The following is a 113,147-nucleotide window of genomic DNA, read 5'->3' as shown; positions in this document are numbered from 1 at the left end:
CATGCCCCTCGGATGCGGTTAACGAACTCTTAACCGCATCCTGATGTAAGCGCTGCCAAATGTCACGAATTTGATTGGCTTTTTCCGGCCTTATCGTTAACGGCGGGATGTCTCCGGCAGACCGGAAAATGCCGCTTTTCGTCTAATCGATTTTATTTATTTTGCACTGCAAACATACTTGTCGTTAAGCAATATGGTGATTAAAGGTCCGAATGACTGAATTGCGCACAATCGGGTGCGATACCGGATTATAAGTCTAGTTAAAGGGCGAGAAATCCGGTCATTTCGTGAGGTTCCGATGACGGATGTCACAAGAAGCCGGCCGCTCTCGCCGCATCTTCAAATCTACAAACCAATTCCCACCATGGTCATGTCGATCATGCACCGCATCACCGGCGGCGCACTGTATTTCGGCACGGTCCTAGTGGCCTGGTGGTTGATCGCCGCCGCCTCGGGTGCGGCCTATTACGATTGGGTGAACTGGCTGTTCGGCACGCTGATCGGCAAGCTCGTGCTGTTCGGCTACACCTGGGCGCTGATGCACCACATGCTGGGCGGCCTGCGCCATCTCGTCTGGGACCTCGGCTACGGCTACGAAAAGCACTTCGCGACGAAGATGGCCAAGGCGACGCTCGCCGGATCGGTGACGCTGACGCTCGTCATCTGGATCATCGCTTCTCTGCTTCGCTGACAGGGGAAACACCATGGATATGCGCACACCCCTCGGCAAGGTTCGCGGCCTCGGCTCGGCCAAGGAAGGCACGGACCACTTCTGGCGCCAGCGCCTGACGGCCGTTTCCAACATTCCGCTGTTGATCTTCTTCGTTTTCTTCGTCGCCCGCTACGCCGGCGCGCCGCATGCAGAGCTCCTCGCGGCGCTCTCCAATCCCTTCGTCGCGGTGATCCTAGGTCTCGTCGTGACCTCGGCGCTCATCCACATGCGGATCGGCATGCAGGTCATTATCGAGGATTATGTTCATGCGGAGGGCGTCAAGATTGCGCTTCTCATGCTCAATACATTCTTTGCGATCCTGATCGGCGGGCTCTGTCTTTTCGCCATCCTGAAGATCGCTTTCGCAGGATAACTCGCCATGGCATCGATCAGTTCACCGGCTGCAAGCGGCAAAGCCTATCAATATGTCGATCACGCCTTCGACGTCGTCGTCGTCGGCGCCGGCGGGGCGGGCCTGCGCGCCACCCTCGGCATGGCCGAACAGGGCCTCAAGACCGCCTGCATCACCAAGGTCTTCCCGACGCGCTCCCACACGGTTGCAGCACAGGGCGGCATCGCCGCCTCGCTGCAGAACATGACGCCGGACAGCTGGCAGTGGCATCTCTACGACACCGTCAAGGGCTCCGATTGGCTCGGCGACGTCGACGCCATGCAGTACCTGACCATGGAGGCGCCGAAGGCGGTCTACGAGCTCGAGCACTACGGAGTGCCGTTCTCGCGCAACGAGGAAGGCAAGATCTATCAGCGGCCGTTCGGCGGCCATATGCAGAATTATGGCGAAGGTCCCCCGGTGCAGCGGACCTGCGCAGTCGCCGACCGCACCGGCCATGCGATCCTGCACACGCTCTACGGCCAGTCGCTCAGGAACAACGCCGAATTCTTCATCGAATATTTCGCCATGGACCTGATCATGGCCGAGGACGGCCGCTGCACCGGCGTCGTCGCCTGGAATCTGGACGACGGCACCATCCATCGCTTCGCCGCGAAGATGGTGGTGTTGGCGACCGGCGGTTACGGCCGCGCCTATTTCTCGGCGACCTCGGCGCACACCTGCACCGGCGACGGCGGCGGCATGATCGCCCGCGCCGGCCTGCCGCTGCAGGACATGGAGTTCGTGCAGTTCCACCCGACCGGCATCTACGGTTCGGGCTGTCTGATCACCGAAGGGGCGCGCGGCGAGGGCGGCTATCTCGTCAACTCGGAAGGCGAGCGCTTCATGGAGCGTTACGCTCCGTCGGCCAAGGACCTCGCCTCGCGCGACGTCGTCTCGCGCTGCATGACGCTGGAAATCCGCGAAGGCCGCGGCGTCGGCAAGAACAAGGATCACATCTTCCTGCACCTCGACCATCTCGATCCGGCGGTGCTGCACGAGCGGCTGCCGGGCATCTCGGAATCGGCGAAGATCTTCGCCGGCGTCGACGTCACCCGCGAGCCGATCCCGGTGCTGCCGACCGTTCACTACAACATGGGCGGCATCCCGACCAACTACTGGGGCGAGGTGCTGAACGCCGACGCTCAGAACCCCGGGCGCATCGCGCCCGGCCTGATGGCGGTCGGGGAAGCCGGCTGCGCCTCCGTGCATGGCGCCAACCGGCTGGGCTCCAACTCGTTGATCGACCTCGTCGTCTTCGGCCGCGCCGCGGCGATCCGCGCCGGCCAGATCATCGACCGCCAGGAATCGATCCCGGCGCTTGATGCGGCCGCCTGCGATCGCATCGTCGAGCGCTTCGACCGGCTGCGCCATGCCAAAGGCGGTACGCCGACGGCGGTGCTGCGCGACAAGATGCAGCGCGCCATGCAGGAAGACGCGGCCGTCTTCCGTACCCAGGAATCGCTCGAATCCGGCTGCCGGCGGCTATCGGAAATCTGGAAGGAACTTTCCGACATCAAGGTCACCGACCGCTCGATGATCTGGAATTCCGATCTCGTCGAGACGCTAGAGCTCGAGAACCTGATGGCGAACGCTATCACCACGGTCTACGGCGCCGAAGCGCGCAAGGAAAGCCGCGGCGCACACGCCCGCGAGGACTACAAGGATGGTCCGCTCGGCGGCCGCGACGACATGAACTGGCGCAAGCATACGCTGGCCTGGGTCAACGACGCCGGCGACGTCCGGCTCGAGTATCGTCCGGTGCACACCGAGCTGATCGCCGACGGCATCGATCCGAAAAAGATCGAGCCGAAGGCGCGGGTATACTGATCTCGAGGACTAAGGCACATGGTTGAACTCGCTCTCCCGAAGAACTCGCAGGTTAATGAAGGCAAGGTCTGGCCGAAGCCGGTCGGCGCAACCAATCTGCGCGAGTACCGCGTCTATCGCTGGAACCCGGACGACGGCAAGAACCCGCGCATCGACACCTATTACATCGACATCGACGACTGCGGCCCGATGGTCCTGGACGGGCTGCTGTACATCAAGAACAAGATCGATCCGACGCTGACGCTGCGGCGCTCCTGCCGCGAGGGTATCTGCGGCTCCTGTGCGATGAATATCGACGGCACTAACACGCTCGCCTGCACCAAGGGCATGGAGGAGATCAAGGGCACGGTGAAGATCTACCCGCTACCGCACATGCCGGTGGTCAAGGACCTGGTGCCGGATCTCACCAATTTCTACGCCCAGCACCGCTCGATCGAGCCCTGGCTGAAGACAGTGTCACCGACGCCTGCCAAGGAATGGCGGCAGAGCCACGAGGACCGCCAGAAGCTCGACGGGCTCTACGAGTGCATCCTCTGCGCCTGCTGCTCGACCTCCTGTCCGAGCTACTGGTGGAACGGCGACCGCTATCTCGGTCCCGCCGTTCTCTTGCAGGCCTATCGTTGGCTGATCGACTCCAGAGACGAGGCGACCGGCGAGCGGCTCGACAATCTCGAGGATCCTTTCCGTCTTTACCGCTGTCACACGATCATGAACTGCGCCCAAGCCTGTCCCAAGGGGCTGAATCCGGCCAGGGCGATCGGCGAGATCAAGAAGATGCTGGTCGAGCGGCGGTTCTAAAGCGTCCCGGGCTCAAAATCATCGAAATTGGACGGCGGGCAGAGGGCCCGCCGTCTTGCTTTTCACAACTCTCGCATCGACGTGTCGGTAAGTGAATTGAAAGCCGCCGCGAGGCGCATAGGTATTAGAGGGTGGAGGGTCGCTGATGCTTCTCGCTCGCCTGCTTGTCGCACTTGCCGTAAGCTGTCTCCTGCCGTCGGCGCGAGCAGCCGAGCCGCAACATGCGATCCTCGCCGGCGGCTGTTTCTGGTGCGTCGAGAGCGATTTCGATGACGTGCCGGGCGTTGTCGAGACGATTTCCGGCTATGCCGGCGGCAGGAGCGAAAATCCGACCTATCAAGATTATGCGAAGGGCGGCCACCGCGAGGTGGTGCGGATCAAGTTCGATCCCGACAAGGTCTCCTATGCGGAACTCGTCGGCGTGCTGTTCCGCACGACCGACCCGACCGATGGCGGCGGCCAGTTCTGTGATCGCGGCTTCTCCTATTCGACGGCGATCTACGCGCTCGATGAGCAGCAGGCGATGCAGGCGAAGGCCGAGAAAATCAAGGCCGAGGCGGAACTCGGCAGGCCGATCGTGACGCCCGTCGAGGGCCCCGCGAAGTTCTGGCCGGCCGAAGACTACCACCAGGATTTCGCGACGCGGAATCCGATCCGCTACTGGTATTACCGCAATGGCTGCGGCCGCAACCGGGCGGTCGAGGCCCTTTGGGGTGAGCGGGCCTATGCCGGCGTCAGCCATTAAGCTTTCGCCGCAAGCGTTTCCATCGTGCAACAGCCAAGGCCGAAACGTGGTGCCTTGATCTCACGGGTGGATTTGCTGTAATTCGGCCTTTATTATCGCATTGCATCATCGTTCGAGGACAATATAGGGGGTAAAGACATGCGGGTTTTTCATGCGGCGGCGGGGCTTGTTATTGTGCTTGCGCTGACCGGATGCCAGCGGACATCCTTTGGCGGCTTCGGTTCCCAGGATGTTTCTGCCGCGCCTGCTCCCCTGCAAGCGCAGCCGGTGCCGTCGGTCTCGGCGGGCCAGCTGCCCGATCCGACGACGAGCACCTCGCAATTCCCTAGCGCTCCGACAGGCACCCCGGCCGGCGCGCCCGCGGGCACGCAGGTGGCCGCCGCCACCAACGCCCTCGACGTGACGAAGGAATCCATGGTCGGCAACTGGCGCGTTTCGAGCGCCGGCAGTTCCTGCGACATGTTCCTGACGCTGACCAATCTCGGCAGCGGCTCGCGCGGCGGCACGCGCGGCTGCGCCGGCGAACTGACGGCGATGGGATCGTGGGAAGTGGCCGGTAAGCAGGTCGTGCTCAAGGATCGCAGCGGCAATCCGATCGCCCGCCTCTACAAGACCGCCGATTCGCGCTTCGACGGCTCGACCAATGGCGGCCAGCCGGTCAGCCTCAGCCGCTGACCTATTCTCGGTCCGGCTTTCCGGACCTCGAGACGGCCTGTCGTCGGGGTGGGGCTTCCGCCTGCAGCCTTAAGTCTCACCTCCCAAAACAGCCCCTGGTCTATCCAGGTGCACCGTGCTCAATCCTGACGACAGTATTCTCCACAGACTCGAAGCGCTCGTTGCGGGCGGAGAGCGGCAGCGTGACCCGGCGCAATTTGCAATCGCAAGACGGCTCGACCATCTGACCGCGGAGCTCATGGCCAGCCGGCCGTCGCGCAAGGCGAACGCGCTCGGCTGGCTGTTCGCGGCCCGCAAGAAGGACCAGGCGCCGGTCAAGGGTCTCTACATCCATGGCGGCGTCGGCCGCGGCAAGACCATGCTGATGGACATGTTCTTCGACGCGGTGCCGATACAGCGCAAGCGGCGCGCCCATTTCCACGAGTTCATGGCGGATGTGCACGAGCGCATCTACAAGCACCGGCAGAGGCTGAAGAACGGCGAGACCAAGCAGGCCGATCCGATCCCGCCGGTCGCTTCCGAGCTCTTTGCCGAGGCGCGGCTCCTGTGTTTCGACGAATTCTCGGTGACCGACATTGCCGATGCGATGATCCTCGGACGCCTCTTCGGCGAACTCTTCGCAAAGGGCTGCGTGCTCGTCGCGACCTCGAACGTGGAGCCTTCCGAGCTTTATCGCGACGGGCTCAACCGCGGGCTGTTTCTGCCTTTCATCGATCTCCTGAAGGCCCATGCGGAACTCATTTCGCTCGACACGGACACCGACTATCGCCTGCGCAAGACGGACGGAAATCCCGTCTGGCTGTCGCCGCTCGGACCGGAAGCGGAAGCCGCGATGGATCGCGCCTGGTATGTCGCGACCAACGGCGCGCCCGCCGGGCCGGCGGAGATCGGCCGGAAGGGGCGGATGATCCGCGTGCCGGATGCGGTCGGCGACTGTGCCCGCTTCACCTTTGCCGATCTCTGCGCCCAGCCGCTCGGCGCGGCCGACTATCTTGCCATCCTCTCGCACTACAGGACGATCTTCCTCGACCACGTTCCGCATCTCGGGCCGCATATGCGCAACGAGACGAAGCGCTTCATCATGCTCGTCGACGCGCTCTACGACCAGGGCGCCCGTCTCTTCGCCTCCGCCGCTGCCGAACCGGAACGGCTGCTGATCGCCAAGAAGGGCATTGAAGGCTTCGAATTCGACCGGACGGTTTCCCGTCTGATCGAGATGCAAAGCGAGGAATATGCCGCGCAACATACTGAAAACACGGCCTTTCCATGACGTAACGATGACTGACAATCTTACCTTTACGTAAGAATTTTTTGATCTAACCGATTGAATTTGCTCTATCAGAAACTATGGATTGATATTTTGCCATTTGCCGTTTAAGGGCTTTCCGCGAGGGTTTGGCGTTTGCCGCGTTTCAGGCCTCGATCATGGATCACAAAGGAAGCACTTTCATGGCGCGCAACAAGATCGCACTTATTGGTTCAGGGATGATTGGTGGCACGCTGGCGCATCTCGCCGGCCTGAAAGAATTGGGTGACATCGTTCTGTTCGATATCGCCGACGGCATCCCCCAGGGTAAGGGCCTCGACATCGCCCAGTCCTCGCCGGTCGAAGGTTTCGACGCATCCCTGACGGGCGCAAGCGACTATGCGGCGATCGAAGGTGCCGACGTCTGCATCGTCACCGCCGGCGTTCCGCGCAAGCCCGGCATGAGCCGCGACGACCTGCTCGGCATCAACCTGAAGGTCATGGAACAGGTCGGCGCCGGCATCAAGAAATATGCTCCGAACGCCTTCGTCATCTGCATCACCAACCCGCTCGACGCCATGGTCTGGGCGCTGCAAAAGTTCTCCGAGCTGCCGAAGAACAAGGTCGTCGGCATGGCCGGCGTGCTCGACTCCTCGCGCTTCCGGCTCTTCCTTGCCCAGGAATTCAACGTTTCGGTTCAGGATATCACCGCCTTCGTTCTCGGCGGCCATGGCGACACGATGGTGCCGCTCGCCCGCTATTCGACCGTTGCCGGCATTCCGCTGACCGACCTCGTGCAGATGGGCTGGGTCACCAAGGACCGTCTGGAAGAAATCATCCAGCGCACCCGTGACGGCGGCGCTGAGATCGTCGGCCTTCTGAAGACCGGCTCGGCCTATTACGCTCCGGCCGCTTCCGCGATCGAAATGGCCGAAGCCTACCTCAAGGACAAGAAGCGCGTGCTCCCCTGCGCGGCGCATCTATCCGGCCAGTACGGCGTCAAGGACATGTATGTCGGCGTGCCGACGGTCATCGGCGCCGGCGGCGTCGAGCGCATCATCGAGATCGACCTCAACAAGGGCGAGAAGGAAGCCTTCGACAAGTCGGTCGCCGCCGTCGCCGGGCTTTGCGAAGCCTGCATCGGCATCGCGCCCAGCCTGAAGCAATAATCGCCTCACGTCGGGCGGACATCCAGATCCGCTCGGCCTCCTCTTTGTTTTTGCCGCATTGGTGCGTAGGTGCCCCACCTGCCCGCACAATGCTCCCAGACAGGAAAACAACCATGAACATTCATGAGTATCAGGCCAAGGCTCTCCTGAAGAGCTATGGCGCGCCGGTCGCGGAAGGTGTCGCGATCTTCTCCGCCGACGAGGCTGAGGCCGCTGCCAAGTCGCTCCCGGGCCCGCTTTACGTGGTCAAGAGCCAGATCCATGCCGGCGGTCGCGGCAAGGGCAAGTTCAAGGAACTTTCCGCCGACGCCAAGGGCGGCGTGCGTCTCGCCTTCTCGGTCGATGAAGCCAAGGCTCATGCCAAGGAAATGATCGGCAACACGCTCGTCACTGCGCAGACCGGTGCTGCCGGCAAGCAGGTGAACCGCCTCTACATCGAGGACGGCGCCGACATCGATCGCGAACTCTATCTTTCGCTGCTCGTCGACCGCTCGGTCGGCCAGATCGCCTTCGTCGTTTCGACGGAAGGCGGCATGGACATCGAGGCTGTTGCGCACGACACGCCGGAAAAGATCGTCAACGTCGCGATCAACCCGGAAGCTGGCGTCACCGCCGCCGATCTCGCCAAGCTCACCTCGGCCCTGAAGCTCGAAGGCGAAGCCAAGGCTGACGCCGAAAAGCTCTTCCCGATCCTTTACAAGGCCTTTGTCGAGAAGGACATGAGCCTGCTCGAGATCAACCCGCTGATCGTCATGAAGAACGGCCGCATGCGCGTTCTCGATGCCAAGGTCTCTTTCGACGGCAACGCCCTGTTCCGCCACGACGACATCAAGGCGCTGCGCGACGAAACCGAAGAAGACGCCAAGGAAATCGAGGCCTCCAAGTGGGATCTCGCCTATGTCGCGCTCGACGGCAACATCGGCTGCATGGTCAACGGCGCGGGTCTCGCCATGGCGACGATGGACATCATCAAGCTTTACGGCAAGGAGCCGGCGAACTTCTGCGACGTCGGCGGTGGCGCCGGCAAGGAGAAGGTCGCGGCAGCCTTCAAGATCATCACGGCCGACCCGAAGGTCGAGGGCATCCTCGTCAACATCTTCGGCGGCATCATGAAGTGCGATGTCATCGCTGAAGGTGTCGTTGCGGCCGTGCAGGAAGTCGGCCTCAAGGTTCCGCTGGTTGTTCGTCTCGAAGGCACGAATGTCGAGCTTGGCAAGAAGATCCTGAACGAATCCGGCCTGGCGATCACCGCCGCCGACGATCTGGATGACGCTGCCAAGAAGATCGTCGCTGCGATCAACGGCTAACTGAAGGACCAGACCTCATGTCGATTCTCGTCAATAAGAACACCAAGGTCCTCGTTCAGGGCCTGACCGGCAAGACCGGCACCTTCCATACCGAACAGGCGCTTGCCTATTACGGCACGCAGATGGTCGGCGGCATTCACCCGAAGAAGGGCGGCGAAACCTGGACCGGCTCCAAGGGCGAAACCCTGCCGATCTTCACCTCGGTTGCCGAAGGCCGTGAAAAGACCGGTGCGGACGCATCCGTGATCTATGTTCCGCCGGCAGGCGCCGCGGACGCGATCATCGAGGCGATTGATGCGGAAATCCCGTTCATCACCTGCATTACCGAGGGCATCCCGGTTGCCGACATGGTGCGCGTCAAGGCTCGCCTCGACCGCTCCAAGTCGCGCCTGCTCGGCCCGAACTGCCCCGGCATCCTGACGCCGGAAGAATGCAAGATCGGCATCATGCCGGGCTCGATCTTCCGCAAGGGCTCGGTCGGCATCGTCTCGCGCTCCGGCACGCTGACCTATGAAGCCGTGTTCCAGACCTCCAACGAGAGCCTCGGCCAGACGACGGCCGTCGGCATCGGCGGCGACCCGGTCAAGGGCACGGAGTTCATCGATGTGCTCGAGATGTTCCTGGCGGACGAAGCCACGACCTCGATCATCATGATCGGCGAAATCGGCGGCTCGGCCGAAGAGGATGCCGCGCAGTTCCTCATCGACGAGGCCAAAAAGGGCCGCAAGAAGCCGATGGCCGGCTTCATCGCGGGCCGTACCGCGCCGAAGGGTCGTACCATGGGCCACGCCGGCGCCGTCGTTTCCGGCGGCAAAGGCGATGCGGAATCCAAGATCGCTGCGATGGAGCAGGCAGGCATCCGCGTGTCGCCGTCGCCGGCCCGTCTCGGCAAGACGCTGGTCGAAGTCCTCAAGGGCCGATCGTAAGACTTCTGCCCGGGTCGGGGCGATTCGGCCCGGGCAGCCTGCGGCCCGCGTGTTTCCTTGGCTGATTGAAGATCAAGACATGCGGTAACGAAATGCCACGGTGGTTCGGGCGCGTCCTTCCGATGTGCGGCGCCGTAGGAAAGGGCGCCAGGCGCGCCGAACGAACATGAATGACCGGGATACCCGGCAACCCAACTCAGTCAGGAGGCGGACAGAACAGTCCGCGTGAGACCATGACAAGGCAAGAGGCCAACGAGCAATTCCAGCTCACTTCGTTTCTGGACGGCGCCAATGCCGCCTATATCGAGCAGCTCCATGCGCGCTACGAAGCGGACCCCGCGTCCGTGTCGGCCGAATGGCAGGCCTTCTTCAAGGCGCTCGCCGACCGGCCCGAAGACGTCGTGAAGGCAGCCAAGGGCGCCTCCTGGAAGAAGAAGAACTGGCCGATCACCGCGAATGGCGAACTCGTCTCGGCGCTCGACGGCGACTGGGGCACGGTCGAGAAGGCTATCGAGAAGAAGGTCAAGGCGAAGGCTGAAGAAGCCGCCGCAGCGACCGGTACCCTCGCCAGCGCTGCCGACATCCATCAGGCGACGCGCGATTCCGTTCGCGCCATCATGATGATCCGCGCCTATCGCGCCCGCGGCCACCTGCATGCCAAGCTCGACCCGCTCGGCCTTGCCGCCCCGGTCGAGGACTACAACGAGCTTTCGCCGTCGAACTACGGTTTCGACGAGAAGGACCTCGACCGCAAGATCTTCATCGACAACGTGCTCGGCCTCGAATACGCGTCCATCCGCGAAATGGTCGAGATCCTCGAGCGGACCTATTGCTCGACGATCGGCGTCGAATTCATGCACATGTCCAACCCCGAGGAGAAGGCCTGGATCCAGGAGCGGATCGAGGGACCGGACAAGGGCGTCGAGTTTACGCCCGAGGGCAAGCGGGCGATCCTGCAGAAGCTCATCGAAGCGGAAGGCTTCGAGCAGTTCATCGACGTCAAGTACAAGGGCACCAAGCGCTTCGGCGTCGACGGCGGTGAATCGCTGATCCCGGCGCTCGAACAGATCATCAAGCGCGGCGGGCAGCTCGGCCTCAAGGAAATCGTTCTCGGCATGGCCCATCGGGGCCGCCTGAACGTCCTCTCGCAGGTCATGGCCAAGCCGCATCGCGCCATCTTCCACGAGTTCAAGGGCGGCTCCTATGCGCCCGACGACGTGGAAGGCTCCGGTGACGTCAAGTATCACCTCGGCGCTTCGTCCGACCGCGAGTTCGACGGCAACAAGGTGCACCTATCTCTGACGGCGAACCCGTCGCATCTCGAAATCGTCAACCCGGTGGTCATGGGCAAGGCGCGCGCCAAGCAGGACCAGATGGCAACCGTCTTCGAGGGCGATATCATTCCGCTGCGCGAGCGCGTCAAGGTGATGCCGCTGCTGCTCCACGGCGATGCAGCCTTCGCCGGACAGGGCGTGGTTGCCGAAATCCTCGGGCTCTCCGGCCTGCGCGGCCATCGCGTCGCCGGCACCGTCCACTTCATCATCAACAACCAGATCGGCTTCACCACCAACCCGGCCTTCTCGCGGTCCTCGCCCTATCCGTCGGACGTCGCGAAGATGATCGAGGCGCCGATCTTCCACGTCAACGGCGACGATCCGGAAGCCGTCGTCTACGGCGCCAAGGTGGCGACCGAGTTCCGGATGAAGTTCCACAAGCCGGTGGTGGTCGACATGTTCTGCTACCGCCGCTTCGGCCACAACGAGGGCGACGAGCCGGCGTTCACGCAGCCGAGGATGTACAAGGCGATCCGCGCCCACAAGACTGTCGTCCAGCTCTATTCGGAGCGACTGATCGCCCAGGGCATCATCACCGAGGGCGAAGTCGAGAAGATGAAGGCCGACTGGCGCGCCCATCTCGAGCAGGAGTTCGAGGCCGGCCAGTCCTACAAGCCGAACAAGGCCGACTGGCTCGACGGTTTATGGTCGGGCCTGCGCACCGCCGACAACCAGGATGAGCAGCGCCGTGGCCGGACCTCGGTGCCGATGAAGCAGCTCAAGGAAATCGGCCGCAAGCTCTCCGAGATCCCGGCCGGGTTCAACGCGCATCGCACCATCCAGCGCTTCATGGAAAACCGCGCCAACATGATCCAGACCGGCGAGGGTGTCGACTGGGCGATGGCCGAGGCGCTCGCCTTCGGGACGCTCGTCACCGAGGGTACGAAGATCCGCCTATCGGGCCAGGACTGCGAGCGCGGCACCTTCTCGCAGCGCCATTCGGTCCTCTACGACCAGGAGACCGAAGAGCGCTACATTCCGCTCGCCAATCTGTCGCCGAGCCAGGCGCGCTACGAGGTCATCAACTCGATGCTCTCCGAAGAGGCGGTGCTCGGCTTCGAATACGGCTATTCGCTCGCCCGTCCCAACGCGCTGACGCTCTGGGAAGCCCAGTTCGGCGACTTCGCCAACGGCGCGCAGGTGGTCTTCGACCAGTTCGTCTCGTCCGGCGAACGCAAATGGCTGCGCATGTCGGGCCTCGTCTGCCTGCTGCCGCACGGCTATGAAGGCCAGGGGCCGGAACACTCCTCGGCCCGCCTCGAGCGCTTCCTGCAGCTCTGCGCGGAAGACAACATGCAGGTCGCCAACGTGACCACCCCGGCGAACTACTTCCACATCCTGCGCCGCCAGGTGAAGCGCGATTTCCGCAAGCCGCTGGTCCTGATGACGCCGAAGTCGCTGCTGCGCCACAAGCGGGCAATCTCCAGCCTGTCCGAGATGGCCGGCGAGAGCTCCTTCCACCGCCTGCTATGGGACGATGCGGAAGTCATCAAGGACGGCCCTATCAAGCTGCAGAAGGACTCGAAGATCCGCCGCGTCGTTCTGTGCACGGGCAAGGTCTATTACGACCTTCTGGAGGAACGCGAAAAGCGCGGCATCGACGACATCTATCTGCTGCGCGTCGAGCAGCTCTATCCGTTCCCGGCGAAAGCGCTCATCAACGAACTCAGCCGCTTCCGCCATGCGGAGATGGTCTGGTGCCAGGAAGAGCCGAAGAACATGGGCGCCTGGTCGTTCATCGACCCCTATCTCGAATGGGTCCTTGCCCATATCGACGCCAAGTATCAGCGGGTGCGCTACACCGGCCGTCCGGCCGCCGCTTCGCCGGCAACCGGCTTGATGTCCAAGCACCTGGCGCAGCTGGCCGCCTTCCTTGAGGACGCGCTGGGGGGCTGATTAAGCCCTCCACGGTCTGCCAATCGACAGAAACAGATATCTGATCAACGGAACAAAAATCATGGCAACAGAAATCCGCGTTCCTACCCTCGGCGAATCCGTCAGCGAAGCGACCGTCGGTACCTGGTTCAAGAAGGTCGGCGATGCGATCAAGGCCGACGAGCCAATCCTTGAGCTCGAGACCGACAAGGTGACGATCGAAGTGCCGGCGCCGGCCGCCGGCACGCTCAGCGAGATCGTCGCCCAGGCGGGTGAGACCGTCGGCCTCGGCGCGTTGCTCGGCCAGATCGCCGAAGGCGCCGGTGCCGCCGCTGCCGCCCCCGCCGCCGCTGAGAAGAAGCCGGAACCTGCAGCCGCCGCTGCTGCTCCGGCTGCACAGTCTGCCGCTGCGGTGCCGCAGGCCCAGTCCTCGATGCCGGCTGCTCCGTCGGCCGCCAAGCTCATCGCGGAGAACAACCTTTCCGCCGACCAGATCGACGGTTCGGGAAAGCGCGGCCAGGTGCTGAAAGGTGATGTGCTCGCTGCCGTCGCAAAAGGAATTTCGGCACCCGCCGCCGAACCGCCCAAGGTCCAGGCGCGTGCGCCGGCGCCCGCCGAAGACGCCGTCCGCGAAGAGCGCGTCAAGATGACCCGCCTGCGCCAGACGATCGCCCGGCGTTTGAAGGACGCGCAGAACACGGCAGCTATGCTGACCACCTATAACGAGGTGGACATGAGCGCCGTCATGAGCCTGCGCAACAAGTACAAGGACATCTTCGAGAAGAAGCACGGCGTGAAGCTCGGCTTCATGGGCTTCTTCACCAAGGCCGTCACCCATGCGCTCAAGGAGCTGCCGGCTGTCAACGCGGAGATCGACGGCACCGACATCATCTACAAGAACTACTGCCATATCGGCGTTGCCGTCGGCACCGACAAGGGCCTGGTGGTCCCGATCGTGCGCGATGCCGACCAGATGTCGATCGCCGAGATCGAGAAGGACATCGGCCGTCTCGGCAAGGCGGCACGCGACGGAACGCTGTCGATGGCCGACATGCAGGGTGGTACCTTCACCATCTCCAATGGCGGCGTCTACGGTTCGCTGATGTCCTCGCCGATCCTCAACGCGCCGCAGTCGGGAATCCTGGGCATGCACAAGATCCAGGACCGGCCGGTGGCGATCGGCGGCCAGGTCGTCATCCGCCCGATGATGTATCTGGCGCTCTCCTACGACCACCGCATCGTCGACGGCAAGGAAGCCGTGACCTTCCTGGTGCGCGTCAAGGAAAGCCTTGAGGATCCGGAGCGCCTGGTGCTCGACCTCTAATGAAAGCGGGGGCGCGAGCCCCCGTTTCCTTCTCGCCGCGCGCAGCCGTCGACGCGGCCGCTCGACAGCGATGAGGCAGGGGGCTAGGCTCCAGCAAAGCACGCTATGCGCGCATTCAGGCTCGCCCGGCTCCATCCTGAACTTCAACGACCGGTGACAATCATGAGCGCTTACCTGATCGAACTTGCTTCGCTGATGGCGATCTTTGTCTTTGCCATCGTATCGCCCGGCGCCGATCTTGCCATGGTGATCCGCCAGTCACTGGTCAACGGACGCCGGGCAGCGATCATCACCTCCTTCGGCATCGGCGCGTCGCTGATGTTTCATATCAGCTACACCGTACTCGGCCTGGGGCTGATCATTTCGCAATCGATCTATATCTTCAATATCGTCAAATGGTGCGGCGTCGCTTACCTGATCTATGTCGGCGTCAAGGCGCTTCGGGCCGGGCAGACCGAGATCGACGCGGAGCCGGGCGAGGATGCCGGAGCGCGCAGGGGCCAGTCGGCGCTGAAGGCCTTCGGCCTCGGCTGTGCCGCCAATGCGCTCAACCCCAAGGCTGTTTTCTTCTTCCTGTCTATCTTCTCGACGGTCGTCGGCGCGCATACGCCGATGGTCGTGAAATTCGGCTACGGCCTTGTCATGGCGAGCGCTCTAATCCTCTGGTTCGTCGGCGTCAGCCTGTTCATGACAACGCCAAGGATGCGCGCCGCCTTCACACGGGTAAGCAAGTGGATCGACCGGGCAAGCGGCATGGTCTTCATTGCGCTCGGCCTGAAGCTCGCGACCGAAAAGGCTGCCTGAGATGCCCGGCGGGCCAGCCATCTTCGCTTTCGTCGCGCTGGCGCTGGCCGCCCTTCCTGTGCTTGCCGCGGATTGCAAGCAGGCCCGGGCGATCTACGCCGACCCGGCCGGTGGCTATGAACTGCGTTTCGAGCCGGTCGGATCGGAAGCAGCGGTCACCAGCAATCACTTCAAGATCCGCGTCGAGGGCACCGGGCTGACGCTCGACGGCGTCGTCTTGCCCTCGGGCGAACCGGAACGCCCGAACGGCATCGTCATGAACAATTGCCCTACCGGGGACGTGACCGGCGCCGACCTTGCGGCCTGCACCGTCTGGCAGGGTCCGATCTATGCCGTCGACAGCGCCGGCTCGATCGGATTGCTTCAAGCCGAAGACGCGCCGGCGGCGCGGCAGATACTGCTTCCGAATTTCGGCCCGTCGCTACGCCAATCGAGCGCCTGGGGCGAAGGCAAGGCCTCGTCGGACAGTTCCGATATCTTCGACTTCAAGGGATGCGCCGCGTGAGTGGCGACCGCGTCCTTCTCGTCACCGGCGGCAGCCGCGGCATCGGCGCCGCCGTCTGCCTCGCCGCGGCGTCTGAAGGCTGGCGGGTGGCCGTCAACTATGCCTCAAACCGGCTGGCCGCCGAGAATGTCGTGGCAAAAATTGCCGCTGCCGGCGGCTCGGCGGTCGCCGTCCACGGCGATGTCGGTTCCGAGGACGGCATAAAGGCGATCTTTGCGGCGGTCGACGCGGCCTTCGGCCGGCTCGACGGGCTCGTCAACAATGCCGGCATCATCGGCCCGCCGCAGCGGATCGACGAGGTCTCGCCCGAACGGCTGGAGCGGATGTTCCGTGTCAATGTGACCGGCACCATTCGCTGCGCGGCGGAGGCCGTGCTCCGGATGTCGACGCGTCATAGCGGCAAGGGCGGCGCGATCGTCAACCTTTCCTCCGCCGCGGCCGTGCTGGGCGCGCCGGGTCAATATGTCGACTATGCCGCCGCGAAAGGCGCGGTCGACAGCTTCACTATCGGCCTCGCGCGCGAAGTGGCGTCCGAGGGTGTTCGCGTGAACGCGGTCCGCCCCGGCATCATCGATACGGATATCCATGCGTCCGGCGGCCTGCCCGATCGCGCCCGCGACATGGCGCCGTCGATCCCGATGCAGCGTTCCGGCACGGCCGGCGAGGTGGCCGACGCGATTCTCTATCTCCTGTCGGATAAGGCGACTTATGTGACCGGAGCCATTCTCAATGTCAGCGGCGGGCGATGACCGTCCTTTCAACGACGACCCTCCCAGAAGGATTATCAAATGGCTTATGATCTCATCGTTATCGGTAGCGGTCCCGGCGGCTATGTCTGCGCCATCAAGGCGGCGCAACTGGGCATGAAGGTGGCCGTGGTCGAGAAGCGCAGCACCTATGGCGGCACCTGCCTCAATGTCGGCTGCATTCCTTCCAAGGCGCTGCTGCATGCTTCCGAGATGTTCCACCACGCCGCGCATGGCCTCGATGCGCTCGGCGTCGAGGTCGCAAGCCCGAAGCTCAATCTGCAGAAGATGCTCGCCCACAAGGACGCGACCGTTAAGGCGAATGTCGACGGCGTCTCCTTCCTCTTCAAGAAGAACAAGATCGACGGCTTCCAGGGCACCGGGAAGGTACTCGGCCAGGGCAAGGTGTCCGTCACCAACGACAAGGGCGAGGAGCAGGTCCTCGAAGCCAAGAACATCGTCATCGCCACCGGTTCGGACGTTGCCGGCATTCCCGGCGTCGATGTCGCTTTCGACGAGAAGGTGATCATCTCCTCGACCGGCGCTCTCGAACTGGAGAAGGTGCCGACGAGCATGATCGTCGTCGGCGGCGGCGTCATCGGTCTCGAGCTCGGTTCGGTCTGGGCGCGCCTCGGCGCCAAGGTGACCGTTGTCGAGTTCCTCGATACGATCCTCGGCGGCATGGACGGCGAGGTCGCCAAGCAGCTCCAGCGGATGCTGGCGAAGCAGGGTCTCGACATCAAGCTCGGCGCCAAGGTGACCGGCGTGGTGAAGTCGGAAAACGGCGCGAAGGTGACCTTCGAACCGGTCAAGGGCGGCGAGGCGACGACGCTCGACGCGGAGGTGGTGCTGGTCGCGACCGGCCGCAAGCCCTGCACCGAGAACATGGGTCTCGCCAAGGCGGGCGTCGTCCTCGACTCGCGCGGCCGGGTGGAAATCGACAATCACTTCCAGACGAGCATCGCCGGCGTCTACGCCATCGGCGACGTGGTGCGCGGGCCGATGCTCGCCCACAAGGCGGAGGACGAAGGCGTCGCCGTGGCGGAGATCATCGCCGGTCAGGCGGGTCACGTGAACTACGACGTCATTCCGGGCGTCGTCTACACCCAGCCGGAGGTCGCCTCCGTCGGCAAGACCGAGGAGGAACTGAAGGCCGCCGGCGTCGCCTACAAGGTCGGCAAGTTCCCCTTCACCGCCAATGGCCGCGCCCGCGCCATGCTTCAGACGGACGGTTTCGTGAAGATCCTCGCGGACAAGGAGACGGACCGCGTCCTCGGCGGCCATATCATCGGCTTCGGCGCCGGCGAGATGATCCACGAAATCGCCGTGCTGATGGAATTCGGCGGCTCGTCCGAGGACCTCGGCCGCATCTGCCATGCCCATCCGACCATGTCGGAGGCGGTGAAGGAAGCGGCGCTTTCGACCTTCTTCAAGCCGATCCACATGTGATCGGCACCTCTGTGACAATTGGCCCCGGGGCTGCGACAAGCGGCCCGCTCCCTTCGGAGGCCGTCCGAAGCAATCATGAATCCCTCACCGGTTAGCCGGAAAGGACGTGTTCATGAAACCACGCAGCGTTGCCGCCCGCTTGCCCAATGTCTGCCTGCCCGGCGCCGACTGGGCGGACTGCTATGAGCTTCTCCATCTCGGGGAACGCATCACCGCACACGAAGCGGCAAGGCGGGCGCTCGGCAGTGCACCGCGCTGGGTTCGCAAACTTCTGACGCTGCGCAACCGCATCGTTGCGCCGCTTGGTCTCAAGGCCGGAGCCCCTTTCGCAGATGCCAGCCTGATCGGCGCCTTCCCGATCCCCACCGGCAGCGATCGCGAAATCGTCCTCGGCCTCGATGACCGGCATCTGGATTTCCGCATCGCCGTGGAGGTGCGCGACGGTCCGGCAGACAGCCAAGTGATCGGCATCACGACGCTGGTGCGCCGCAGGAACCTGTTCGGTTACTTTTATCTCGCCGCCGTCACGCCCTTTCACAAGGCGATCGTTCCGGCATTGCTCGCGCAGCTGAACGAACCGGCGCAATCGATCCTCAATTGACCGGCGTGACGGTGAAGCCCTGCCGGCGCAGGAGCTCGACCAGCCCTTCCTTGCCGGGCAGATGCAGCGCGCCGACGGCCATGAAGACGTTGCCGCCTTTCAGGATAGGCTTGGCGCGCACCGCCATGACCCTGTTGCGGTCGATGATGATCCGCTGCTCGAAGTCGGCATAGCCGAGATCGCCGGGCGAGAGTTTTTCGGCCACCGAGCGCATCATCGGCAGGATCATGCCGGTGTCGCCGGCAAGGTAGAGGTCGGTCATCGTCGTCAATACGTCGTCGATCGTCTTGCCGAGCGCGAGCGTTTCGATCAGCGCCCGCAGATGCCACTCGACGGGAAGCGAGTCCATCGCGGCGAGCTGCTCAACCAGGCTTTCCAGTCCCTTCAGGCTCTTGCCCTGGCTCACGGCATCCTCGGCGAGCTTCTTGTCGAGGAAGGACGCGCCGGCGGCCTTGCGGGTGAATTCGCAGGCCGGCAGGGCGACGAAGCTGGCGATCATCCAGGGCTTCATCTTGGCGACGAGGGGCAGGGGAATGCCGCGCGCCTTGAGGCCGTTTTCGAGAAGTGCCCGGTCCTTCGGCTCCAGGAAATCGTTGATCGTCCTGTTGCCGGCAAACATGGTGAGGTCGGGATGCATCAGGATGGCGGCGCTCGCCTTTTTCTCGTCGATGATCTCGTCGGATTCGACGACGACGGTTTGCGCCGCGGCATAGGCTTCGGCGCCGCCGGCGGGCATGGCGAGCACACGCGGATCGGTGACGTGCATGGTGCCGAGCAGGAAGGACGGCGCCAGTCCTTGCCCTTCGATCTTCCACAGCAGGCCCTTGCCGTTCGGCACCGCATCGGCCTCGCGGCGTATCGCGGCGAGGCGGGCCGGATCGGATTGTTCGAGACCGGCAAGGATGTTGCTGCCGCCGCAGTCGGCATGTTCCGCGGCTTCGGCTTCCGAGATGGAGAGCAGGGCGACGAGGAGGCTTGCGGCCATCAGCACATGCAGAAGCGCGATCAGCCACAGCAGGGCATCGCTCGCCTTGGCGGCCAAAGTGCGAACCGGTTCTGTGAGCGTCGTCATGAGTATCGGGTCCCCCGGGGATGTGCTTCAAACCCTACGCCGCCTCGGTCACGGGTTCCTTAACGCGCATGGTTAATCGGCGAGCGCGTCGAATCCTAGGCTGAGGAGAAAGCGATCGCAATTTTTGGCTATAGTGCCGTGCGTCCTCCAGGACGCACAAAGGACACTGTAAGTCTTTGAGCCTACGCATCGTACTTTCCGAGAATCGGGTCCGATTTTCGGGCCGAAGCGCTAGGCGCGCGGATGGGCGCGATCGTAGATTTCCAGCAGCCGTGCGGAATCGACGCCGGTATAGACCTGCGTGGTCGACAGGCTGGCATGGCCGAGCAGTTCCTGGATGGTGCGCAGGTCGCCGCCGCCGGCGAGCAGATGAGTCGCGAAGGAATGGCGCAGCGCATGCGGCGTCGCCGAATCGGGCAGGCCGAGGGCCGAGCGCAGCTTCTGCATCTCGCGCTGGATGATCGCCGGCTGCAGCCTGGCCCCCCGGGCGCCGCGAAAGAGCGGCTCTTCGGGGCCGATGTGATAGGGGCAGAGTTTCCGATAGGTCGCGACCGCCTCCATCGCCGCGGCGATCAGTGGGACGATCCGGGTCTTGCCGCCCTTGCCGGTGATGCGCAGCGATAGAGCGCCGGAAAAATCGTCCGGCGTCAGGTCCAGCGCTTCCGAGATGCGCAGGCCGCAGCCGTAGAGGAGCGTCAGAACCGCAGCGTTGCGGGCGGCGATCCACGGCTCCTCGGCGAGCTGCGCCTCCGCCGTCACGACTTTCACGGCATCCCGATCGGTCAAAGGCTTCGGCAGCGACTTCGGCTGTTTCGGCGAGCGCACGGCGCCGGCGCCGGCGGCGTTGGCAAGACCGTTTTTCTCGAGGTAGCGCAGGAATGACCGCAGCCCGGCGAGGCCGCGGCCCAGCGTGCGCGCTCCGGCTCCGGCCTTGCGGCGCTGCGCGAGAAAGCCGCGCAGATCGGCCGGCTTGAGCGTCCGGATGTCTGCGAGCCGCGGCGGCCCGGCGAGATGTCCGGTCAGGAAGGTCAGGAACTGCCGTGTGTCGCGCTCATAGGCTTCGATGGTCTTGTCGGACAGGCGGCGTTCTTCGGCAAGGCTTGCGAGCCAGCGCCGACGCTCCGCCATCACCTCCGGATGGCCGATCACGAGAAGTTCGTTCATTTCGGTCCTGCGATCAAACTCTGCTAATTCCCGGTGCAGAGCATGCCCCCGGGCCCTTATGTTTTTGCTAACGTTCTCTTGGAATTTGTCATTCTTGGATCATATTGAATTGCGATGTTCGGGCAGCAACAGCGGATGGGACCATGGCGAGACGTGATTCGGCGAGCGCGCTGGCGCATTTTGCAGAGGCAGTTGCGCTGGTCTCGCAGGGGCGCCCCGGCCACATCGTCGACACGCTGATCGCCGAGCGCGGCCAGAAGATCGTTCGCCATCCGTTGTGGCCAGTGATGCGGCCCTTTCTCTACACATTGCTCAACTACCGCAAGGCGATCGAGTTCGCCAATGCCGTCGCCAACATGCCGGGCTTTCAGGCTTTCGAGCACCTCAGTTCCTTGCTCGCGCTCGACATCCGCGTCGACAAGGCCGAGCGGATTCCAGCAAAAGGCGGGTTCCTCCTCGTCAGCAACCATCCGACGGGCATCGCCGACGGCATCGCCGTTTTCGATCTCCTGAAGAGCCGCCGCCCGGACATGATGTTCTTCGCCAATCGCGACGCCATTCGCGTCAACCCGCGTTTCGTCGAGATGGTCATTCCGGTGGAGTGGCGCGAAGAGTACAAGTCCAAGCTCAAGGCGCGCGAGACGCTGCAGGTCACCAACCGGGCCATCGAAGAGGGGAAGGCGACGGTGCTCTTTCCCTCCGGCCGCATCGCTTACTGGGCCGAGGGGCGCCTCAACGAACGCCCCTGGAAAAGTTCCGCCGTCGGCTTCGCCCGGAAATACGACCTGCCGATCCTGCCGGTGCATATGAGCGCGCGCAATTCCGGCCTGTTCTACTGGTTCGCCAAATGGTCGACGGAACTGCGCGACATGACGGTCTTCCATGAGCTTCTGAACAAGAAGGGCGACATTTTCGATTTTCGTGTCGGCAATCTTATCCCTCCGGAGGCGCTCGACGGCGATCCGGCAGAGGTCACCCGCGCGCTCGAACGCCACACGGTTTTTGACCTCGCCAGTGACAGGGACGCGATGTTCAACCGCAGCGCGTAGCGATAGGGCCGAAGTTTGGCGGTTTTGCTGAGGCGCGAGGCGGGTTAAATAAACGCCCATGCTGCTGCGCTCGATGTTTGCCGAGAACTATCGCTCGCTTCGGTCGATCCGCATGGATCTGACCGGTGTCAACCTGTTCATCGGCGAGAACGGCGTCGGCAAGTCCAATCTCTACCGCGCACTCCAGCTCGTCCAATCGGCGGTTCGCGGCAAGCTCGCCTACGAGATCGCCAAGGAGGGCGGCATGTCCTCGGCGCTCTGGAGCGGGCCGCGCCGGGCCGGCAGGCCGGTGCGGATCCGCTTCGATACGGAGCTTCTGGATGAGGAGCGGGCGATTACCTTTCGCTACAGGGTCGAGGCAGGGCTGAGGCCGCCGAGCGCGGCGGCCGGTTTTGCCTTCGAGCCGCAGGTCAAGGAGGAAGAGCTCAGCGTCGAGACCGGCAGCCGCCCGGCGATGATGATGAAGCGCTCCGGTCCCGGCATCTTCGTGCGCGGCGAGCGCGGGCGGATGGAGGACTATCCGGAACAGGCGTTGCAGTCGGAGACGGCGATCGCCCTTCTCGGCGACGCCGGCCATTACCCGGAGATCGGCACGTTCCGACGGGCGGTCGATCAATGGCGCTTCTTTCACGGCTTTCGCACCGATCGCGATTCGCCGTTGCGATCGCCGTGCCTGGCCGTGACCGCGCCGATGCTTGACGAGGACGGTGCCAACATGGCTGGCGTTTTCGCCACGCTCCGGCATATTCGACAGGAGACGGTCGACCTCGACCGCGCCGTCGCCGATGCGTTCGGCGGAGCCTTCCTCGACGTCCCCGATCCGGGCCAGTTCGCCGAGTTCTCGCTTGTCTTTCCGGAGTTCCCGCATCGCCCCTTCTCGGCGCGCGAGCTCTCTGATGGGCAGATACGCTTCCTGGCGCTGGCGGCGGCGCTGTTATCCTATCGCCGGCCGCCGCTGATCGCGCTCAACGAGCCGGAGACGAGCCTCCATCCGGACATGCTGCCGGCGCTCGCCGAGATGATCGCCAGCGCTGCGCGCGACAGCCAGATCTGGATCGTCACCCATTCCGAAAGGCTGGCCGAGGCGGTTCAGGAGCGCTGTGGCGCTCGGCCGCGCCGCGTGATCCGCAAGGACAGCGCCACCTGGATCGACGGCATGCGGCTCACCGGCCTGATGGATGATGACGAAGAGGAATGAGGGGCAATCCTGGGAGGCCGAAAGCACGGAGGCCCCGCATCGCTGCGAGGCCTCGTATTCGTCCTATCGGGATCGAAGGATCAGGCGATCCTCTGGCCGGTCTTGGCCCAGTCGGCGAGGAACATTTCCAGGCCCTTGTCTGTCAGCGGATGCTTGACCAGCGCCTTCAGCGTCGCCGGCGGGGCGGTGACGACGTCGGCGCCGATCAGGGCGGCTTCCTTGACGTGGTTGACCGTGCGGATCGAGGCGGCGAGGATTTCCGTCTCGTAGCCGTAATTGTCGAAGATGTGGCGGATCTCGCGAATCAGGTCCATGCCGTCGAAGGCGATGTCGTCGAGGCGGCCGATGAACGGCGAGACGAAGGTGGCGCCGGCCTTGGCGGCGAGCAGCGCCTGGTTGGCCGAGAAGCAGAGGGTGACGTTGGTGTGATGACCGTCCGAAGTCAGTGCCTTGCAGGCCTTCAGGCCGTCGAGCGTCAGCGGCAGCTTGATGCAGATATTGTCGGCGATCTTCGCGAGAGCGCCCGCTTCCTTCATCATGTCGCTATATTCGGTGGCCGTCACTTCGGCCGAAACCGGGCCCTCGACGATCGAGCAGATTTCCTTGGTGACCTCGACGATGTCGCGCCCGGATTTCAGGATCAGCGACGGGTTGGTGGTCACGCCGTCCAGCAGGCCGAGATCGTTCAGTTCCCGGATTTCCTTTACGTCGGCGGTATCAACGAAAAATTTCATGGGACCGTTCCTTTGGCATTCAGCCGTTCGGGCGCCTTTCCGCTTACGGGGAAAACCACGGCGGAAATCGCGCGCGTTGAAACTCGGGTGGAACCGTGACAAACCCTGCTCCTGCAGGGAGGCGGTTCGCTGTGCAGTTTTCTTTAACTGAAAGCGGTGGCAAGGTCACGGCAAAATGACGCTTGATTCAACCGATTTATTCCGCGCTCTTTTCGACCGCCGCGTGGTGCCCGTCCTGGTGCCGATGCCGGCGCCGAGGGCCTATTCCTACGCGGTGCCGGAGGGCATGGCGGTCGAGCCGGGCTCGATCGTGCAGGTGCCGCTCGGACCGCGGCTGGTCGTCGGTGTCGTCTGGGACGGTACGGACGATGGTTCGGTCGATCCGAAGAAGCTCAAGGAGATCGAGAAGGTCTTCGACTGCCCGCCTCTGACGCGCGACATGCGCAGCTTTCTCGACTGGGTGGCGACCTATACGGTCACGCCTCCCGGGCTTGTCGCCCGCATGGCGCTGCGGGTGCCGACCGCCTTCGATCCCGAGCCGATGGTCGAGGCCTTGCGCCTGACCGAGCGGCGGCCCGAACGGATGACCGCCGCTCGCGAGCGCGTCCTTGCGACGGCGACCGACGGCTTCTCCTGGACCCGCTCGGGACTTGCCCACGCGGCCGGCGTCTCTTCCGGTGTGATCGACGGTCTTGCTGCGCAGGGCGTCTTCGAAACGGTGTTCATGCCGCCGCCGCCGGTGGTCGCCGCGCCCGATCCGGATTTCGCCGCGCCGCGGCTCGAGGGACCGCAGAGGCAAGCCGCTGCCGATCTGCTCACGGCCGTCGAGGAAAGAAAGTTCTCGGTGTCGCTGATCGACGGCGTCACCGGCTCCGGCAAGACCGAGGTCTATTTCGAGGCGGTCGCCGCGACGCTGAGGGCCGGCAAGCAGGTGCTGATCCTGCTGCCGGAAATCGCGCTCACCGCAAGCTTCCTGGAGCGTTTCCAGGAGCGTTTCGGCGCCAAGCCGGCGGAATGGCATTCCGACCTCGCCCCCCGCATGCGGGAGAAGGTGTGGCGGCAGGTCACGACCGGCCAGGTGCGCGTCGTCGCAGGCGCCCGCTCGGCGCTGTTCCTGCCCTTCGAGGATCTCGGTCTGATCATCGTCGACGAGGAGCACGACCCGGCCTACAAGCAGGAGGACCGGGTGTTCTACAATGCCCGCGACATGGCGGTGGTGCGCGGGCGGATCAGCGGCTTTCCGGTGGTGCTGGTTTCCGCGACCCCCTCCGTCGAGAGCCGGGTCAATGGCGAGGTCGGACGCTACCGGCCGATCCACCTGCCGACCCGTTTCGGCGATGCGGCGCTGCCGCATCTTGGGGTCGTCGACATGCGTCGTCATCCGCCCGAACGCGGCGGCTTCCTCTCGCCTGTACTCGTCAACCAGATCGGCAAGGCGATCGGCCGCGGCGAGCAGGCGCTCCTGTTCCTGAACCGCCGCGGCTATGCGCCGCTGACCCTCTGCCGTGTCTGCGGCCACCGCTTCCAGTGCCCGGACTGCTCGAGTTGGCTGGTCGAGCACCGCTTCCGCGGCCAGATCCAGTGCCACCATTGCGGCTATTCGGAGCGGACGCCCGAGGCTTGCCCGGAATGCGGCACGCTCGACCACCTGGTCGCCTGCGGCCCGGGGGTGGAGCGCATCGCCGAGGAGGTCGAGCGGCATTTCCCCGATGCCCGCACCATCGTGCTCTCCTCCGACCTGATGGGCGTGAAGCGGCTGAGGCTGGAGCTCGAGGCGATTGCCCGCGGCGAGGCGGATATCGTCATCGGCACGCAGCTCGTCGCGAAGGGGCACAATTTCCCGATGATGACGCTGGTCGGCATCGTCGATGCCGATCTCGGCCTTGCCAATGGCGATCCGCGCGCGGCCGAGCGGACCTTTCAATTGCTGTCGCAGGTGACGGGCCGCGCCGGGCGTACCGGCCTGAAGAGCCTCGGGCTCCTGCAGACCTATCAGCCGCAGCACCCGGTGATGCAGGCGATCGTCTCGGGCGATTCGGACGCCTTCTACGACCGCGAGATCCATGAGCGCGAGCGCGCGGCGCTGCCGCCCTTCGGCCGGCTCGCCTCGATCATCGTCTCGGCGGAAACGCGCAGCGATGCCGAGGGGCATGCGCGGGGCCTGCGCAACGCCGCGCCGCGCGTCGATGGCATCTCCATCCTCGGGCCGGCGGAGGCGCCGCTCGCTCTCATCCGCGGCCGCCATCGGTTCCGGCTGCTCGTCCACGGAAGGCGCAACAGCGACATGCAATCCTTCCTGAAGGCGATGATTGCCGGCGGACCGAAGGAGCGCGGCTCGATCAGCGTCCAGCTCGACGTCGATCCGCAGAGTTTTCTGTGATTGCAGCCAGACCTGCCATGCAGCCGATTCCCATCGCCGCGAACATGCGCTAGACCAAAGTGGCACTGCCGAGAATCGCTTCTCGGCGGAGGCTGTGATGATCTGCCGCGGGGATGGAGATGGAGTTCTATATTCCGACGGAAACCGGGGAATTCCTGGCCTTTTGCGCGGCGGGGGCGGCGATGCTGATCGGCCTCGTCATGCTCTTTGCTCCGCGTCTCGCCTTTCGTGCCGCCGGCATCGGCATCGCCGAGGGCCGGCGCGGCGGATTGGCGGAGGTGCGCTCCACCATGGGCGGCATGCATGTCGGTCTCGGCCTCGGCGCCATCCTGCTCGCCCAGCCGATGGTCTATCTCGCCGTTGGCTCGGCCTTTGCGCTCGCAGCGTTCGGCCGCATATTGTCGATGATGAGCGACAACGGCGCGACGCTTTTCAACTGGGCCGCACTTGTCGTCCAGGCGGCGCTCGCCATCCTGCCGCTCGCCTATGTTTTCGGGTTCATCTGACGAACTCGGGACAGGCGCAAATCCGGGCTCCAGCAATTTACGGCAAAATTCCGTCGAAGGGGGCGGTGTTATGCCGCATTCGTGCCGTTGGCGTGTTGCGAGTCCAAACGTCCTATGCTAGACGAACCGCGAATTGCGGGGGAAGTGGGTCGAAAAGGCCTCGATATCCTGCGAATTATTGCAGCAAATTCAAGATGTTACGCCGGCGGTTCGCCGCTGCTGACGCTCTTGGATGAATTTGAGAGAAGCTTGTGCCCGTGGCCGACACATCCCAGCTTATTTCCGGTGTTGCAGAAAGATATGCGTCCTCGCTTTTCGAGCTCGCCCTGGAGGCTGGTTCCGTCGAGGCGGTCGGTGCCGAACTCGATCGCGTCCAGGCGCTGATCGATAGCAGCGACGATCTGAAGCGGCTGATCGTAAGCCCGGTCTTTTCCGCCGAGGACCAGTTCAAGGCCGTTTCGGCGCTCGTCGCACAGTTCGGCTTCTCCGGTCTGGTCGGCAACTTCCTCAAGGTCGTGGCGCGCAACCGCCGCCTGTTCGCGCTGCCGGGCAGCATCAGGGCGTTCCGCCTGATTGCCGCACGCCACCGCGGCGAAATCACTGCCGACGTCACGTCGGCACATGCGCTCACCGAGGCGCAGCAAAACGAATTGAAGGCGACGCTCAAGGGCGTCACCGGCAAAGACGTGGCGGTCAACGTCACCGTCGACCCGTCTATTCTTGGAGGTCTGATCGTCAAGGTCGGTTCCCGCCAGATTGACACCTCCCTTCGCACCAAACTCTCTACCCTTAAGCTTGCACTGAAAGAGGTCGGCTGATGGATATCCGCGCCGCGGAAATTTCCGCAATTCTCAAAGATCAGATCAAAAATTTCGGCCAGGAAGCAGAAGTCTCCGAAGTCGGCCAGGTGCTCTCCGTCGGTGACGGTATTGCCCGCGTCTACGGCCTCGACAATGTCCAGGCAGGCGAGATGGTCGAATTCCCGGGTGGAATTCGTGGCATGGCGCTGAACCTCGAAGCCGACAATGTCGGTGTGGTTATCTTCGGCTCCGACCGTGACATCAAGGAAGGCGACACCGTCAAGCGGACCGGCGCCATCGTCGACGTTCCGGTCGGTCCGGAACTGCTCGGCCGCGTCGTCGACGCGCTCGGCAACCCGATCGACGGCAAGGGCCCGATCAACGCCAAGCAGCGCGCCCGCGTCGACGTCAAGGCGCCCGGCATCATTCCGCGCAAGTCGGTGCACGAGCCGATGTCGACCGGCCTCAAGGCCATCGACGCGCTCATCCCGGTCGGCCGCGGCCAGCGCGAGCTGGTTATCGGCGACCGCCAGACCGGCAAGACCGCGATCATCCTCGACACGATCCTCAACCAGAAGGCCATTCACGACAATGGTCCTGAAGGTGACAAGCTCTATTGCGTCTACGTCGCCATCGGCCAGAAGCGCTCGACGGTTGCGCAGTTCGTGAAGGTGCTCGAAGAGCGCGGCGCCCTGCAGTACTCGATCATCGTTGCCGCCACGGCTTCCGACCCGGCGCCGATGCAGTACCTCGCACCGTTCGCCGGCTGCGCAATGGGCGAATACTTCCGCGACAACGGCAAGCATGCGCTGATCGGCTATGACGACCTTTCCAAGCAGGCCGTCGCCTACCGCCAGATGTCGCTGCTCTTGCGCCGCCCGCCGGGCCGCGAAGCCTATCCGGGCGACGTCTTCTACCTGCATTCCCGCCTGCTGGAGCGCGCCGCAAAGCTCTCCGACGAAAAGGGCGCTGGCTCGCTGACCGCTCTTCCGGTCATCGAAACGCAGGGCAACGACGTGTCCGCGTTCATCCCGACCAACGTGATCTCAATCACCGACGGCCAGATCTTCCTTGAAACGGACCTGTTCTACCAGGGCATCCGTCCGGCCGTAAACGTCGGTCTGTCGGTTTCGCGCGTCGGCTCCTCGGCCCAGATCAAGGCGATGAAGCAGGTCGCAGGCTCGATCAAGGGCGAGCTCGCCCAGTACCGCGAAATGGCCGCCTTTGCGCAGTTTGGCTCGGACCTCGATGCCGCTACGCAGCGTCTGCTCAACCGCGGCGCCCGCCTGACCGAACTCCTGAAGCAGCCGCAGTTCTCGCCGCTGAAGACGGAAGAGCAGGTCGCGGTGATCTTCGCCGGCGTCAACGGCTACCTCGACAAGCTGCCGGTCAACCAGGTCGGCAAGTTCGAGCACGGGCTGCTTTCCTACCTGCGTTCGGAAGGCAAGGCCGTTCTGGATACCATCCGCACGGAAAAGGCGATCTCGGACGACACCAAGGCCAAGCTGAAGGCTGCCATCGACAGCTTCTCCAAGTCTTTCGCCTGAGCGGACTTCAACTAGGACGGACAACGGATGCCTTCACTTAAGGATCTGAAGAACCGGATCGCCTCCGTCAAGGCGACGCAGAAGATCACCAAGGCGATGAAGATGGTCGCCGCGGCGAAGCTTCGGCGTGCCCAGGAGGCGGCCGAGGCCGCTCGGCCCTATTCGCAGCGCATGGCTGCCGTTCTCGCCAACATCGCCCAGGCGGTCGGCGGGGACGACAGCGCGCCGGCGTTGATGACGGGCACCGGCCGCGACGACACGCACCTCTTGGTCGTCTGCACGGCCGAGCGCGGCCTTTGCGGCGGCTTCAACTCGCAGATCGCCCGCTTTGCCCGCGATCACGTGCGCAAGCTGCTCGCCCAGGGCAAGACGGTCAAGATCATCTGCGTCGGCAAGAAGGGTTTCGATATCCTGCGGCGCGAATTCGCGTCGCTGATCATCGATCGCGTCGACTTGCGCGAGGTCAAGAAGATCGGTTTCGAGAATGCCGACCGGATCGGCCACAAGGTCATCGAACTCTTCGAAAAGGGCGAGTTCGACGTCTGCACCTTGTTCTATTCCGAGTTCAAGTCCGTCATTTCGCAGGTTCCGACCGCCCAGCAGCTCGTTCCGGCCTCGGCCGGCCCGGTTGCTGCCGAGGCAGAAAGTGCATCGGCGATCTACGAATACGAACCGGACGCTGGCGCCATCCTCACCGATCTCATTCCGCGCAACATTTCCGTCCAGATCTTCCGGGCCCTGCTCGAGAACGTCGCCGGCGAAATGGGCGCCAAGATGAGTGCCATGGACAATGCGACGCGCAATGCCGGTGAGATGATCAACAAGCTGACGCTCAACTACAACCGTCAGCGGCAGGCGCAGATCACCAAGGAACTCATTGAAATCATCTCGGGCGCGGAAGCGCTCTAAGGTTACGAGAAGAGGGTAAGAATTATGGCTAAGGCAGCTACCCCGAAAGAAACCGCAGCGGCGAAGAAGCCCGCTGCTCCGAAGAAGGCAGCTACCGCCAAGACAGCCGCTGTTGTGGCTACGGGTGCTGTCGGCCGCGTGACGCAGGTCATCGGCGCCGTCGTCGACGTCGCCTTCGAAGAGGGCCAGCTCCCGCAGATCCTGAACGCGCTGGAAACCGACAACAAGGGCAACCGCCTGGTTCTCGAAGTCGCCCAGCATCTCGGCGAAAACTCCGTCCGCACGATCGCCATGGACTCGACCGAAGGTCTGGTTCGCGGCCAGTCGGTCACCGACACCGGCGGCCCGATCTCGGTTCCGGTCGGCAAGGAAACGCTCGGCCGCATCATGAACGTCATCGGCGAGCCGGTCGACGAAGCCGGCCCGGTCGAGACCTCGGCCCGCCGCGCCATCCACCAGGACGCGCCGGCCTATGTCGAACAGTCTACGGAAGCGCAGATCCTGGTCACCGGCATCAAGGTCGTCGACCTGCTCGCACCCTACGCCAAGGGCGGCAAGATCGGCCTCTTCGGCGGTGCAGGCGTCGGCAAGACCGTTCTGATCATGGAACTGATCAACAACGTCGCCAAGGCACACGGCGGCTATTCGGTGTTTGCAGGCGTCGGCGAACGCACCCGCGAAGGCAACGACCTCTACCACGAAATGATCGAATCCGGCGTGAACAAGCACGGCGGTGGCGAAGGCTCGAAGGCTGCGCTGGTTTACGGCCAGATGAACGAGCCGCCGGGCGCCCGCGCCCGCGTCGCGCTCACCGGTCTGACGATCGCCGAGCACTTCCGCGACGAAGGCCAGGACGTTCTGTTCTTCGTCGACAACATCTTCCGCTTCACCCAGGCAGGCTCGGAAGTGTCGGCTTTGCTCGGCCGTATTCCGTCGGCCGTGGGCTATCAGCCGACGCTCGCCACCGACATGGGCGCGATGCAGGAGCGCATCACCACGACGACCAAGGGCTCGATCACCTCGGTGCAGGCGATCTATGTTCCGGCCGACGACTTGACCGATCCGGCGCCGGCGACCTCGTTCGCCCACCTCGACGCGACGACCGTTCTGTCGCGCTCGATCGCCGAAAAGGGCATCTACCCGGCCGTGGACCCGCTCGACTCCACGTCGCGCATGCTCGACCCGATGATCGTCGGCGAAGAACACTACGAAGTGTCGCGCAAGGTCCAGTCGACCCTGCAGCGCTACAAGGCGCTCCAGGACATCATCGCCATCCTCGGCATGGACGAGCTTTCCGAAGAGGACAAGCTCGCCGTTGCCCGCGCCCGCAAGATCGAGCGCTTCCTGTCGCAGCCGTTCTTCGTCGCCGAAGTCTTCACCGGTTCGCCGGGCAAGCTGGTCGCTCTCGAAGACACGATCAAGGGCTTCAAGGGTCTCGTCAACGGCGAGTACGACCACCTGCCGGAAGCCGCCTTCTACATGGTGGGCTCCATTGAGGAAGCCATCGAGAAGGCCAAGAAGCTGGCTGCCGAAGCCGCCTGACAGGCATCGTAAACCGTGGCGCGGGCCTCTCGCGCCGCGGTTTTCATTCCGGCCGCATGGACGCGGCTGAGACGTGCACAGCCGCCGTTCCGCGGCGCGCTTACCAGAAGTGAATGGTCATGGCCGACAGTTTCAATTTCGAGCTTGTTTCCCCGGAGCGCCTGCTGCTTTCCGCGCAGGTGACCGAAGTCGTCATCCCGGCAACCGAGGGTGAGATGACCGTGATGGCCAACCACGCTCCGACCATGACGACCGTCAAGCCGGGCGTCGTTACGGTCAAGACGGCCGACGGCAAGACGGAGCGTTTCGCCGTCTTCGGTGGCTTCGCCGACATCCTGCCGACCGGCTGCACGCTGCTTGCCGAATCGGCGGTGCATGTCGACGAACTCGACCGCACGGTCCTCGAAAACCGCATCGACGAGGCGCGCGCTGAGTTGGAAGGCGCGATCGACGAGAAGAAGACCCGCGTCGAGCAGTTCATCGCCGAACTGACGAGGCTCGGGGAGATCGTCATCCCCGCCTGAAAGGGACATCCCGATAAGGGAAACGACCAATAAGTGCATTGGACCCCGCCTCGAGCGGGGTTTTTTGTGACTGTTTGCTCGCGCTGGACGTCTGGAGCCCGAATTGCCCCTCTCCTCGGGTTTAACCCCGCTCGCGGCGAGAGGGGACTTGAGCGGGCGCGGCATACCCCTTCGCCCCGGCCGGATGAGGGGGAGATGCGACACTCCAAGTTCCGCTGTAGACACAGAATGCCCGGACTTGGCCCGGGCATTCTCGCTCCATCCGCCTCGTAAGAGGCGTGGCAATCTAGCCCGCCGCGCGTTCCGTTTCGTGCCTCTGGGCGTAGTAGTGGCCGAAGCGGTTGGCGAGGAAGGTGTCGAGGGAAATGTCCTCCTGGCGGACGAAGCCCCTGGTCGGGATCTTTTCTTCGGCTAGCAAGTCGAGAACAGCGCAGATGCTGCCGGCCGTGGTGATCTGGATGCCGCTGTGCATGCGTCCGGCAACGACGCCGCTATAGACCTTGTTGGCATAGGTCTCCTGGATGAGACGGCCCTGGCGGAAGCCGGAGACGGTGACGAAGATGACGACGACGTCCTGGGTTGTGGTCGGCAGGGCGTTCTCGAGGATATCCTTCAGCACCTCGCGGCGGTGGCGCAGGCCGAGATCGTTCAGCAGCGCCTTGAAGATCGCCGCGTGGCCTGGGTAGCGGATCGTCTTGTAGTTGAGCGTCCGAACCTTGCCCTTCAGCGTCTCGCACAGCGTGCCGAGGCCGCCGGAGGTGTTGAAGGCTTCGTAGGTGACGCCGTCGAGCGAAAACTCCTCGCGCTCCTCCATTGCCGGAACCTCGATCAGCGACCCTTCGACGATCGCCTCGCAGGGTTCGATATATTCGTTGATGACGCCGTCGGTGCTCCAGGTGAGATTGTAGTTGAGCGCATTCGACGGATATTGCGGCAGGGCGCCGACGCGCATGCGCACGCTTTCGAGCGTGTCGAAATGCCGGGTCAGATCATTGGCGACGATCGAGATGAAGCCGGGGGCCAGACCGCATTGCGGGATGAAGGCGGTCTTCGCCTCCGTCGCGATGGCCTTGACCTGTCGGGTCGATTCGACGTCTTCGGTGAGGTCGAGATAGTGGATCTCCGCTTCCGCTGCAGCCTCGGCGATCGCGACCGTCAGGTGGAAGGGAGCGGCGCTCAAGACCGCGAACTTGCCGGTCAGCAAGCCGACGAGGGCCTTCCTGTCGGCGATGTCGATGGCGACGGTCGAAATCGCGTCGTGGCTCTCGACCTGCTGCAATTGCTCGGCGCTGCGGTCGGCGATGCAGACGCGGTAATCGCCGGTATGGGCGAGCATCCAGGCAATCGTCGAGCCGATCTTGCCGGCGCCGATGATAACGATGTCTTTCATTCTTTTCCCCCAGGGTATGAGCCTCTTCAGCGGCTATTTTCCTGCGGAGGAGTGTTGATTTGAAGCATCAAAACGAGTAAATCGGAGGGCGATAATCGGCATATCGCCGAAAGAGATCGACGATATGCAGGTCACCGACAAGGACCGCGAACTTCTTGCCATCCTCAGCGACAATGCGCGCATGCCGACGGCGACGATCGCCCGGCGGCTCGGCCTTTCGCGCACCACCGTGCAGGCGCGCATAGAGCGGCTGGAGCGCGAGGGGGTGATCGCCGGGTATGGCGTGCGGCTGGCGGAAAGTTACGAAAAGGGACTGGTGAAGGCACATGTGCTGATCACGATCGCGCCGCGGGCGCTGAGCCGCGTGACGCCGGAGTTGAGCGCGATCCGCGAGATCCGCACCCTGCATTCGGTCAGCGGCAGCTTCGACTTGATCGCCATCGTCGCCGCGGCATCGATCAGCGAGCTGGACCTGCTGATCGATCGGATCGGCGAGATCGAGGGCGTCGAAAAGACGCTGTCGTCGATCATTCTGTCGACCCGCATCGATCGCTGACGCTTCGTCAGCGGACCGTGGTGCTGTCGGTCGAGTCGCCGCCGTCAGGCAAGGTTTCGGTTCTCGGCTGGCGTGGTGCGGGAGTCCTGTTCCAAGTTTCCGGGCCGCGGATGGTGGAAACAATCGAGCCATCCCCCGGCGCCAGCCATTTCTCGCGATCGAAGTAAAGCTCGGCGGCGCTTTTCGCCCGCCTGAGCGCCGCCTGGTTGGCGAGGAAGTTGTAGCGTGGCGTGTCGCCGGATTCGCGTTTGAACTGGATGCGGCTGCCGAAGCGCTTGAGACCGAATTCGCTGAGCGCCTGTATCTTCAACGTGACGCTTTCGCTATCGGCCCAGTGCACCTGCTTCAGGAAGACCGAAGCGGCCGTCGCCGCGGCACTGGTAACCGCCTGGGTGTCTTCGGAATGCTCGATGTTGAGCTTCACCCGAAACGAGGTGATTTCATCCTCGTCGCTGCCTTTGACGAAGATGAAGATGGAAGAGCTTGTCGCCGCGCCGGGGCGGACAAAGGACACGAGCGAGGAACATTCCCAGCGGCCGCTCTCGGCCGACTTCCATGCAAGTTCGCGAAAACCGGCCTCGCGCAGGCGCTCGCACAAAGCGCGCGGGTCGCTGCGGATCTGCCGGATGAATTGCTGCTCGGGCGTGCGGAGGTCCGCGAACGTCCGGACCGGCAGCAGCGCCCGCAACGGCTCGGTTTCCTTGGGACGCGGGCGGGCCGCTTCGGGCGCCGGCGTCGGCGCGGCTTCACGGAGCACGTCCTGAAACCCCATCGCCGTCAGCACCTGTTTCAGATTGCGTTGCTCGTTGGCGAGCAGCACAGTCGCTAGGATCGCCGTGAAGACCAGCGCCACGGCGGACAGGAAGAAAGCGACGCCGGAACGGCCTTTCTGCTTCTTCTCCATGCCACCGTCGCTCCGCCTCGGAGAGGGCGATGTCCGCGCGCCCGCTCTACCCCTGAAAGACGGCGCACAATAGGGGATGATGGCGCCGCCGTCCAAGGGGCATCCTGTTCGGAAGAACGAAGTCAGGACCAGCCCAAGAACCCTTCCGCTTGTGGGGCCATAGGTGGGGAGGGGGCTTTGGTGAATTATTCGACGCTCGTCCGCTTCGCTTCCATCCGAGCCGTCCGCCAGGTGGAAAATGCGAAGGCAACGAGGAAGATCGCCGTCATCAGGAGGACGATGGTCGGGGCCGGGGCGCTGTCGATGAAGAAGGAAAGGTAGACGCCCGAGAAGGAGGCGACGACGGCGACGGCGACCGCAGCGATCAGCATGCCGCGAAACGTCCGCGTTACCAGATAAGCGATTGCGCCGGGGGCGATCAGCATGGCGATGGCAAGGATCAATCCGACGGCCTTCAAGGCGCCGACGATCGTCAGTGACAGGATGGCGAGCAGTCCGTAATGCAGCCAGCCGACCGGCAGGCCGACGGCACGCGCCTGGGCCGGATCGAAGGCGTGCAGCAGCAGGTCGCGCCATTTCAGCGAGAGAATGCCGGCGGCGAGGAGTGCGATCAGGCCCGTCTCGAGGATGTCGCCCCAGCCGATGCCGAGCATGTCGCCGAACAGGATGTGGTCGAGATGCACGTCGCTCTGGATGTTCACATAGAGCACGAGGCCAAGGCCGAACATGCCGGAAAAGACGACGCCCATCACCGTGTCCTGCTTGATGCGGCTGTTGTCCTTGAGGTAGCCGGTGAGCAACGCGCAGCACATGCCGGCGGCAAAGGCGCCGACGGCAAGCGGCAGGCCGACGATGTAGGAGATCACGACGCCAGGGAAGACCGCGTGCGAGATGGCGTCGCCCATCAGCGACCAGCCTTTCAGCACCAGGAAACAGGAGAGCATCGCCGTTGGGATCGCCACCAGCACCGAGATCATCAGCGCGTTGCGCATGAACCCGAATTCGAAGACGACAAGGAGCATGTCGAGCGACATCATTGGGTGACCTGCAACGCTTCGGAGGCGCGGCGGCGGGCGGCGATGAGGCCGTGCTTGGGGGCAAGAACGAAGGCGGAGAGGAAGATCAGCGTCTGAAGCACGATGATGATGCCGCCGGTCGCGCCGTCGAGGAAGTAGCTGGCATAGGCGCCGACGAAGCTTGTTGCGGCGCCGATGGCGATGCTGATCAGGATCAGCCGCGGAAAGCGGTCGGTGATCAGATAGGCGGTGGCCCCGGGGGTGACGACCATGGCGATGACGAGAAAGGCGCCGACGGTCTGCAGCGCCGCCACGGTGCAAGCCGAGAGCAGCGTGAAGAACAGCACCTTGATGAGCGTTGTGTTGATGCCGATCGAACGGGCGTGGCTTTCGTCGAAGAAGGTCACCATCAGGTCCTTCCATTTCGCCGAGAGGATCAGGAGCGAGGCGATGCCGATGATGGCGAGCTGCAACGTGTCGGCTGGGGTGATGGCGAGGATGTTGCCGAGCACGATCGTCTGGATGTTCACGGACGTCGGCGACAGCGACACCATGAAGAGGCCGAGGCCGAAGAAGGAGGTGAAGATCAGCCCGATGATCGTATCCTCCTTCAGCCGGGTGCGCTGGTTGAGGAACAGCATGGCGGCGGCGGCAAGCGTGCCGGAAAAGAAGGCGCCGAGGGAGAAGGGGAGGCCGAGCATATAGGCGCCGGCGACGCCCGGCACGATCGCGTGGGAGAGCGCGTCGCCGATCAGCGACCAGCCCTTCAGCATCAGATAGGCGGAGAGGAAGGCGCAGACGGCGCCGACGAGCGCGCTGACCCACATGGCGTTCAGCATGTAGCTATACGTGAACGGCTCCAGAAGCGTTGCGATCATTCCTTGTCCGCCTCGGTTTCGGGCTTGGCCGGTTGCGTCACCATCTGGCCCTTCGCGCCATACATGACGAGCGGCCGTTCATCGTCGGTGATGACGGAAAGCTGGCGGGGATCGGCATCGTCGTGCAGGCTGTCGCCGCCGAGCACGAAATGGCGCAGCACGCCGCCGAAGGCGAGTTCGAGATTGTCGCGGGTGAAGGTGGTCTCGGTGGGCCCGTAGGCGAGAATCGTGTTTTTCAGAAGGATGGTGCGGTCGCAGAATTCCGGCACGCTGCCAAGGTTGTGGGTGGAGACCAGCATCACCCGCCCCTCGTCGCGAAGCGCCACGAGCAGACGGATGATTGCGTCCTCGGTCTTGACGTCGACGCCGGTGAAGGGCTCGTCCAGCAGGATGACGCGACCGTCCTGGGCAAGCGCACGGGCAAGGAAGACGCGCTTTTTCTGGCCGCCGGAAAGCTCGCCGATCTGGCGCTTGCGGAAATCGCTCATGCCGACCCTGGCGAGTGCCGCCTCGACCGCTTCATGGTCGGCCCGCTTCGGCATGCGCAGCATGTTCATGTGGCCGTAGCGGCCCATCATCACCACGTCCTCGACGAGCACCGGGAAATTCCAGTCGACCTCCTCGGCCTGCGGCACATAGGCGACGAGATTCTTCTTCAGCGCCTGCGGGACGCCGAGCCCGAGGATCGAGATGTCGCCCTTGGCGAGCCGGACGAAGCCCATGATGGCCTTGAACAGCGTCGACTTGCCGCTGCCGTTGACCCCGACCAGCGCGGCGATCGTGCCGGTCGGAATTTCGAAGGAGGCGTCCTGCAGGGCGCGGTGGCCGTTGCGGTAGGTGACGGTGGCATTGCGGACGCGAATGCCGCCGCCCTCATCCTGAGGACCCGTCCGCGGAGTAGGTCGGGCCTTTACCTGAAGGTTCATTGCGAAAGACCTTTCGCGATCGTTTCGGACGTGACACGCAGGAGATCGATATAGGTCGGGACCGGTCCGTCGGCCTCGCTCAAGGAATCCACATAGAGCACGCCGCCGTATTTGGCACCCGTCTCGCGCGCCACCTGCTGGGCCGGATCGGGCGAAATGGTGCTTTCGGAGAAGACCACCGGAATGCGGTTGGCCCTGACTGCGTCGATCACCTTGCGCACCTGCTGCGGCGTGCCCTGCTGGTCGGCATTGATCGGCCATAGGTAGAGCTCCTTCAGGCCGAAATCGCGGGCGAGGTAGCTGAAGGCGCCTTCGCTCGAAACCAGCCAGCGCCTTTCCGCCGGGATCTTGTCGAGCTCTGCCTTGATCGGGGCGATGGTGGCCTCGATCCTCTTCTTATAGGCGTCGGCATTGGCCTTGTAGATCTCGGCATTGGCCGGGTCGAACTTCACGAGGGCGTCGCGTATGTTGTCGACATAGATCAGCGCCGCCGAGGGCGACATCCAGGCATGCGGATTCGGCTTGCCCGCATAGGGGCCTTCGGCAATGCCCATTGGCTCGACGCCCTCCGAGACAACGACGCCCGGGATGTCGTCGAAGTTCTGGAAGAACTTTTCGAACCAGAGCTCCAGATTGAGGCCGTTCCAGAGGATCAATTGTGCGTCATGCGCCTTCAGGATGTCGCGCGGTGTCGGCTGATAATTGTGGATCTCGGCGCCGGGCTTGGTGATCGATTCGACGATCGCCGCGTCGCCCGCAACGTTTTGCGCCATGTCGGCAATGACCGTGAAGGTGGTCACCGCCTTGAACTTGTCCGCCGCCGCTGCCGCGCCGGGCAGGAGGGAAAAGGCAGCCATTGCCGCTGCTGCCGTCAGAATTATGCGCCGCGTCCGATCGATCATCCATCACTCCTCAATCTTGAACCTGCGCTATGGGTAGGCGAATGGCCTGCATAAGTCAATGCAAATGAGAACCATTTGCAACTAGCTATTTTCAAAGCCATTGCCCTTGGCTAGTGTCGCCGGATGAGACAAGCCAAGCATCGGATCGCTGAACTGGAGGGAATTCTTCGTGAAGGAGGGGTGCGCGTCACCCGCCAACGGGCGGCGATTCTGAAGATCCTGGCCGAAGCCGAAGACCATCCGGATGCGAGCGAACTGCATCGGCGCGCCAAGGAAATCGACGCGACCGTGTCGCTCTCGACCGTCTACCGCACCCTGTCGGCGCTGGAGCAGCAGGGGGTTGTGCAGCGGCACGCTTTCGAGAATGCTACGGCCCGCTTCGAGACGGCCGACGCGCCGCATCACGACCATCTGATTGACATCGAGACCGGAGCGGTGATCGAGTTCCGCTCCGACAAGATCGAGCAACTGCAGGCGGAAATCGCTGCCGAGCTCGGCTACGACCTGGTGCGCCACCGGCTGGAGCTCTACTGCCGGAAGCGCAAGGATTGAGGGGGAAGGCTCAGTCTTCGACGGAGACCAAGCCGCGAAGGCGGGCTTAGTTCAGCGGAATGGCATTGTTCTCCTTGCCAGCTTGGTAGGCGGAGGAGAGTTCGGCATATTTCCGGCTGATCGCCTCGGCGCGCCGCTGAAGACGAGCGCGATCGATCTCCGGAAGCTCGGCGATCAGATCGGTAATCGATTGGCCCTTCCAGAAGGCGTTCGTCCGATTGTACCCGCCCGGCTCCAGTGTGAAGACTTCCTTGAGGATCTTCAGGTCGTGCGGGATCGAGAAGGAGTCGCGCGAATCCTCGTGGCTGAAGAAATAGTAGAAATTGTCGAAGCCCGCCCAGGTGATCGCCGACAGGCACATGGAGCAGGGTTCGTGCGTCGACAGGAAGATGAGGTCGCGCGAACCCGGGCGCTCGGTGCCCGCCAGTTCGTAGAACCGTTTCAAGGTATGCACTTCGCCGTGCCAGAGCGGATTCTCGGTTTCGTTGTTGGTCTCGACGAGGACGATCGAGAGATCGGATTTCCTCAGCAGTGCGGCGCCGAATATCTTGTTGCCGGCGGCGACCCCGGCTTCCGTCGCCGGGATGATGCCGTGTTCCATGGTGGTCAGGAGGGCTTCGAGCAGTCCGAGCATTTCGTGTTTTGGTTGCATGACCGTTCCTTTGTTGTGTTCGCGTCCCTCGGGCGAGGCCACAATTCGATGTGGCGGTTCGGGATTACAGCGTCGCGCGTCTAGTGCGCTTCCGACGCGATCACCGGCACCTCGGTGCCTTTCGCGTCGTAGAGCTTGCCATTGAGAAAATAGTCGCCATCGTGCAGCCGCGCGATATCCTGGTATCGAAGCGTCCGCTCCGTCCCCGCGACGAACACCGATTGCTGGTCGGAGTTGCCGGTGGTCAGGTGGTTGAAGATCAGATTGAGGCTGATTGCCATCAAGGCGGCAGAACTGATGCCGGAATGGAAGATCGTCGCAAACCAGGCCGGGAAGTGCTCGTAGAAGCTGGGGGAGGCGATCGGGATCATGCCGAAGCCGATCGAGGTGGCGACGATAACGAGGTTCATATTGTTGTTGTAGTCGACCTTCGAGAGGGTGCGGATGCCGCTCGCCGCAACCGTGCCGAAGAGCACGATGCCGGCGCCACCGAGCACGGCGCTCGGAACCGCCGCCACGATGCGGCCCATGACCGGCAGCAGCCCGAGCATCACGAGAAAGAGGCCGCCCGTCGCCACCACGTAGCGGCTCTTGACGCCGGTGACCGCCACCAGCCCGACATTCTGAGCAAAGGCGCTCTGGGTGAAGGAGCCGAAGACCGGCGCCACGAGGCTCGACAGCATGTCGGCCCTCAAGCCATCGCCAAGCCGGCGCGAATCCACTTTCGTCTCGATGATTTCGCCGACGGCAAGGATGTCCGCCGAGGTCTCGACCAGCGTCACCATGATGACGATGAACATCGACACGATCGCGGCAATCTCGAAGGTCGGATAGCCGAAGTAGAAGACGGTTGGAAGGGCGAAGAAGGGTCCTTCAGCCACTTTGGAGAAATCGGCCATGCCGGCGAAGTAGGCGATGCCGGTGCCGATGATCAGCGCCAGCAGGATCGAGAGCCGCGAGATCGCGGCGCTTCCGAGCTTGCTGAGCAAGAGCACGATGACGAGTGTTACCGCCGCAAGCTGGATATTGGCCGGACTGCCGAAGTCGGGTGCGGCGCTGTTGCCGCCCATTGCCCAGCGTGCCGCGACCGGCATCAGCGTCAAGCCGATCGTGGTGATCACGATGCCTGTGACGAGCGGCGGGAAGAATCGGGTGACCCGCGAGAAGATCGGCGTGATCAGAAGACCGATCAGCGATGCGGCCATGACCGCCCCCAGCACCGACTGCATGCCGCCATTGCCGGAAATGGCGATCATCGTCGCGACGCCGGAAAAAGATACCCCCTGGACCAGGGGCAACCGGCTTCCGAAGAAAGGCAGGCCGAGAGTCTGCAGGATCGTGGCGAGGCCCCCGGCAAAAAGGGAAGCCGTGACGAGCAGGCCGATCTCGGCGGGACTGAGGCCGGCGGCCTGACCGAGGATCAGCGGCACGGCAACGATGCCGCCATACATTGTAAGCACGTGCTGCAGGCCATAGGCCAGGTTGGCGCCGATGCCGAGCTTTTCATCCTCCGGGCGCGTCTGCGCCGCAGTTTCCTCTGCGCTGTTTGCCAAGGTAATCTCCTCCAATACCTTTGCGTGCATTCCCCACACCTCCTCCACGAGATGGGTGGCAAACTATGGCATCGGCTGCGGAGTCTGACTTTATCGAAAAAGGGGAAACAGTTTGCGGTTGTACTGCGGTAATGCGTTCGGTCAGGTCCGATGCCCCGAACAATGGTGCGGCTCCCAGCCGCAAGGAAAGCGAAAGCCGGAGCTGTTGTCAGCCCCGGCGCCGCATCTCCGTTCGTATGGCGCCGCCCGGACATCCGGGCGGCGCTTTCGTTCGCTGGACTTAGTTGGTCTGCCAGCTCTTGACCAGTTCGTCGTAATTAACGGTGATCGGCTTTTCCTTCTCGTTCTCGACCTTGAGCTGCGGAGCGAGGTTGCCGGCCTTCACCGCTTCGGCGTTCCAGTATTCGAGATCGTGCTCTTCGGCGAGCTTCGGACCGATATCGCCCTGGATGCCGGCGCGCTCGAGGCGCTGCAGCACCTTCTCCTGCTCGGCGCAAAGCGAGTCCATGGCTTCCTGGGCCGTCTTGGCGCCGGAAGACGCATCGCCGATCGCCTGCCACCACAGCTGGGCCAGCTTCGGATAATCAGGCACGTTCGTGCCGGTCGGCGACCATTGCAGGCGGGCCGGCGAACGGTAGAACTCGATCAGCCCGCCAAGCTTCGGAGCGCGCTCGGTGAAGCTCGGATGGTCGAGGGTCGACTGGCGGATGAAGGTGAGGCCGACATGGCTCTTCTTCACGTCGATGGTCTTCGAGGTGACGAACTGTGCGTAGAGCCAGGCGGCCTTGGCGCGGTCGTCCGGGGTCGACTTCAGAAGCGTCCAGGAGCCGGCGTCCTGATAGCCGAGCTTCATGCCGTCCTTCCAGTAAACGCCGTGCGGCGACGGGGCCATGCGCCATTTCGGCGTGCCGTCGGCGTTGACGACCGGCAGGCCGTCCTTGACCATGTCGGCGGTGAAGGCCGTGTACCAGAACATCTGCTGGGCGATCGCACCCTGGGCCGGAACCGGACCGGATTCGGAGAAGGTCATCCCTTGAGCTTCCGGCGGAGCGTAGTTCTTCAGCCAGGTCAGGTATTTCTCGATCGAATAGACTGCAGCCGGGCCGTTGGTGTCGCCGCCGCGTGCGACGCAGGAGCCGACCGGACGCGAGTTCTCGTCGACCTTGATGCCCCACTCGTCGACCGGGCGGCCGTTCGGGATGCCCTTGTCGCCGTTGCCGGCCATCGACAGCCAGGCGTCGGTGAAGCGCCAGCCGAGCGACGGGTCCTTCTTGCCGTAGTCCATGTGGCCATAGACCTTCTTACCATCGATCTCTCGGCCGTTGAAGAACTCGGCAATGTCCTCATAGGCCGACCAGTTGACCGGAACGCCGAGGTCGTAGCCGTACTTGGCCTTGAACTCTTCCTGAATCTTAGGATCGTTGAACCAGTCGTAGCGGAACCAATAGAGGTTGGCGAACTGCTGGTCGGGAAGCTGGTAGAGCTTGCCGTCCGGTGCGGTGGTGAAGGACTTGCCGATGAAGTCGTCGATGTCGAGGTTCGGGTTGGTGACGTCCTTGCCCTCGTTGGCCATCCAGTCGGTCAGGTTGCGGGCCTGCTGGTAGCGCCAATGGGTGCCGATGAGGTCGGAGTCGTTGATATAGGCGTCGTAGACGTTCTCGCCCGACTGCATCTGCGTCTGCAGCTTTTCGACGACGTCGCCTTCGCCGATCAGGTCGTGGGTGACCTTGATTCCAGTGATGTCGGAGAAGGCCTTGGCCAGGGTCTTCGCTTCATACTCGTGCGTGGTAATCGTTTCGGAAACGACCTTGATCTCCATGCCGGCAAAGGGCTTCGCCGCATCGACGAACCATTGCATTTCCGCTTCCTGGGACGCGCGGTCGAGCGAGGAGAGATCGCCGATTTCCTTGTCGAGGAACTGCTTCGCCTCGTCCATGCCGGCGAAGGCCGTCCCGGTAAGTGCCAGCAGCATCGCCGCCGTCGTAGTCAAAAGATGCCGTCGCATAAATTTCCTCCCTTTGGGTTTTGCGATTGCGTTTCCTTGCAGTTTCGAAGGGCGCAACCGGCGCCCTTCATTCCGATGCCTCAGACGTAGCGGAACACGGCGACGGCGTAGATCACCGAGAGGGCAACCGCCCACCAGAGATTTGCGCCGACCAGCCCGAGCCAACCGAGGTGAATGAATGCACTTCCGAGCAGCGAGACGAAGAGCCGGTCACCGCGGGTCGTCTCGAAGCGCAGGACCCCGACGCGTGGGTTTCCGCCTGGCGAGACATATTCCCAGACGCCCATGCCGACGAGCATCAGCGCGATCGCCAGGAAAAACAGCGCTGTCGGCAGCGTCCATGCCATCCATGAAAAGTCCATTGGCGAAATCTCCCTTGAATGGTTTCAGCTCTAGACGCGGCCGAGCGCGAAGCCCTTGGCGATGTAATTGCGGACGAAGTAGATGACGAGCGCGCCCGGGATGATCGTCAGCACGCCGGCGGCGGCAAGCACGCCCCAGTCGAGACCGGAGGCCGAAACCGTCCGCGTCATCGTCGCGGCGATCGGCTTGGCGTCGGTGGTCGTCAGCGTGCGGGCGATCAGAAGTTCGACCCAGGAGAACATGAAGCAGAAGAACGCGGCGACGCCGATGCCCGAGGCGATCAACGGCACGAAGATCTTCACGAAGAAGCGCGGGAAGGAATAGCCGTCGATATAGGCGGTCTCGTCGATCTCCTTCGGCACGCCGGACATGAAGCCCTCGAGGATCCAGACGGCGAGCGGCACGTTGAACAGGCAGTGGGCGATCGCCACGGCGATATGTGTGTCGATCAGGCCGAAGGCGGAATAGAGCTGGAAGAACGGCAGCGCGAACACCGCCGGGGGCGCCATCCGGTTGGTCAGGAGCCAGAAGAATAGGTGCTTGTCGCCGAGGAAGCGGTAGCGCGAGAAGGCATAGGCCGCCGGCAGCGCCACGCTGACCGAGATCAGTGTGTTCATCACCACGTAGGTGATCGAGTTGATGTAGCCGTTGTACCACGAGGGGTCGGTGAAGATCACCGCGTAATTGCGGAGCGTCGGGTTCTGCGGCCAGAGCGAAAAGGTGCTGAGGATCTCGCTGGTCTCCTTGAAGCTCATGTTGACGAGCCAGTAGATCGGCAGGAGCAGGAAGACGATGTAGATCGTCGGCACCAGCCAGGAGAGGCGCTGCGAAAGCGGTTGCTTGTTGGTCATCATGATGTCTCCTCCCTTCTTTCTCAGCCCTGCGCGTCGCTGGTGGTCATCACGGTGTAGAAGATCCACGACAAGAGCAGGATGATGAGGAAGTAGATGATCGAGAGGGCTGCGGCGGGGCCGAGATCGAACTGGCCGATCGCCATCTTGACGAGATCGATCGACAGGAAGGTCGTCGAGTTGCCCGGACCGCCGCCGGTGACGACGAAGGGTTCCGTATAGATCATGAAGCTGTCCATGAAGCGCAGCAGGAAGGCAATCAAGAGCACCCGCTTCATCTTCGGCAGCTGTATGTAGCGGAACACGGACCAGCGCGAGGCGCCGTCGATCTTGGCGGCCTGGTAATAGGCATCCGGGATCGACACGAGGCCGGCATAGCAGAGCAGCACGACGAGGCTCGTCCAGTGCCAGACGTCCATGATGATCAGCGTCACCCAGGCGTCGAGCGGGTTTTGCACGTAGTTGTAGTTGATGCCGAGCGTGGCGAGCGTGCGGCCGAGCAGGCCGATGTCGACCCGGCCGAAGACCTGCCAGATGGTGCCGACGACGTTCCACGGGATCAACAGCGGCAGCGCCATCAGCACCAGGCAGATCGGCACGCCGATCCCCTTCTTCGGCATGTTGAGAGCGATCACGATGCCGAGCGGGATCTCGATCGCCAGGATGATCGCCGAGAAGACCAGGTTGCGGGTCAGCGCATCCCAGAAGCGATCGGATTCGAGCACGTCCATGAACCAGTCGGTGCCGGCCCAGAAGAATTCGTTGTTGCCGAAGGTGTCCTGTACTGAATAGTTGACGACGGTCATCAGCGGGATCACCGCCGAGAAGGCGACGAGCACCAGAACCGGCAGGACCATGAACCAGGCCTTGTTGTTCCAGGTCTTTTCCATGTCAGGCCTCCTCGCCGATGCGCCAGGAATCGGCGTAGATATTGATTGCCTTCGGGTCGAAGGTGACGCGCGGTTCGGCGGGGATCTCGCCGTCCTCGTCGACGATGATTGAGATCGGCCGGTCGGCGAAGCGGGCGCGGACGATCTTGTGGCGGCCGATATCCTCGACCTTGGTGATCGCCACCGGCATGCCCTCGCGGCCCAGCGAGATGAATTCCGGCCGAATGCCGAGCTCGGTCTTGGCGCCGGGCGCCACCTGCGGCTGGAAATTAAGGGCGATGCTCTCGCCGCCGACCGCTGCCCTGTTGCCGGCGATCTCGGCCGGCAGGACGTTCATGCCCGGCGAGCCAATGAAATAGCCGACGAAGGTGTGGCGCGGACGCTCGAAGAGCTCGGCCGGCGTGCCGATCTGGACGATCTGGCCGTCATACATGACGACGACCTTGTCGGCGAAGGTGAGCGCCTCGGTCTGGTCGTGGGTGACATAGACCATGGTGAAGCCGAACTGCTTGTGCAGGCGCTTGATCTGCGAGCGCAGTACCCATTTCATCTCGGGATCGATGACGGTCAGCGGCTCGTCGAACAGGATGGCGCTGACGTCGGAGCGCACCAGGCCGCGGCCGAGCGAGATCTTCTGCTTCTGGTCGGCGGTCAGCCCCCGCGCGGTCTTGTTCGCCCAGCCGCCGAGGCCGGTCATCTCGATGATCTCCTTGACGCGGTGGTCGACCTCGGCCTCCGGCACATGGCGGTTGCGCAAGGGGAAGGCGAGATTGTCGTAGACGGTCATGGTGTCGTAGATGACCGGAAACTGGAACACCTGGGCGATGTTGCGATGCTGTGTCGTCAGCTGCGTCACGTCGGTGCCGTCGAACAGGATGCGGCCTTCCGACGGGTTGATCAGCCCCGAAATGATGTTGAGCAGCGTGGTCTTGCCGCAGCCGGAAGGACCGAGCAGCGCATAGGCGCCGCCGTCGTTCCATTCGTGATGGACTTCCTTCAGCGCGTAGTCGGCTTCCGACTTGGGCTTGGCGCCATAGGCGTGGCGGATATGTTCGAGATTGATGCGTGCCATGGTCTCCTCCCAGCGCCTCCCTTTACGCGGTCCCGCCGGTCGCCCGGCCGTCCGGCCCGAAGGCCATCAGGTGGCGGGTGTCGACGAAGACCTCGAGGGTCGCGTCCGGTTCGATGTCGTGAATGCCGGGCGCCAGCATGACCCAGCGCGCATCGGCGAAGCCGACGTGAATAAAGCTTTCCGACCCGGCGATCTCGGAAATCGCCGTCTTGACGGTGAGCGGATTGCCACTGCCGTCGGGGTGGTCGAGAGAGATGTGGTGCGGCTGGAAGGCGACCGTGCACGGCCCGTCGGCAACAGCCGCGAGATGCGCGGGAACGGAAAGCACCGGCTTACCTTCGAGCGTGAAATGGGAGCCGGCTTTCACCAGCGCGATCGTGTTGAGCGGCGGATCGGCGAAGGTGCGGGCGGTGACGATGTCCACCGGGCGGCGGTAGACGTCGATGGTGCTGCCGAACTGGGTGATGCGGCCCTCGCTCAAGGCGGCGGTATTGCCACCGAGCAGCAGCGCTTCCGAAGGTTCCGTCGTCGCATAGACGAAGATCGCGCCGGAAGCCGCGAAGATCTTCGGCAGTTCCTCGCGCAGTTCCTCGCGCAGCTTGTAGTCGAGATTGGCGAGCGGCTCGTCGAGCAGCACCAGGTCGGCATTCTTGACGATGGCGCGGGCAAGCGCGGTGCGCTGCTGCTGGCCGCCGGAGAGATTGAGCGGCGTGCGGTCGAGATAGGGGGTGAGCTTCAGGAGCTCGGCGGCCTTGCGGACCTCCCGGTCGATTGTGGCGTTGTCGACACCCTTGATCCGCATCGGCGAGGCAATGTTGTCGTAGACCGTCATCGCCGGATAGTTGATGAACTGCTGGTAAACCATGGCGACGGAGCGCTGCTGGACCCGCACGCCGGTGACGTCGGCGCCGTCGAAATGGATCGAACCGGAGGCCGGTTTGTCGAGGCCAGCCATCAGCCGCATCAGCGACGTCTTGCCCGACAGCGTCGGGCCGAGCAGCACGTTGAGCGACCCGCGCTCCAGCACAAGGTCGGTCGGGTGGATATGCGTTTCCCCGCCCACGACCTTGGATATGTTCTTCATTGCAAGCATCGAATTCTCCACCCAGCCATCGGCATTTCAGTTGCAGGACATCAGGCGGCGGCGCTGGCCGCGTCCCGCATGTATTCCTCCAGCTCCGCTACTTCCGCCCGCGACAGCTTCAGTCCCAGCTTTGTCCGGCGCCAAAGCACGTCCTCCGCACGCAATGCCCATTCCTGTGCGATGAGCCAATCGACCTCGGCCGCATAGAGATCGGCTCCGAAGCGCCTTCCGAGATCGGCCTCGCTTGCGGCATTGTCGAGAAGCTGCTTCGCGCGCGTGCCATACAGGCGCACCAGTCGGCGGGCATGCGAAGCCGCCAGAAAGGGATAGTGCGCTTTCAATTTGGAGACCTCGGCATCGTAACCCGCAGCCGGAAAATCGCCGCCCGGCAGATGCGATCCGGCCGTCCACTTGCCGCCCTTGGCCCCGATCGCTTCACCGATCTTATCGAGTGCCGCTTCGGCCAGCCGCCGGTAGGTCGTGAGCTTGCCGCCGAAGATATTGAGGAGCGGCGCCTGGCCGGTCTGGCCTTCGAGACGCAGCACATAGTCGCGCGTCGCCTCCTGCGCCTTGCTTGCCCCGTCGTCATAGAGCGGGCGGACCGCCGAATAGGTCCAGACAATGTCGTCCTTAGTCACCGGATCGCTGAAATACTCACTCGCCGATCTGCAGAGATAATCGATCTCGGCGTCGCTGATGCGCACCTCGGCCGGATTGCCGGTGAAATCCCGGTCGGTGGTGCCGATCAGGGTGAAATCGTCTTGGTAGGGAATGGCGAACATGATCCGTCCGTCCGGGTTCTGGAAGAAATAGGCGCGCGGATCGTCGAACTTCTTTCTCAGGACGATGTGGCTGCCCTGGACCAGGCGGACATTGTGGACGTCGTTCTTGCCGATCGCATCGGCGAGCACTCGGTCGACCCAGGGGCCGGTGGCATTGACGAGCAGACGGGCGCGCACCGTTTCGCGCTTGCCGGTAAGCGCGTCCTCGGTTTCGACCACCCAGCGGCCGTCGCCGCGGCGGGCCGAGACGACGCGGGTGCGGGCCATGATCCTTGCGCCGCGGTCGGCGGCATCGCGGGCGTTCAGCACCACCAGCCGGGCATCGTCGACCCAGCCGTCGGAATATTCGAAGGCCTTGGCGAAGAGGCGCTTCAGCGGCGCGGCGGCCGGATCGCGGGTCATGTCCAGCGTGCTCGTCGCCGGCAGCAGCTTGCGGCCGCCGATATGGTCGTAAAGAAAGAGGCCGAGGCGGATCAGCCAGGCCGGCCGCAGGCCGCCCTTGTGATAGGGTAGAACGAAGCGCATCGGCCAGATGACATGCGGCGCCATTGCCCAGAGCACCTCGCGCTCCATCAGCGCCTCGCGCACCAGCCGGAACTCGTAATGCTCGAGATAGCGCAGGCCGCCATGAATGAGCTTGGTGGAGCCGGACGAGGTGCCGGAGGCGAAGTCGTCCATTTCGGCAAGGGCGACCGAATATCCCCGGCCGACCGCATCACGCGCAATGCCGCATCCGTTGATGCCGCCGCCTATGACAAAGACGTCGAAGATTGCCTGCTCTGACACCGCGATTGCCCCTCCACTTTTCGCAATGCACAAATTTATGTCATCGCGAAAGTGAAGGCAGTTAAAATGAAAACATTTCGAATGTCAAACGAATGTTTCCCGAATCTCGCCGCAGCCCGCCGGCGCGCTCAAGCCTCGGTTTCGACCAGCTTGACCCCTTGCTCGGAACAGATCTTGCGAACGTTTTCAATGATGCACCGGTCGGTGATGAAGGTCTGGACCTGGGAGATATGGCCGATCCGCACAGGCGCGGTGCGTTCGAACTTCGTGGAATCGGACACGAGGATGACGTGCCGGGCGTTGGCGATGATCGCCTGTGCGACTTTCACCTCGCGATAGTCGAAATCGAGAAGCGCGCCGTCGTGGTCGATCGCGGAGGCGCCGATGACCGCGAAATCGACCTTAAACTGCCTGATGAAATCGACCGCCGCCTCGCCGACGATGCCGCCGTCCGAACCGCGCACGACGCCGCCGGCGATCACCACCTCGATCGAGGGGAAGACCCGCAACCGATTGGCGACATTGATATTGTTGGTGATGACCATCAGTTCCTTGTGGTCGAGAAGCGCTTCTCCGACCGCTTCGGTGGTGGTGCCGATATTGATGAAGAGCGAGGCGTTGTCGGGGATGAGGGCGGCGGCGGCTCGGCCGATCGCCTGTTTCTCCGACGCGGCGATCTGGCGGCGCGCGTCGTATTTCACGTTCTCCTTGCCGCTCGGAAAGATCGCGCCGCCATGGATGCGGTTCAGGACCCGGGCATCGCAGAGGTCGTTCAGGTCCTTGCGGATCGTCTGCGGCGTCACCGAGAAACGCTGCGCGAGTTCCTCGACGAGCACCCGGCCCTCGGCCTTGGCCAGTTCCAGGATCTCCGCTTGCCGTCCGCTGAGATACATGCTTCGCTCCCTCTGCTTTCGTTTGCTTTCATAATATGCAAAAACGAAAGCAGCGCAATTTCAGAATCAGCGCTTGGTTGCGGTTTGGCAGTTCGACTGCAGCAATCGCCGCGGCCAACCATTGCAATCCGTCATGCGATGCGCCAGCGTGGTTTTCCGAGAGGGAGGTAGGCAAGCCCATGTATCATCCGGCCTTGTTCAAGGGCATGAAGGTGGTGGTGACCGGCGCCGGCCGGGGCATTGGTCTCGAGGTTGCGCGGGAGTTCCTCGATTGCGGTGCGCGCGTGCTGGTCCATGTCGGCCGGACGCTTTCCGATGTCCGCCCCGATTTTCTCGACCTGGCGGCGGGGGAGGGCAGGGCGTTTCTCGCGGCGGCGGATTTTCTCGTCCCCCGGGGCGTCAAGTCCCTTGCCGACGAGGTGAGGAGCCGTTTCGACAGCCTCGACGTTCTCGTCAACAATGCCGGCACGATGGTCGGCCGCTTTCCGGCTGCTGATTTGACCGACGACGAATACCGGACGATCGTCCAGCTCAATCAGACCTCGGTCGTGGAGATGACCCGGGCGATGCTGCCGCTCCTACGCAAGGGCGCGCATCCGGCGATCGTCAATACGGTGTCGATCTCGGCGCGCTCCGGCGGCAGCGCCGGTTCGTCGATCTATTCCGCTACAAAGGCCTTCATCGCCACCTATTCCAAGGCGTTGGCGCGCGAACTGGCACCGGAAGGCATCCGCGTCAATTGCGTCTCGCCCGGCACGATCACCACCGATTTCCACGAGCGCTATTCGACGCCCGACAAGCTGGAGGCGACGCGCAGGTCGATTCCGCTCGGACGGCTCGGAACCGCCGAGGATTGCGCCCCTGCCTATCTCTTCCTCGCCTCGCATGCGCTTTCCGGCTATATCACCGGCCAGGTGCTGGAGGTGAATGGTGGGCAGTTGATCTGCTAGGAGTTGCGCGAGTCGTGCGCGGTTCCGCCCCTCATCCGCCTGCCGGCACCTTCTTCCCGCATGCGGAGAGAAGGGATATGCCGCGCCGTTGAGGTCCCTCTTTCCCGCACTCAGGGAGAAGGAGCAAGCGGCTTCGGCGCGTGGCAGAAGGGACAAGCCGGGCGATTCCGGTCCCCTCTCCCCGCGTGCGGGGAGAGGGCTAGGGTGAGGGGCTGTCGCCAGCAGCGATTTCTAAGGCCGAGAAATGATCGACAAACTGGAATTCTTCCTCGTCCTTGCCCGCGAACGGCATTTTGGTCGCGCGGCGGAAGAGTGCGGCGTGACGCAGCCGACGCTGTCGGCGGCGATCCGCCAGCTCGAGGACCAGCTCGGCGTCATTCTCGTCAATCGCGGCTCGCGCTTTCAGGGGCTGACGCCGGAGGGCCAGCGGGTGCTGGAATGGGCGCGGCGGATCGTCGGCGATACGCGCACCATGCGCGAGGAGATGCGCGCGGCGCGCAAGGGCCTTTCCGGCCACATCCGCCTCGCCGCCATCCCGACGACGCTTTCCATGGTGCCGCTCATCACCGCTCCCTTTCAGGAGAAGCATCCCGACGTCACCTTTTCGGTACTTTCGACCACGTCGCTGCAGATCCTGGCGCTGCTCGAAAATCTCGAGATCGACGCGGGACTGACCTATCTGGAGAACGAACCGCTCGGCCGCGTCACTAGCGTGCCGCTTCAGATCGAGCAATATCATCTGGTTACCGCCGCCGAGAGCCCGCTTTCCGATCGCGAAAGCGTGACCTGGAAGGAGGTTAGCAATATTCGGCTTTGTCTATTGACGGCCGACATGCAGAACCGGCGCATCATCAATCAGCATTTTGCCGAAGCCGGCGCGGTGGCGAGCCCAACGCTCGAATCGAACTCGATGATCGTCCTCTTTTCCCACGTAAGGACAGGACGCTGGGCGAGCATCATGCCTCATAACGTCGCGAAATCCTTCGGGTTTCCTCAGGATATCCGGTTGATTCCGATCGTCGAGCCCGACGTGCGCCACACGGTCGGCCTGGTGGCGACCTATCGTGAGCCGTTTACGCCATTGGTCTCGGCCTTGCTGCACGAGGCACGCATGCTCAGCGAGCGCAATGCCGTTTAATAGATTTTTTCTATCGATCGACGGAACAGCATTATTGACCCGTCTGCCCTTAAGCGCGAAGCTTATTGCCTGTCGCAGAGGCGAAGAGGCTCCGATCTCTGCAACAGACTATGAAATCTGGCGTGGCGGTCCAAGCAAGACCTCGATGCGCCGCGAGCCGGGAGGGCTCTTCGGGTGAATATTCATCTGCCGCGCGCAGACGTGACCGAGCGCACGCTGGCGATCGTCGGCGAACTCAAGGGACTGGAAGGCCCGCTTCTGCCGATCCTGCACGAGATCCAGGACGAGTTCGGCTATGTGCCGCAGGAATGCCTGCCGGTGATCGCCCGCGAACTCAACCTGTCGCGTGCCGAAGTCTACGGCGTCGTCACCTTCTACCACGATTTCCGCGAGCACCCGGCCGGACGGCATGTGTTGAAACTCTGTCGTGCCGAGGCCTGTCAGTCGATGGGCGGCGATCGGCTTGCCGAGCGCGCCAAGGCGCTGCTCGGCATCGATTTCCACGAGACGACGCCGGACGGCGCCGTGACGCTCGAACCGGTCTACTGTCTCGGGCTCTGTTCCTGCTCGCCGTCGGCGATGCTCGATGGCGAGGTGTATGCGCGGCTTGACGATGCGGAGCTCGAGGCGCTGGTCGCGGAGGCACGCCGATGACCGTGAAGATCTACATTCCACGCGATGCCGCAGCGATTGCCCTTGGCGCCGAAAAGGTGGCGGCAGCAATGGCCGAGGCGGTCGCGGCGCGCGGCCTCGACGCAACGATCATCCGCAACGGCTCGCGCGGCATGCACTGGCTTGAACCGCTAGTCGAGGTCGAAACCGCCGAGGGGCGCATTGGCTACGGTCCGGTGAGGGCCCGCGACGTCGCCTCGCTCCTCGATGCCGGGTTCATCTCGGGCGACGCGCATGCGCTCTGCCTCGGCAAGACGGAAGAGATCCCCTTCCTCAAGAACCAGACGCGGCTGACCTTCGCGCGCTGCGGAGTCATCGATCCCCTGTCGCTCGACGACTATCGCGCCCATGGGGGCCTGTGCGGTCTTCAGAAGTCCGTCTCGCTGGCGCCGGCGGCGATCGTCGCCGAAGTTACCGAAAGCGGCCTGCGCGGTCGCGGTGGTGCCGGCTTCCCGACCGGCATCAAATGGAAGACCGTCCTCGAAACGGCGGGGCCGCAAAAATACATCGTCTGCAATGCCGACGAGGGCGACAGCGGTACCTTCGCCGACCGGATGATTATGGAGGGCGACCCCTTCGTGCTTATCGAGGGCATGGCAATCGCCGGCATCGCAACAGGCGCCACCAAGGGTTACGTCTACACCCGCTCAGAATATCCGCATGCGATCGCGGCGATGAGCGCTGCGATCGAGGTCGCGCGCGCCGCCGGCGTGCTCGGCACCTCCGTTCTCGGTTCGGCGCATGCCTTCGACATGGAAGTCAGGACCGGCGCCGGCGCCTATGTCTGCGGCGAGGAGACGTCGCTGTTGAACAGTCTCGAGGGCAAGCGCGGGCTGGTGCGCGCCAAGCCGCCGCTGCCGGCCCACAAGGGTCTGTTCGATTGCCCGACGGTCATCAACAACGTCATCTCGCTCGCTTCGGTGCCGGTGATTCTCGAGAAGGGCGCCGCCTACTACCGCGATTTCGGCATGGGCCGCTCGCGCGGTACGATCCCGATCCAGATCGCCGGCAACGTCAAGCATGCCGGCCTCTACGAGACGGCGTTCGGCCTGACTCTCGGTGAGATCGTTGACGCGATCGGAGGCGGCACGGCAAGCGGCCGACCGGTTAAAGCGGTGCAGGTCGGCGGTCCGCTCGGCGCCTATTTCCCGCGGGCGCTGTTCGATACGCCGTTCGATTACGAGGCCTTCGCGGCGAAAGATGGGCTGATCGGCCATGCCGGCATCGTGGTTTTCGACGACACGGCCGACATGCTGAAGCAGGCGCGCTTCGCCATGGAGTTCTGCGCCGTCGAGAGCTGCGGTAAGTGCACGCCCTGCCGCATCGGCTCAACCCGCGGTGTCGAGGTGGCGGACAAGATCGCTGCCGGCATCGAACCGGAGAAGAACCGCGAACTGCTCGCCGATCTCTGCAACACGATGAAGTTCGGCTCGCTCTGCGCCCTCGGCGGCTTCACGCCCTATCCGGTGATGAGCGCCATGACACATTTCCCGGAGGATTTCGAGCCCGCGCCGGTGGTGGAGGCTGCGGAATGATGAACGCGGCGAACACCCCCATCTGGCCTGCCGGGCATCTCCCCCACAAGGGGGGACATCGACTCGCGGCTGGCCGCCCGCTCCCGCCAAAACGATTCTGCGGGTGGAATTCTCCGGTGTGGATGCAGAACGTGCCACATCCATTCTCCCCCCTTATGGGGGAGATGCCCGGGAAAGCAGAGGGGGGCGAGCCCTCGCTGAACGCAATTTCTCAGGAGGCCCAGAATGTCTCTCGTTCATGAAATCAATTACGGCACTCCTGCTTCCAAGTCCGAAAAGCTGGTGACGCTGTCGATCGACGGGCAGGAGATCACCGTGCCAGAAGGCACGTCGATCATGCGGGCGGCGATGGAAGCGGGCATCGAGGTGCCGAAGCTCTGCGCTTCGGACATGATGGATGCCTTCGGCTCCTGCCGCCTCTGTCTAGTCGAGATCGAGGGCCGGGCCGGCATGCCGGCTTCCTGCACGACGCCAGTCGCACAGGGCATCAGCGTCTCGACCCAGACGCAGCGCCTCAAGGACGTTCGTCGCGGCGTTATGGAACTCTATATTTCCGACCACCCCCTCGACTGCCTCACCTGTGCGGCCAATGGCGATTGCGAGCTGCAGGACATGGCCGGCGCCGTCGGCCTGCGCGACGTGCGCTATGGCTATGACGGGTCCAACCACGTCAAGGCGCGCAACAACGGCGAGATCAATCGCCAATGGGCGCCGAAGGACGAATCCAACCCCTATTTCACCTTCGATCCGGCGAAATGCATCGTCTGCTCGCGGTGCGTGCGCGCCTGCGAGGAAGTGCAGGGCACCTTCGCGCTGACGATCAGCGGCCGCGGTTTCGATTCGCGCGTTTCCGCCGGCATGAGCGAGGATTTCGTCTCCTCGGAATGCGTCTCCTGCGGCGCCTGCGTGCAGGCCTGCCCGACGGCGACGCTGACGGAAAAGTCGGTGATCGAGATCGGCCAGCCGGAGCATTCGGTCGTGACCACCTGCGCCTACTGCGGCGTCGGCTGCTCCTTCAAGGCGGAGATGCGCGGCGAGGAGCTGGTGCGCATGGTGCCGTGGAAGGACGGCCAGGCGAACCGCGGCCATTCCTGCGTCAAGGGCCGCTTCGCCTATGGCTATTCCAGCCACAGGGACCGCATCCTCAATCCGATGATCCGCGACAAGATCAGCGATCCCTGGCGCGAGGTGACCTGGGAGGAGGCCTATGCCCATGTGGCTTCCGAGTTCCGCCGCATCCAGTACCAGTACGGCCGCGATTCGGTCGGCGGCATCACCTCGTCGCGCTGCACCAACGAGGAGACCTATCTGGTGCAGAAGCTGGTGCGCGCCGGTTTCGGCAACAACAATGTCGATACCTGCGCCCGCGTCTGCCATTCGCCGACCGGCTACGGCCTCAACCAGACCTTCGGCACCTCCGCCGGCACGCAGAATTTCGACAGCGTCGAGCACACCGACGTCGCGATCATCATCGGCGCCAACCCGACCGACGGTCACCCGGTCTTTGCCTCGCGGCTGAAGAAGCGGCTGCGCGAGGGCGCCAAGCTGATCGTCATCGACCCGCGCCGGATCGACCTCGTCCGCTCGGCCCATGTCGAAGCCTCGTACCACTTGCCGATCAAGCCGGGCACAAACGTCGCCATCCTGACGGCACTCGCCCATGTCATCGTCACCGAGGGCCTTGCCGATGAAGCCTTCATTCGCGAGCGCTGCGACTGGTCGGAATTCGAGGACTGGGCCGCCTTCGTGGCCGAGCCCTATCACAGCCCGGAAGCGACCGAGGCCCATACCGGCGTCCCGGCTGAACTGGTGCGCGGTGCAGCGCGCCTTTACGCCACCGGCGGCAATGGCGCCATCTATTACGGTCTCGGCGTCACCGAGCATAGCCAGGGCTCGACCACGGTGATGGCGATCGCCAACCTCGCCATGGTGACCGGCAACATCGGCCGGCCGGGTGTCGGCGTCAACCCGCTGCGCGGCCAGAACAACGTGCAGGGCTCCTGCGACATGGGCTCCTTCCCGCACGAACTGCCAGGTTACCGGCACATATCCGACGACGCCACGCGCGAAACCTTCGAGAAGCTCTGGGGCGTGACACTCAACAACGAGCCGGGTCTGCGCATCCCGAACATGCTCGACGCGGCGGTCGACGGCACCTTCAAGGGCATCTACATCCAGGGCGAGGACATCCTGCAGTCGGATCCGGACACCAAGCATGTGGCCGCCGGCCTCGCGGCAATGGAATGCGTCGTGGTGCAGGACCTCTTCCTCAACGAGACGGCCAACTACGCGCATGTCTTCCTGCCGGGCTCGACCTTCCTCGAAAAGGACGGCACCTTCACCAATGCCGAGCGCCGTATCAACCGCGTGCGCAAGGTGATGCGGCCGAAGAACGGCTATGCCGACTGGGAGGTGACGCAGAAGCTCGCCCAGGCGATGGGATTGGACTGGAACTATGGTCATCCGTCCGAGATCATGGACGAGATCGCCGCAACGACGCCGACATTCGCGCTCGTCTCCTATGACTATCTCGACAAGATGGGCTCGGTGCAGTGGCCCTGCAACGAAAAGGCGCCGCTCGGCTCGCCGATCATGCATGTCGACGGCTTCGTGCGCGGCAAGGGCAAGTTCATCCGTACCGAATATGTGGCGACCGACGAGAAGACCGGCCCGCGCTTCCCACTGCTGCTCACCACCGGCCGTATTCTCAGCCACTACAATGTCGGCGCCCAGACGCGGCGTACCGACAATGTCGTCTGGCACCCGGAGGACCGGCTGGAGATCCACCCGCACGATGCGGAGCAGCGCGGCATCCGCGACGGCGACTGGGTCCGGCTTGCCAGCCGCTCGGGCGACACGACGCTCCGGGCGCTGATCACCGACCGCGTCGCGCCGGGCGTCGTCTACACCACCTTCCATCACCCGACGACGCAGGCGAACGTCATCACGACCGACTTCTCCGACTGGGCGACCAACTGCCCGGAATACAAGGTGACGGCGGTGCAGGTCTCGCCCTCGAACGGTCCGACCGACTGGCAGCTCGACTATGACGAGCAGGCCCGCCAATCGCGGCGGATTGCCGGCAAGCTGGAGGCAGCGGAGTAGGAAGCGCGATGGCAGGAAAACGACGCCCGCCTCCCATAGCCGCCACCGTCGGCGCGGCGGAAAGGAGCCGCTTCACGACGACGGCGAAGGTTCCGGAAGTGGCGCGGCGGGCGGGCGTGCTCGTCTCGCAATCGCGCCTCGTGCCGGAGGAGACGGCGATCGCGCTCACCTATGGCGGCTCGACGCATGCGGTGATGATGGCAACGCCCGCCGATCTCGAGGATTTCGCCGTCGGCTTCAGCCTGACCGAAGGCATCATCACCGACCCGGACCAGATCGACGACGTCGAGGTCATCGCCGAGGACAAGGGCATCGACCTGCAGATTCGCCTCCGGGACGAGCAGAACGAGGCGTTGCGCCTGCGCCGCCGCCATATGGCGGGGCCTGTCGGCTGCGGCCTTTGCGGTATCGAATCGATCGAGCAGGCGGTTCGGACGACGCCAGATGTTTCCGGTTCGTCGCTGCGGCTTTCCGATGAGGATGTCGTCCGCGCCGTCGGGATGCTCAACGGTCAGCAGCCCCTGCACCTAGAAACGCGCGCCGTTCATGGTGCTGCCTTTTACGTGCCGGGCCGGGGGCTGATAGCGGTTCGCGAGGATGTCGGCCGCCACAATGCGCTCGACAAGCTGACGGGGGCCGCCGCGCTGGCCGGCTTCAGGGGCGACCAAGGCGCCGTCGTCGTCACCTCGCGGGTCTCCGTCGAGATGGTGCAGAAGACGGCGATCACCGGAAGCCCGGTGATCATTGCCATTTCGGCGCCGACGGCGCTTGCCATCCGCACGGCGGAGCAGGCCGGCATGACGCTGATCGCGCTGGTGCGCGGCGACGAGTTCGAAATTTTCACCCACCCCGAGCGCTTGGAGCGGGACGAGGAGGAGCGGGCGCCGTTCTCCCCGCGCGCCTCTCGCTCTGAACCATTTTGAGAGAAGCGGAGCTGTCGCCGATGTCTGCAAGTACCAACGCCAAGCTCATCTACATGGCGAACCAGATTGCCACCTTCTTTCAGAGCCAACCGGCGCATGAGGCGGCGCAGGGCGTGGCGACGCATATCAACAAATACTGGGAGTCGCGGATGCGTCGCAAGCTGTTCGAGCACATCGAGCACGGCGGCGAGGGATTGAACCCGCTGGTGCTGGAAGCAGCACCGAAGATCCGGAAGCCGGAAGCGGCGTAGGCCAACAGCAATATCAGGCATTTAACCGGCAAGGGAGGGCGGCACAGGTGCCGCCTTCCCTTGTTCGAGCGCGAAGTTCGGGGGGGTGCGCTCAGAAATTCTGCCAGCCTTCGGCAGCCGAAACGACCGCGAGGTTTCCCTTTTGGACGCCTCTTGCCGCCCTCGGCGCGCGTAGCCGAGCCGGTGAGGCGGAAGTCTCGGCGTGCACTTCGGCCGGACGACCGGCCATAGCCTGGCCGATGCGGAATTGCCGAAGAAGGTCGTAGAGAGCCTCTGCCTCGCGCGACATGGCGTGGCTTGCGGCGGTGCTTTCCTCCACCATGGCTGCGTTCTGCTGCGTTGCCTGATCCATCGCGTTGACCGCCTGGTTGATTTCCCTGAGGCCCGTCGCCTGTTCCCGCGCCGCTTCGACGATCGCCGAGACGTTAAGGTTGATCTCCTGGACCTGCCGTGCCCGTCTGTCCGACCAGCGAGACGCGTTGCGGACATGCTCGCCGGAGGTGGTGATCAGCGCCTTGATATCCTTCGCGGCGCTTGTCGATCGCTGGGCCAGTTCCCGCACTTCGGTCGCCACCACCGCGAAGCCCTTGCCGGCCTCGCCGGCGCGCGCCGCCTCCACGCCGGCATTGAGCGCCAGGAGGTTGGTCTGGAAGGCAATATCCTCGATGACGCCGATGATGTTGCTGATTTCGCGACGATTGCGCGATCTGGTCCATCGCGCCGATGGCGTTCTGGACGACCAGTTTCGAGTGTTCGGCTCCATCCTTCGCCTTTGCAACGAGCAGGCCGGCTTCCTCGGCTCGGCGGCTCGAATCGGCGACGGTGGTAGTGACTCGTCGAGTGCCGCGGCCGTTTCCTCGACAGATGCGGCCTGCTGCTCGGTCCGCTTCGACAGGTCGTCGGCGGCGGATCGGATCTCGCGTGCGCCCCCGGCGATCGCACCGGCGTTTTCGCCGACCGTTTGCATGGCGCGACAGAGGCGGACGACCGCATCGTTGAAGTCGCTGCGGCACGGCCTCCATGCTCGGCACGAATGGCGTGTCCAGTGACCGGGTCAGGTCGCCCTCCGCCAGCGACCGCAGGCCGGCGCCGAGCGTGTTGATCGCCGCCATGCGTTCGCTGACATCGGTCGCGAACTTGACGACCTTGTAGACCTTGCCGTTCGGATCGCGGATCGGGTTGTAGGCGGCCTGGATCCATATCTCCTTGCCGCCCTTGCCATGGCGGACGAATTCGCCGGCGATGAACTCGCCCTGGGCAAGCCGCCTCCAGAACTCGCTGTACTCGGCGGTCCGGGCATAGTTCGGCTCGCGTCAGGCGGCGAGGTCTTCCACCTCACGCTCCTTGAACATGCGGGCGAGGTTGAGGAAGCAGATCATGCCGCTCTCGTTGGCGATGATGCCTTCCGCGAAGCTCTTGTCGAAGGAAGCGGTGACTTCCGGCACCGGCTGCACCTGGTTGCCCTGCACCGTCAGGATGTCGGAGACGCGGTCGACGACAAGGCCGATCACCATGTTGTGGACTTCGGCGACAACGATGGCGCTGCGCTCGTTGGCAACGGTCGATTTCATGCCGAGCTTGTGGGCGAGGTCAATGATCGGGATCACCGTGCCGCGCAGGTTCATGACGCCGATCACTTCCGGCGGCGAATGCGGGATCGGCGTCGACGGCGCCCAGCCGCGGATTTCGCGGATCGTCGTCGTCTTGACGCAGAATTCCTGATCGTGGAGGCGGAACGCGATGATCTCCAGCGTCTCGCCGTCAAATCCAGCCGTTTTCAACGTGCCTGTCATTTAAAGCTCCTTGCCGTCGGCGCCCGCAAGGCGCGACTTGGTGATGGGGTCCGCCGACGACATCCGGCGACGCGCAAGCCGCATCATGCGCGGGGAGCCCGCCTTGCGCTTTGGCGGACATCCTAGTCCGGGATTCGTTAAGAGTTGCTTTTTGCGAGGCCCTGCAAGGCCGGCCCTCCCCGCCGATGCCGACTCAGACGGAAGCGAGCACCGCCGCAAAGTGCTCGAGCGCCCAGTCGACCTCGCCCGCAGTGATGACGAGAGGCGGGGCGATGCGGATCGTGTCGCCATGGGTGTCTTTGGCGAGGATGCCGCGCTCCTTCAGCGCCTCGCAATATTTACGGGCGCCGCCGGCCTCGGGCACGAGTTCCACGGCGAGCATCAGGCCGCGGCCGCGGACTTGCCTGATGATGTTGGAGCGAATGTCCGTCAGCCCGGTCATGAGGCGCTCGCCCATCAGCGCCGAATTCTCGATCATGCCCTCTTCGGTGAGCACGCTCAGTGCCGCCCTGGCGATCGCGCAGGCGAGCGGGTTGCCGCCGAAAGTGGATCCGTGCTGGCCAGGTTTCAGGACGCCGAGAACCTCCGAATTGGAGAGCACGGCAGAGACAGGGTAGAAGCCGCCGGAGAGCGCCTTGCCGATCAGCGTCACATCCGCCTCGATGCCCTCGTGCTCTTCCGCAAGCAGCTTGCCGGTGCGGCCGAGGCCGGTCTGGATCTCGTCGAGTACGAGCGTGATGCCGTGCTTGGTGCAGAGTTCGCGCACCGCCTGGAAATAGCCGGTGGGCGGCACGATGACGCCGGCCTCGCCCTGGATCGGCTCGACCAGAAAGGCGACGGTGTTTTCGCTGATCGCCGCTCGGAAGGCGCCGATGTCGCCAAAGGGGACGATCTTGAAGCCGGGTGCGAAAGGGCCGAAGCCGTCATGCGATTCCGGATCGGTTGAAAAGCCGACGATGCCGATCGTGCGGCCGTGGAAATTGTTGGAGCAGACGATGATCTCGGCGCGATCGTCGGCAACGCCCTTGACCTCGTAGCCCCATTTGCGGACCGCCTTGAGCGCCGTCTCCACCGCCTCGGCGCCGGAATTCATCGGCAGCACCTTGTGCGAGCCGGTGAGGGCGGCGACCTCCTCATAAAAGAGAGCTAGTTGGTCGTTGCGGAAGGCGCGCGAGGTGAGCGTCAGCTTCTGCGCCTGCTCGGCCATCGCCCTGAAGATCTTCGGGTGGCAATGGCCCTGGTTGACGGCTGAATAGGCCGATAGGCAGTCGAGGTAGCGGTTGCCCTCGATGTCCCAGACATAGACCCCTTCGCCGCGCGTCAGGACGACGTCGAGCGGCTTGTAGTTGTGGGCGCCGAGCAGGTGTTCGGTCTCGATCAGGGCTGCCGTGGTCTTCATCATTCCCCTCCGCTATCTCCTTCCGGCCGCCGCTTCGATTGGCGGAGGTCCGGATCGATCATTCTCAGGCGCTCCGGGTCGGTCGGTCAAGGATGCGGCGGCCGAAGAGGCTTGCGGTCAGTTCCACCAGGATGCGGGCGCTCTTGCCGCGGTCGTCGAGGAACGGGTTGAGTTCGACGACGTCGAGCGAGGAGACGAGGTCGCTGTCGCAAAGCATCTCCATGATGAGATGGGCCTCGCGAAAGGTGGCGCCACCCGGCACGGTGGTGCCGACCCCCGGGGCAAACTCCGGATCCATGAAATCGACGTCGAGGCTCACATGCAAGAGGCCGTTGGCGGCGCGCACCTCGTCGAGGATCTGACGCATGATATGGGCCATGCCGATCTCGTCGACGGCGCGCATGTCGAAGACATTGACGCCGTGTTCGGCGATCTCCTCGCGCTCGCGTGCATCGACCGAGCGGATACCGACCTGGTAGACCCTTTTCGGATGGACGAGCGGCCGGTTCGACTGAAGGATCGGGGCGAATTCCGCCTCGCCGCAGAAGAAGGCGACCGGCATGCCGTGCATGTTGCCGGAGGGCGAGGTCGAAGGCGAATTGAAATCCGCATGAGCGTCGAGCCAGAGCACGAAGAGCGGCCGGCCAACCTCGTGTGCATAGCGCGCCATGCCGGAGACGCTGCCCATCGAGAGGGCATGGTCGCCACCGAGAATGATCGGAAAATGCCCCTTGCGCGCCGTGTCGTGCACGGTGTCGTTGAGCGCCCGGGCAAAGGCGGCGACCATCTGCAGATTGTTTGCGCCCGCATGGTTTGGAAGGTCGCGGGCCGGCAGCGGCGTTAGGTCGCCTTCGTCGTGAACGGTGTGACCAAGATCCGCGAGGACCGTGTCGATGCCGGCGATCCGGAGCGCCGTCGGGCCCATCGCAGCGCCGCGACGCCCCGAACCTTCCTCGATGGGTGCACCGATCAACGTGATGGTTTTCATGTCCTTCTTCCCTCGCTCGAATCTGTGAGTCCGGCAGAGATTATCACCAATAGCTGTGACGGCAAAAAGATGGAAAACTGCCGATAAGAAGGCTACTCTTCTCACTATGAAAAGCAATGTTCGACAAAATGACAGAGAATGGACGACCTCGACCAGGCCCTGATCAGCGCCCTTCGGCAAAATGCGCGGACACCGGTTTCGACGCTGTCGGCGATGACCGGCGTTTCGCGCGCCACCATTGCTGCCCGCATCGACCGGCTGGTGAGGAATGGAACGATCGCCGCATTCACCATCCGGACGGGATCGGAAATCCCCGCCTCGGGGGTTCGCGCCGTCGTCATGATCGAGGTTCACGGCAAGATGGCCGACCGGGTTGCCGAGCAGTTGCGCGGTCTGCCGCAGGTGAGGGCGCTGCACAGCACCAACGGGCGGTGGGACTTCATCGCCGAGCTTGAGGACCGCGACCTCGCGAGCTTCGACGAGACCTTGCGCCGCATCAGGCTAATTGATGGGATCACCGTCACTGAAACGAACATCCTGCTCAAGACGAGCAAATTGTCCGGCGCGTTTTAGTCGCACGGATTCGGGCTGCGCGGACAATTTGTTCTTGATTTGTTCTAATGCTCGTGTAGGATGCTCCATCTCAGCGAACAAGGGAGGATGTCATGGCCATTTCCGGTGGCGGCCCAATGGCGCGACAGATCTGCATCAAACTGTTCGTCAGGCATGGAGACGAGGAGCGGGCAATCGCCTTCTATCGCGAGGTTTTCGGTGCAGAGCTCCTCCAGCGCCATGAATGGAGCGGCATTCTGACGAGCGCTGATCTCAGCATTGGCGACTCGATCTTCCGGGTCGCCGGCGCCAATCCGCGCCGCGATGCCGAACCGCATCTCGGGGGACCGCGCTCGCCGCATGCGCTCGGCACCACCGCGGCGATCCTCGAGCTGCAGATCGACGATGTCGATCGTGTGCTCGCCCGGGCAATGGGCGCCGGCGCCAGCCTGCGCAACGCCGTCGAGACCCTGCCGACCGGCGACCGTGTCGCCGCCCTCATCGACCCGTTCGGCCATATCTGGGCACTGTTCACGGCGGTCGACGAGAGTGAATTTTTGAATGCCTTTGGGGCTGACAGGAATGCGGCTTGAGAGAGGATTGTGTTCCTGACCCAAGGCCCCACCCCAACCCCTCCCCACAAGGGGGAAGGACTTCGATGCCGCAGCCGCTTCCTCTCTTTTTTGACCGTTGCAGCCGTCTCATAAGAATTGCGGGACTGGAGGAGGGCGCTGCGCGTTAAGCCCCTCCCCCTTGTGGGGAGGGGTTGGGGAGGGGACTTTCCTCAAGCCCCGATTAATACTCTCTCTCGAAGAAAATACCGCCGGCAGCCGAACCATCGCCGGCTGCCTCGCCTTTCAGTTTCACGCCGCGGCCGACATCGAGGTTGATGATCGCCTTGCTGGAGGCCGAGTCGGAGCCCTGCTGCAATTCGAGATAGGTCCGGTCGTTCAAATACTTGCCAGCCCGCACCTGGGCGCCGCCGCTCTCGTCGGTGGTGATGTCGAGGTCGTCGACACCAAGCTTGTTGCGCAGGCCGTCGAGCAGCGACGTCGAGCCGCCGCCGGCAAGCTGACCGACGGCGGAGGCGAGTTGGGCGATCTGGAACGCCGAAAGATTGTTGAGCGAGCGGTTGAAGATCAGCTGTGCCAGGATCTCGTCCTGCGGCAGCGCCGGCGAGGAGGAAAAGGTCACCGTCGGGTTGTTGGCCGGCCCGGCAATGTTGACCGTGATGGTGGTCGAGCCCGCGCTCGAGGTGGCGTCGAGGTCGAGCGTCGGAATGAGGTCGCCGCCGAAGCCGATGTGACCGTCCGTGAAGGTCAGCCTCTTGCCGAGGATTTCGAGCCGGCCGCGCCGCATGTCGAAATCGCCGGAGACGATCGGCCTGACGGCGGTGCCGCGGATCGTCAGGTCGCCACCGAGCTCGGCATCGATGCCGCGTCCGCGGACGAAGAACTGCCCGGGCGAACGGACCGCGAGATCGAAGGCGATGACGCCGCCGGCATTGACGCCTGCACCGCCCGACGAGGACGTTTCCCTGCGCACGTCGCGTGCCATCTGCCGCACGCCGGCCGGCGCATTCCGATGGTGGATGTCGATCGCCGACAGCGATGTCGGCAGTTTTTCCGGCACGGTGATCGCCGCCCTGTGGATCGTCAGCTGGCCGCCGAGCGTGGGCGTCGCGACGAGCGGACCTTTCAGCGTCAGATCGCCGGCAAGATTGGCGGTGAAGAGCGTGCCGTCGACATAGGTGGCGTTGTTGAGGCGGATTCTGAGGTCGGCCGGGAAGTTGGAACCGGCTGCAATGCCGACAGTGCCGCTCGCCTCGATCGACCCGCCGCTGGCGAGATTGCCGGAAAGCCGGCTGATCGTCGCCTGCCGGCCGTCGAGCGTAACGTTGGCCGCAAGGTCGTTGAGGGCAAGATTGCGCCGGACATCGACGAGCCGGCCGCCGGTGGTCGCAACCGTGCCGGTGATCTGCGGCGCGCGGGCCGGACCGGAAAGGGAAAGATCGACCCCGGCCGAGCCGGTGAGGGTGAAACCTTGCTCCGCCAGCTTGGCGGCAAGCAGCGCGAAGGGCACGTCGCCGGCGAACTTCATCGACATCGGCATGCTGCCGGCGACATCGACATGGCCGCCGCCCCGGAAGGAGAGGCCACCCGGCCCGGAGATGGTCGCGTCGAGCGTGGCGCGATTATCGGCAAAGCGGCCTTTTGCCGTGATTTGGAGCCCCGATACGCCGGCGCCGCGCGCGGCCGAGACCGAAGCGCCGCTCCATCTCAGATCGTAGTTGACGACCGGCGCTGCGGCAGTGCCGCTGATCTCGACCGTTCCGTCGATCGTCCCTTCGGCGCCGAGCGTCGCCGCGAAGGTGTTGATCAGCGCCGCGGGCAGGGCATTGAGCTTCGCGGAAATGTCGAGCGTCGCGCCGGCCGTGCCGGCGACGGAAATCGTACCCTTGGATGCCTGGATGGTGAGGTCGCCGAGGCGGACGGTGCCGTTGTCGATAGCGACGACGGTCGGCTTGGCAAGCTTCAGCGGCAATCTCCGCGGGGCTGCCGAAAACGAGGCCAGACGGATCTCGGTGCGGCCGCCGGCGCTTGCCAGATCGCCCTTGGCCGAGAGCGGAGCGCCGTCATATTGGCCGGCGATCTCGAACCCTGTTCGGCCGCCCTGCTGGTCGAAGGCGAGGTTGACGGCGGAGACGCGGTTCTGCCCCTGGGCAACGCTTTCGGCCCTGACGCTGCCACGGATTGCCAGGGCGGCGATATCGGCGATGCGGATATCCGCCACGGGCTTGGTGATCGTCAGCGCGTCGCGCTTTATGCTGCTGCCGCTGGCCTTGACGGATACGGAAGTGATGCCGTTCGAGGTCGCGACCGTCGCCGATCCTGAAAGGTCGCCGGACGCCTTCTGGCCGGCCATGGCGGCGACCAGGCCGAGATCGGGCAGGTTGAAGTCGACGGTGCCGTTCGGCTTGAAGTCCGCCGTGAGCTCGATCGCGCCGGTGACGCGGTTGTCGCCGATCTTAGCCTCGAGCGTCGGGATGGATGTGCGGCCATCCGCCGATACCACTTCGGCCCTGACGTCGATCGGCTGGCCGTCGAGCCCGCCGGTGGCGGTGAGCTTCGCCTGCGGGCTGCCCGGCTTGACCGTTGCGTCGGCGGTGACCGTCAGGTCCGTCAGCGATCGGCCGGCAAGCATGGCGCCGCTCGAGGTCAGCTCTCCCTTGACGGCGAGCGCGTCAAGCGGGCCGGAAATCTCTGCGTTGAAGCCGGCCTTTCCTTGCGCGTCGGCGAGCAGCTTGCCGAGATCGGGCAAGGTGCCCTCGACATCGGCCGTCAGCTGACCTGCCGCGATCGTCGCCGAGCCCTTGGCGTTGACGGTGCCGGACTCGACCTCGAGGGCGGTCAGCCTGACGCTGCCATCAGCGCCGGTCTCGACCTTGCCCGAGACAGTCACCGGCGTGTCGAATCTCGCGGCCAGGCCACCCGGCAGGAAGCTCGGTTCGGCACGCACGTCGAAGGTCGCCGTTGCCGCTTTTTCGGCGCGGGCGAGGCTGCCGGTGAGATTGCCGCGGAAGCCGGGGCTCTCGATCACCGTCGGGTCGAAGCTGATCGCCGCCTCCGTGACGGAGACCGTGCCCTTGGCGGTCAGGTCCTGCGCGGCAAGACCGCCGGCGCGCAGCGAGGACATCGAGGCGCCGCTCCAGGCGAGGTCGTAGGCGACCACCGGCGCCTGCGCCTCGCCGTCGATATCGACGGTGCCGGCAATGGTGCCCTCGGCACCGAGCGTCGGTGCGAAGGTGTTGATGAGCACGGCGGGCAAGTCGTTGAGATTCGCGCTGAGGTCGAGCCGGTCGCCGGCCGTGCCGGAGACGGCGACGGTACCCGTCGATGCCTGGATGGTGAGGCCGTCGAGCCGAGCCGCGCCGTTTTCGATCGCGATCACGGTCGGCGCTGCAAGCTGCAGCGGCAGGCGCCGCGGCGCCGCAGAGGCGGAGGCGAGGCGGATTTCGGTGCGGCCGGCCTCGCTCGTCAGTTCGCCCGAAGCCCTGAGCGGTGCGCCGTCATAGAGGCCCTCGGCCGAGAAGCCGGTGCGGCTGCCCTGCTGTCCGAAGGCGAGATTGAGGTCCGCCATCCGGTTTTCACCCTGCGCAACGCTCTCGGCGCTGACATTGCCCTTGATGGCCGGCCTGGCAATATCGGCGATAGCTAGATCGACCGCTGGTTTTGCGATCGTCAGCGTGCCGCGCTCTACGCTGTTGCCATTGGCTTTGAACGCCACCGAGGTAACGCCATTTGCGGTCTCGAGCGTCGCCGAACCGGCGAGGTCGCCGGATGCCTGCTGGCCGGCCATGGCGGCAAGCAGCCCGAGATCCGGCAGGTTGAAGTCGAGCTTGCCGTTCGGCTTGAAATCGGCCGTCAGGTCGATCGCACCGGTCAAGCTGTTGCCGCCGATTTTCGCTTCCAGCGTCGGAACGGCGGTAAGACCGTCCTTCGAGACGACGTCGGCGCGAATGTCGATCGGCTGGCCGTCGAGCGTGCCGGTGGCGGTGAGCTTCGCTTCGGGGCTGCCGGGCGTCGCCGTCGCATCGGCGTTGATCGTGAGTTCGCTTAAAGTACGCCCGGCAAGCGTCGCGCCGCTCGACGTGATCTCTGCCTTGACGCCGAGCTTGCTCAAGGGCCCTGATGCGGCCGCCTGGAAATCCGCGCTGCCCTTCACGTCAGGCAGAAGCCGGCCAAGCTCCGGTAGCGTGCCCCTGATATCGGCCGTCAGCGTCTCGCCCGAAAGCGTCAGCGAGCCGGAGGCTTCGACGGCTTCGGATTTGACATCGAGGCCGCTCAGCTGGACGCTGCCGTCCTCTTCGGTCACCAGATTGCCGGAGACGGCGATCGTCTTTTCGAATTTTTCGGCAAGCGCCGGCGGCAGAACTGCCGGCACTGCGAAGAGCTTGAAGGCGGCTTCGAGTGTGCTGTCGGCGCGATCGAGTGCGCCGGTGACGGAACCGCCGATGCCGGGGCTTTCAAGCGTCAGCGGATCGAAATGGATGGCATCCGGCGCGATCCCGATCGTGCCGGCGAGCTTCATCGGCGCCTGTATCGCCCGATCGAGATCCGCGTTTGCGAACCGCGCCTCGCCGATCTCCACGGTTGCCTTCAGCGATCCGGCCTGCATTTCCAGGTTGAAGGCGTCGCTTTGCGCCGCGAGCCGGATGGCGCCGAGACTGCCTTGAGGCAGTCCGAGCGAGACGACGTCGGCGGCGACGTCGAGGATCGCCGATTGTCCCTCGCCGATCAGCGACAGGTTCGCCGTGTTGACCCGTGCTTGCAGCTCGCCATCCTTCAGCGGCCAGCGGAAATCGAACGGACCGCTCGTGCCGGCGACGCTTGCCTGAAGATTGTTCTCGCCGCGGCTGTCGACCGTGCCCGAGGCGTTCAGCGTCAAGGCGCCGGTCGCAAGCTTGCCCGCTTCGATCCGGACCTTGCTCTTTCCGTCGAAGGCGGCGCTCAGGTCGATGCTGGTCGATCCCTCGAAAAGCGGCCTGGAAGCGGCCGGCATCAGCTGGGCGAAAGCCCCGCCGCCGGTGAGCTTCAGATTGTGCATGCCGTCGGCGGCTAGCACGTGCCGGCCTTCCAACCGGAGAAGCTCGCTGCCGTCGAGCGATGCGGTGCCGGAGCCCGTCCAGTCGGAGAGGGGTCCTTGTCCGGTCACCTGGATATCGACTGCCGGTTCGCCCGGCAGCCGCAGCAGCTTGGCGAGCAGCCCGCCCTTCGGCTCGGCGATCTCGGCCTCGAGCCTCAGCTCGTTTCCGGCCGGATTGAAGACGAGATCGGCGACGGCGCGTGCTTCCGGGCGGTCGCGCTCGGCTGCATCCAAGGCGAGCGCGATCCTCGAATTCGTCGCGTCGACCCTGCCTTTCGCGGTTAGGAACTGGTCCTTGCCGGCGATCGCCTTGCCGATAACGATCTCTTTGAGATCGAAGGCATCGATTTTCACGTCCACGGGCAATGCGAGTGTCCGTCGGACCTCTTTCGTTTCGGTGGAGGGGATCGGCAGCCGTTCGAGGCGTACGGAAGCCGCCGAGATGCTGCTTGCATCGAAGCGCATCGACAGAAGCTCGGCCGGCGACCAGTTCACCGAGAGGTCGCGGACCTCCGCATAGATTCCCTCGCCGTCGAAGAGCGTCACCGTTCCGGCGGTGAAGTCACCGGTGAGCAGCGCACCCGGATCGGAGATGCGGACGATCTGGTCAGGGGTCGCCGCATATTTTTCGATCGCCCAGGCGACGACGCGTGCGCCGGGCACGGTGAAGCCGAGAAAGGCGACGAGGAGAAACAGCGCAACGACGACCACGCCGAGAAAGGCGAAGACGTAGCGCAGCGCTGACCGAAATGTGCCGATGACCTGATTCATGTCCTATCCATAGACCATGTTACGCCGCTCTGGAATCGGCAGGACGGAAGCTCATCGCCCGCAGGCGGATTTGCCTACTGCATGTCTTTGTCCGTAAATCGACCTGGACTTAGGGACAAAGACATGCAGCAATTCAAAGTGCTACAGCGACCTTTGCGCGTCTGATAAGACGCGCGGCGCTGTAGTTTACCATGGCATTGCCGCGCGCATCAGAAAGATTGTCCGATGCCCGCATATATCCCGTATTCGGTGCCGCCCGGATATTTGTTGAGCGGCACCGCGAAATCGAGACGGATGGGCCCGAAGGGCGTCGCATAGCGCAGGCCGATGCCGGCCCCGGCGCGGATGTCGGAAAAATCCGGCGCCGTGCTCGTCGAGACGCTGCCGGCATCGATAAAGGGCACGACACCGATCGTATCGGTTACCGCAATCCGGACCTCCAGCGAACCGTTCACATAGGAGCGGCCGCCGGTCTCCTCGTTGTCGTCATTGCGCGGGCTGATCTCCTGGAAGGAATAGCCGCGCACCGAGCCGCCGCCGCCGAGGAAGAAACGCCGGGTTGCCGGAATGTCGGAAAGTTCGTCGCCGCCGACGAGCACGCCGGCGCCGAGCTTGCCGGCCAACACGAAGCGATTTTCGCTGCCCGGCGCGTAATAGGCGGAGGCGGAGGTCTCGAAGGAGCTGAAGAAGGTCTGACCTTCGATCTCGTAGCTCGGCTTCGCGGTGATCATCGCCCGGTAGCCTTCCGTGGGGTTCAGCTTGTCGTCGCGGGTGTCGCGGACATATTCGAGCGGGATCGCGGCCGTCAGATAGGAATTCGAGCCGAAGGCGTCGTCGATATCGGCCCAGCTGAGCTCGGCGCCGACGGAAACGGTATCCTCTGGCGTAAGCTCGAAGCCGGCGCCGGCCGCGGCGGTGATCGTCTTGGCGTTATAGGCATCCGGATCGACGATTGCCGCCTTGAGGCTTGCCGTGAACGTCGATGCCGGACCGAAGGCGCCGGGCTTGCCAAAGAGAATACCGGCCGAATAGTCGAGCCCGCCGACATCCGTGGTCTCGCCGATCCGGTCGACGGAGCCCTCGATCCGGAGCGACTCGGCCCGGCCGAAGAGATTGCGATGGCCCCAATAGCCCTGCAGACCGAGCCCGTCTGTCGTCGATACCTGGCCGCCGAATCCGAAATAGCGGTGCTTGCCCTCCGACACCTGGATGTTCATCGGGATGGTGCCGTCGGGAGCAAGCTGATCAGCCTCGACAATGGTGACGCTGGAGAAGACGTTCAGCGTCCTGAGCCGCTCGGCGGCCTTGCGGATGTTTTCCGGCGAATAGGGCCGGCCATGGTTGAGCCGCGAATAGTCGCGCACGAAATTCGGGTCGACGGTCCTGGTGCCGGTAACCGTGAGAGCGCCGACCGGCGCGACCGGTCCGGATTGGGCCCTGATCGTCACGTCGACGGTGGAGGTGGCATGGTCGGCGACGACGCTGCGCTCGGTGATCTTGGCAAGTGGCCGGCTCTGTTCCTTGAGATCGACGACGATCTGCTCTCCCGCCTTGATGATCAGCGTGGAGTCGGCACGGGCGCCGCGTGTGAGATCATAGGTCGCCGGATCGAGCCCTGCCGCATCGCCCTCAAACCTCACCGAGCCGAGAGTGAAGGCTGGACCCGGCGCGACGCGCACGGTCACCGGCACGGCCTGGCCATCGGGGAAGGAGGGGTCGGGCGGCAGGCTGTCGATGTCCTGGCCGTTGATCAGGATCGTCACGGTGCCGCCGTAGCGCGCCTTTTCGTAGAGCGCGGCGAGCAGCCGCTCCCGGTCGTCGCGCGCCTTGATCAACAGGCCGAGGTCGCCGGAGACCGGCTTTTCCTGATCCTGATTGAGCTGCGAAGCATTTTCGAGCGCCTCGCGCAGCTCCTCATCATCCGTTCCAGGCTCGAATGTAAGCGTGTAGTTGACCGGGTCGAGAACCTGGACCTGCTCCTCGGCGCTTTCGAAAAAGCGCATGCCGAAGATCCGGATCGCCTGCGCTTGGCCGGCGAAAATCGGGCCGAGCGCCGTCGAGGCCGCAAGCGCGAACACTGTCGCCGCCTTCAAATACGCAGTACTCGAGCGTGGTGGAGACATCCTCCGCATCCCGTTTCAGGCGACTCTTTACTCAATGCCTGCATGTGCGGCAATGGGCACTCTAGCAGGGCAAAGTTTTCCATTTGTTAACGATCAGGGCCGGTTGCATCCACCCTGCAGCGGCGATTCGGGTCGGATTCCGGCTAAAAAGGACTCGTTCTGTGGTGCTTCGGGCACAAAGTGCGGCGGGTAGGCGGCTGGGGAGGATCGGGGCCGCAAGCGGCCGTCGCAGCGATCCTGACGACCTGAATGAACGGTGTGCGTTCGCTTCGCCGCCCGTCGTATCCGCCGGAACCGGCCCGCCTCATGGCTTCCTGCTCGCCTCCTGCTTCCGGAATGCCGCCTCTCCGTCGCTCGATGCTCGGTCTACTTCTTGTCTGGAGCCGCGCTTTCGACATAGCTGTCGTGCCAGTTCCACCACTTGTAGGGCGGGGTCTGGGGATAGCCCTCGGGCGAATCCTCCCAGACCTCCTGCCGGCCGAGGGGCGTTAAGTCGAGATAGTTCCAGGTGCTCCCCATCTGCTCGTCGCCGCGGTTGTTGATGAAATAGGTGCGGAACAGGCGGTCTCCGTCACGATAGAACACGTTCGTGCCGTGCCATTCGTCAACGCCGAAATCGGCGTCGAAGCCGTCCGTAATCGTAAACCATGGGATCTCCCAGCCCATCCGCGCCTTCAGCCGCACGATGTCCGCCTGCGGCGCCCGTGATATAAAGACGAGGGTGGTGTTACGAGCATTGAGGTGGGCGAGGTGGGCGACCTGGTCGGCCACCATGGAACAGCCTACGCAGGCGTGGTTGGGCCAGCCTTCCACGCCGGGCTCGAAGAAGGCGCGGTAGACGATCAATTGGCGCCGGCCGTCGAACAGGTCGAGCAGGCTCACTTTGCCTGCTGGCCCCTCGAAGACATAGTCCTTCGTCACAGCCATCCAGGGCATCCGCCGGCGCTCGGCGGCGAGCCGGTCACGGGCGCGTGTCAGGGCCTTTTCCTTCACGAGCAGATCTTCGCGGGCCGCCTCCCAAGCCTCCGGCGCAACGACCGGTGGTGTGGGCATGGCAGGCTGTCCGCCCGTCGGTTGCTTCTCGGCTGATGTGGTCATGGCTTCCTCCTCGGTTGCCGCGCCTCATGGCTGAGCGCGCGTTCCATTCGGTTCATCACAATTGCTTGTCACACAGTCTTGCACACAAGTGTGGCGGCAACCCGATGCAAGGCTGATTGGAGCCCGCGTCGTTCGGCGCCAATTGATCGGTATCCTCGCCAGTCGAGTTGACTGGAAGTTGAGGTATTCGTGACTATGTATTCGTCTTTCACGGGAGTGAGCGGATGGCCGACAAGGCGAGAATGGAGAAGAAGGCCGACACCAAGCGCATGTCTGCGAAAGCCAAGTCGCCCGAGCCGGCTGCCAAGTCACCCGCCCGCAAGCCTACTAAAGCCGCGGCGAAGGCATCTCCGGCGCGCTCCGCAATGCCTGAATCCACCGCAGAAAACAGCGAAAGCGCGGAAGCGGCGACGAAGCCGAAGCTTCTCTCAGGCGGCAATCCGCAGATCGCCAAGGGCGACGGCGACGCGCCGGTGCAGGCCTATATCGCCGCAATGCCCGGCTGGAAAAGCGATCTCGGACGCCGCCTCGACGCGCTGATCGAGCGGACCGTCCCCGATGTCCGCAAGGCGGTCAAATGGAACTCGCCGCTCTATGGAATGGAGGAGCAGAGCTGGTTCCTCGGCATTCACTGTTTCACGAAATACATCAAGGTGGCGTTCTTTCGCGGCACCTCGCTGCATCCGGTGCCGCCAGGCGAGTCCAAACAGAAGGAAGTGCGGTACCTGAACATCCATGAGGACGAGGAGCTGGACGAGGCTCAGTTTGCCGCCTGGGTGAAGCAAGCCAGCCAATTGCCCGGCGAACGCATGTGAGCGGAGAGGGCAAGGGCGTGCGCGACGGCAATCATGAAGAGAGTGAAACAACCATGGAGAAGAGGATGGAAGGGGAAAACTCTCCCTCGCAGCTGATCGATGCGAGGATAGAAGAGCTGGGCGACTGGCGGGGCGAGACGCTCGCCCGCGTGCGAAAGCTTATCAAGGATGCCGACCCGGACGTGGTCGAGGAGTGGAAGTGGCGGGGCGTTCCGGTTTGGTCGCATGCCGGAATCATCTGTACCGGCGAGACCTACAAGAGCGTCGTCAAGCTGACCTTCGCCAAGGGTGCTTCGTTGGAGGATCCTGCGAGCCTGTTCAACTCCAGCCTCGAAGGCAATACCAGGCGCGCCATCGATATCCATGAGGGCGAAAAGATCGACGAAGAGGCGTTGAAGGCGCTCATTCGGGCGGCCGCGGCACTGAACCTATCGTCAAAGGCTGGTCACCCCCAGAAAAGATCGAAGAGCGCCTGAGAATCATCGTGCAATCGGCCCAATGACGGCGCCGCAATCCCGCCAAATGACTCCACGCAAAAAGAAAGCCCCGGATTGCTCCGGGGCCGTTCGTTCGATGATTGCCGGTGGCGATCAGCAACGGTCGATATAGCGGCGGCCGTAGCGGTCGCGGTAGTAGCACTGGCCCGGCTGCTCGGTGACGTTGCCGATCACGGCGCCGGAAACGCCGCCGATGGCGGCGCCGACCGCCGCGCCGCGCACGTCGTTCGTGATGGCGCCGCCGATGATCGCGCCCGACGCCGCGCCGATGCCGGCACCCTTCTCCGTCTGCGTGCAGCTTGCAACCGACAGGGCGACCAGAACAAGTGCGATGGCTTTCTTCATGTTGTCCTCTCCGATCTCTACGGATGTCAGCCTGTCGCTTCGTCCGTCTCTTGGGTGGTGGCGGCGAGACGCGACCCGCGTCCCTCCACTTGAACTTGCAATGCGGAAAATACCCCGCCGCCCAGGAAAGTCCACTGGAGGCGGCGCGGTCGTCCGGCCGCAAGATAATGCGATCCTTCCTGAACAGAAGATGAAGGCGCTGTTTCCGCCGTTACATGCCGTGACGGATTTTTTTGCCCTTCTGCGGCCGAGACGGTTGCGACATTCGGCAAAAAGACAAATGATACAACGTCGACAATGGTCCGGGAGGAGCGGACCACTGGCAAAGGGCATTGATATCAGGGCGCGTACTTTCAGTCGCGTGAACATATCTCACCCGATTCGAAGCCGCGCTCGCCCTGGTACGGACCGACCCCGGAGGAGCGAAATGGCGAAAGTAACAATGACGGTCAACGGCCGCCAGGTAAGCGGCGTCTGCGACGACCGGACGCTGCTGGTGCACTTTATCCGCGAAAATCTCGGACTGACCGGTACTCATGTCGGCTGCGACACGTCGCAATGCGGTGCCTGTGTCGTCCATATGAACGGCCAATCGGTGAAGAGCTGTTCCATCCTTGCGGCGCAAGCCGCAGGTTCGGCGATCACGACCATCGAGGGATTGGCGCAAAATGGCGAGCTCCACCCAGTGCAGGCAGCCTTCAAGGCGCATCACGGCCTGCAATGCGGCTTCTGCACGCCCGGCATGGTGATGACGGCGGTCGACATGATCAGGCGTCACGGCAGCGGTCTCGACGAGGCGACGGTCCGCTTCGAACTCGAAGGCAATATCTGTCGCTGCACCGGCTACCACAACATCGTCGAGGCGATCCTCGCCGCGGCCCAGGAAATGGGCGGCGTGCGTCAGGCAGCGGAATGAGCGGCACGCCGCTACCGGCAGAACCAATCCAGCTGAATGTCTCGGGAGGAGATAGGCAATGGGCGTTGATGGCATCGGCGCGCGCGTGGCGCGCAAGGAAGACAGGCGTTTCCTGACGGGCAAGGGGCGCTATACGGACGACATGTCGGTTCCCGGCTTGAAATATGCGGTCTTCGTGCGCAGTCCGCATGCGCATGCGACGATCACCGGCATCGACGCGACCGCCGCCAGGGCGATGCCGGGCGTCATCGATGTGCTCGACGGGAAGCAATTGCTGGCCGATGGGATCGGCAACCTGATCTGCGGCTGGATGATCCACTCCAAGGACGGCTCGCCGATGAAAATGGGCGCCTGGCGGCCGCTGGCCGACAAGACGGTGCGTTATGTCGGCGACGCCGTGGCGATCGTGGTGGCCGACAGTGTCGCCGAGGCGCGCGATGCGGCCGAAGCGGTGGTCGTCGACTACGACCTCCTGCCGGTGGTCACCGATCCGCTGCAGGCGCTCGCCTACGGAGAGCCGCAGCTTCACCCCGAGGCGCCCAACAACCTGATCTTCGACTGGGAGCTGGGCGATGCCGCGGCCGTCGACCGGGCGCTTGCGGCCGCGGCCCATGTGACCGAGCTCAAGATTTACAACAACCGCCTGGCGCCCAATCCAATGGAGCCGCGCGCCACGCTCGGCATCTACGACGCCGGCGACGATCACTATACCTGCTACACGACCAGCCAGAACCCGCATCTGGCACGGCTGGTAATGAGCGCCTTCTACAATGTCGCACCGGAAAACAAGCTCAGGGTGATCGCCCCCGACGTCGGCGGCGGCTTCGGCTCGAAGATCTATATCTATCCGGAGGAGATCGTCTGTCTCTGGGCCTCGAAGCGGACCGGCGTGCCGGTCAAGTGGACCTGCGACCGCACCGAAGCCTTTCTCACCGACGCCCATGGCCGCGACCACGTCTCGACCGTGAAGATGGCCTTCGATGCCGGCAACCGGATCACCGCGCTGAAAGTCGACACCATCGCCAATCTCGGCGCCTATATGTCGCTCTTCTCTTCCTGCGTACCGACCTATCTCTACGCGACGCTGCTTTCCGGTCAGTACGACATCCCGGCGATCCACGCCAATGTCCGCAGCGTCTATACCAACACGGTGCCGGTCGACGCCTATCGCGGCGCCGGACGACCGGAGGCGACCTACCTGCTCGAGCGGACGATGGAGACGGCGGCGCGCGAGCTCGGCATTTCGCCGGCGGAACTGCGTCGCACCAATTTCATCCGCTCTTTCCCGCACCAGACGCCGGTGATCATGAACTACGATGCCGGCGACTACGAAGCCTCGCTCAACGCGGCGATGACGGCGGCAGACTGGAGCGGCTTTGCGGCCCGCAAGGCCGAGGCCGAAGGGCGCGGAATGAAACGCGGCATCGGCATGAGCTGTTACATCGAGGCCTGCGGGCTTGCGCCCTCGGCGGCGGTTGGTTCGCTCGGCGCCGGCGTCGGACTGTGGGAATCGGCCGAGGTCAAGGTCAACATGGCCGGCACAATCGAGGTAATGACCGGTTCGCACAGCCATGGCCAGGGGCATGAAACAACCTTCGCCCAGCTCGTCGCCGACCGGCTCGGCCTGCCGATCGACAGCATCAACATCGTCCATGGCGACACCGACAAGGTGCAGATGGGCATGGGCACCTACGGCTCACGCTCCGGCGCGGTCGGCATGTCGGCGCTGGCCAAGGCGCTCGACAAGGTCGAGGCCAAGGCGAAGAAGATCGCCGCGCATCTGATGGAGGCGGACGAGAGCGACATCGTCATCGAAGACGGGGCGCTGAAGGTCGCAGGCACCGACAGGTCGGTCCCCTGGTTCCAGATGGCGCTTGCCGCCTATACCGCCCATAACCTGCCGCCGGGACTCGAGCCGGGGCTGAAGGAGAGCGCCTTCTACGATCCGGCCAACTTCACCTTCCCGGCTGGCTGCTACATCTGCGAAGTGGAGGTCGATCCGGAGACTGGCCGCACGCATATCGTCCAGTTCGTCGCGGCGGACGATTTCGGCAACATCATCAATCCGATGATCGTCGAGGGCCAGGTGCATGGCGGGCTGGCGCAAGGCATCGGCCAGGCTCTGCTCGAGGGGGTCCGCTACGATGACAGCGGCCAACTGCTGACGGCGAGCTACCTGGACTACGCGATGCCGCGCGCCGACGACGTCCCGTCGTTCAACGTGTCGACCTCGAACACCCCCTGTCCGAACAATCCGCTCGGCGTCAAGGGCTGCGGCGAGGCTGGCGCGATCGGCTCACCGCCGGCGCTGATCAACGCGATCACCGACGCGATCGGCAACAATCAGCTGACGATGCCGGCGACGCCGGAAAAGGTCTGGGCAGCGGCTCAAGCCGCCCACTGATCGGGAGGAACTTAGGATGTATGAGACCAACTATCACAGAGCCTCCTCGATCCAGGAAGCGGTGCAGATGATGGGCGCCGCGGCGGAGGGCAAATATCTCTCTGGCGGCATGACGCTCATCCCGACCATGCGCTTGCGGCTCGCCGCGCCGAGCGATCTTGTCGATCTGCGGCACATCACCGAGTTGAAAGGGATCGCCGTCGACGGCCGCTCCGTCCGGATCGGCGCTGCTGCGACGCATGAGGAGGTCGCCATCTCAGCCGAGCTCGGCGCGGTCTGCCCGGCCCTCTGCGACCTCGCCGGCCACATCGGCGACCCGGCGGTGCGCCACATGGGAACGATCGGCGGCTCGATCGCCAACAACGACCCGGCGGCGGACTACCCGGCCGCGATGCTGGGGCTCGATGCGGTGATCGTCACCGACCGGCGTGAGATCAAGGCGGACGACTTCTTTACCGACCTGTTCGAAACGGCGCTGGAGGAAGGAGAAATCATCACCGCCGTGCGCTTCGACGCGCCGGCCAAGGCCGCCTATCAGAAGTTCGCCAACCCAGCCTCGCGATACGCCATGACCGGCGTCTTTGTCGCCCGGCGCGACGACGGCAATGTCCGCGTCGCGGTGACGGGAGCCGGCTCCAACGGCGTCTTCCGCCATAACGGCCTGGAGGCGGCGCTTTCCGCCAACTGGTCGCCGGATGCGGTGGCGAATGTAGCGGTCGACGCATCGGATTTGCTGACAGACCTTCACGCCAGCGCCGCCTACCGCGCCAATCTCGTCAAGGTTATGACCAAGCGTGCCGTGGCGGCTGCCTGAGGACGCGAGAAGGAAAGAAAGGACGGCCGCGGCCGTCCTTTTTGCAATTGCTTGACTTCGATCAAAGTTAAGGGGATTGAGTTGCCTTAGCCGTTTTGGAATAGTTCAAAACTAGAGGCCTTTTGCCGCAGTCGCGTGGCCGGAGGCCGTTCCGGGGTTGACCCCTGGTCGCTTTGAATGAAGAAAGGCGGCAGGGCATCGGAGATGATGATGGATTTCGAGAGTTTCTTCAAAAACGAGCTGGACGGGCTGCATCAGGAAGGCCGCTATCGGGTCTTCGCCGATCTCGCCCGCCACCGCGGTGATTTTCCGAAGGCGACGCGCTACACGGCCGACGGCACCCAGGAGGTCACGGTCTGGTGCTCGAATGATTATCTCGGCATGGGTCAGTCGCCGGTCGTCACCGAAGCGATGAAGCGGGCGATCGACGAATGCGGCGCCGGCGCCGGCGGAACGCGCAACATCTCCGGGACCAATCACTACCACGTTCTCCTCGAGCGCGAACTTGCCGACCTGCACGGCAAGGAATCGGCGCTGCTCTTCACCTCCGGCTATGTCTCCAACTGGGCCGCCCTCGGCACGCTCTGTTCCAAGATTCCCGGCGTCATCGTCTTCTCGGACGCCGGGAATCACGCTTCGATGATCGAGGGAATCCGGCATTCGAAATGCGAGCGCGTAATCTTCAAGCACAATTCGGTGGCCGATCTCGAGGCGAAACTGGCGGCTGCTGATCCGCGTGCACCGAAAATCATCGCCTTTGAATCCGTCTATTCGATGGATGGCGACATCGCGCCGATCAAGGAATTCTGCGATCTCGCCGACAAATATGGCGCGATGACCTATCTCGACGAGGTGCATGCGGTCGGCATGTACGGCCCGCGCGGCGGCGGCATTGCCGAGCGCGAGGGGCTGATGCACCGGTTGACGGTGATCGAGGGTACGCTCGGCAAGGCCTTCGGCGTCATGGGCGGTTACATCACCGGTCCGGCGGCGCTCTGCGATTTCATCCGCTCCTTCGCCTCCGGCTTCATCTTCACGACCGCTTTGCCGCCGGCGCTTGCCGCCGGCGCACTCGCCTCGATCCGGCATCTCAAGGAAAGCCAGCGCGAACGCTTCGCCCATCAGGAGCGGGTGCGCCGGCTGCGATCGCTGCTCGATCAGCGCGGCATTCCGCACATGGTTAATCCGAGCCATATCGTCCCGGTGATGGTCGGCGACGCCGCCAAGTGCAAGTGGATCTCCGACCTGCTGCTCGACAATTTCGGCGTCTATGTCCAACCGATCAACTATCCGACGGTTCCGAAAAAGACCGAGCGACTGCGCATCACGCCGACGCCGCTGCATTCGGATGACGACATCGACCACCTGGTCGGCGCGCTGCATTCGCTGTGGTCGCGCTGCGCGCTGGCAAGGGCGGTCGCGTAAGCTACGGCGAACCTGGATCAGATCAGCCCGGCCGCCGCATGCCGGGCTTTTTCATCCGCCGCGAAGACGTCGTCCATGGTCATCGCGGCCGGCAGGTCTGAGAGCCGATCCATCACTTTTTCGACGATTTCCGCCATGGCGAGAAAGCCGATGCGGCCCTTGATGAAGGCTTCGAGGGCAGTTTCCTTGGCGCCGTTCAGCACCGCACCCTGAATCCCGCCGGCCTCCATGGCGCGTCGCGCCAAGCGGAGTGCCGGGAAGCGCGCCTCGTCCGGCGCCTCGAAATCGAGCCGCGCGAGCTTGGCGAAGTCGAGCCGCTCGATCGGCAGGTCGCAGCGTTTCGGATAGGAAAGCGCATAGCCGATCGCCGTACGCATGTCGGGGCAGCCGAGCTGGGCGAGCACCGATCCGTCGCTGTAGCCGACCATCGAATGGACGATCGACTGTGGATGGACGATCACCTCTATCTGGTCTGGGCGCAGGCGGAAAAGATGGCGCGCCTCGATCATTTCGAGCGCCTTGTTGAACATCGAGGCGCTGTCGATCGAAATCTTCAGCCCCATCGACCAGTTCGGGTGGGCGCGGGCGATGTCAGCGGTCACATGCCGCATCTCTTCGAGCGTCTTCGTGCGGAACGGACCGCCCGAGGCCGTCAGGACGACCCGTTCGACGGCATGGCGCTGGTCGTTCTCCAGCACCTGGAAGATCGCATTGTGCTCGCTGTCGACGGGCAGCAGCCGGCCTCCGCCCTTGCTGACCGCCTCGATGAACAGGCTGCCAGCGGAGACGAGGCATTCCTTGTTGGCAAGCGCGATGTCGGCACCGCGCCGCGCCGCAGCAAGCGTCGGCGCAAGACCCGCATTGCCGACGATTGCCGCCATCAGCCAGCCGGAATCGCGTTCGGCCGCCTCGACCAGGCCGCTCCGCCCGGCGGCCACTTCGATGCCGCTGCCGGCAAGGGCATCCTTGAGTTCGTTGTAGCGGTGTTCGTCCGCGGTTACCGCCAGCTCTGCCCCCATGCGCCGCGCCTGCTCGGCGAGAAGGGGTATGTTGCCGTTGCCGGTCAGGGCCGCGATCTCGAAGCGGTCCCGCCCGCCGAGCCGCTCGACGACGTCGAGCGTGTTGGTGCCGATCGAGCCGGTCGAGCCCAGTACCGTCAGGCGGCGCTTGCCTTCCTCGCCGGATGCCATTGCCAGATCCCGTTTTCTTCTTGTTGAAACGTTTTGGATAGGCTCTACAGCCGAAACCCGCCGGCAACAAGCGTAGAAGCGGCCGCTCTTCTTTATCCGGCGCTCCTGGGGTAGGAATCGATGCGGCGGCAATGCCGCAGCGATCGCATGAGGAGTTCCGATGCTCAACGTCCTGACAGCCGCATCCTGCGCCTGCGTGCTGATCGAGCTTGCCTCGCTGCGATCGGTCGGCGCCGAAAACGTGCCGCCGGAATTGATCGGTTCCTGGCGCGCCGAGACCATCAACTCCGGCGAAGCGGTCGACGATCCCGAGGTGGTTCTCGAAATCCGCGAGGACGGTACCTTTGGCGGCACGGGCGGCTGCAATTTCTTCACCGGCGCCTTCAGCCTCTCGGAAGGAACGATCACCTTCGGCCCGACCGAGGCGACGCATACCACCTGTTCCCCCGCCGTCATGGAGCAGGAGCAGAGGCTTCTCGACCTGCTGAAAGCCGCACTCGCTTGGAAGGTGAATGGCGCGATGCTTGCTCTGGCAGGACCGGACGGCGCGTCGGTCATGCGTCTTGTGAGTGTCAAGGGCTAGCCAAGTCTTATCCGCAGCATCTCCAGATGTTCGAGGTGTTCTTCGATCAGCAGGCGGGTAAGCCTTGCGACGTTCCGTCGCTCGCGGTCCCGGCCCGATCTCACATATTCCTCGTGGATCGCCAGAAGTTTCTTGTGCCCGTCAGACTGCAGCAACACATAGGCCTTGTCGAAGGCGGGCCCCTGCAAGCTTCTGAGCTTTTCAAGCGCGGTGCGGCCTTCCGCGTCCAACATCGTTTCCAATTGAGCGTCGCGGGCGGGCCGGAACCGTCGCTTGTCCCGCCATAGGGTTCCATCGATCGAAGGACGTTGGAGACCGCCTCCTGCTCGGCGATTTCCCATTTGGCAAATTGCTTCAGGAGGGCGTCGCTCGTCGTGTTTTCGGCCGTACGGCTGGCGGCCAAGGAGAGGGCGCCGACCCGCATTGCCGATCGGGCGTGTTTCCGCTCGGCATCATCAGCCGCCATCTCTTGGGCGACAGCGCTTGCCAAGGGCGGCCAGGTAGGCAAGGCGCCGGCGGCGGCCAGACAGAGAACATGACGGCGTCTCATGACGGATCCTCGCGAGCGCTAAGGGACGGTAGACACGCCCCGGCAGTGCCCGCAGATGCGGACACTGCCTACAGCGAAGGTGGGGGACTTGATTGTCGCTACCAACTCTGGAGCGATGCCCAATTAATTCGCGACGCGGAAAATTGTTCCAGAGCGCGGAAAGCGAAGCCGACTACCCCGCGTAAGCTGCTCCGCGGCCGGTGGTGCCGTTGCTCCGGAACGTCGGCCAATGGTCGCAATCGACGGCCGCAGGAACAATCGGCCAAATCCACCATTACTCCCTCCGTTGCAAGAAGATCCGGATCGAGCGAAGGAGACAGACATGGCGGACTCACATGCGATTTCCCGTCCGCAGCGGGATGCAGACTATCCGGGCCGGCAGGCAGACTGCGTCGCGGCTCTGAGACCGGCGGTGGCGGACCTCGCTGCAAAATCCCAGGACAGTATCGTGGCAGCCATCGGCGGGGAAATGACCGACGACCTGGCCGCTCTGGCCCACCAGGCCGAAGCGGCAGGCTGGAGCTATAAGGAAGCGTCTTCCGCCATCGAGACCCTGGCGCGCGAATACGAGGGCGCAAAAGGGGCGATCTTCGACTGAAGAGCTCTGCACCTTCGAGGAGGAACATTCGCTCTCGGACACCGGTACCCAGGGCGTTTGCGCGTGCAAAAATCAGCCAAAGCGCCTCAACTGCTCCGCTTCCTTCTCGAGCAGTTCGGCCACTTCGTCCAGCGACATGTGCGTGGCACAGAGGTGAATGGCGCATTCGAGAAAACGCGTCGACGACCGGCGCAGGTAGAGCGCCTCTTCCCGGGCGGACAATTCCGGAAGGGGGTTTCTTTTGTCGGGGCGAGGATCGGGCATTCGAAACTCCTTCGGTTCGCCACGTTGCGAGACGGCGTGCCACATCACAGCCAGTCGGCGGCGACGGCGTAAATCAGAATGGTTGCGGCAAGCACAACGCCGGAGATCAGCAGCGACAGTCCCAGCGGCGGCCTCGAGGGGCGGTCATGTTCGGTGGCAAAGGGGCGCATAGCATCGCCGAACTCCGTGGAGACAGCCGGTTCGCCGTGATGCTGCGCTGCTCTCGCTTCTTGCGTCATCTGCGCATTGAGCGGAGTTCCCGCCGCCTCGCCGTCGGTCTCGAGCGGTGCCGCGGCCGGATCGAACCCCGCCCTCTTGTCGCCGGTCCTGCCGTGCTGGATGTCTCCGCGCAACTGTGCCGGGTTGTTTGCCGTCTTGGGCAGCTTGGACATGCTTTTCTCCCTTCTGCCGTCAGAACAACTGGCTTTTGCAGCGTTTGTTCCCGTTCGGGCCCGCCACCGATTCGCTCCGGAACCTCCAGGAGTGCCCGAGCGTTGGGTGCAGCGGGAAGCACCGGTGGGATTGACCGAGCCTCGAGCTATGGACAGAAAAGTGTTCTACGAAGAGTGTTCGCGTATCCTCGGCGCCTCCCACGCTTATGAGGCGCCGCGCTACCGCGAGATCAATCGCTGGAACAATCGGCGCCCCGGCAATGGACGGTTTCCTGGCTACGGTCTGATCCGAGCGTTCGGACCGCATCATATCCAGATCGCTTTGCGGCAGCCGGTCGAGCTCAATCTGTTGTGCCACTCGGAAGGGGAGGCGCTCGCGGCATTGGAACGCGCGGCGAGGCAAGCGGGTCCTGAGGCGACTTAGCGAGCGTTGTTTTCCGGAGGACGCTCGTAGAGCCTATCGATCTCGCGCTTCTGGGCTTCCTTCGTCACGGGCGGGAGCGCTTTCTGCCGCATGATCGCATAGGCGATGGCCGCGCCGAGGAGGAAGGCACCGCCACCGGTCACCAATAGCCAGAAATAGTCCATCAACATGTTCGGTGCCTCCTTGCGATAGAGCCCCGGCCGCGGGTCAGTCAGGCTTCGGCGCCTTCACATCGCCGAGGCGCACCTCTTCGCGCGAGGGATTGTCGGCGATCGACTGCTCCTCTTCGTCACTTGGAAGCGCCTCGTCCGGATCGACGTTCTGCTCGTCTCTGCTGCGCACCGGGCGTACGCGGCCTTGGACGACCGGTCGGACTTTCATGCTTTCCGGCGTGCCCGGCACCTCTTCATCGGCGGGCGGAGCGGGGTTCCTGCGAGGGTCGTTTGGGCTGTTGCGTACCATCGTGTCTTCCTTCTTCTGAGAGAGGAAAGCGGAGTTAAAGAGTTTGTTCCCCTGGTTGGGGCGTGCCACAGGGCTGGCGTCACCTATCAATGCTTGGCCGTCACGCCGCGCTGATCCCGCTCCAGGAAAGTGCGAGTGATTTCCGCCGCATGCTGGTCGAGCCACTCGGCCATCTCGACTTCCTGCTGTAGGATGGTTTCGCACACCCGCTTCGTCTCCTCGTCGCCCGCATAGTCTGCGGCAGCGATCAGGATCTTGTAGCTGGCGATTTCCATATGTTCGAACGTGTAGCTGGCAAGCGAGCCCTTGACGACTTCGTCGCTGACGAAGAGCCCGCTCAAACCCTGGCCGATGGCTACGATCTTGCCGCTGATATCCTTGACTGCGGAGGTCCCGCCATGCAGTCGCTCCAGGCACCGCTTGAGCATCGCGGCCTGGTCGCGGGTCTCCTGCAGGTGGCGATCGATCCGGGCTTTGAGCTCAGGATAGTTTTCCAGCCGCCGGGATTGACTGGTGAGCATCGTGATCGCCTGCTCCTCCATGGCATGCGCATCCCGGAGCCAAGCCTGTAAGTGTTCGCTCGCCTTGTGCATCGCTTGTTCCTCCTGATTGGACCTGATCCAACCGGCCTTGCTGCGAAAGGTTCCGTGGGGAAGGGTGGAGTGCGAAGACCGCCGCGGAACAATTCCAATCCCTGGCGATTGATAGGAAGCAGCAAAACCGCAGGTTTCTCTGATTCAATCACAGCAATCGCCGGAAGGTACGATGTCGAAGACCGTGGCCGCAGCAGTGATCGTCGCCCTGATATTGGTGGCCGTGCTTTGGACGATCTTTCCGTTCGACGGACCGGCCGAAGAGGGGCAGCCGGCGCCCCATGCGATCGACCAGTCGGAATGACCACCTCGAGGAAGCTCATGCAGGAAGAACTGAAGATTTACCGGCTAACGCCGCTCGCTGATCCTGGGGACCCGAACTGGCAGAATGCCAGGTACCAGGGTGAAGTGGTCGTCGCAGCACGCTCGGCCGGTGACGCCCGGATCGTCGCCTCGGAAGCCGAGCTCGATTTCCGTGAGATCGACGCAAAGCCGGCGGAAGGCGTGACTACCGACATGGCGAGCGCCTTTCGCAATGAAAAGCTCTATACAGTGATCGAAGAGGGACCGGCGCCTCCGGGCTGGGAACGAGGACTGATCGCCGGCCAGGTCACGGTCGACAACATCATTTCCACCCAGCTTTGAAGATCGCCCGCAACGGCAGGCGCGCACTCCGTTCATAGTCCGAAGGGGAAGGTCTCGGGGAGGCCCGGTCCGACATGTTCGCGCGCCAGCGGTATAACCGGCGACGTTTTGTCGAACCAGACAAAGGCGTCGAACTGCCGCGGCAGCGAGGCATGGGCATAGTGGCTCAGCCGCTCGGTATCCGGCCGGTAGATCACGCCGATGAATCGCTCGATCTTCGGTTCGAGCAGACGGTCGCGAAGTTCCCGGTCTTGGGAGAGGTCCAGGAGAAAGCGGCCGACCCGTGAATCATGGAAATGCCGCTCGTAACTGCCCTCGAGCGACGGCCGTATCGCCTTCACCTCCATCTCGCTTCCCCAGTCGCTTGCCGCGGCGACCTGCCCGTCATGGGTGCCGAAGCCGATCAGCGCCGTCTCATCAGGGAAATGCTCGCGGCAGAGCTGACCGATATTGAGCTCGTCGCGTGCCGTTCCCATGTCGGTGTGGCGGGCGTCGCCGATATGAGAATTATGGGCCCAGACGACGGCTTTGGCGCCGGATCCGCGCGCATTGAGAACATGCCGCAGCGTCTCGAACATATGGGTGTCGCGCATGTTCCAAGACTCCGCACCGGCGTAGTACATGACGCGGTAGTATTTTTCCGCCGAGGCGACGAGCCGCGCATTCTGCGCAGCATCCAGCAGGTCGTCGCCGCTCTCCCGGCCGGCCTCAAGTTGTCTTTCCAGCAAGTCGCGGCACTGCCGGACGACCGCCTCCTCGCATTCCCGGAAGCTCTTGCTCAAGGCCGCCCGGCCATAGGTGGACGGTTCGTTCTGCCAAGGCGTCAGGCATCCATAGCGCTGGCGTGCAATCGCTCCCGCCTGCGAATCGACCTTGTCGAGATATGCGAGGACTGCGGCAATCGAGCCGCTCATATTGTAGATGTCAAGGCCATAGAATCCCGCTCTCGACGCTTCATCCTTTTCCTCGTTGTGACTGCGCAGCCATTCGACGAAGTCCATTACCTCGCGGTTTCGCCACATCCAGGTGGGGAAGCGCTGGAAGGGAACCTGCGGTCGGGCGCTCGGCGGCCGGTGGCGGACGTAGCGATCGACCGCCGCGGCATCCGGCCAGTCCGCCTCGACGGCGACGATGGTGAAGCCATGCGCCTCGATAAGCCGCCGCGTTATGGCGGCGCGCGCGATAGAATTCCGACGTGCCGTGGCTTGCCTCGCCGAGCAACACCAACCGGCGTTCGGCGAAGCGGTCGAAGAGGCGCCCGAAGGCGGGGTCGTCGAAATCGGGGAGCGGTTCGGCCGCGTCGGCGATCAACTCGGGCAGGCTGCGCGAGCGGCCGGGTTTCGCATGCAGTTGGTTCCTCTCTTCCTGCCAGCCCTGCTCACCGATGAGCGGCACGAACCTAACGCCGCCGAGATCCTGTTCCTCGAACGTAGTGGCATTGACGCGGGTGATCCTCATAAGGCGCTGCTCGTCGCGCGGGCCGATCGGGATTACCAAATGGCCTCCGAGATCCAACTGCTCCTTGAGGGCCTGCGGCACGTCCGGACCGCCCGCTGCCACGAGGATGGCATCGAACGGCCCGGCTTCCGGCCAGCCCGTCGTTCCATCGCCGACCCGCACGGAGATATTGTCGAAGCCCAGCTTGGTGAAGCGACTTTCGGCGGCCTCGGCCAAGCCGGCATGGCGCTCTACCGTGTAGACGTGCGCAGCAATGCGGCTCAAGATCGCCGCCGCATAGCCCGATCCCGTGCCGATCTCCAGAACGGTATCGCCCGGCTGCAGCTCCGCCTTTTCCGTCATTAGCGCGACGATGAAGGGCTGCGAAATGGTCTGGCCATGGCCGATCGACAGCGCCGAATCCTCATAGGCGAATTCCTCGAAGCCGGGGTCGACGAAGGCCTCGCGAGGGACGATCCGCATCGCTTCAAGAACGTCGGGATCCCGGATGCCGCGGCGCGAGAGGTGGGACAGGATCATTCTCTCGCGAGCATGGGAAAAATCGATCATGACGGACCCTCCTTGCAGCGATGCAACCGCCGGCCGACGCCGCTCAGTCCGACAGCCGCGAAACGCACCGATGTCCCATGCCCGCGAGGCGTGGCGCAGCCGCTGGCGGCGAGCGGGATGCCGCTACAGTATCGGCTTGCCACCGGTGACGGCGATCGTCGCGCCGGAGACGTAGCTGGACAGCGGATCCGCCAGCATGACGTAGGCCGAGGCGAGTTCCACCGGTTGCCCGGGCCTTTTCATCGGCACCTGCTTGCCGAAATTCATCACCGTATCCTCGGGAAGGGTCGAGGGGATGAGCGGCGTCCAGATCGGACCCGGCGCCACAGCGTTGGCGCGGATACCCTTGTCTGCAAGCATTTGCGCCAGGCCGGCGGTAAAGTTCTGGATGGCGCCCTTGGTGGTCGCATAGGCGAGCAGGATCGGGTTCGGGGCATCCGCATTGATCGAGGCGGTGTTGATGATCGAAGAGCCCGGCTTCATATGCGGCACCGCTGCGCGGGTGAGGAAGAACATCGCATGGATGTTCACGCGGAAGGTCAGCTCCCATTCTTCGTCGGTGATGTCGGCGATATCCGGGAACGAGGCCTGGTGGGCCGCGTTGTTGACGAGAATGTCGATGCCGCCGAGTTCGTTCATCGCCGTCTCGACGATGCGCTTGCAGTGTTCCGAGGTCTGGATGTCTCCGGCTACGAGCACGCCCTTGCGTCCGGCCTCTTCGACGAGCGCCTTGGTCGATTTCGCATCCTCGTGCTCATTCAGATAGGAGATCAGGACATCGGCGCCCTCCCGCGCATAGGCGATCGCGACCGCCCGGCCGATGCCGCTGTCTCCGCCGGTGATGATGGCTTTCTTGCCCTGCAGCCGGCCCGATCCCTTGTAGGTTTTCTCCCCGTGGTCCGGCAGAGGATTCATGCGGTCCGTGGTACCGGGCATGGGTTGGCTTTGACGCTCGAACGGCGGGCGCGGAAAATTCTCCATGGTCCAGGTCTCCTTGGTAATTCGATGCGATTGATTTCGGTCCGCCATCGGAGACGGCGGCAGCCCCCAAACTCGTGCTTGCCGGGCTTTGTTCCGATCGGAGAGCCGGGGTGATGGAACTTCGCCTTAGGGCTGGCGTTGACCAAGCGACAACCCGAGGAGGGCGAGAAATGGCAAAAGACGAGAACAGATCAAAGGGCGTGCCGGACGTCACGTCGGACAGCGCCCAGCCCGTGAAAACCGACAGCGATCTTCATCCGGAGGCCGGCGACCAGCCGCTCGAGCCGGACGAACTCGTCAGGAAGAGCGCCGCCCGCGAGGCGATGCACAGCAAGAGGGATGGCTATGTCGTTGAATCCGACCTCGAGGACGAAGACCAGCGGTTCCCGTTGCCGACGATGAAGGATCAGGACTGAGAAAGACCAGGAATGAAGGCGGCTCAACAGGAGAAAGACGATGAAGACCCCGAAGGACGGAGCGCCCGGCACCACGGAGCAATCGCCGCGGTGGGAAGGGCCGAAGGAGACGCGGCCAAGAGGCTATTTGCCGGCGAAGGACGACCCGGAGCATGACCGGGATGCGGCCGACGAAAACCTGAAGGATCCGCACCGAGGCAAGGTCTCGCACGCCCTTAAGACAAAGGACGACTGACCCGGCCCGCGATGGCGCCTCGGTTCCGTTGTGCATTGCGCGCAGCGGAACCGAGGCGCTTTTTGCTGGTTTGGAAGAGTGAACATCATGAAAGGAACCGAAAGGGAAAGGAGCTACCAATGGCCAGGAGAAAAGAGTGGAAGCGGGACGATCCCGATTGGCGTTCGCGCGAAGCCGGCAGGGATTGGTACGGTGAGGAAAGACGCAGCCGGCGGCACTTCGCGCAGACAGTCGAACCTCGCGGCGCCGATTACGAGAACTCCGAGTATTTTCCGGATGCCGAGTCCACCGCCGGACCCTATCGCCGGATGGGCGAGGACTACGGCCGTTGGAACCGGGATCGTGGATATGGCGATTATGGTTCCGACTACGGCGACCGCAGCCGGTCCTCCCACTCGCGCTCCGGCCGGGACTGGGACGAGGAGAGGGGCTTCTTCGAGCGGGCCGGCGACGAGGTGGCCTCCTGGTTCGGCGACGAAGATGCCGAGCGCCGGCGGCAGATGGACCAACATCGCGGCAAGGGGCCGAAGGGCTATACCCGTTCCGACAGCCGCATCCAGGAGGATGTCAGCGATCGGCTGAGCGATGACGGAGCGCTCGACGCTTCCGAGATCGAGGTTTCGGTCACGGGCGGCGAGGTTCAGCTCAGCGGCTTCGTCGAGTCCAAGTGGGCTAAACGCCGCGCCGAAGACCTGGCGGAAAACGTCTCCGGCGTCGGCCATGTCCAGAACAATATCCGTGTGCGAGGCGCTGGCGGAACCTCGGGTGGGACCTCCGGCTGGAATACCGGCGAAACCAACCGGAACCTCTAATCAGCCGGCGGCGGGGCTCACTGCACGATTCCTTAAATCGGAATCGAGTCAAGGGAATGATGATGCAGCCATTCGAAGTGCTGCCGCGACGCGTCTAATTAGACGCTCGGCGCTGTTAGGCCCGCCGCCACTCCGTTCATAGAGGCGTTGGCCTGCCGCTCCGCGCGTGCGGCGCGAACAAGGAAATTGAGCATGCGCGCTTCCTCGACCCGGAGTTCCGGGTTAGCCCGCCCTCGGCGGCTGAGCTTGCTGGCGGAGGCTGCACTGGCAGCGCCGGCGAGCGCAATGATGTCCGGATGGATGTAGCTTTTGCGGCAGATTGCCGGCGTGTTGCAGAGGGTCTCGGCGGCCGCCTCGCACATTTCTCTGACCGTTGGGCGCTTCCCTTTATCCATCGCCTCGCGGGCGGCCGTGAAGGCGGCAACGCTGCCCGCCCAGGTTCGGAATGTCTTGGCCGAAACCGGAAAACCCGCCACCTCCGCCAGATAGCGGTTGAGACGACCCGAGTCGACGGGGCGCAGTATGTCGTTGTCGTCCCTCCACACGAAGAGCTGCCGTCCCGGCAGGTCGGCGATGTCCTCGAGCAGGCGTTGCAGCTTCGGGCGGCGCAGCCGCCTCTGCACGCGCTTGCCGCCCTTGGCGGTAAAGCGCAGTTCGATGCTGCCGTCGAGGAGCCGTAAATGGCGTTTCAAAAGCGTCGTCGCGCCATAGGTCGAATTCGCCTGGACATAGGCGGGACTTCCCGTCCGGAGATGCACTTCGTCGAGGAGCGCGACAAGCGCGGCGAGGACCGTTCGTGCGTCGCCGGTTCCGCCTTCCATGTGCCGGCGGACCGTGCGCCGGATCCTCGGCAGCGCCTTCCCGAACAGAAGGAGCTGGGCAAATTTGTCGCCGCTTCGCAGCGCCTGCCATTCCGTGTGGTAGCGGTATTGCTTCCGACCGCGTACGTCGTAGCCGGTCGCCTGCAGGTGGCCGTTCTCATCCAGGCAGATCCACACCTTCTCGTAGGCGGGTGGCAGGCCGAGCGAGGCGATACGGGCCTTCACGGCAGGATCGGTCAGGACGGAGCCGTCCGGCAGCCGATAGACGAAGCCCTTGCCGGCGCGTTGGCGTCTGATGCCCGGCTCCGAATCGCTGACATAGACGAGCCCGCTTTCCTTCGGCCGGGCCTCGCCTGGGGCCGGACCGCCGCTGTTGCGGCTGCGCCCGCCGCCGCGCCGCATGGCCGCGGCCTGGCGGGTCGGATTGGAAATGACTTGCAGCGGCATTGAGCGGCCCTTCCTTTGGCAGGTGTGGCAGGTGAAATTTCGATCGAGAACTAACGCGCCGCCATGCGGGTCCGGTTCCATGCCGGATGCGCCGCCGGACCGATTTAGGGGCGCCGAAGCCGGCACGGCCAGCGGAACATAATCGATCGCAGGCGGTTCCATCGGCACTTGCTCGAGCGGGAGACGCGCCATGCGGAAAGCACTCAGAGATGCAGTGGTGGTGATCACCGGAGCCTCGTCCGGAGTGGGACAGGCGGCGGCGGAGGAGTTTGCCCGGCGGGGATCGAAGCTCGTGCTCGCCGCGCGCGACGCGGTGGCGCTGCAACGGGTAGCGCGAACCTGCCGGGATCTCGGGGCGGCCGTGCTCGTCGTGCCGACCGATGTGACCGAAGCGGATGCGGTCAAGGAGCTGGCAGCCAAGGCCCTGTCCTTCGGCAGGATCGACGTCTGGTTCAGCAATGTCGGCGTCGGCGCGGTCGGCCGTTTCCAGGAAACGCCGATCGAGGCGCATGAGCAGGTCATCCGCACGAACCTGATCGGCCACGTCAACGATGCGCATGCAGCCATCCCGGTGTTCCTGAAGCAGGGCCACGGCACGTTCATCAACATGATATCGCTCGGCGGCTTTGCCTCGACGCCCTTTGCGGCGGCCTACAGCGCCAGCAAGTTCGGCCTTCGCGGCTTTTCCGAAGCGCTGCGCGCCGAACTCGCCGAAGAACCGGACATTCACATCTGCGACGTCTATCCGACCTTCCTCGACACGCCGGGAGTTGCCCATGGCGCGAATTACACCGGCCGCAGGCTGAGCGTTCCGCCTCCCGTCTACGATGCGCGGCGGGCCGCCCGCGCCATTGTTCGTCTGGCTGAACGGCCGCGCAGCTCCGTCACCGTCGGGGCCGTTGCCGACCTGGCGCGGCTTGCCCATTTTCTTGCCCCCAACACGACCTCCCGCGTCCTCGCCCGCCTGACCTCGTCCTATCTGCGGCGAGCGCCGCGCGCCGAAAGAAGCAATGGCAACCTGTTCCGGGCCCCGCCAAATCCCGGCGGTATCGAAGGCGGATGGCGTTCCGAGCGCAGGGTCCCGATCGCCGCCGTTGCAGCCGCGGCGCTCGTCGGCCTGGCTCTTGCGGCGGTGATCGTACCGCGAACCTCATACCGGCGGCGCTAGGACTCTCCTCGGCGCGTGGCCCCGTTTTGACGACAGTGGAGGAATCCTGCAATGAAGGCTTTGACCTGGCACGGCAAAGGCGACATCCGATGCGAGAGCGTTCCCGATCCGGCGATCGAGGACGAGGGCGACGCCATCATCAAGGTCACCGCCTGCGCGATCTGCGGCTCCGACCTGCATATCTACAACGGCCTCATCCCGGCGATGGAGCACGGCGACGTCATCGGCCACGAGACCATGGGGGAGGTGGTTGCGCTCGGCAAGGCGGCGACGAAGCTGAAGGTCGGCGACCGTGTCGTGGTGCCCTTCACCATCGCCTGCGGCGAGTGCTTCTTCTGCCAGCGGGGCTTTCACTCCGCCTGCGAGCGAACCAATCCAGACCGGGAGAAGGCGGTGAAGATGTGGGGCAATTCGCCCGCCGGCCTGTTCGGCTATTCGCATCTCCTCGGCGGCTATAGCGGCGGCCAGGCGGAGTATCTGCGCGTGCCGCATGCGGATGTCGGGCCGGTCAAGATACCGGAGGAGCTCACAGACGAGCAGGTCCTGTTCCTCTCGGATATCTTCCCAACCGGGTACATGGCGGCCGAATTCTGCGACATCGAACCCGGCGACACGATCGCCGTCTGGGGCTGCGGGCCTGTCGGCCAGATGGCCATCCGTTCGGCCCTTCTACTCGGGGCGGAACGGGTGATCGCCGTCGATACCGTTCCCGAGCGGCTGCGGCTTGCCGAATCGGCGGGCGCGGCGACGCTCGACTACATGAAGGAGGATATTTACGAGCGCATCATGGAGATGACCCATGGGCGCGGCGCGGATGCCTGCATCGATGCGGTGGGGACGGAGGCGGACAGCCGGGCGAGCCTCGATTCGCTCGTCGACCGCGTCAAGGTTGCCGCCTATCTCGGCACCGACCGTCCGCATGTGCTGCGCGAGGCAATTCATTGCTGCCGGAATTTTGGCACGGTCTCCATCGTTGGCGTCTATGGCGGATATCTCGACAAGATACCCTTCGGGTCGGCGATCAATCGCGGGCTGACCTTCCGCATGGCGCAGACACCCGTTCAGCGCTACTTGCCCATCCTGCTCGATCGCATCCGCAAGGGCGAGATCGATCCCTCCTTCGTCATCACCCATCGAGGCTCGCTGGAGGAGGGGCCGGACCTTTACCAGACCTTCAACAAGCGGGCAGACGGCTGCGTCAAGGTCGTCCTGAGGCCTTGAGGGGAGGTGCTCCCTCAGAACTCCAGGATCGCATAGGGCCGGCCTGTCGGCTTCTCGACGTGAGCAGCGACGTTGAAGACCGGTGCGCCGCCCGGCGTCGTGCCTTTGTAGGTACCCTTGTGGGCGTGGCCGTGGACGACGGCGCTGACGCGGAACCGGTCGATGGTTTCCGCGAACCGGGAGGAGCCGAGGAAGGGATAGATCTCTTCCGGTTCTCCCGCGACGGTCTCGGCAATCGGCGCGTAGTGAAGCACGACCACGGAATGCTCGGCGCTGGTCTTGCGCAGCGCGTTTTCGAGGCGCATCGCTTCATCGACGGTCGCCGATACCATGGTCTTCAGTGCAGCTTCGCCGAAGGAACCGAGCATATGTCGTCCGAAACCGCCGACGAAACCCTTCGTGCCGGCAAAGCCGATACCGGCGATCTCGACCGCCTGGCCATCCAGGAGATGGACACCTGCCCTCATGAAGATCGACGAGATCTCCTCGACCGCGTCACATTGGTGATCGTGATTGCCGAGAACCGCCACCACCGGAACCGTGCAATATTTCAGATCGGCGGCGAGCAGCTCCGCTTCGGCCGGCTTGCCGAGATCGGTCAGGTCGCCGGCGATCACCAGCACATCGGCGACTTTGGAGACCTCCGAAAACAGGTCCGTAAAGGAGACCGAACCATCCTCTTTCATGTGGAGGTCCGCAACCGCGGCGACTTTCACCTTGCCCATGGTGACAACTCCCTATTTTCCTGTCGGCATCTCGAGGTCGCCGCCGACATCGGCAAACCCCCATTCGGTCACGTCGATCTGGTAGTCGGTGCGCGAATACATCCGCCCGCGGCAGATTTTCGTCTGCGGCAGCGGCAGATCCCGCTGCGCCGCCAGCCGGCTCAAAAGCTCGTCCATCAGCCACAATGGAACCCTGTCGCGCTCCGAAGGGTAGATCCACCGGAAATTGAGGAGGTGGATCAGCAACACCTCCCAATGCGCTTCCATATATTCGAGCAGCCGGCGCCAATCGATGCGGTCGTGGGTCTTGAGGATGGTGTGGGCGACGTCGGCGCCGTCGTAGCGCTCGCGAAGCTGGATGAAGGATTTCGACCAGACCAGTTCGGTCGGAGAGACGATCGATACCGGCGAGGCGCTGAGTTCCACCGGAAGAGCGTGTTCGAACCAGGCATCGTTGACGAGCATGGTTCCGTTCGGCGAGGCGAAGATGACGTCGAAGAAGAACTTGCCCTTGTAGACCTTGCCGAGCCAGCGGTCGTCCTCAATCTCGACCGAGTAGCCGCGCGATTTGAAATGCTTGAGGATGCGGGTGTAGTCGCCGGCCTTGCAGAAGACGTCGAGATCCTTCGTCGGCCTCGAGATGCCGGTATAGGCGCTGACGGCGAAGGTGCCGGCGATCAGAAACGGGATCTTGGATTTGACCAGTTCCGCAATCGCAGTGGCGACGAAGGCTTCGGCCTTCTCATCGACAAGCTGCGGCAGCGCGAGTGGCCTGCGGGTCGTTCGCGGCGACTTCGACTTGGGTGGCGTTGCCGATGGCATGCTTTCTCTCCTGCGACGGAACACCTACGAGAACACGCGAGAACTCGGCTAGGTTCCGCAGCATCGACAGCGCCTAGTGACTGGGTCGTTTGTGCGGCAGCTCCTCTCCCTCATTTCTGTGCTTGTCACAGAAATCCAGCCAGCCAAGTCCTTGGCTGAGAGACTCTTCCGCACCGCGGACGCGACGCTGCTGTATCCCTGTGACAGGCACAGAGAAGAAGCCGGAGAAAGACCTCCGCCGGAAGCACGTGGCGAGAGAGATGAATAGAAGTCGGATTCATGGGCGCGGCCGCGTGCGGCTGCGCCCATGGGGCCAATGCTACAGCGCCGGTGGGCGGTAGCGCTCGCGCTCGCGCTGAACGTCATCGAGGCTCATCGGCGCCGACGCGGCGTCGAACGTGCTCCAGCCTTCCTCGACATAGGCGCGCCGGCGAACCGAGGCGTCGACGGCATGGCGGTTTCTTAAGATCGCATCGGCTTGCGGGACGAGGGCCTCGTCGACCTTTGCCACGACCAGCGTGCCGCCCCGCCGCACGCCCTCGGCGTAAAGATGGGCGTCCTCTTCGGGAACGCCGGAGTCCGTCAGCGAGCCGACAATGCCGCCGGTGGCGGCACCCGCCACGGCTCCGGCGACCGCGCCGGCCGCCGTCGAGGCGAGCCAACCAGCGGCGACGACCGGTCCGACGCCCGGAATGGCCATCAGCCCGAGCCCGGTCAAGAGACCGACGGCGCCGCCGCCGGCTGCACCGAGACCAGCACCGACGCCGGCTCCTTCAGCCGCCCCTGAACTCTCGCCCGAATAGCGATCGCCGACATTGTTTGCGACGATGCTGATATCCTCCGACGGAATGCCTGCCGCCTCTAGGTCGTTCACCGCCTGTCGGGCATCGTGATAGTCGTCGAAAAGCCCTGCCACAGTTCTCATCTTCTTCTCCCTTTCTGTAGCGTTGAAGGGGATCACCGCCTCGTTCCCGGCCGCAACCACGCAGCTAGAGTGCGGTAATGTTGCCCTGGTAATCGAGAGCGACGGTGACGGACTTGCCGTCCTTCATGGCGGTTGCACGCCAAATACCCTGATCGTCGAGCTTCAACCCCTTGACGTCGGCATATCCGGCTTGCTCGATCCGCTCGCGCGCCTGGTCTTCCGTAAAACTGTTCTTGCCGGCGACGGGGGCTTCGGGGTTCTCAGCGCCGGGAGTGGCGATCGCCGGTGTGCTTCCGCCGGAAGTTGCCGACTGCCCAAAGGCCGGCATTGCCGCAGCGCTCAAAAGCACTGCAACGCCAAAGATCGTGTTTTTCATAGCCTTTCCTCTCTCGGGGATTCTTTTCCCGGTTAACCAAACTGGCCGGGTATGGTTTGGTTCCGAGTTGCGCGCCGAGGAGGAGTGCGCCGGGTAAGCGGGCGCCAAGGAGAGGCGTTCTCCCGGAACTTTCCCGGGCTTCGACGGTTGGCGCTGCCGTCAATCGAAATCTCTGAGGAGAGCGCAATGGCTACAAATGTGAAGGACGGCAAGGCGCCGAAGGGCTCCAGCGGAACGCATGGCGGAAACCGCGCGGGCGACCAGGTCAAGAAGGGCGCGGCACAGAAAGGCGAGGCCAAGAAGAGCAGCCAGGCGACGGGCAAGGACCCGCAACGGGGCAAGGGCTGAGGCCTTCAAGCAAGGGCGCAAACAAAAGGCCGGGCTCAGCCCGACCTCTCATCGCCACCTCCCGCCACTGCCAGTACATCCGTGGTCAGCGACGAGAGGGACAGTAAAAGCAGTGTAGGCGCCGATTGTTACAGTGGCAAGACGCTCAAAAGGGGGTGTTTGGCTATGAGACGTCATGTTCTTTGACGTCGCGACTTTCGGACTCCGGCCGCAATCCGCCTGCCGTCGCGGTTGACGCGGTCCCACAACGCCGCGCGTTTTTATCAGACGCGCAAAGTCGCTGTCGCACTTTGAAATGCTGCATGTCTCCGGGGGCGCCGACGAGATCTAGCCCGCGCACCTCGCCATCACGACGTTTGAGCGAAGTTTGTCTCCCGCAAAACATCGCGTTCGGGCGGGGCGAACCGAATCTATTTACCGGCATGTACCAGTTGGGGAGCGTGCTCGGCGCCTTCCACGAAGAGTTTGCCGCCGGTCCGGGAGATTTCGACGGCTTGGCTGGGCTCGTCCAACCGGCCTGGAATCGAAATCGTGAGGCCTCGGCCCTCGTCCAGTGTCACCTCGAAGCGCACGGGAGAACCCGCCTCTCCCTCCGCGATCGTGGTGACCACACGGAAATCGTCACCGGCTTCCGTGTAATAGACGACGCCATGGTAAGCGCCGAGGTCGATGCTTTCGCCTTGCAGGGCCTCAAGTTCACCCGCAAAGGCGCTGCTTGCCGTCACGCAAAGAGCCGCGAGAACTGTGTATCTGCACATCGTCGCCTCCCTGCTGCATAATTCCTTAGATCGGGAATCGATTTAAGGACAAAAATCATGCAGCAATTCAAAGTGCTACAGCACCTTTGCGCGTCTTGTACGACGTGCGGCGCGGTAGCCGAGAAAGGTCCGAACAAGACCTGTGCCTGAGGTTACTAGGCGTGCATAACTTCGTCTGTGATTATTCGCACAGGGGCTGACAATCCAACTCAAACGGAGACCGTGCGCCGACGGCCAGGGCCCTATTTCCATTTGCTGCCGAAGCCAAAGGATGTAGATTTGGCCGAACGGAAGCACTGGCCATGACACGTTCGCCTGATTTCCTTTCGAGACTGGACAATAAGGCCGTTGCTGCGTTGTCGGAGCGCTGGATCGTTCGTAGTTACGCCCCCCAGGAGTTGATCATCGCCCATGGCGAAAGCGGGCGCGATGTGTTCTTCATACTTGAGGGACACGCCCGCGTGACCCTCTTTTCGACGAACGGTCGCGAGGTCCTTTACGGTGACCGCGGGCCCGGTGATATCGTCGGGGAACTGGCCGCTATCGATGGCAAGGCGCGATCGGCGACAGTCCTGGCCATCGACGCAACGCGTGCCGCAAGGTTGCCGGCGAAGGACTTCCGCAGCCTGATCGCGGACCACCCGGAGTTTTCGTGGGCTCTCCTCGAATACCTGTCGGCGGGCATAAGGCACATGACCGACCGGGTTTACGAGTTCAGTACTCTGGTCGTGCGTCGGCGTCTCATCCTCGAATTGCTTCGCCGCGCTGACGAAGCGCATGCAGACGACAGGCAGGCCGTCATAAACCCGGCGCCCACTCATTTCGAACTGGCCGCCTCCATCAGCACGCAGAGGGAAGCGGTTTCTCGGGAAATGAGCACTCTCTCGAAAAGGGGACTGATTGAGAGACGCGGCCGCAGGCTGTTGCTCTGCGACCTTGCGGCCCTTGAAATGCTCGCGGGAAAGGAAGGGTAGCGGGCCAAAGTGCTGCAGCGACCCTTACGCGTCTGATAGGACGCGCGGAGCTATGGGACCGATTTCCTTGTAGAAGAACTGCTCGGCCACTGCATTCGCGGCATGGTTTCGACGTAGCGCTGGAGCAACCACAAGAGGATTACTCGCCATTTGGAAGACAATACGAAAAGCCATACCGATTTATTTGTCGGAATGCGGCCTTCAACGCGCACAAACCTCATCGTTGTTTGCTATACTCCCGAAGGGGAATTCGCGATGCTGCTCGATCGAGAGGGTCCACTCGAGGCTTTGCTGGCCGCAATACGGAGTGCGGCGGTCGGTCGGGGCAGCACAGTGCTGCTGGAAGGCGAAGCCGGGATCGGCAAGAGTTCTCTCCTGCGCGAGTTCGCCGAGCAGGTGGATAAAGACTGCCGGGTGTTATGGGGCTGGTGCGAGGCGCTTTTCACGCCGTGTCCGCTCGGACCTTTGCAGGACATGGGGCAATCGTTTGACCCGCGCGTGGCAGCACTGCTCGATCAGGCGGCTCCGCCAGAGCGCCTCTTTCCGGCGTTATTGAATGTGCTCCAGCACGCCAGTAGTGCGATCATACTCATCTTCGAGGATGTACACTGGGCCGACAACGCGACGCTGGACCTTGTGAGATATCTTGGTCGCCGCATCTCGTTGCTCCCCACCGTGCTGGTACTCAGTCTGCGCAGCGATGAAATCGGCGCCGATCATCCCCTGACGCACGTGCTCGGCGATCTTCCGTCCGCGTCAGTCACGCGCATAGTGCTTGAACCGCTGTCTCCCGCAGCAGTGGCCATACTGGCTGAGCAGGCGGGCCGCTGCGCCGCTGATCTCTATCGCATTACGGAGGGCAATCCCTTTTTCGTCACCGAACTTTTGGCAAGCGGCGCGACCGAGCCTGGGCGCGTACCGGATTCGATACGCGATGCGGTCTGGGCGCGCCTGTCGCGGCTGACAGCGGGTGAGCGTGAAGTACTTGAAGTGATCAGCATAGTGCCAGGCAGCGTGGAGCCTTCCCTTACCCGGGCTCTGCTCGGTGTCGAGGCCGAGGCACTGGTTGACCAGTGCGTGGCGCGCGGACTGTTGCGGCGAGACAACCAAGGGGACGTGACGTTTCGACATGAGCTTGCCCGGCAGGCGACGCTCGACCGGCTGGCACCGACCCTTCAGAGGTCACTCCATGCAAAGGTGGAGACAGCGCTGTCGCAAGTCCTCACGACACAAGCATCTACCCTGCTTTCACGCCGGGTACACCACGCGGCTGGAGCCGATGATGGGGCACGCGTTCTCGAACTCGCGCCGCAAGCCGCAGCGCATGCGGCGCGTCTGGGCGCCCACCGAGAGGCGGCCTCTCATTTGGCGATGGCTCTCAGATACGTTGCGCGGGCGGCACCGGAGCTGACCGCACGGCTTTACGAGGACTGGGCTTACGAGGCCGGACTGACGCTCCTCGTCTACGAACCGGTGATCGAGGCGCACCATCGTGCCATCGCGATCTGGCGCGAACTCGGACGCATCGACAGGATCGGTCCCAACCTGTGCAGGCTATCGCGGCTGCACTGGCGCCGCGGCGAAGGCCAGCCGGCAGAGGACTACGCAGAGCAGGCGGTGCGCGAAATGGAAAAGCTGCCGCCCGGCTCGGAACTGGCGATGGCCTATAGCACACGCTCTCAACTTCATATGCTCCACTATCGCTTCGACGAAGCGATAGATTGGGGGATGCGGGCGATCGCACTCGCCGACCGATTGGGTGAGATCGAAACGCGCGTTCACGCTTTGAACAATGTCGGCACCGCGCTCCTTTTCGCCGCCCGCCCAGGCGGCCGCGAGCGGCTTGAGGAAAGCCTGGCACTGGCGCTCGAGCACGAGTTCCACGACCATGCGGCGCGAGCCTACACCAACTTCGCGGAATGCGCGGTCGTGTCCAAGGACTTTGTCCTGGCCGAACGCCTGTTGGCCGAAGGCATCGCATTCGCCAGCAGGCACGATCTCGATTCGGCAGCGCAATACCTGCTCGGTCGACAAGCGCAGCTTCGGATGGAGCAGGGCCGTTTTCGCGAAGCTGAGACCATTGCGCAGGGCGTCATGAATCTGGTACGCCTGCCGATGGTCATGCACTTGCCGGCGCTTACCGTGCTCGGAACTGTGCGTGTGCGGCTGGGCGAGCCCGGTGGTTTGGCGCTTCTCCAGCAGGCCCTCCATGAGGGATTGGCGACGGGAGAGCCCCAGCGTATCGTGCCAGTCCGCCTGGCGCTGGCCGAAGCGGCCTGGCTTGCCGAAGATCACAGTGCTGGTCACGAGCAGTTGACTGCCGTCGCGGCAATGGATCTCGACAATTTCCGTAGCTGGGACTTCGGCGAACTGGCGGTCTGGTGGCAGCGATGCGGTATGGCCACGCCGCTGCCGGAGTCGAAGGTACAGATTCCCTTGCCGCGCTCTGCCGAACTCCGCGGCGATCCCTTGGCGGCGGCAGCCGAATGGGATCGCCTCGGGCTTCCCTATGAAGCGGCGCTCGCCCTGATGCAGGTTCGCGGAGGCGGTACTGGGCCGGCACTGGCTCGCGCCGTCACGATGTTCGAGTCGTTGGGGGCGCGTCCCGCTGCGGCGCTGGCGCGGAAGCAGGCGCAGCGCTTAGGTATTGCGGGCCAATTGCCGAAGAGCCGCAGGGGGCCATACGGGACCGCCCGCCGTCACCCGCTCGGGCTGACGCGGCACGAACAACAAGTGCTCGCCTTGATCGCGGCGGGCATGAGCAACAAGGAAGCCGCCCAGCGTCTGTCACGCTCTCCGCGCACGATCGAGCATCAGGTCTCGGCCGTGCTTGGCAAATTCAACGCCGCCAACCGGATGGAAGTGCTCCTGCGCCTGCGCGGCGAGCCATGGCTCCTGTCAACCGCCGACGCCCTGCAAACTGTCGAAAACTAGGCAAGCTCGCGAAATTTAGGGAACCGGCGCCCGGCAAATTGGGGGCCGGTACCGATGTGACTTGGCGGCTGCACGCATAGGCTCCGATGATGGGAAAAGACTGCCCAGACAGTCTATTGCGGAGGAGGAGAAACGATGACCAGATGTTCTACCGCATGCGCAATGGCCTTACTCGCCATGACAGGGGTTGCCGTCGCGTCAGAACTGGCGCCGGGAAATGGCCACAGCGTTCATCTCGGTCTTTTCGATGGTGCGGTGTATTACACGGTCGAGAAAGACGGCTATCGGGTGGTTGCGACTTTGGCCTCTGGAGCGGAAGCGCAGCCGATACGCTTCGTGTCCACACTCGGACCGGGGGAGCGGCTGATGATCTCTGTGCCGCAAGCCATCGGCCAGCCGTCTGCCGACTTCGAGATCATACGCGAGGGCGAAATTCTCCACGTGCAGGAGCCCAGCGGCAATCTGATCGACAGCGTCGCAACCAGCGCCGTACTCAAGGAGTGACTCTTTTTGGGTCAAAGATATCTCGGGTGATTCGTGCGCGCTTCACTCAGGAGATGCCGGCCCAGCAGCCCGCCCCCTCACCACCGCAGGAATGCGAATTCGGGACGTCGACCATCGTACACGCGGCCGATCGCCTCCTAAACGCCTTCCTGTGGAAGAGGCGTCCATTGCAACCGCAGCACCTGGTTCTATTCGCCCTCGCCTGTGGCTTCGCGCTCGGTTCCGGGGGATTTTCGCAGGACGCCGCGGCCGACAAGCTCTATAAAGTTGTCGATGGCATGGCCGATGCGCGGACCTACAATGGTTACCGACGTTATCATGGCGGGTGCAACCATTGCCACGGCCCCGATGGAGTGGGCTCGACCATTGCGTCCTCTCTTGTCGACCGGCCGCTCGATATCGAGAACTTCAGGCGCGTTGTTCGCGACGGCCAGAGCAGCAGCGAAAACTCATTCATGAAAGGGTTCGCCGACGACCCCAATTTCGCGCCTTATATCGACGACATTTACGCCTATCTGCAGGCCCGCGCCGACGGCGCACTCGGCCGGGGGCGGCCAAAGAGACTGGAGCCGTAGAGCCGCTTCGACAACGTAGAAGCTTGATTTCCGGAGGGCGAAGCGTTCTCAAGAGCGCTGGCGCAAAAGGACCTTCGGGAGTCACCCGATCAGACACGTTCTGCGCTTAGGTGATTATTGGGATTCAATTCAAATGGTGATCCCGGCGCGATTCGAACGCGCGACCCCCAGATTAGGAATCTGATGCTCATTTAGGGGCGATGGCGTAATTACTGGTATTTACCGACGGCCGCAGACCCTTGCACTGGGCTCTGTTCGGGGTGTCAGTTGTAGTTTGGGCAGCAGGGCCAGACTTGGCCCTGCTGTTCCCAAGCAGACGCTACGAGAGAATGGCCCTGTCAAGGCCGTAGAGCGAGCGTTAGTGAGCGTGCCTTTACAGGGACAGGCACGAGTGGCCAAAAGAAAAAAAGTATCCGCCAACGGCGGATTCAATTTTCGAAAAATTTCGTCTGAACTTTTGCGTACTGCTCAATGCGAGGGTTTGGCTCGGGCCGAATAGGCGATGAAGGTTATTGTTCTTCGTTAGAGAATCCCAGACGACATCCAGCTAGTATATCAGATACCGGTCTACTCTTGCTCGTTGTGGGATGTCTTCCATCTGACGCCGACACCGTAATATTTTCCGGTAACCACATCACCCCAACCGGTGAACTCTACTCCCGCTTTTTCGAACCAGCGGTGCACTTTCTCGTAGGCGTCCGCGGTTTTCCTGCCGCGTTCCAGGCTTTGAATGGTTGCGAGGGGCAGCCCAACTTCCATTGCAATATCGGCCTGCTCCTTTTCGAGCAGTGCTCGCGCCGCCCGAAACGAGAGCGGCTGATCTTCGGCTCGGAAGGAGCTTTTAGTCTCTTGGCTGGCCTGGGGATCATTCGGTGCAGCCCATCGGGCTCCAGCGCGAAGGGTCTCTCTTCCGATCTTGGTTTCGCCAAGAAACTCGATTCCCCGGGCAACATAGAAGTCCACTAGCTGCAGATTGGTGTCGGGAAAAACGGGTTTGTTGCTTTCCGCCGCCGCCAGCGACCTTCGAGTGATTTCAGCTCCCGCAGCGACGTCGTGCTGGGAGAGTTTCAAAAGCGCGCGTGCTACCCGGAGACATTCGGCGGGGGCGGGAGTCCTCATTTCTCCGAGAAATCGGTCGGGAAAAAGAATGTCAACAAGTCGTTTTGGGGTCTTCAAAAGCACGAAAATATCGTTATAACGCTGATATGGTGCCCTATAGGGTACGAAAGCAGCGAGAGGTAAAAGTGCACGAAAGTGATTCGGAAATTCACGCGTGGTTCGGCATGTCTAGGGCGTCTCTGGTTCATACATTGAGGTGCCTCGCTGACGATCTTGAGAGTATCTCCGACGACGTCGAAGCGCTGCCAGCGGTGGCGATCAACAGCTGGGCGATCGCACAACGGCCTGTTCCGTGTTTGATGGGACGCACGTTGGGTCACCCTTCAATAGGCGATGGAAGGCCTGCGTTGTCCAGCGAGCTCTTCTATTTCGATTCCGAACGCGGGATCGCGCGAACTATGTCGCGTTGGTATCGGCTGGGTACTCGCGTTGATCCCGACTACTGGAACACACGATACCCGAGGCGGTCATGAGAGCGTGGATTTTTTCAGACCTTCACACCGAGTTTGACGAGAAGGTCGCTCCCCTGGAAGTTCCTGAGGCCGATATCTGCATCTGTGCCGGGGACATCTGCGATGGAGGACCTGCAAGGACCGTCCGCTACTTAGGCGAACACGTTTCCCGGTCGATGCCGGTAATTCTGGTCCCCGGCAATCACGAGTACTACCGCAGTTCTATCGTCGAGGGACTGAAAGCGGCGCTGGACACCGCTTCAGAGGGCTACCCCAACGTCCACGTGTTAAGCCGCCGTGCGGTCACTCTCGGAGGCTATCGGTTCGTCGGCGCGACGCTGTGGAGCGACTTCAACCTTTACGGCAACATGACTTGGGCGATGCGTAGCGCGCAGAACGAACTGAACGACTATCGCAAAATCAAGGTTTCGAAGGAGCCGTTTCAACGGTTCACGTCAGGCCATGCAAGCGGCTTCAATCACATGGACAAGCACTTTATCCGGTGCACCCTCGATGAGCCATACGTTGGCCCGACGGTCGTCGTAACGCACCACGCGCCCAGTATCTTTTCTCTTGCTCCTGAATTCGTCGGCGCTCCGCTGACTCCGAGCTTCGTCTCAAATCTCGAGCCGGACATCGCCAAATACCAGCCGGTCGCGTGGGTGCATGGTCATCTACACAACCGAAGCGACTACTCCATCATCGACACCCGGGTGATCTGCAACCCACGTGGCTATCCCGATGAACCGGTCCCCGATTTCGATCCGGGTCTAGTAATCGACCTGGGAGAACGCTGCGATGACTAGGCGTTCCGACAAAAAAATTCGCGGACCCTGGGCAAGGCCGATCGCGAATCCACCTTTAACCCTCCCGGTTTTCTTGGCCTATTGCCAGATTGCTGCCGCGCTTCGGCCTTGGAACAGGCCGCGCTCGAAGTTCATCGCTATCTTGCAAATTCAGGAAGACTGTTACCTGCCCATTTATTCTCAGGCCGCGGAAATCTTCCTCATGGGAACCTGGGACAGGAGGGACTACAGTCCATGCATCCGCTTTTGGGATGATCTCGCCCGAGTTCGCCAGAGGGACCAAATCGAGGCACTGGAAAAACAGCAGGCAATATTTTTCGCAGAGCCCGGTCAGCAACTTGACACCGAAGCGTGGCTTCTTGCAGACGTCGTCGTGAGTGTACCGCCTCGCACCAGAAGGCAGGCGGAGGCAGCACTTCGGCGTTTCGGTATGCCCGTGACCGAAAGGGACGTCGGAATTTTGCTGTCGGAGACTTGGTCTCGCCTGGATCAGGCTTTTCAGTCACGTCGTCAGCCGACGCTTGCGATCGAGCGGCTGCGGCAACATCGGCGGATCACTGATACTTCTACCTCCATATACGAAGAGCCGGAGGGGCCAACGCTCGACGAGATGCACGGGTTCGGACCGCTTCTCGAATGGGGGCGCGATCTTGCGCTCGATCTGGCGGATTACAAGGCAGGGCGAATCCAGTGGGAGGAAGTGGATTCCGGGGTCTTGATTTCGGGGCCGCCGGGTACGGGGAAAACAATGTTCGCCGGTGCGCTGGCAAAAACCTGCGGCGTTCCCCTGATTTACGGTTCTGTTTCGGCCTGGCAGTCGGCTGGTGCGCTCGACGAGCATTTGAAGGCAATGCGTGCATCGTTTGACGAAGCCAAAGCAAAGGCTCCATCAATCCTGTTCGTCGACGAGGTGGACACGTTCGGAGATAGAAGCGAGCGTGACCGCAGCCGCGGTTACCTGCGAGGCGTAATCGCTGGTTTTCTCGAATTGTTGGACGGTTTCAATCGGCGCAAAGGGGTGATCGTCGTTTCGGCGTGCAATAACCCGCAACAACTCGACCCGGCAATCCGCCGTCCGGGCCGGCTTGGCCAGCATTTTGAAGTCTCGCTTCCTGACGATCACGCCAGGCGGTCAATTCTAAAATATCATAGTGGCATCGACCTCGATCCGAATCACGTCGAGCAATTTACCGTCGCAACTGAAGGCTTCTCGGGAGTGGAGATCGAACAACTCGTTCGATCTGCAAAACGATCGGCACGAAGACGCAGGGAGGACTTTGCCGCCACGCACATCGTCGGAGAATTGCGCCCGGCATCCGAGCTTCCGCCCGAGTATCTTCATTCCGTCGCCGTTCACGAAGCGGGGCACGCCATTGTCGCCATTGAAGTCGGGTTTGGTGAACTGGTGAGTGTCAAGCTTGCCAGCCACATTATGCTCGGGAACGGCAACCAGGTCGGCGGGACGACCTATGCGATGCCGCGACACGTGCGAAGGACAAGGACGGCATATCTGGACGATATCGCCGTAACTTTGGGAGGAATCGCAGCCGAAACCGTGGTGTTTGAGGCATTCTTCGACGGCGCGGCAGGTTCCCATCATGCCGACTTGAATGCCGTGACCAGAACCGCGACTCTCTTGGAGGCAGGTCTTGGCATGGGACACACGCTCGTGGTCTCGGACAACGCGCCGAGCCGCCTCGAGTACCTCCGCGCCAACGACCCCGAATTGCGGAGGAGAGTGCACGATATCATCGCTAACGAGTTCGAGCGGGCAAAGGACATCATCAGGAACAGGCGTGCTGCCCTGGATGAGATTGCCGGCCGGTTGATCCAGGCGAAATCGTTGTCTGGCGACGACGTCAGAGAGATCGTCGAAAGACACCGTAGGCCGACGGTCAGCCTTGCGAAGCTACCGCGCAGCATCGGGGCGTAGATGCCGACGAAGCGTTGATGCAGGTAGTCCGAGATCGATTGGATCGCATTCCCAGGAGGAGGCAGTGCAGATGCCGAGAAAGCGTCGGGGCACAAAAGAGCCGAAAGCCAGACGTGCCGGAAACGGCCCCAGCGTTCATGCCGAAGGCTCGTTCGGGGCCGGCCTCGACGAGATTGGATTCAAGCCTTCCGGGAAGCGTATTCTCGTTTCCGGAACGCGCCGGAATAAAGGGCCAGCGGCGGAAGTTCTCAAAGCCGCGGCAGACTTGGCGTCACCGGGCGCATCTCAGGTGTCGAAATCCACATTGCAGCGGATGCCGGATGATCCGCTGGGATACGATCCCCGCAGCCCATCCGATATCCTGAGGATGGTCGCGGAGGCCATTTCAGGTGAAAATGGCGAGGCAGTCCGAAGGGAGGTGGAGGCGGCGTTGCGTCGATGGAAGTTGCGGGACTGAAGAAACGCTGGGTGATCGCTCCCCGGGGGCAGTCCTCGTATCGTCCGTGCCGGGCTAGCCGGCATTGCATAGCTGAGCTCCGGTTGGATGCCGTCGACGAACCGCTTCGAGCCGCCCGCAGCGAACAACTTCGACTACGTCGGCCGTTCGGCCTCGATTATCGCCTTGTCGCCGAAGCAGCGAATCCCAACAGTGATCTGGCTCTCATCAAGTGAGAGTCCAAAAGACATTACTAATAATTGAATTTTAGCATCGGTTGTGGCAGTGTTGATACTCAACCTTGTTGGGAGGGGGCCATGTCGCTCCGCCACCTACTTATCGGCTCATTTCTCGGAAAAACGGCTGCTTCTTTTCTGAGCATGCTTCCCCTGCTCATACCAATGGAAGACAAGGCACTGGCTCAGGACGAGGATTTTCCGAAAACGCCCTCTGCGCTGGAAACCCACAAAAAAGAGAAATCATCACTTAACACCGAGGAGGGAAAGGCCGCCAAATCCGGTGATGATGACGTTGGGTGCATTGTCGGTGACGGATGCGATCAACGGAAAGCTATAGGTTTGGACAATTTCGAACGGGGCTTACGCTTCTAGCAACATTGTCTGTGTAACGTTCCTTGGGGGAGGGCGATGTCACTCATCCGATTTTTAACGGGGACACTGGTGACTGCGAGCGCCGCCACCTCGACTGCGTATTCCCAGGAAAATTCGACGCCGATTGTTCTTGAGAAAGTGCACGAAATTTCGATCTTGGACGACAGCACTGCAGATGAGCGAGACTGGATAGCAAAAAGGAACCGTGGTGGCTTTATTGTTGCTGGTTCCCAGTTCTTCAATGTTGGGAAGTTATTGATAAAAGGTCCTGGTGAACGCACTGAGGCTTGCTCGGGGGCGCTCATTGGCAGTGATAAATTTCTTACTGCGGCGCACTGCGCCTGCCCCGTTGAACTGTTCTCCTCAAAGCTGGAGGAGGAGACGTATGCTCAAGCCTGCCGCCGTCGAATGAGCGAGTTGAAGTTCAAGATTGTATTCCCGGGTGTTGGAATATTTGATGCGTACTCAAAAGCGGAAATCATGGATGATTATGTTCCTCTTCACTTGGGAACCAAGTTAGGTGTCACCCGGAATGCAGACCTGGCAGTAATCTCTTTGGTTAACGACCCCGATATGTCTGGGGTGAAGATGGGACAACTAACTGAAGGTGGTCTTCATTTCACGGTCGGTTACGGGGTGCACTCGTTCAAAATTGTTCCCGAAGACAGCGGATACGTCGCTGACAACACGTATGACGATGGACCGAAGCAGATAGCTAAATACCTGGACGGCAAGTTCAGTACTTCGTGGGAAGAATGCGGTGAGGGTGCCGGACTGGATACCTTTTGTGGTGAATACAATCCCGTCGCTGTCAAGGGAAAATTAGCAGATGCCGGGGCATGTAATGGCGACTCTGGCGCACCGTTGTTTGAACTGAGCGCGGACGGGAAGGCCACAACATTGGTTGGCGTCACAAGCTACGTGCACCCAAGCCCCAAGGGGAAAAATCCATGTGTCGCTGCCGCTAAGGCAATGACCTTCTTTGTGGACATCAGTCGATATTCAGACTGGTTGAACAGCTTGCAACCAAGCGACGACAGCGACGAGCAGCACATGCGGACTTGTCGAAGTTCGGTGTTGGTTGGTCCCGGAAGCATCAAACTGAAGATTCCCAAAAGCGCCATTTCGCTTGTGGCTTACGATTTCCACGATCCTGGAAAGCCAAATCAGAGGCCGCCTACACAAGTGGTTGAGAACGGCGATTTGAAATGTGTACAGGAGCAAACTTTCGGGATTCACTCTTGCGAAGCATCGAAGGAAACAACGCTTTCGATATCAATTGGGCCGTCTCCATTCCAAGGCATAAAGCCATTAACTCAGCTCGTTATCTGCGAGAAAGGGAGCTGACTATGAGACGACGGGCACTCTTAGCGGCATGCATGTTCGGCGGAGGAGCTGTGACGTTCCCCGCTCGATCGCAGACGGAGCATACCATGGCCGCGAACCCGCAGATGCTCGACCTCATGAGGGACTTCGTTGGCCCGGCGGATGACCCGGATTTTGGCGGAGCGCAGGGAGGCTCAACGGCAGTAGGGCAGGTCGGTACAGGGTCCGCGCGGCACATCGAAGTAGCGAAAGCGATGCGATTAATGTTTGACGCACCGCTCGAGGTCGTTCGCAGGCAGATGAAGGGCGAAAAGATCATCGTGAAGAGCGGCCGGAAGGCAGCCGATGGGACGTTTCCAACGGTCGATACCGGCATGGTGTTTGATCCGACAAACCCCATTTCGTACGCTGCATATTTCAGTCAGATCACCGAGGTGAATGACGAGAAGGAGCGGTACAAAGCGGAGTGGAACAGTAGTCGCTCGAACCCCTTAATCGTTGGCTTTTTCGGGATGACAAACTCACTCCCTTCGTCAGGGGACCAAACCGCGTGGTGCACGGCATTCGTGAATTTCTGCCTGCATGCTGCTGGCAAACAGGGCACTTTTAGCGCCCTCTCCGGAAGTTTCAGGGAGCATGGGGAAGACGCGTACGATAACGGCGGTCCTGTTCTTGGTGATGTAGTCGTTTTCAAGAAGATTGGGGAGGACGGAAACAAAGGTTTTGGACACGTCGGTTTCTTCGTTGCTGAGGAAGGCGACAGCATTTGGGTACTTGGCGGTAATCAACGGGCCGATCTGCCCGAAACAAACAAACCAAGTAAGGGCGAGGTGACGCTGACGAAATTTCCTCGGACCAGTGAGTCGCTTATGTGGGCAAGTAACCGCAGAATTCCTGAGATGAAGCTGTAGCCACTATGGGAAAAATTATTAAACCGGGAGAAGAGCAATGAAGCGGCAGCTGATGGCCTTGATAACATTCATTGTTCTTGGCACCAACGCGTGCCTTGCAGGCGAAACGGCGGCTACGGCGACTGATGGAGGGGCCGTCGGTGCCAGAACCGAACCCCCTCCTGGGGGTCGGGGTGACGGTGGCGATCAGCCAAGCGGAATAGGTATGACCGGGGGAGCAGCTAATAGTTGTTTAGAGGAGACCCCGGGGACCGGTGACGGCTGCGACCAGCCCGCAGGTATCCCGGCCGCGGCTGACTTCCAATAGCATCTCGGGTCGGCCATCGAGGGAGAGGACCATGCTGTGGAAACGCATCTCGCATTGCTTAGCATTGCATTCCTGATAGCGGCAGCCGGGACTTGCAACGCCCAGGAAGCAGGGCTAGCTGATAAGGCTTATCCTGATCAGCTTCTCAGTCATATCAGTAATAGGGCTTTTCTACCGGATTGGAACGCCGGTGATGGCGAGGATCAACCTTCCTCGATCGATACTGGATCGGCTGGTATCAAGCCTTGCGCGTCCATCAGCGGAAAAGTGGATGAAGTAGCGTATCCGTGCCAGCCCCTAGCCGTCGGACGCACCAGCGACCGCCTTGGCATATTCAATGTGTCACCCTCCATAGTCAGTGAAGAGAAAACTGTCAGAGCCTTCGACACGAGCCAAGGCCGAGGTGTGCGCTAGCGAAATACGCCGTCATACAGTGCTGCTAGCTAATAGCATTGGGTGAGCCGCCTGAGGTAGGATATGCGAGGCAACCAGCTCTATAAATGCGTCGTTTTCGCGCTCGTTCTCTTGGCGGCCTGCGCCACAGCCATTGCGGAGGTTTGGTCGAGTGGAGACGGATGGGATCAGCCTGTAGCATTTCGGATGCCTGAGGGAGGACTCAGTGCGATGGAGAGCGGACAAACGTCGAATATATTCTATTGTGCCGGGCGCTCATTAGTTGGCCGCCTGTGTGCGAGTCCAGGATTTCGTGACACCCGAGCAGATGCAGTGACCGCAGACAAGGACAATCCGCCTCTGCGTCGCCGATCAGAGGATAGACCGATGTCACCTGAAGATCGCTGCTCCGAACGACCAGCCGAGGTTGGTGATGGTTGTGATCAACCTCCGGGAACGAGGACCGAGCCGAGCCAACCGGATCGTGAAGTCCCTAAATAGCCAGCCTACCGCCGGAGATTGCATCCGTGAACTTGCGATTTACTCAGTGGCAAAGGGAGGTTGCCATGTTTTCGAACGTTTCTTGCGATCGTCGGGCATCGGGTATTTGTTACGCCCAGGAAACTGAGATGAGCGAGAAGGAAAAAATGGACCAATTGCTAAGAGACCTTGCTGATTGCGGCGTGCGCATTGAGTGGGACTTTGGTGAGGGTCCGGACCAACCTCCGGGATTTAGGCTGAATGGGTTGATATCGCACCTTGCGTGCCAGGGAGCCAAGTATCCGTGCCCGTCCTTCATTGGAGAATGATCATGTATCTGCGCAAACCAGTGCTGGGTGCGTGGTTCATTGCTGGCTTCGTCGTCCTGGCGCTTGGCTCCTGCGCAACCGGCGATGGCGCAGACAATCCGACGGCGGTGTCATTGGTCAGAGTGGGACCTGATACGAAGCCCGAAGATATCCCGTTACCGCTCCGCTGTCGTTTACTTGGGGAGTGTTCCGACACACATGAGCAAGTTCAAAGCTCCAGCCGTTGATAGTAGGGATTTTTTTACGGATAATACACGGCAATCGTCCTGTTAATGGCCATTGAGGCCGTCGAGTAAATACAGCTACCTGACGCTTTTTGTAATGTGGGGCTTTGGTAGGTATCATGTCTGACCTCCTTCAAACGTCGGCTTTTGCCGCCGGCACTGCTCTACTCTTGTTCGTTTTCGGTGTCGCGTTACTTATTCTCCCGCAGTCGTTCCTAGTCGATCGCCTTTGGAAGAGCGAGCTCGACCGAGGCGTGCCCGGACAGTACCGAAAATTGGCCTTCGGCTTTATCTGTATGATGCTCGCCGGCCTCCTGTACGCGTTCTCGATTCTATCGGAAAAACGTGATGGATTGGCCCTCCAAGGCGGCGACGGGGCCGATCAGCCCAGCGCCGTGTATCTGGAGGAGACGCCCGCCGGGGCGGAAAGCGAGGCACGATGATCGTCCTCCCGGCCGTAAAGGAAAGCCGGCATCTACATCATCAGGTGGAGCCCGTTTCCATTCCAACTTTAAAGTTGCGCTCGTCGTAAATATTGGTTATTTTAGAGAAGACTGGGGAAATACCTGAAATTTTGCAATTGTACGAGACTCTCCAACGATGGGAGACGTGCATGGCTATGAAATATTGGCTAGTAGCCGCTCTTTTAGTCTATTCGGCAAATGCTTATTCCCAAGAAGTGAAAGAGGAAGACCTCGTTGTCGACTGGCCCGCTGCTAAGGCGGCCGCCGCAGAGGATTTGCGGACCGATAAGACTGGAATCGACAAGTTCCGAGCCGCCTCGCCAGGTAATCTGGATGCCGTGGGCGTACCCGTATTGGTCACCGGAACTGGTCCGGTTCGTGCTGCTCCTCGTTTAAAAGCGCAAGATAAGTCTTATGCCGCAGTATACCCACTCGATGGTGGTGCGACCTTGAGCATCATGGGAACCGCGCGCGGGGTAGCCCTTACTGGCGAAGCCAACGCGCCCGGTGAACTGCCGGACTACCAGTC

108 protein-coding genes, 1 tRNA gene and 2 pseudogenes (1 of these 111 cut by a window edge) are annotated in these 113,147 nt (G+C 63.0%); 67 read left to right on the top strand and 44 right to left on the bottom strand.

Annotated elements, in window-relative coordinates:
• Positions 1-298 precede the first annotated feature (298 nt).
• From sdhC to SS05631_RS16370, 17 genes are all read left to right on the top strand, one after another.
• Positions 299-691 carry a succinate dehydrogenase, cytochrome b556 subunit gene (sdhC, locus tag SS05631_RS16450; RefSeq protein WP_037417786.1) on the top strand — a complete coding sequence of 131 codons (393 nt, stop codon included), beginning with the start codon at positions 299-301 and terminating at the stop codon, positions 689-691.
• Between the two features lie 13 nt (positions 692-704).
• A complete protein-coding gene (sdhD, locus tag SS05631_RS16445; protein WP_037417785.1) occupies positions 705-1,085 on the top strand; it encodes a succinate dehydrogenase, hydrophobic membrane anchor protein in 381 nt (126 codons plus the stop codon).
• A gap of 6 nt (positions 1,086-1,091) precedes the next feature.
• Positions 1,092-2,933: a succinate dehydrogenase flavoprotein subunit gene (gene sdhA, locus SS05631_RS16440; protein WP_037417784.1), complete on the top strand. Its 1,842-nt coding sequence runs from the start codon at positions 1,092-1,094 to the stop codon at positions 2,931-2,933.
• A gap of 18 nt (positions 2,934-2,951) precedes the next feature.
• Positions 2,952-3,731: a succinate dehydrogenase iron-sulfur subunit gene (locus SS05631_RS16435; protein ID WP_037417782.1), complete on the top strand. Its 780-nt coding sequence runs from the start codon at positions 2,952-2,954 to the stop codon at positions 3,729-3,731.
• Between the two features lie 145 nt (positions 3,732-3,876).
• Complete coding sequence (gene msrA, locus SS05631_RS16430) at positions 3,877-4,476, top strand: peptide-methionine (S)-S-oxide reductase MsrA (protein ID WP_037417779.1); 600 nt, start codon at positions 3,877-3,879, stop codon at positions 4,474-4,476.
• Between the two features lie 138 nt (positions 4,477-4,614).
• Positions 4,615-5,151 (top strand): protease inhibitor Inh/omp19 family protein, encoded by a 537-nt coding sequence (locus tag SS05631_RS16425; protein WP_037389823.1) that lies wholly within the window; start codon positions 4,615-4,617, stop codon positions 5,149-5,151.
• Between the two features lie 115 nt (positions 5,152-5,266).
• Positions 5,267-6,421 (top strand): cell division protein ZapE, encoded by a 1,155-nt coding sequence (zapE, locus tag SS05631_RS16420; protein ID WP_037417776.1) that lies wholly within the window; start codon positions 5,267-5,269, stop codon positions 6,419-6,421.
• A 179-nt stretch (positions 6,422-6,600) separates the two neighbouring features.
• Positions 6,601-7,566 carry a malate dehydrogenase gene (gene mdh / locus SS05631_RS16415; protein ID WP_037417774.1) on the top strand — a complete coding sequence of 322 codons (966 nt, stop codon included), beginning with the start codon at positions 6,601-6,603 and terminating at the stop codon, positions 7,564-7,566.
• Positions 7,567-7,679: 113 nt separating this feature from the next.
• The gene (gene sucC / locus SS05631_RS16410; RefSeq protein ID WP_037417773.1) at positions 7,680-8,873 is read left to right on the top strand and encodes an ADP-forming succinate--CoA ligase subunit beta; all 1,194 of its coding nucleotides are present in this window, start codon (positions 7,680-7,682) and stop codon (positions 8,871-8,873) included.
• A gap of 17 nt (positions 8,874-8,890) precedes the next feature.
• Positions 8,891-9,799, top strand: a complete 909-nt coding sequence (sucD, locus tag SS05631_RS16405) for a succinate--CoA ligase subunit alpha (RefSeq protein WP_037417771.1) — start codon at positions 8,891-8,893, stop codon at positions 9,797-9,799.
• A 233-nt stretch (positions 9,800-10,032) separates the two neighbouring features.
• Positions 10,033-13,029, top strand: a complete 2,997-nt coding sequence (locus tag SS05631_RS16400; protein ID WP_037417768.1) for a 2-oxoglutarate dehydrogenase E1 component — start codon at positions 10,033-10,035, stop codon at positions 13,027-13,029.
• Positions 13,030-13,090: 61 nt separating this feature from the next.
• Complete coding sequence (odhB, locus tag SS05631_RS16395; protein WP_037417765.1) at positions 13,091-14,332, top strand: 2-oxoglutarate dehydrogenase complex dihydrolipoyllysine-residue succinyltransferase; 1,242 nt, start codon at positions 13,091-13,093, stop codon at positions 14,330-14,332.
• Positions 14,333-14,494: 162 nt separating this feature from the next.
• The gene (locus SS05631_RS16390; protein WP_037418147.1) at positions 14,495-15,136 is read left to right on the top strand and encodes a LysE family transporter; all 642 of its coding nucleotides are present in this window, start codon (positions 14,495-14,497) and stop codon (positions 15,134-15,136) included.
• Position 15,137: 1 nt separating this feature from the next.
• Positions 15,138-15,641, top strand: a complete 504-nt coding sequence (locus tag SS05631_RS16385; RefSeq protein ID WP_037417763.1) for a hypothetical protein — start codon at positions 15,138-15,140, stop codon at positions 15,639-15,641.
• A complete protein-coding gene (locus SS05631_RS16380) occupies positions 15,638-16,390 on the top strand; it encodes an SDR family oxidoreductase (protein ID WP_037418143.1) in 753 nt (250 codons plus the stop codon). Before SS05631_RS16385 ends, SS05631_RS16380 begins: the two co-directional genes overlap by 4 nt.
• A 39-nt stretch (positions 16,391-16,429) precedes the next feature.
• Positions 16,430-17,836: a dihydrolipoyl dehydrogenase gene (lpdA, locus tag SS05631_RS16375; RefSeq protein WP_095678016.1), complete on the top strand. Its 1,407-nt coding sequence runs from the start codon at positions 16,430-16,432 to the stop codon at positions 17,834-17,836.
• Positions 17,837-17,948: 112 nt separating this feature from the next.
• Complete coding sequence (locus SS05631_RS16370) at positions 17,949-18,437, top strand: DUF2867 domain-containing protein (RefSeq protein ID WP_037417758.1); 489 nt, start codon at positions 17,949-17,951, stop codon at positions 18,435-18,437.
• Here the strand turns inward: SS05631_RS16370 and SS05631_RS16365 are convergent.
• Both SS05631_RS16365 and SS05631_RS16360 read right to left on the bottom strand, forming a co-directional pair.
• Positions 18,430-19,509, bottom strand: coding sequence for a TraB/GumN family protein (locus tag SS05631_RS16365; protein ID WP_037417753.1), 1,080 nt, complete (start codon positions 19,507-19,509; stop codon positions 18,430-18,432). The genes SS05631_RS16370 and SS05631_RS16365 overlap by 8 nt on opposite strands.
• Positions 19,510-19,740: 231 nt before the next feature.
• Complete coding sequence (locus SS05631_RS16360) at positions 19,741-20,673, bottom strand: tyrosine recombinase XerC (RefSeq protein ID WP_037417750.1); 933 nt, start codon at positions 20,671-20,673, stop codon at positions 19,741-19,743.
• A 143-nt stretch (positions 20,674-20,816) separates the two neighbouring features.
• Here SS05631_RS16360 and SS05631_RS16355 point away from each other — a divergent pair, with 143 nt between their 5' ends.
• Positions 20,817-21,722, top strand: a complete 906-nt coding sequence (locus SS05631_RS16355; RefSeq protein ID WP_037417747.1) for a GNAT family N-acetyltransferase — start codon at positions 20,817-20,819, stop codon at positions 21,720-21,722.
• A gap of 58 nt (positions 21,723-21,780) precedes the next feature.
• Entirely contained in the window at positions 21,781-22,920 is a 1,140-nt protein-coding gene (locus SS05631_RS16350) for an AAA family ATPase (RefSeq protein ID WP_037417744.1), read from the top strand.
• 80 nt (positions 22,921-23,000) lie between these two features.
• Here SS05631_RS16350 and fsa read toward each other — a convergent pair whose 3' ends face one another.
• On the bottom strand, positions 23,001-23,654 hold the full coding sequence (gene fsa, locus SS05631_RS16345) for a fructose-6-phosphate aldolase (RefSeq protein WP_037417741.1): 654 nt from the start codon (positions 23,652-23,654) through the stop codon (positions 23,001-23,003).
• Between the two features lie 175 nt (positions 23,655-23,829).
• On the opposite strand from fsa, the gene SS05631_RS16340 reads away from it, so the two are divergent.
• The 7 genes from SS05631_RS16340 (at position 23,830) to SS05631_RS16310 (ending at position 31,862) form a co-directional block, all read left to right on the top strand.
• Positions 23,830-26,034: a primosomal protein N' gene (locus SS05631_RS16340; protein ID WP_037417738.1), complete on the top strand. Its 2,205-nt coding sequence runs from the start codon at positions 23,830-23,832 to the stop codon at positions 26,032-26,034.
• 119 nt (positions 26,035-26,153) lie between these two features.
• Positions 26,154-26,540 carry a hypothetical protein gene (locus SS05631_RS16335; protein WP_037418140.1) on the top strand — a complete coding sequence of 129 codons (387 nt, stop codon included), beginning with the start codon at positions 26,154-26,156 and terminating at the stop codon, positions 26,538-26,540.
• Between the two features lie 251 nt (positions 26,541-26,791).
• Positions 26,792-27,358 carry a F0F1 ATP synthase subunit delta gene (locus SS05631_RS16330; protein ID WP_037417735.1) on the top strand — a complete coding sequence of 189 codons (567 nt, stop codon included), beginning with the start codon at positions 26,792-26,794 and terminating at the stop codon, positions 27,356-27,358.
• The gene (atpA, locus tag SS05631_RS16325) at positions 27,358-28,887 is read left to right on the top strand and encodes a F0F1 ATP synthase subunit alpha (protein ID WP_037417733.1); all 1,530 of its coding nucleotides are present in this window, start codon (positions 27,358-27,360) and stop codon (positions 28,885-28,887) included. The genes SS05631_RS16330 and atpA overlap by 1 nt, the downstream gene beginning before the upstream one ends.
• A 27-nt stretch (positions 28,888-28,914) precedes the next feature.
• A complete protein-coding gene (locus tag SS05631_RS16320) occupies positions 28,915-29,796 on the top strand; it encodes a F0F1 ATP synthase subunit gamma (protein WP_037417731.1) in 882 nt (293 codons plus the stop codon).
• A 24-nt stretch (positions 29,797-29,820) separates the two neighbouring features.
• Entirely contained in the window at positions 29,821-31,338 is a 1,518-nt protein-coding gene (atpD, locus tag SS05631_RS16315) for a F0F1 ATP synthase subunit beta (protein WP_037417729.1), read from the top strand.
• Between the two features lie 119 nt (positions 31,339-31,457).
• Positions 31,458-31,862, top strand: coding sequence for a F0F1 ATP synthase subunit epsilon (locus SS05631_RS16310; RefSeq protein ID WP_037389780.1), 405 nt, complete (start codon positions 31,458-31,460; stop codon positions 31,860-31,862).
• Positions 31,863-32,148: 286 nt separating this feature from the next.
• On the opposite strand, the gene SS05631_RS16305 is transcribed toward SS05631_RS16310, so the two are convergent.
• A complete protein-coding gene (locus tag SS05631_RS16305; RefSeq protein WP_037417726.1) occupies positions 32,149-33,252 on the bottom strand; it encodes a saccharopine dehydrogenase family protein in 1,104 nt (367 codons plus the stop codon).
• A 124-nt stretch (positions 33,253-33,376) separates the two neighbouring features.
• Between SS05631_RS16305 and SS05631_RS16300 the strand changes: the two genes are divergently transcribed.
• A complete protein-coding gene (locus SS05631_RS16300) occupies positions 33,377-33,808 on the top strand; it encodes an Lrp/AsnC family transcriptional regulator (protein ID WP_037389775.1) in 432 nt (143 codons plus the stop codon).
• 7 nt (positions 33,809-33,815) lie between these two features.
• On the opposite strand, the gene SS05631_RS16295 is transcribed toward SS05631_RS16300, so the two are convergent.
• From SS05631_RS16295 to SS05631_RS16275, 5 genes are all read right to left on the bottom strand, one after another.
• The gene (locus SS05631_RS16295) at positions 33,816-34,712 is read right to left on the bottom strand and encodes a DUF6030 family protein (RefSeq protein ID WP_050988238.1); all 897 of its coding nucleotides are present in this window, start codon (positions 34,710-34,712) and stop codon (positions 33,816-33,818) included.
• Between the two features lie 185 nt (positions 34,713-34,897).
• Positions 34,898-35,749 (bottom strand): metal ABC transporter permease, encoded by an 852-nt coding sequence (locus SS05631_RS16290; protein ID WP_037417723.1) that lies wholly within the window; start codon positions 35,747-35,749, stop codon positions 34,898-34,900.
• On the bottom strand, positions 35,746-36,606 hold the full coding sequence (locus SS05631_RS16285; protein ID WP_037417720.1) for a metal ABC transporter permease: 861 nt from the start codon (positions 36,604-36,606) through the stop codon (positions 35,746-35,748). Before SS05631_RS16285 ends, SS05631_RS16290 begins: the two co-directional genes overlap by 4 nt.
• A complete protein-coding gene (locus tag SS05631_RS16280; protein WP_037417717.1) occupies positions 36,603-37,532 on the bottom strand; it encodes a manganese/iron ABC transporter ATP-binding protein in 930 nt (309 codons plus the stop codon). The genes SS05631_RS16285 and SS05631_RS16280 overlap by 4 nt, the downstream gene beginning before the upstream one ends.
• The gene (locus SS05631_RS16275; protein ID WP_037417715.1) at positions 37,529-38,434 is read right to left on the bottom strand and encodes a metal ABC transporter substrate-binding protein; all 906 of its coding nucleotides are present in this window, start codon (positions 38,432-38,434) and stop codon (positions 37,529-37,531) included. Before SS05631_RS16275 ends, SS05631_RS16280 begins: the two co-directional genes overlap by 4 nt.
• Before the next feature lie 123 nt (positions 38,435-38,557).
• Here SS05631_RS16275 and SS05631_RS16270 point away from each other — a divergent pair, with 123 nt between their 5' ends.
• The gene (locus SS05631_RS16270) at positions 38,558-38,986 is read left to right on the top strand and encodes a Fur family transcriptional regulator (protein WP_037417711.1); all 429 of its coding nucleotides are present in this window, start codon (positions 38,558-38,560) and stop codon (positions 38,984-38,986) included.
• 46 nt (positions 38,987-39,032) lie between these two features.
• Here the strand turns inward: SS05631_RS16270 and SS05631_RS16265 are convergent, their stop codons facing one another.
• The 10 genes from SS05631_RS16265 to SS05631_RS16220 form a co-directional block, all read right to left on the bottom strand.
• Positions 39,033-39,638, bottom strand: a complete 606-nt coding sequence (locus tag SS05631_RS16265) for a nucleoside deaminase (protein ID WP_037417708.1) — start codon at positions 39,636-39,638, stop codon at positions 39,033-39,035.
• A gap of 80 nt (positions 39,639-39,718) precedes the next feature.
• Positions 39,719-41,191 (bottom strand): nucleobase:cation symporter-2 family protein, encoded by a 1,473-nt coding sequence (locus tag SS05631_RS16260; RefSeq protein ID WP_037418134.1) that lies wholly within the window; start codon positions 41,189-41,191, stop codon positions 39,719-39,721.
• Positions 41,192-41,471: 280 nt separating this feature from the next.
• Complete coding sequence (locus tag SS05631_RS16255) at positions 41,472-43,196, bottom strand: ABC transporter substrate-binding protein (protein WP_037417705.1); 1,725 nt, start codon at positions 43,194-43,196, stop codon at positions 41,472-41,474.
• An 80-nt stretch (positions 43,197-43,276) separates the two neighbouring features.
• Entirely contained in the window at positions 43,277-43,558 is a 282-nt protein-coding gene (locus tag SS05631_RS16250; protein WP_037417702.1) for a DUF2160 domain-containing protein, read from the bottom strand.
• Between the two features lie 30 nt (positions 43,559-43,588).
• Positions 43,589-44,413, bottom strand: coding sequence for a carbohydrate ABC transporter permease (locus tag SS05631_RS16245; RefSeq protein WP_018235192.1), 825 nt, complete (start codon positions 44,411-44,413; stop codon positions 43,589-43,591).
• Between the two features lie 20 nt (positions 44,414-44,433).
• Positions 44,434-45,300, bottom strand: coding sequence for a sugar ABC transporter permease (locus SS05631_RS16240; RefSeq protein WP_037417699.1), 867 nt, complete (start codon positions 45,298-45,300; stop codon positions 44,434-44,436).
• Position 45,301: 1 nt separating this feature from the next.
• Entirely contained in the window at positions 45,302-46,372 is a 1,071-nt protein-coding gene (locus SS05631_RS16235; protein ID WP_037417696.1) for an ABC transporter ATP-binding protein, read from the bottom strand.
• Between the two features lie 22 nt (positions 46,373-46,394).
• Entirely contained in the window at positions 46,395-47,465 is a 1,071-nt protein-coding gene (locus SS05631_RS16230) for an ABC transporter ATP-binding protein (protein WP_037417693.1), read from the bottom strand.
• Between the two features lie 41 nt (positions 47,466-47,506).
• Positions 47,507-49,024 (bottom strand): glycerol-3-phosphate dehydrogenase, encoded by a 1,518-nt coding sequence (gene glpD, locus SS05631_RS16225; RefSeq protein WP_037417690.1) that lies wholly within the window; start codon positions 49,022-49,024, stop codon positions 47,507-47,509.
• A gap of 128 nt (positions 49,025-49,152) precedes the next feature.
• A complete protein-coding gene (locus SS05631_RS16220; RefSeq protein ID WP_037417687.1) occupies positions 49,153-49,917 on the bottom strand; it encodes a DeoR/GlpR family DNA-binding transcription regulator in 765 nt (254 codons plus the stop codon).
• A 179-nt stretch (positions 49,918-50,096) separates the two neighbouring features.
• Between SS05631_RS16220 and SS05631_RS16215 the strand changes: the two genes are divergently transcribed.
• From SS05631_RS16215 to SS05631_RS16180, 7 genes are all read left to right on the top strand, one after another.
• The gene (locus SS05631_RS16215; RefSeq protein WP_037417684.1) at positions 50,097-50,867 is read left to right on the top strand and encodes an SDR family oxidoreductase; all 771 of its coding nucleotides are present in this window, start codon (positions 50,097-50,099) and stop codon (positions 50,865-50,867) included.
• A gap of 244 nt (positions 50,868-51,111) precedes the next feature.
• A complete protein-coding gene (locus SS05631_RS16210) occupies positions 51,112-52,005 on the top strand; it encodes a LysR family transcriptional regulator (protein WP_095678015.1) in 894 nt (297 codons plus the stop codon).
• A 174-nt stretch (positions 52,006-52,179) separates the two neighbouring features.
• Complete coding sequence (locus SS05631_RS16205; protein WP_037417677.1) at positions 52,180-52,659, top strand: formate dehydrogenase subunit gamma; 480 nt, start codon at positions 52,180-52,182, stop codon at positions 52,657-52,659.
• The gene (locus tag SS05631_RS16200; protein ID WP_037417674.1) at positions 52,656-54,212 is read left to right on the top strand and encodes an NADH-quinone oxidoreductase subunit NuoF; all 1,557 of its coding nucleotides are present in this window, start codon (positions 52,656-52,658) and stop codon (positions 54,210-54,212) included. The genes SS05631_RS16205 and SS05631_RS16200 overlap by 4 nt, the downstream gene beginning before the upstream one ends.
• Before the next feature lie 225 nt (positions 54,213-54,437).
• A complete protein-coding gene (gene fdhF / locus SS05631_RS16190; protein ID WP_037417672.1) occupies positions 54,438-57,317 on the top strand; it encodes a formate dehydrogenase subunit alpha in 2,880 nt (959 codons plus the stop codon).
• Between the two features lie 8 nt (positions 57,318-57,325).
• Positions 57,326-58,240, top strand: a complete 915-nt coding sequence (gene fdhD / locus SS05631_RS16185; RefSeq protein WP_095678014.1) for a formate dehydrogenase accessory sulfurtransferase FdhD — start codon at positions 57,326-57,328, stop codon at positions 58,238-58,240.
• A gap of 20 nt (positions 58,241-58,260) precedes the next feature.
• Positions 58,261-58,491: a formate dehydrogenase subunit delta gene (locus SS05631_RS16180; RefSeq protein WP_037417624.1), complete on the top strand. Its 231-nt coding sequence runs from the start codon at positions 58,261-58,263 to the stop codon at positions 58,489-58,491.
• Positions 58,492-58,582: 91 nt separating this feature from the next.
• Here SS05631_RS16180 and SS05631_RS16175 read toward each other — a convergent pair.
• The 4 genes and pseudogenes from SS05631_RS16175 to rocF all read right to left on the bottom strand — a co-directional run.
• Positions 58,583-59,801, bottom strand: a pseudogene (locus SS05631_RS16175) (PAS domain-containing methyl-accepting chemotaxis protein); the annotation flags it as partial.
• 3 nt (positions 59,802-59,804) lie between these two features.
• Positions 59,805-60,284: a chemotaxis protein CheW gene (locus SS05631_RS16170; protein ID WP_037417621.1), complete on the bottom strand. Its 480-nt coding sequence runs from the start codon at positions 60,282-60,284 to the stop codon at positions 59,805-59,807.
• A 193-nt stretch (positions 60,285-60,477) separates the two neighbouring features.
• A complete protein-coding gene (gene rocD, locus SS05631_RS16165; protein WP_037417653.1) occupies positions 60,478-61,683 on the bottom strand; it encodes an ornithine--oxo-acid transaminase in 1,206 nt (401 codons plus the stop codon).
• Positions 61,684-61,747: 64 nt separating this feature from the next.
• A complete protein-coding gene (gene rocF / locus SS05631_RS16160) occupies positions 61,748-62,671 on the bottom strand; it encodes an arginase (protein ID WP_037417618.1) in 924 nt (307 codons plus the stop codon).
• A 138-nt stretch (positions 62,672-62,809) separates the two neighbouring features.
• On the opposite strand from rocF, the gene SS05631_RS16155 reads away from it, so the two are divergent.
• A complete protein-coding gene (locus tag SS05631_RS16155; protein WP_037417614.1) occupies positions 62,810-63,244 on the top strand; it encodes an Lrp/AsnC family transcriptional regulator in 435 nt (144 codons plus the stop codon).
• Between the two features lie 92 nt (positions 63,245-63,336).
• Positions 63,337-63,816, top strand: coding sequence for a VOC family protein (locus tag SS05631_RS16150; protein ID WP_037417610.1), 480 nt, complete (start codon positions 63,337-63,339; stop codon positions 63,814-63,816).
• Positions 63,817-64,018: 202 nt separating this feature from the next.
• On the opposite strand, the gene SS05631_RS16145 is transcribed toward SS05631_RS16150, so the two are convergent.
• The 3 genes from SS05631_RS16145 to SS05631_RS16130 all read right to left on the bottom strand — a co-directional run bounded on the left by SS05631_RS16145 (position 64,019) and on the right by SS05631_RS16130 (position 72,861).
• A complete protein-coding gene (locus SS05631_RS16145; RefSeq protein ID WP_037417608.1) occupies positions 64,019-69,640 on the bottom strand; it encodes a translocation/assembly module TamB domain-containing protein in 5,622 nt (1,873 codons plus the stop codon).
• A 209-nt stretch (positions 69,641-69,849) separates the two neighbouring features.
• Positions 69,850-71,763, bottom strand: a complete 1,914-nt coding sequence (locus SS05631_RS16135) for an autotransporter assembly complex family protein (protein ID WP_050988234.1) — start codon at positions 71,761-71,763, stop codon at positions 69,850-69,852.
• A 366-nt stretch (positions 71,764-72,129) separates the two neighbouring features.
• Positions 72,130-72,861, bottom strand: a complete 732-nt coding sequence (locus SS05631_RS16130; RefSeq protein WP_050988233.1) for a DUF899 domain-containing protein — start codon at positions 72,859-72,861, stop codon at positions 72,130-72,132.
• A gap of 224 nt (positions 72,862-73,085) precedes the next feature.
• Between SS05631_RS16130 and SS05631_RS16125 the strand changes: the two genes are divergently transcribed.
• Positions 73,086-73,676 (top strand): DUF1801 domain-containing protein, encoded by a 591-nt coding sequence (locus tag SS05631_RS16125; protein WP_037417604.1) that lies wholly within the window; start codon positions 73,086-73,088, stop codon positions 73,674-73,676.
• 65 nt (positions 73,677-73,741) lie between these two features.
• The gene (locus SS05631_RS16120) at positions 73,742-74,152 is read left to right on the top strand and encodes a DUF1801 domain-containing protein (RefSeq protein ID WP_086022748.1); all 411 of its coding nucleotides are present in this window, start codon (positions 73,742-73,744) and stop codon (positions 74,150-74,152) included.
• Between the two features lie 114 nt (positions 74,153-74,266).
• On the opposite strand, the gene SS05631_RS16115 is transcribed toward SS05631_RS16120, so the two are convergent.
• A complete protein-coding gene (locus SS05631_RS16115) occupies positions 74,267-74,518 on the bottom strand; it encodes a YMGG-like glycine zipper-containing protein (protein WP_014766143.1) in 252 nt (83 codons plus the stop codon).
• 427 nt (positions 74,519-74,945) lie between these two features.
• Between SS05631_RS16115 and SS05631_RS16110 the strand changes: the two genes are divergently transcribed.
• The 4 genes from SS05631_RS16110 to hemA all read left to right on the top strand — a co-directional run bounded on the left by SS05631_RS16110 (position 74,946) and on the right by hemA (position 80,077).
• Entirely contained in the window at positions 74,946-75,434 is a 489-nt protein-coding gene (locus SS05631_RS16110) for a (2Fe-2S)-binding protein (RefSeq protein WP_037417599.1), read from the top strand.
• A gap of 58 nt (positions 75,435-75,492) precedes the next feature.
• On the top strand, positions 75,493-77,838 hold the full coding sequence (locus SS05631_RS16105) for a xanthine dehydrogenase family protein molybdopterin-binding subunit (RefSeq protein ID WP_037417595.1): 2,346 nt from the start codon (positions 75,493-75,495) through the stop codon (positions 77,836-77,838).
• A gap of 16 nt (positions 77,839-77,854) precedes the next feature.
• Positions 77,855-78,652, top strand: a complete 798-nt coding sequence (locus tag SS05631_RS16100; protein WP_037417592.1) for a xanthine dehydrogenase family protein subunit M — start codon at positions 77,855-77,857, stop codon at positions 78,650-78,652.
• Between the two features lie 210 nt (positions 78,653-78,862).
• The gene (gene hemA / locus SS05631_RS16095; RefSeq protein WP_037417643.1) at positions 78,863-80,077 is read left to right on the top strand and encodes a 5-aminolevulinate synthase; all 1,215 of its coding nucleotides are present in this window, start codon (positions 78,863-78,865) and stop codon (positions 80,075-80,077) included.
• Between the two features lie 17 nt (positions 80,078-80,094).
• On the opposite strand, the gene dxr is transcribed toward hemA, so the two are convergent.
• Positions 80,095-81,267: a 1-deoxy-D-xylulose-5-phosphate reductoisomerase gene (dxr, locus tag SS05631_RS16090; protein ID WP_037417589.1), complete on the bottom strand. Its 1,173-nt coding sequence runs from the start codon at positions 81,265-81,267 to the stop codon at positions 80,095-80,097.
• Between the two features lie 160 nt (positions 81,268-81,427).
• Here dxr and SS05631_RS16085 point away from each other — a divergent pair, with 160 nt between their 5' ends.
• On the top strand, positions 81,428-81,850 hold the full coding sequence (locus tag SS05631_RS16085; RefSeq protein WP_050988232.1) for an META domain-containing protein: 423 nt from the start codon (positions 81,428-81,430) through the stop codon (positions 81,848-81,850).
• Here the strand turns inward: SS05631_RS16085 and SS05631_RS16080 are convergent.
• On the bottom strand, positions 81,847-82,080 hold the full coding sequence (locus tag SS05631_RS16080; protein ID WP_157213170.1) for a DUF4142 domain-containing protein: 234 nt from the start codon (positions 82,078-82,080) through the stop codon (positions 81,847-81,849). The two genes, SS05631_RS16085 and SS05631_RS16080, sit on opposite strands and share 4 nt — an antisense overlap.
• A gap of 642 nt (positions 82,081-82,722) precedes the next feature.
• On the opposite strand from SS05631_RS16080, the gene SS05631_RS16075 reads away from it, so the two are divergent.
• Positions 82,723-82,998: a hypothetical protein gene (locus SS05631_RS16075; RefSeq protein WP_037417583.1), complete on the top strand. Its 276-nt coding sequence runs from the start codon at positions 82,723-82,725 to the stop codon at positions 82,996-82,998.
• 72 nt (positions 82,999-83,070) lie between these two features.
• On the opposite strand, the gene SS05631_RS16070 is transcribed toward SS05631_RS16075, so the two are convergent.
• A complete protein-coding gene (locus tag SS05631_RS16070; RefSeq protein WP_037417580.1) occupies positions 83,071-83,262 on the bottom strand; it encodes a hypothetical protein in 192 nt (63 codons plus the stop codon).
• Positions 83,263-83,306: 44 nt separating this feature from the next.
• The gene (locus SS05631_RS16065; protein ID WP_037417577.1) at positions 83,307-83,654 is read right to left on the bottom strand and encodes a hypothetical protein; all 348 of its coding nucleotides are present in this window, start codon (positions 83,652-83,654) and stop codon (positions 83,307-83,309) included.
• A 148-nt stretch (positions 83,655-83,802) separates the two neighbouring features.
• Here SS05631_RS16065 and SS05631_RS16060 point away from each other — a divergent pair, with 148 nt between their 5' ends.
• Positions 83,803-84,078: a hypothetical protein gene (locus tag SS05631_RS16060; RefSeq protein WP_037417574.1), complete on the top strand. Its 276-nt coding sequence runs from the start codon at positions 83,803-83,805 to the stop codon at positions 84,076-84,078.
• Here the strand turns inward: SS05631_RS16060 and SS05631_RS31425 are convergent.
• From SS05631_RS31425 to SS05631_RS16045, 3 genes are all read right to left on the bottom strand, one after another.
• Positions 84,075-84,248 carry a hypothetical protein gene (locus SS05631_RS31425; protein ID WP_086022744.1) on the bottom strand — a complete coding sequence of 58 codons (174 nt, stop codon included), beginning with the start codon at positions 84,246-84,248 and terminating at the stop codon, positions 84,075-84,077. The two genes, SS05631_RS16060 and SS05631_RS31425, sit on opposite strands and share 4 nt — an antisense overlap.
• A 37-nt stretch (positions 84,249-84,285) precedes the next feature.
• Complete coding sequence (locus SS05631_RS16050) at positions 84,286-84,540, bottom strand: hypothetical protein (protein ID WP_037417571.1); 255 nt, start codon at positions 84,538-84,540, stop codon at positions 84,286-84,288.
• A gap of 86 nt (positions 84,541-84,626) precedes the next feature.
• Entirely contained in the window at positions 84,627-85,133 is a 507-nt protein-coding gene (locus SS05631_RS16045; RefSeq protein ID WP_037417568.1) for a DUF892 family protein, read from the bottom strand.
• A gap of 172 nt (positions 85,134-85,305) precedes the next feature.
• On the opposite strand from SS05631_RS16045, the gene SS05631_RS32525 reads away from it, so the two are divergent.
• Together SS05631_RS32525 and SS05631_RS16035 are read left to right on the top strand one after the other, a co-directional pair.
• Positions 85,306-85,437 carry a hypothetical protein gene (locus SS05631_RS32525; protein WP_083853972.1) on the top strand — a complete coding sequence of 44 codons (132 nt, stop codon included), beginning with the start codon at positions 85,306-85,308 and terminating at the stop codon, positions 85,435-85,437.
• A 17-nt stretch (positions 85,438-85,454) separates the two neighbouring features.
• Entirely contained in the window at positions 85,455-85,778 is a 324-nt protein-coding gene (locus SS05631_RS16035; protein WP_037417565.1) for a hypothetical protein, read from the top strand.
• Positions 85,779-85,810: 32 nt separating this feature from the next.
• Here SS05631_RS16035 and SS05631_RS16030 read toward each other — a convergent pair.
• Together SS05631_RS16030 and SS05631_RS16025 are read right to left on the bottom strand one after the other, a co-directional pair.
• Positions 85,811-87,785 (bottom strand): annotated as a pseudogene (locus SS05631_RS16030) (protein-L-isoaspartate(D-aspartate) O-methyltransferase).
• Between the two features lie 123 nt (positions 87,786-87,908).
• Entirely contained in the window at positions 87,909-88,766 is an 858-nt protein-coding gene (locus SS05631_RS16025; RefSeq protein WP_037417562.1) for an SDR family oxidoreductase, read from the bottom strand.
• Positions 88,767-88,936: 170 nt separating this feature from the next.
• On the opposite strand from SS05631_RS16025, the gene SS05631_RS16020 reads away from it, so the two are divergent.
• The 3 genes from SS05631_RS16020 (at position 88,937) to SS05631_RS16010 (ending at position 90,229) form a co-directional block, all read left to right on the top strand.
• A complete protein-coding gene (locus SS05631_RS16020; protein WP_037417559.1) occupies positions 88,937-89,182 on the top strand; it encodes a hypothetical protein in 246 nt (81 codons plus the stop codon).
• Positions 89,183-89,222: 40 nt separating this feature from the next.
• A complete protein-coding gene (locus tag SS05631_RS16015) occupies positions 89,223-89,417 on the top strand; it encodes a hypothetical protein (RefSeq protein ID WP_037417555.1) in 195 nt (64 codons plus the stop codon).
• Between the two features lie 119 nt (positions 89,418-89,536).
• Positions 89,537-90,229, top strand: a complete 693-nt coding sequence (locus SS05631_RS16010; RefSeq protein ID WP_037417552.1) for a BON domain-containing protein — start codon at positions 89,537-89,539, stop codon at positions 90,227-90,229.
• Positions 90,230-90,327: 98 nt separating this feature from the next.
• Here SS05631_RS16010 and SS05631_RS16005 read toward each other — a convergent pair whose 3' ends face one another.
• Positions 90,328-91,452 (bottom strand): DNA topoisomerase IB, encoded by a 1,125-nt coding sequence (locus SS05631_RS16005; RefSeq protein WP_234819777.1) that lies wholly within the window; start codon positions 91,450-91,452, stop codon positions 90,328-90,330.
• A gap of 235 nt (positions 91,453-91,687) precedes the next feature.
• On the opposite strand from SS05631_RS16005, the gene SS05631_RS16000 reads away from it, so the two are divergent.
• Both SS05631_RS16000 and SS05631_RS15995 read left to right on the top strand, forming a co-directional pair.
• Positions 91,688-92,665, top strand: a complete 978-nt coding sequence (locus tag SS05631_RS16000; RefSeq protein ID WP_037417549.1) for an SDR family oxidoreductase — start codon at positions 91,688-91,690, stop codon at positions 92,663-92,665.
• Positions 92,666-92,716: 51 nt separating this feature from the next.
• Positions 92,717-93,886: a zinc-dependent alcohol dehydrogenase gene (locus SS05631_RS15995; protein WP_037417546.1), complete on the top strand. Its 1,170-nt coding sequence runs from the start codon at positions 92,717-92,719 to the stop codon at positions 93,884-93,886.
• A gap of 14 nt (positions 93,887-93,900) precedes the next feature.
• Here the strand turns inward: SS05631_RS15995 and SS05631_RS15990 are convergent, their stop codons facing one another.
• The 4 genes from SS05631_RS15990 to SS05631_RS15975 form a co-directional block, all read right to left on the bottom strand.
• Complete coding sequence (locus tag SS05631_RS15990) at positions 93,901-94,611, bottom strand: metallophosphoesterase (protein ID WP_037417544.1); 711 nt, start codon at positions 94,609-94,611, stop codon at positions 93,901-93,903.
• A 12-nt stretch (positions 94,612-94,623) separates the two neighbouring features.
• Positions 94,624-95,433 carry a hypothetical protein gene (locus tag SS05631_RS15985; protein WP_037417541.1) on the bottom strand — a complete coding sequence of 270 codons (810 nt, stop codon included), beginning with the start codon at positions 95,431-95,433 and terminating at the stop codon, positions 94,624-94,626.
• A gap of 319 nt (positions 95,434-95,752) precedes the next feature.
• A complete protein-coding gene (locus tag SS05631_RS15980; RefSeq protein ID WP_037417538.1) occupies positions 95,753-96,358 on the bottom strand; it encodes a general stress protein in 606 nt (201 codons plus the stop codon).
• Positions 96,359-96,422: 64 nt separating this feature from the next.
• Positions 96,423-96,734 (bottom strand): PepSY domain-containing protein, encoded by a 312-nt coding sequence (locus tag SS05631_RS15975; protein ID WP_037417535.1) that lies wholly within the window; start codon positions 96,732-96,734, stop codon positions 96,423-96,425.
• A gap of 186 nt (positions 96,735-96,920) precedes the next feature.
• Here SS05631_RS15975 and SS05631_RS15970 point away from each other — a divergent pair, with 186 nt between their 5' ends.
• Positions 96,921-97,082: a hypothetical protein gene (locus tag SS05631_RS15970; protein ID WP_083853971.1), complete on the top strand. Its 162-nt coding sequence runs from the start codon at positions 96,921-96,923 to the stop codon at positions 97,080-97,082.
• A gap of 410 nt (positions 97,083-97,492) precedes the next feature.
• Here the strand turns inward: SS05631_RS15970 and SS05631_RS15965 are convergent, their stop codons facing one another.
• Positions 97,493-97,840, bottom strand: a complete 348-nt coding sequence (locus tag SS05631_RS15965; RefSeq protein WP_037417532.1) for a hypothetical protein — start codon at positions 97,838-97,840, stop codon at positions 97,493-97,495.
• 302 nt (positions 97,841-98,142) lie between these two features.
• On the opposite strand from SS05631_RS15965, the gene SS05631_RS15960 reads away from it, so the two are divergent.
• The 4 genes from SS05631_RS15960 to SS05631_RS15945 all read left to right on the top strand — a co-directional run bounded on the left by SS05631_RS15960 (position 98,143) and on the right by SS05631_RS15945 (position 102,827).
• A complete protein-coding gene (locus SS05631_RS15960) occupies positions 98,143-98,814 on the top strand; it encodes a Crp/Fnr family transcriptional regulator (RefSeq protein WP_037389636.1) in 672 nt (223 codons plus the stop codon).
• A gap of 150 nt (positions 98,815-98,964) precedes the next feature.
• Complete coding sequence (locus SS05631_RS15955; RefSeq protein WP_244412149.1) at positions 98,965-101,748, top strand: LuxR family transcriptional regulator; 2,784 nt, start codon at positions 98,965-98,967, stop codon at positions 101,746-101,748.
• A gap of 135 nt (positions 101,749-101,883) precedes the next feature.
• Positions 101,884-102,252 carry a hypothetical protein gene (locus SS05631_RS15950; protein WP_037417529.1) on the top strand — a complete coding sequence of 123 codons (369 nt, stop codon included), beginning with the start codon at positions 101,884-101,886 and terminating at the stop codon, positions 102,250-102,252.
• A gap of 26 nt (positions 102,253-102,278) precedes the next feature.
• Complete coding sequence (locus tag SS05631_RS15945; protein ID WP_234819769.1) at positions 102,279-102,827, top strand: c-type cytochrome; 549 nt, start codon at positions 102,279-102,281, stop codon at positions 102,825-102,827.
• A gap of 134 nt (positions 102,828-102,961) precedes the next feature.
• Here the strand turns inward: SS05631_RS15945 and SS05631_RS31075 are convergent.
• Together SS05631_RS31075 and SS05631_RS15940 are read right to left on the bottom strand one after the other, a co-directional pair.
• A tRNA-Arg gene (locus SS05631_RS31075) sits at positions 102,962-103,058 on the bottom strand.
• A gap of 336 nt (positions 103,059-103,394) precedes the next feature.
• Complete coding sequence (locus SS05631_RS15940) at positions 103,395-104,009, bottom strand: XRE family transcriptional regulator (RefSeq protein ID WP_244412146.1); 615 nt, start codon at positions 104,007-104,009, stop codon at positions 103,395-103,397.
• A gap of 23 nt (positions 104,010-104,032) precedes the next feature.
• On the opposite strand from SS05631_RS15940, the gene SS05631_RS32660 reads away from it, so the two are divergent.
• The 9 genes from SS05631_RS32660 to SS05631_RS15890 form a co-directional block, all read left to right on the top strand.
• A complete protein-coding gene (locus SS05631_RS32660) occupies positions 104,033-104,419 on the top strand; it encodes a DUF6634 family protein (protein ID WP_083853970.1) in 387 nt (128 codons plus the stop codon).
• Positions 104,416-105,204, top strand: coding sequence for a metallophosphoesterase (locus SS05631_RS15930; protein ID WP_037417522.1), 789 nt, complete (start codon positions 104,416-104,418; stop codon positions 105,202-105,204). The genes SS05631_RS32660 and SS05631_RS15930 overlap by 4 nt, the downstream gene beginning before the upstream one ends.
• Complete coding sequence (locus SS05631_RS15925) at positions 105,197-107,137, top strand: AAA family ATPase (RefSeq protein WP_037417519.1); 1,941 nt, start codon at positions 105,197-105,199, stop codon at positions 107,135-107,137. Before SS05631_RS15930 ends, SS05631_RS15925 begins: the two co-directional genes overlap by 8 nt.
• A gap of 70 nt (positions 107,138-107,207) precedes the next feature.
• Positions 107,208-107,594, top strand: coding sequence for a hypothetical protein (locus SS05631_RS15920; protein ID WP_037417516.1), 387 nt, complete (start codon positions 107,208-107,210; stop codon positions 107,592-107,594).
• A gap of 296 nt (positions 107,595-107,890) precedes the next feature.
• Complete coding sequence (locus SS05631_RS15915; protein ID WP_037417513.1) at positions 107,891-108,184, top strand: hypothetical protein; 294 nt, start codon at positions 107,891-107,893, stop codon at positions 108,182-108,184.
• Between the two features lie 36 nt (positions 108,185-108,220).
• Positions 108,221-109,531 (top strand): trypsin-like serine protease, encoded by a 1,311-nt coding sequence (locus SS05631_RS31070; RefSeq protein WP_037417510.1) that lies wholly within the window; start codon positions 108,221-108,223, stop codon positions 109,529-109,531.
• An 86-nt stretch (positions 109,532-109,617) separates the two neighbouring features.
• On the top strand, positions 109,618-110,421 hold the full coding sequence (locus SS05631_RS15910; protein ID WP_157213169.1) for a CHAP domain-containing protein: 804 nt from the start codon (positions 109,618-109,620) through the stop codon (positions 110,419-110,421).
• Positions 110,422-112,273: 1,852 nt separating this feature from the next.
• Positions 112,274-112,597 carry a hypothetical protein gene (locus SS05631_RS15895; protein ID WP_037417501.1) on the top strand — a complete coding sequence of 108 codons (324 nt, stop codon included), beginning with the start codon at positions 112,274-112,276 and terminating at the stop codon, positions 112,595-112,597.
• A 170-nt stretch (positions 112,598-112,767) separates the two neighbouring features.
• A protein-coding gene (locus SS05631_RS15890; RefSeq protein ID WP_037417496.1) for a hypothetical protein crosses the window boundary here: on the top strand, positions 112,768-113,147 show its 5' portion. It continues 205 nt past the right edge of the window; the window shows 380 of its 585 coding nt (coding positions 1-380); the start codon lies at positions 112,768-112,770; the stop codon falls past the right edge of the window.

The organism is Sinorhizobium sp. CCBAU 05631, assembly GCF_002288505.1.
GTDB lineage: Bacteria > Pseudomonadota > Alphaproteobacteria > Rhizobiales > Rhizobiaceae > Sinorhizobium > Sinorhizobium fredii_C.
This window is presented reverse-complemented; position numbering and strand designations above follow the sequence as displayed.

Coding starts and splice junctions, on each gene's coding strand:
- SS05631_RS16065 (WP_037417577.1), bottom strand. CDS start 83,654: ATGTCCAAGCTGCCCAAGACGGCAAACAACCCGGCACAGTTGCGCGGA.
- SS05631_RS16270 (WP_037417711.1), top strand. CDS start 38,558: ATGAGACAAGCCAAGCATCGGATCGCTGAACTGGAGGGAATTCTTCGT.
- SS05631_RS16220 (WP_037417687.1), bottom strand. CDS start 49,917: ATGTATCTCAGCGGACGGCAAGCGGAGATCCTGGAACTGGCCAAGGCC.
- SS05631_RS32525 (WP_083853972.1), top strand. CDS start 85,306: ATGTCGAAGACCGTGGCCGCAGCAGTGATCGTCGCCCTGATATTGGTG.
- odhB (WP_037417765.1), top strand. CDS start 13,091: ATGGCAACAGAAATCCGCGTTCCTACCCTCGGCGAATCCGTCAGCGAA.
- SS05631_RS16210 (WP_095678015.1), top strand. CDS start 51,112: ATGATCGACAAACTGGAATTCTTCCTCGTCCTTGCCCGCGAACGGCAT.
- SS05631_RS15965 (WP_037417532.1), bottom strand. CDS start 97,840: ATGTGCAGATACACAGTTCTCGCGGCTCTTTGCGTGACGGCAAGCAGC.
- SS05631_RS16070 (WP_037417580.1), bottom strand. CDS start 83,262: ATGCCCGATCCTCGCCCCGACAAAAGAAACCCCCTTCCGGAATTGTCC.
- SS05631_RS16060 (WP_037417574.1), top strand. CDS start 83,803: ATGGACAGAAAAGTGTTCTACGAAGAGTGTTCGCGTATCCTCGGCGCC.
- SS05631_RS16240 (WP_037417699.1), bottom strand. CDS start 45,300: ATGGAAAAGACCTGGAACAACAAGGCCTGGTTCATGGTCCTGCCGGTT.
- SS05631_RS16255 (WP_037417705.1), bottom strand. CDS start 43,196: ATGCGACGGCATCTTTTGACTACGACGGCGGCGATGCTGCTGGCACTT.
- SS05631_RS16350 (WP_037417744.1), top strand. CDS start 21,781: ATGCTGCTGCGCTCGATGTTTGCCGAGAACTATCGCTCGCTTCGGTCG.
- SS05631_RS16360 (WP_037417750.1), bottom strand. CDS start 20,673: ATGAACGAACTTCTCGTGATCGGCCATCCGGAGGTGATGGCGGAGCGT.
- SS05631_RS16035 (WP_037417565.1), top strand. CDS start 85,455: ATGCAGGAAGAACTGAAGATTTACCGGCTAACGCCGCTCGCTGATCCT.
- SS05631_RS16435 (WP_037417782.1), top strand. CDS start 2,952: ATGGTTGAACTCGCTCTCCCGAAGAACTCGCAGGTTAATGAAGGCAAG.
- SS05631_RS16245 (WP_018235192.1), bottom strand. CDS start 44,413: ATGATGACCAACAAGCAACCGCTTTCGCAGCGCCTCTCCTGGCTGGTG.
- rocF (WP_037417618.1), bottom strand. CDS start 62,671: ATGAAAACCATCACGTTGATCGGTGCACCCATCGAGGAAGGTTCGGGG.
- rocD (WP_037417653.1), bottom strand. CDS start 61,683: ATGAAGACCACGGCAGCCCTGATCGAGACCGAACACCTGCTCGGCGCC.
- SS05631_RS16370 (WP_037417758.1), top strand. CDS start 17,949: ATGAAACCACGCAGCGTTGCCGCCCGCTTGCCCAATGTCTGCCTGCCC.
- SS05631_RS16085 (WP_050988232.1), top strand. CDS start 81,428: ATGCTCAACGTCCTGACAGCCGCATCCTGCGCCTGCGTGCTGATCGAG.
- SS05631_RS16335 (WP_037418140.1), top strand. CDS start 26,154: ATGGAGTTCTATATTCCGACGGAAACCGGGGAATTCCTGGCCTTTTGC.
- SS05631_RS16235 (WP_037417696.1), bottom strand. CDS start 46,372: ATGGCACGCATCAATCTCGAACATATCCGCCACGCCTATGGCGCCAAG.
- SS05631_RS16025 (WP_037417562.1), bottom strand. CDS start 88,766: ATGGAGAATTTTCCGCGCCCGCCGTTCGAGCGTCAAAGCCAACCCATG.
- SS05631_RS16340 (WP_037417738.1), top strand. CDS start 23,830: ATGACGCTTGATTCAACCGATTTATTCCGCGCTCTTTTCGACCGCCGC.
- SS05631_RS15995 (WP_037417546.1), top strand. CDS start 92,717: ATGAAGGCTTTGACCTGGCACGGCAAAGGCGACATCCGATGCGAGAGC.
- SS05631_RS16110 (WP_037417599.1), top strand. CDS start 74,946: ATGGCGAAAGTAACAATGACGGTCAACGGCCGCCAGGTAAGCGGCGTC.
- SS05631_RS16010 (WP_037417552.1), top strand. CDS start 89,537: ATGGCCAGGAGAAAAGAGTGGAAGCGGGACGATCCCGATTGGCGTTCG.
- SS05631_RS15975 (WP_037417535.1), bottom strand. CDS start 96,734: ATGAAAAACACGATCTTTGGCGTTGCAGTGCTTTTGAGCGCTGCGGCA.
- SS05631_RS16300 (WP_037389775.1), top strand. CDS start 33,377: ATGCAGGTCACCGACAAGGACCGCGAACTTCTTGCCATCCTCAGCGAC.
- SS05631_RS16105 (WP_037417595.1), top strand. CDS start 75,493: ATGGGCGTTGATGGCATCGGCGCGCGCGTGGCGCGCAAGGAAGACAGG.
- SS05631_RS16015 (WP_037417555.1), top strand. CDS start 89,223: ATGAAGACCCCGAAGGACGGAGCGCCCGGCACCACGGAGCAATCGCCG.
- SS05631_RS16265 (WP_037417708.1), bottom strand. CDS start 39,638: ATGCAACCAAAACACGAAATGCTCGGACTGCTCGAAGCCCTCCTGACC.
- SS05631_RS15920 (WP_037417516.1), top strand. CDS start 107,208: ATGCCGAGAAAGCGTCGGGGCACAAAAGAGCCGAAAGCCAGACGTGCC.
- SS05631_RS16355 (WP_037417747.1), top strand. CDS start 20,817: ATGGCGAGACGTGATTCGGCGAGCGCGCTGGCGCATTTTGCAGAGGCA.
- SS05631_RS16310 (WP_037389780.1), top strand. CDS start 31,458: ATGGCCGACAGTTTCAATTTCGAGCTTGTTTCCCCGGAGCGCCTGCTG.
- SS05631_RS16005 (WP_234819777.1), bottom strand. CDS start 91,452: ATGCGGCGCGGCGGCGGGCGCAGCCGCAACAGCGGCGGTCCGGCCCCA.
- SS05631_RS16135 (WP_050988234.1), bottom strand. CDS start 71,763: ATGTCTCCACCACGCTCGAGTACTGCGTATTTGAAGGCGGCGACAGTG.
- mdh (WP_037417774.1), top strand. CDS start 6,601: ATGGCGCGCAACAAGATCGCACTTATTGGTTCAGGGATGATTGGTGGC.
- SS05631_RS32660 (WP_083853970.1), top strand. CDS start 104,033: ATGGTGCCCTATAGGGTACGAAAGCAGCGAGAGGTAAAAGTGCACGAA.
- SS05631_RS16125 (WP_037417604.1), top strand. CDS start 73,086: ATGGCCGACAAGGCGAGAATGGAGAAGAAGGCCGACACCAAGCGCATG.
- SS05631_RS16145 (WP_037417608.1), bottom strand. CDS start 69,640: ATGAATCAGGTCATCGGCACATTTCGGTCAGCGCTGCGCTACGTCTTC.
- SS05631_RS16000 (WP_037417549.1), top strand. CDS start 91,688: ATGCGGAAAGCACTCAGAGATGCAGTGGTGGTGATCACCGGAGCCTCG.
- SS05631_RS16230 (WP_037417693.1), bottom strand. CDS start 47,465: ATGCTTGCAATGAAGAACATATCCAAGGTCGTGGGCGGGGAAACGCAT.
- SS05631_RS15895 (WP_037417501.1), top strand. CDS start 112,274: ATGTCTGACCTCCTTCAAACGTCGGCTTTTGCCGCCGGCACTGCTCTA.
- atpA (WP_037417733.1), top strand. CDS start 27,358: ATGGATATCCGCGCCGCGGAAATTTCCGCAATTCTCAAAGATCAGATC.
- SS05631_RS16320 (WP_037417731.1), top strand. CDS start 28,915: ATGCCTTCACTTAAGGATCTGAAGAACCGGATCGCCTCCGTCAAGGCG.
- SS05631_RS16250 (WP_037417702.1), bottom strand. CDS start 43,558: ATGGACTTTTCATGGATGGCATGGACGCTGCCGACAGCGCTGTTTTTC.
- SS05631_RS16155 (WP_037417614.1), top strand. CDS start 62,810: ATGGACGACCTCGACCAGGCCCTGATCAGCGCCCTTCGGCAAAATGCG.
- SS05631_RS16390 (WP_037418147.1), top strand. CDS start 14,495: ATGAGCGCTTACCTGATCGAACTTGCTTCGCTGATGGCGATCTTTGTC.
- SS05631_RS15990 (WP_037417544.1), bottom strand. CDS start 94,611: ATGGGCAAGGTGAAAGTCGCCGCGGTTGCGGACCTCCACATGAAAGAG.
- SS05631_RS15930 (WP_037417522.1), top strand. CDS start 104,416: ATGAGAGCGTGGATTTTTTCAGACCTTCACACCGAGTTTGACGAGAAG.
- SS05631_RS15910 (WP_157213169.1), top strand. CDS start 109,618: ATGGCCGCGAACCCGCAGATGCTCGACCTCATGAGGGACTTCGTTGGC.
- SS05631_RS31070 (WP_037417510.1), top strand. CDS start 108,221: ATGTCACTCATCCGATTTTTAACGGGGACACTGGTGACTGCGAGCGCC.
- SS05631_RS16075 (WP_037417583.1), top strand. CDS start 82,723: ATGGCGGACTCACATGCGATTTCCCGTCCGCAGCGGGATGCAGACTAT.
- SS05631_RS16020 (WP_037417559.1), top strand. CDS start 88,937: ATGGCAAAAGACGAGAACAGATCAAAGGGCGTGCCGGACGTCACGTCG.
- SS05631_RS16280 (WP_037417717.1), bottom strand. CDS start 37,532: ATGAACCTTCAGGTAAAGGCCCGACCTACTCCGCGGACGGGTCCTCAG.
- SS05631_RS16385 (WP_037417763.1), top strand. CDS start 15,138: ATGCCCGGCGGGCCAGCCATCTTCGCTTTCGTCGCGCTGGCGCTGGCC.
- SS05631_RS16050 (WP_037417571.1), bottom strand. CDS start 84,540: ATGGTACGCAACAGCCCAAACGACCCTCGCAGGAACCCCGCTCCGCCC.
- SS05631_RS31425 (WP_086022744.1), bottom strand. CDS start 84,248: ATGTTGATGGACTATTTCTGGCTATTGGTGACCGGTGGCGGTGCCTTC.
- dxr (WP_037417589.1), bottom strand. CDS start 81,267: ATGGCATCCGGCGAGGAAGGCAAGCGCCGCCTGACGGTACTGGGCTCG.
- SS05631_RS16425 (WP_037389823.1), top strand. CDS start 4,615: ATGCGGGTTTTTCATGCGGCGGCGGGGCTTGTTATTGTGCTTGCGCTG.
- SS05631_RS16130 (WP_050988233.1), bottom strand. CDS start 72,861: ATGACCACATCAGCCGAGAAGCAACCGACGGGCGGACAGCCTGCCATG.
- sucC (WP_037417773.1), top strand. CDS start 7,680: ATGAACATTCATGAGTATCAGGCCAAGGCTCTCCTGAAGAGCTATGGC.
- SS05631_RS16365 (WP_037417753.1), bottom strand. CDS start 19,509: ATGACGACGCTCACAGAACCGGTTCGCACTTTGGCCGCCAAGGCGAGC.
- SS05631_RS16170 (WP_037417621.1), bottom strand. CDS start 60,284: ATGACAGGCACGTTGAAAACGGCTGGATTTGACGGCGAGACGCTGGAG.
- fdhF (WP_037417672.1), top strand. CDS start 54,438: ATGTCTCTCGTTCATGAAATCAATTACGGCACTCCTGCTTCCAAGTCC.
- SS05631_RS16290 (WP_037417723.1), bottom strand. CDS start 35,749: ATGATGTCGCTCGACATGCTCCTTGTCGTCTTCGAATTCGGGTTCATG.
- SS05631_RS15925 (WP_037417519.1), top strand. CDS start 105,197: ATGACTAGGCGTTCCGACAAAAAAATTCGCGGACCCTGGGCAAGGCCG.
- fsa (WP_037417741.1), bottom strand. CDS start 23,654: ATGAAATTTTTCGTTGATACCGCCGACGTAAAGGAAATCCGGGAACTG.
- SS05631_RS16115 (WP_014766143.1), bottom strand. CDS start 74,518: ATGAAGAAAGCCATCGCACTTGTTCTGGTCGCCCTGTCGGTTGCAAGC.
- SS05631_RS16295 (WP_050988238.1), bottom strand. CDS start 34,712: ATGGAGAAGAAGCAGAAAGGCCGTTCCGGCGTCGCTTTCTTCCTGTCC.
- SS05631_RS15985 (WP_037417541.1), bottom strand. CDS start 95,433: ATGCCATCGGCAACGCCACCCAAGTCGAAGTCGCCGCGAACGACCCGC.
- SS05631_RS16120 (WP_086022748.1), top strand. CDS start 73,742: ATGGAAGGGGAAAACTCTCCCTCGCAGCTGATCGATGCGAGGATAGAA.
- SS05631_RS16400 (WP_037417768.1), top strand. CDS start 10,033: ATGACAAGGCAAGAGGCCAACGAGCAATTCCAGCTCACTTCGTTTCTG.
- fdhD (WP_095678014.1), top strand. CDS start 57,326: ATGGCAGGAAAACGACGCCCGCCTCCCATAGCCGCCACCGTCGGCGCG.
- SS05631_RS16305 (WP_037417726.1), bottom strand. CDS start 33,252: ATGAAAGACATCGTTATCATCGGCGCCGGCAAGATCGGCTCGACGATT.
- SS05631_RS16180 (WP_037417624.1), top strand. CDS start 58,261: ATGTCTGCAAGTACCAACGCCAAGCTCATCTACATGGCGAACCAGATT.
- sucD (WP_037417771.1), top strand. CDS start 8,891: ATGTCGATTCTCGTCAATAAGAACACCAAGGTCCTCGTTCAGGGCCTG.
- SS05631_RS15950 (WP_037417529.1), top strand. CDS start 101,884: ATGACCAGATGTTCTACCGCATGCGCAATGGCCTTACTCGCCATGACA.
- sdhC (WP_037417786.1), top strand. CDS start 299: ATGACGGATGTCACAAGAAGCCGGCCGCTCTCGCCGCATCTTCAAATC.
- hemA (WP_037417643.1), top strand. CDS start 78,863: ATGGATTTCGAGAGTTTCTTCAAAAACGAGCTGGACGGGCTGCATCAG.
- SS05631_RS15970 (WP_083853971.1), top strand. CDS start 96,921: ATGGCTACAAATGTGAAGGACGGCAAGGCGCCGAAGGGCTCCAGCGGA.
- sdhA (WP_037417784.1), top strand. CDS start 1,092: ATGGCATCGATCAGTTCACCGGCTGCAAGCGGCAAAGCCTATCAATAT.
- SS05631_RS16200 (WP_037417674.1), top strand. CDS start 52,656: ATGACCGTGAAGATCTACATTCCACGCGATGCCGCAGCGATTGCCCTT.
- SS05631_RS15960 (WP_037389636.1), top strand. CDS start 98,143: ATGACACGTTCGCCTGATTTCCTTTCGAGACTGGACAATAAGGCCGTT.
- SS05631_RS16275 (WP_037417715.1), bottom strand. CDS start 38,434: ATGATCGATCGGACGCGGCGCATAATTCTGACGGCAGCAGCGGCAATG.
- SS05631_RS15915 (WP_037417513.1), top strand. CDS start 107,891: ATGTCGCTCCGCCACCTACTTATCGGCTCATTTCTCGGAAAAACGGCT.
- SS05631_RS16150 (WP_037417610.1), top strand. CDS start 63,337: ATGGCCATTTCCGGTGGCGGCCCAATGGCGCGACAGATCTGCATCAAA.
- SS05631_RS15980 (WP_037417538.1), bottom strand. CDS start 96,358: ATGAGAACTGTGGCAGGGCTTTTCGACGACTATCACGATGCCCGACAG.
- SS05631_RS16100 (WP_037417592.1), top strand. CDS start 77,855: ATGTATGAGACCAACTATCACAGAGCCTCCTCGATCCAGGAAGCGGTG.
- msrA (WP_037417779.1), top strand. CDS start 3,877: ATGCTTCTCGCTCGCCTGCTTGTCGCACTTGCCGTAAGCTGTCTCCTG.
- sdhD (WP_037417785.1), top strand. CDS start 705: ATGGATATGCGCACACCCCTCGGCAAGGTTCGCGGCCTCGGCTCGGCC.
- SS05631_RS16215 (WP_037417684.1), top strand. CDS start 50,097: ATGTATCATCCGGCCTTGTTCAAGGGCATGAAGGTGGTGGTGACCGGC.
- lpdA (WP_095678016.1), top strand. CDS start 16,430: ATGGCTTATGATCTCATCGTTATCGGTAGCGGTCCCGGCGGCTATGTC.
- atpD (WP_037417729.1), top strand. CDS start 29,821: ATGGCTAAGGCAGCTACCCCGAAAGAAACCGCAGCGGCGAAGAAGCCC.
- SS05631_RS16045 (WP_037417568.1), bottom strand. CDS start 85,133: ATGCACAAGGCGAGCGAACACTTACAGGCTTGGCTCCGGGATGCGCAT.
- SS05631_RS16285 (WP_037417720.1), bottom strand. CDS start 36,606: ATGATCGCAACGCTTCTGGAGCCGTTCACGTATAGCTACATGCTGAAC.